Annotated in this window: 101 protein-coding genes, 4 pseudogenes, 2 riboswitches and 1 other annotated feature (2 of these 108 cut by a window edge); of the genes and pseudogenes, 81 read left to right on the top strand and 24 right to left on the bottom strand. The window is 36.0% G+C overall.

Going from position 1 to position 115,343, the window contains the following annotated elements:
• The 22 genes from purD to ltaS all read left to right on the top strand — a co-directional run.
• Positions 1-555: the 3' portion of a phosphoribosylamine--glycine ligase gene (gene purD / locus P2Q73_RS18955; RefSeq protein WP_053591901.1), read on the top strand. It extends 705 nt beyond the left edge of the window; only the last 555 of its 1,260 coding nucleotides appear in the window; its start codon lies off the left edge, out of view; its stop codon occupies positions 553-555.
• Positions 556-1,435: 880 nt separating this feature from the next.
• Positions 1,436-3,166, top strand: coding sequence for an adenine deaminase C-terminal domain-containing protein (locus tag P2Q73_RS18950; protein WP_275790101.1), 1,731 nt, complete (start codon positions 1,436-1,438; stop codon positions 3,164-3,166).
• Between the two features lie 10 nt (positions 3,167-3,176).
• A complete protein-coding gene (locus P2Q73_RS18945) occupies positions 3,177-4,226 on the top strand; it encodes a DUF3048 domain-containing protein (protein WP_275790059.1) in 1,050 nt (349 codons plus the stop codon).
• A gap of 31 nt (positions 4,227-4,257) precedes the next feature.
• The gene (locus tag P2Q73_RS18940) at positions 4,258-4,590 is read left to right on the top strand and encodes a YerC/YecD family TrpR-related protein (protein ID WP_053591903.1); all 333 of its coding nucleotides are present in this window, start codon (positions 4,258-4,260) and stop codon (positions 4,588-4,590) included.
• A 238-nt stretch (positions 4,591-4,828) separates the two neighbouring features.
• On the top strand, positions 4,829-5,509 hold the full coding sequence (gene pcrB / locus P2Q73_RS18935; protein WP_275790056.1) for a heptaprenylglyceryl phosphate synthase: 681 nt from the start codon (positions 4,829-4,831) through the stop codon (positions 5,507-5,509).
• A gap of 68 nt (positions 5,510-5,577) precedes the next feature.
• Positions 5,578-7,809 (top strand): DNA helicase PcrA, encoded by a 2,232-nt coding sequence (gene pcrA, locus P2Q73_RS18930; protein ID WP_275790054.1) that lies wholly within the window; start codon positions 5,578-5,580, stop codon positions 7,807-7,809.
• 22 nt (positions 7,810-7,831) lie between these two features.
• On the top strand, positions 7,832-9,835 hold the full coding sequence (ligA, locus tag P2Q73_RS18925; RefSeq protein WP_275790051.1) for an NAD-dependent DNA ligase LigA: 2,004 nt from the start codon (positions 7,832-7,834) through the stop codon (positions 9,833-9,835).
• A gap of 12 nt (positions 9,836-9,847) precedes the next feature.
• A complete protein-coding gene (locus tag P2Q73_RS18920; protein ID WP_275790048.1) occupies positions 9,848-10,984 on the top strand; it encodes a CamS family sex pheromone protein in 1,137 nt (378 codons plus the stop codon).
• A gap of 76 nt (positions 10,985-11,060) precedes the next feature.
• Positions 11,061-11,351, top strand: coding sequence for an Asp-tRNA(Asn)/Glu-tRNA(Gln) amidotransferase subunit GatC (gatC, locus tag P2Q73_RS18915; RefSeq protein WP_053591908.1), 291 nt, complete (start codon positions 11,061-11,063; stop codon positions 11,349-11,351).
• Positions 11,352-11,372: 21 nt separating this feature from the next.
• Complete coding sequence (gatA, locus tag P2Q73_RS18910) at positions 11,373-12,836, top strand: Asp-tRNA(Asn)/Glu-tRNA(Gln) amidotransferase subunit GatA (RefSeq protein ID WP_275790044.1); 1,464 nt, start codon at positions 11,373-11,375, stop codon at positions 12,834-12,836.
• A 1-nt stretch (position 12,837) separates the two neighbouring features.
• Positions 12,838-14,265, top strand: coding sequence for an Asp-tRNA(Asn)/Glu-tRNA(Gln) amidotransferase subunit GatB (gene gatB / locus P2Q73_RS18905; protein WP_275790041.1), 1,428 nt, complete (start codon positions 12,838-12,840; stop codon positions 14,263-14,265).
• Between the two features lie 297 nt (positions 14,266-14,562).
• On the top strand, positions 14,563-15,126 hold the full coding sequence (locus tag P2Q73_RS18900) for a thioredoxin family protein (protein ID WP_275790038.1): 564 nt from the start codon (positions 14,563-14,565) through the stop codon (positions 15,124-15,126).
• Positions 15,127-15,250: 124 nt separating this feature from the next.
• Positions 15,251-16,162, top strand: coding sequence for a diacylglycerol kinase (locus P2Q73_RS18895; RefSeq protein WP_053591912.1), 912 nt, complete (start codon positions 15,251-15,253; stop codon positions 16,160-16,162).
• Between the two features lie 235 nt (positions 16,163-16,397).
• Positions 16,398-17,744, top strand: coding sequence for a cytochrome ubiquinol oxidase subunit I (locus tag P2Q73_RS18890; protein ID WP_275790034.1), 1,347 nt, complete (start codon positions 16,398-16,400; stop codon positions 17,742-17,744).
• Positions 17,741-18,766 carry a cytochrome d ubiquinol oxidase subunit II gene (locus P2Q73_RS18885; RefSeq protein ID WP_275790031.1) on the top strand — a complete coding sequence of 342 codons (1,026 nt, stop codon included), beginning with the start codon at positions 17,741-17,743 and terminating at the stop codon, positions 18,764-18,766. The genes P2Q73_RS18890 and P2Q73_RS18885 overlap by 4 nt, the downstream gene beginning before the upstream one ends.
• 12 nt (positions 18,767-18,778) lie before the next feature.
• Positions 18,779-18,886 (top strand): cytochrome bd oxidase small subunit CydS family protein, encoded by a 108-nt coding sequence (gene cydS / locus P2Q73_RS20480; RefSeq protein WP_371256596.1) that lies wholly within the window; start codon positions 18,779-18,781, stop codon positions 18,884-18,886.
• A 152-nt stretch (positions 18,887-19,038) separates the two neighbouring features.
• Positions 19,039-19,743 (top strand): YjjG family noncanonical pyrimidine nucleotidase, encoded by a 705-nt coding sequence (locus tag P2Q73_RS18880; RefSeq protein WP_275790028.1) that lies wholly within the window; start codon positions 19,039-19,041, stop codon positions 19,741-19,743.
• A gap of 214 nt (positions 19,744-19,957) precedes the next feature.
• Entirely contained in the window at positions 19,958-21,319 is a 1,362-nt protein-coding gene (rlmD, locus tag P2Q73_RS18875; protein WP_275790025.1) for a 23S rRNA (uracil(1939)-C(5))-methyltransferase RlmD, read from the top strand.
• A 321-nt stretch (positions 21,320-21,640) separates the two neighbouring features.
• Positions 21,641-22,603 (top strand): tRNA dihydrouridine synthase, encoded by a 963-nt coding sequence (locus P2Q73_RS18870; protein WP_275790022.1) that lies wholly within the window; start codon positions 21,641-21,643, stop codon positions 22,601-22,603.
• A gap of 934 nt (positions 22,604-23,537) precedes the next feature.
• Positions 23,538-24,206 (top strand): Type 1 glutamine amidotransferase-like domain-containing protein, encoded by a 669-nt coding sequence (locus tag P2Q73_RS18865; protein WP_275790020.1) that lies wholly within the window; start codon positions 23,538-23,540, stop codon positions 24,204-24,206.
• A gap of 346 nt (positions 24,207-24,552) precedes the next feature.
• Positions 24,553-25,404, top strand: a complete 852-nt coding sequence (locus P2Q73_RS18860) for a DegV family protein (protein ID WP_275790017.1) — start codon at positions 24,553-24,555, stop codon at positions 25,402-25,404.
• A gap of 376 nt (positions 25,405-25,780) precedes the next feature.
• Positions 25,781-27,751 carry a lipoteichoic acid synthase gene (ltaS, locus tag P2Q73_RS18855; RefSeq protein WP_275790015.1) on the top strand — a complete coding sequence of 657 codons (1,971 nt, stop codon included), beginning with the start codon at positions 25,781-25,783 and terminating at the stop codon, positions 27,749-27,751.
• Between the two features lie 447 nt (positions 27,752-28,198).
• Here ltaS and P2Q73_RS18850 read toward each other — a convergent pair whose 3' ends face one another.
• Both P2Q73_RS18850 and P2Q73_RS18845 read right to left on the bottom strand, forming a co-directional pair.
• On the bottom strand, positions 28,199-29,251 hold the full coding sequence (locus tag P2Q73_RS18850; protein WP_275790013.1) for a HupE/UreJ family protein: 1,053 nt from the start codon (positions 29,249-29,251) through the stop codon (positions 28,199-28,201).
• A gap of 96 nt (positions 29,252-29,347) precedes the next feature.
• Positions 29,348-30,883, bottom strand: a complete 1,536-nt coding sequence (locus P2Q73_RS18845) for a phosphoesterase (RefSeq protein WP_053591922.1) — start codon at positions 30,881-30,883, stop codon at positions 29,348-29,350.
• 825 nt (positions 30,884-31,708) lie between these two features.
• Here P2Q73_RS18845 and P2Q73_RS18840 point away from each other — a divergent pair.
• The 7 genes from P2Q73_RS18840 to P2Q73_RS18810 all read left to right on the top strand — a co-directional run bounded on the left by P2Q73_RS18840 (position 31,709) and on the right by P2Q73_RS18810 (position 37,946).
• Positions 31,709-32,551: a phosphate ABC transporter substrate-binding protein gene (locus tag P2Q73_RS18840; RefSeq protein ID WP_056833101.1), complete on the top strand. Its 843-nt coding sequence runs from the start codon at positions 31,709-31,711 to the stop codon at positions 32,549-32,551.
• 247 nt (positions 32,552-32,798) lie between these two features.
• Complete coding sequence (pstC, locus tag P2Q73_RS18835; RefSeq protein ID WP_275790010.1) at positions 32,799-33,713, top strand: phosphate ABC transporter permease subunit PstC; 915 nt, start codon at positions 32,799-32,801, stop codon at positions 33,711-33,713.
• 1 nt (position 33,714) lies between these two features.
• Positions 33,715-34,542, top strand: coding sequence for a phosphate ABC transporter permease PstA (gene pstA / locus P2Q73_RS18830; RefSeq protein WP_056833103.1), 828 nt, complete (start codon positions 33,715-33,717; stop codon positions 34,540-34,542).
• Between the two features lie 81 nt (positions 34,543-34,623).
• Complete coding sequence (gene pstB / locus P2Q73_RS18825; protein WP_053591925.1) at positions 34,624-35,394, top strand: phosphate ABC transporter ATP-binding protein PstB; 771 nt, start codon at positions 34,624-34,626, stop codon at positions 35,392-35,394.
• 14 nt (positions 35,395-35,408) lie between these two features.
• The gene (phoU, locus tag P2Q73_RS18820; protein ID WP_275790007.1) at positions 35,409-36,068 is read left to right on the top strand and encodes a phosphate signaling complex protein PhoU; all 660 of its coding nucleotides are present in this window, start codon (positions 35,409-35,411) and stop codon (positions 36,066-36,068) included.
• Positions 36,069-36,700: 632 nt separating this feature from the next.
• A complete protein-coding gene (locus P2Q73_RS18815) occupies positions 36,701-37,096 on the top strand; it encodes a VOC family protein (RefSeq protein ID WP_056833107.1) in 396 nt (131 codons plus the stop codon).
• A gap of 343 nt (positions 37,097-37,439) precedes the next feature.
• Positions 37,440-37,946, top strand: coding sequence for a YehS family protein (locus tag P2Q73_RS18810; protein ID WP_275790005.1), 507 nt, complete (start codon positions 37,440-37,442; stop codon positions 37,944-37,946).
• Positions 37,947-38,044: 98 nt separating this feature from the next.
• Here the strand turns inward: P2Q73_RS18810 and P2Q73_RS18805 are convergent, their stop codons facing one another.
• Positions 38,045-38,374 (bottom strand): DUF3889 domain-containing protein, encoded by a 330-nt coding sequence (locus P2Q73_RS18805; RefSeq protein ID WP_275790003.1) that lies wholly within the window; start codon positions 38,372-38,374, stop codon positions 38,045-38,047.
• A gap of 153 nt (positions 38,375-38,527) precedes the next feature.
• On the opposite strand from P2Q73_RS18805, the gene P2Q73_RS18800 reads away from it, so the two are divergent.
• Together P2Q73_RS18800 and P2Q73_RS18795 are read left to right on the top strand one after the other, a co-directional pair.
• The gene (locus P2Q73_RS18800) at positions 38,528-39,706 is read left to right on the top strand and encodes a DHH family phosphoesterase (protein ID WP_275790001.1); all 1,179 of its coding nucleotides are present in this window, start codon (positions 38,528-38,530) and stop codon (positions 39,704-39,706) included.
• Positions 39,707-39,855: 149 nt separating this feature from the next.
• Positions 39,856-40,908, top strand: a complete 1,053-nt coding sequence (locus tag P2Q73_RS18795) for an LLM class flavin-dependent oxidoreductase (protein WP_275789998.1) — start codon at positions 39,856-39,858, stop codon at positions 40,906-40,908.
• An 80-nt stretch (positions 40,909-40,988) separates the two neighbouring features.
• On the opposite strand, the gene P2Q73_RS18790 is transcribed toward P2Q73_RS18795, so the two are convergent.
• Both P2Q73_RS18790 and P2Q73_RS18785 read right to left on the bottom strand, forming a co-directional pair.
• Positions 40,989-42,500: a glycine betaine uptake BCCT transporter gene (locus P2Q73_RS18790; protein ID WP_056833117.1), complete on the bottom strand. Its 1,512-nt coding sequence runs from the start codon at positions 42,498-42,500 to the stop codon at positions 40,989-40,991.
• Between the two features lie 53 nt (positions 42,501-42,553).
• Positions 42,554-43,210, bottom strand: a complete 657-nt coding sequence (locus P2Q73_RS18785; protein ID WP_275789993.1) for a hypothetical protein — start codon at positions 43,208-43,210, stop codon at positions 42,554-42,556.
• Between the two features lie 332 nt (positions 43,211-43,542).
• On the opposite strand from P2Q73_RS18785, the gene P2Q73_RS18780 reads away from it, so the two are divergent.
• Positions 43,543-45,909 (top strand): polyprenyl synthetase family protein, encoded by a 2,367-nt coding sequence (locus tag P2Q73_RS18780; protein WP_275789990.1) that lies wholly within the window; start codon positions 43,543-43,545, stop codon positions 45,907-45,909.
• 855 nt (positions 45,910-46,764) lie between these two features.
• The gene (locus P2Q73_RS18775) at positions 46,765-48,051 is read left to right on the top strand and encodes a glycosyltransferase family 2 protein (protein WP_197275577.1); all 1,287 of its coding nucleotides are present in this window, start codon (positions 46,765-46,767) and stop codon (positions 48,049-48,051) included.
• A 70-nt stretch (positions 48,052-48,121) separates the two neighbouring features.
• Here the strand turns inward: P2Q73_RS18775 and P2Q73_RS18770 are convergent, their stop codons facing one another.
• A complete protein-coding gene (locus tag P2Q73_RS18770; RefSeq protein ID WP_053592317.1) occupies positions 48,122-48,616 on the bottom strand; it encodes a L,D-transpeptidase family protein in 495 nt (164 codons plus the stop codon).
• Positions 48,617-48,947: 331 nt separating this feature from the next.
• Between P2Q73_RS18770 and P2Q73_RS18765 the strand changes: the two genes are divergently transcribed.
• The 3 genes from P2Q73_RS18765 to P2Q73_RS18755 all read left to right on the top strand — a co-directional run bounded on the left by P2Q73_RS18765 (position 48,948) and on the right by P2Q73_RS18755 (position 51,825).
• Positions 48,948-50,063, top strand: coding sequence for a M20 metallopeptidase family protein (locus tag P2Q73_RS18765; RefSeq protein WP_275789987.1), 1,116 nt, complete (start codon positions 48,948-48,950; stop codon positions 50,061-50,063).
• A 158-nt stretch (positions 50,064-50,221) separates the two neighbouring features.
• The gene (locus P2Q73_RS18760; protein WP_275789984.1) at positions 50,222-51,337 is read left to right on the top strand and encodes a M20 metallopeptidase family protein; all 1,116 of its coding nucleotides are present in this window, start codon (positions 50,222-50,224) and stop codon (positions 51,335-51,337) included.
• A gap of 98 nt (positions 51,338-51,435) precedes the next feature.
• Entirely contained in the window at positions 51,436-51,825 is a 390-nt protein-coding gene (locus tag P2Q73_RS18755; RefSeq protein ID WP_275789981.1) for an iron chaperone, read from the top strand.
• Between the two features lie 69 nt (positions 51,826-51,894).
• Here the strand turns inward: P2Q73_RS18755 and P2Q73_RS18750 are convergent, their stop codons facing one another.
• Positions 51,895-52,758, bottom strand: a complete 864-nt coding sequence (locus P2Q73_RS18750; protein WP_275789979.1) for an RNA polymerase sigma-70 factor — start codon at positions 52,756-52,758, stop codon at positions 51,895-51,897.
• Positions 52,759-52,762: 4 nt separating this feature from the next.
• Positions 52,763-54,046, bottom strand: coding sequence for a phytoene desaturase family protein (locus tag P2Q73_RS18745; RefSeq protein WP_275789976.1), 1,284 nt, complete (start codon positions 54,044-54,046; stop codon positions 52,763-52,765).
• Positions 54,047-54,242: 196 nt separating this feature from the next.
• Between P2Q73_RS18745 and P2Q73_RS18740 the strand changes: the two genes are divergently transcribed.
• The 3 genes from P2Q73_RS18740 (at position 54,243) to P2Q73_RS18730 (ending at position 56,474) form a co-directional block, all read left to right on the top strand.
• Positions 54,243-55,247: a glutathione S-transferase family protein gene (locus tag P2Q73_RS18740; protein WP_275789973.1), complete on the top strand. Its 1,005-nt coding sequence runs from the start codon at positions 54,243-54,245 to the stop codon at positions 55,245-55,247.
• A gap of 15 nt (positions 55,248-55,262) precedes the next feature.
• Positions 55,263-55,766 carry a GNAT family N-acetyltransferase gene (locus tag P2Q73_RS18735; RefSeq protein WP_275789970.1) on the top strand — a complete coding sequence of 168 codons (504 nt, stop codon included), beginning with the start codon at positions 55,263-55,265 and terminating at the stop codon, positions 55,764-55,766.
• 276 nt (positions 55,767-56,042) lie between these two features.
• Positions 56,043-56,474: an SRPBCC domain-containing protein gene (locus P2Q73_RS18730; protein WP_275789967.1), complete on the top strand. Its 432-nt coding sequence runs from the start codon at positions 56,043-56,045 to the stop codon at positions 56,472-56,474.
• Positions 56,475-56,561: 87 nt separating this feature from the next.
• On the opposite strand, the gene P2Q73_RS18725 is transcribed toward P2Q73_RS18730, so the two are convergent.
• Positions 56,562-56,810: a phospholipase gene (locus tag P2Q73_RS18725; RefSeq protein WP_345798863.1), complete on the bottom strand. Its 249-nt coding sequence runs from the start codon at positions 56,808-56,810 to the stop codon at positions 56,562-56,564.
• A 163-nt stretch (positions 56,811-56,973) separates the two neighbouring features.
• Between P2Q73_RS18725 and P2Q73_RS18720 the strand changes: the two genes are divergently transcribed.
• The 3 genes from P2Q73_RS18720 to P2Q73_RS18710 all read left to right on the top strand — a co-directional run bounded on the left by P2Q73_RS18720 (position 56,974) and on the right by P2Q73_RS18710 (position 58,962).
• A complete protein-coding gene (locus P2Q73_RS18720) occupies positions 56,974-57,885 on the top strand; it encodes a GNAT family N-acetyltransferase (RefSeq protein ID WP_056833141.1) in 912 nt (303 codons plus the stop codon).
• Positions 57,886-58,003: 118 nt separating this feature from the next.
• Positions 58,004-58,474, top strand: a complete 471-nt coding sequence (locus tag P2Q73_RS18715; protein WP_056833143.1) for a YbaK/EbsC family protein — start codon at positions 58,004-58,006, stop codon at positions 58,472-58,474.
• 8 nt (positions 58,475-58,482) lie between these two features.
• The gene (locus tag P2Q73_RS18710) at positions 58,483-58,962 is read left to right on the top strand and encodes an NUDIX hydrolase (protein ID WP_275789962.1); all 480 of its coding nucleotides are present in this window, start codon (positions 58,483-58,485) and stop codon (positions 58,960-58,962) included.
• A gap of 124 nt (positions 58,963-59,086) precedes the next feature.
• Here P2Q73_RS18710 and yeiL read toward each other — a convergent pair whose 3' ends face one another.
• The gene (gene yeiL, locus P2Q73_RS18705; protein WP_275789960.1) at positions 59,087-59,758 is read right to left on the bottom strand and encodes a transcriptional regulator YeiL; all 672 of its coding nucleotides are present in this window, start codon (positions 59,756-59,758) and stop codon (positions 59,087-59,089) included.
• A gap of 89 nt (positions 59,759-59,847) precedes the next feature.
• On the opposite strand from yeiL, the gene P2Q73_RS18700 reads away from it, so the two are divergent.
• Positions 59,848-60,996: an MFS transporter gene (locus P2Q73_RS18700; protein WP_275789957.1), complete on the top strand. Its 1,149-nt coding sequence runs from the start codon at positions 59,848-59,850 to the stop codon at positions 60,994-60,996.
• A 28-nt stretch (positions 60,997-61,024) separates the two neighbouring features.
• On the opposite strand, the gene P2Q73_RS18695 is transcribed toward P2Q73_RS18700, so the two are convergent.
• Entirely contained in the window at positions 61,025-62,479 is a 1,455-nt protein-coding gene (locus P2Q73_RS18695) for a phospholipase D family protein (protein WP_275789954.1), read from the bottom strand.
• A gap of 187 nt (positions 62,480-62,666) precedes the next feature.
• On the opposite strand from P2Q73_RS18695, the gene P2Q73_RS18690 reads away from it, so the two are divergent.
• The 4 genes and pseudogenes from P2Q73_RS18690 to P2Q73_RS18675 form a co-directional block, all read left to right on the top strand.
• A complete protein-coding gene (locus tag P2Q73_RS18690; RefSeq protein ID WP_056833152.1) occupies positions 62,667-63,875 on the top strand; it encodes a CaiB/BaiF CoA transferase family protein in 1,209 nt (402 codons plus the stop codon).
• A gap of 33 nt (positions 63,876-63,908) precedes the next feature.
• Positions 63,909-65,498, top strand: a complete 1,590-nt coding sequence (locus P2Q73_RS18685) for a long-chain-fatty-acid--CoA ligase (RefSeq protein WP_056833155.1) — start codon at positions 63,909-63,911, stop codon at positions 65,496-65,498.
• A gap of 55 nt (positions 65,499-65,553) precedes the next feature.
• Positions 65,554-66,003 carry a GNAT family N-acetyltransferase gene (locus P2Q73_RS18680; RefSeq protein WP_253278948.1) on the top strand — a complete coding sequence of 150 codons (450 nt, stop codon included), beginning with the start codon at positions 65,554-65,556 and terminating at the stop codon, positions 66,001-66,003.
• 396 nt (positions 66,004-66,399) lie between these two features.
• Positions 66,400-66,907, top strand: a pseudogene (locus P2Q73_RS18675) (transposase); the annotation flags it as partial.
• Positions 66,908-67,048: 141 nt separating this feature from the next.
• Here P2Q73_RS18675 and P2Q73_RS18670 read toward each other — a convergent pair.
• Positions 67,049-67,558, bottom strand: coding sequence for a helix-turn-helix domain-containing protein (locus P2Q73_RS18670; RefSeq protein WP_056833158.1), 510 nt, complete (start codon positions 67,556-67,558; stop codon positions 67,049-67,051).
• A gap of 171 nt (positions 67,559-67,729) precedes the next feature.
• On the opposite strand from P2Q73_RS18670, the gene P2Q73_RS18665 reads away from it, so the two are divergent.
• From P2Q73_RS18665 to P2Q73_RS18625, 9 genes are all read left to right on the top strand, one after another.
• On the top strand, positions 67,730-69,073 hold the full coding sequence (locus P2Q73_RS18665) for an MFS transporter (protein ID WP_056833161.1): 1,344 nt from the start codon (positions 67,730-67,732) through the stop codon (positions 69,071-69,073).
• 71 nt (positions 69,074-69,144) lie between these two features.
• The gene (locus tag P2Q73_RS18660) at positions 69,145-70,128 is read left to right on the top strand and encodes an ornithine cyclodeaminase family protein (RefSeq protein WP_275789948.1); all 984 of its coding nucleotides are present in this window, start codon (positions 69,145-69,147) and stop codon (positions 70,126-70,128) included.
• 175 nt (positions 70,129-70,303) lie between these two features.
• Positions 70,304-71,113, top strand: a complete 810-nt coding sequence (locus P2Q73_RS18655) for an alpha/beta hydrolase family protein (RefSeq protein WP_275789945.1) — start codon at positions 70,304-70,306, stop codon at positions 71,111-71,113.
• A gap of 482 nt (positions 71,114-71,595) precedes the next feature.
• On the top strand, positions 71,596-72,576 hold the full coding sequence (locus tag P2Q73_RS18650; RefSeq protein ID WP_275789942.1) for a ring-cleaving dioxygenase: 981 nt from the start codon (positions 71,596-71,598) through the stop codon (positions 72,574-72,576).
• 215 nt (positions 72,577-72,791) lie between these two features.
• Positions 72,792-74,528, top strand: coding sequence for a methyl-accepting chemotaxis protein (locus P2Q73_RS18645; RefSeq protein WP_275789939.1), 1,737 nt, complete (start codon positions 72,792-72,794; stop codon positions 74,526-74,528).
• Between the two features lie 119 nt (positions 74,529-74,647).
• A complete protein-coding gene (locus tag P2Q73_RS18640; RefSeq protein ID WP_056833171.1) occupies positions 74,648-75,667 on the top strand; it encodes an LLM class flavin-dependent oxidoreductase in 1,020 nt (339 codons plus the stop codon).
• A gap of 116 nt (positions 75,668-75,783) precedes the next feature.
• Positions 75,784-76,746 (top strand): ABC transporter ATP-binding protein, encoded by a 963-nt coding sequence (locus tag P2Q73_RS18635; protein WP_056833173.1) that lies wholly within the window; start codon positions 75,784-75,786, stop codon positions 76,744-76,746.
• Positions 76,747-77,391 (top strand): ABC transporter permease, encoded by a 645-nt coding sequence (locus tag P2Q73_RS18630; protein WP_056833175.1) that lies wholly within the window; start codon positions 76,747-76,749, stop codon positions 77,389-77,391.
• Between the two features lie 6 nt (positions 77,392-77,397).
• On the top strand, positions 77,398-78,297 hold the full coding sequence (locus P2Q73_RS18625; RefSeq protein WP_275789934.1) for a glycine betaine ABC transporter substrate-binding protein: 900 nt from the start codon (positions 77,398-77,400) through the stop codon (positions 78,295-78,297).
• Positions 78,298-78,495: 198 nt separating this feature from the next.
• Here the strand turns inward: P2Q73_RS18625 and P2Q73_RS18620 are convergent, their stop codons facing one another.
• Positions 78,496-78,978: a QueT transporter family protein gene (locus P2Q73_RS18620; protein WP_275789931.1), complete on the bottom strand. Its 483-nt coding sequence runs from the start codon at positions 78,976-78,978 to the stop codon at positions 78,496-78,498.
• Positions 78,979-78,985: 7 nt separating this feature from the next.
• Positions 78,986-79,030, bottom strand: a riboswitch (PreQ1 riboswitch).
• A gap of 101 nt (positions 79,031-79,131) precedes the next feature.
• On the opposite strand from P2Q73_RS18620, the gene P2Q73_RS18615 reads away from it, so the two are divergent.
• Positions 79,132-80,346 (top strand): MBL fold metallo-hydrolase, encoded by a 1,215-nt coding sequence (locus P2Q73_RS18615; protein ID WP_275789928.1) that lies wholly within the window; start codon positions 79,132-79,134, stop codon positions 80,344-80,346.
• Complete coding sequence (locus P2Q73_RS18610; RefSeq protein ID WP_275789926.1) at positions 80,333-80,584, top strand: DUF3006 domain-containing protein; 252 nt, start codon at positions 80,333-80,335, stop codon at positions 80,582-80,584. The genes P2Q73_RS18615 and P2Q73_RS18610 overlap by 14 nt, the downstream gene beginning before the upstream one ends.
• Positions 80,585-80,722: 138 nt before the next feature.
• On the opposite strand, the gene P2Q73_RS18605 is transcribed toward P2Q73_RS18610, so the two are convergent.
• Entirely contained in the window at positions 80,723-81,859 is a 1,137-nt protein-coding gene (locus P2Q73_RS18605; protein WP_275789923.1) for a polysaccharide deacetylase family protein, read from the bottom strand.
• A gap of 255 nt (positions 81,860-82,114) precedes the next feature.
• Between P2Q73_RS18605 and P2Q73_RS18600 the strand changes: the two genes are divergently transcribed.
• The 3 genes from P2Q73_RS18600 (at position 82,115) to P2Q73_RS18590 (ending at position 83,889) form a co-directional block, all read left to right on the top strand.
• Positions 82,115-82,378: a CD3324 family protein gene (locus P2Q73_RS18600; RefSeq protein WP_056833186.1), complete on the top strand. Its 264-nt coding sequence runs from the start codon at positions 82,115-82,117 to the stop codon at positions 82,376-82,378.
• A 150-nt stretch (positions 82,379-82,528) separates the two neighbouring features.
• Complete coding sequence (locus P2Q73_RS18595) at positions 82,529-83,170, top strand: FusB/FusC family EF-G-binding protein (RefSeq protein ID WP_275789920.1); 642 nt, start codon at positions 82,529-82,531, stop codon at positions 83,168-83,170.
• 98 nt (positions 83,171-83,268) lie between these two features.
• The gene (locus tag P2Q73_RS18590; protein ID WP_275789917.1) at positions 83,269-83,889 is read left to right on the top strand and encodes an NUDIX hydrolase; all 621 of its coding nucleotides are present in this window, start codon (positions 83,269-83,271) and stop codon (positions 83,887-83,889) included.
• 43 nt (positions 83,890-83,932) lie between these two features.
• Here P2Q73_RS18590 and P2Q73_RS18585 read toward each other — a convergent pair whose 3' ends face one another.
• Positions 83,933-84,487, bottom strand: coding sequence for a 3D domain-containing protein (locus P2Q73_RS18585; RefSeq protein ID WP_056833192.1), 555 nt, complete (start codon positions 84,485-84,487; stop codon positions 83,933-83,935).
• A gap of 161 nt (positions 84,488-84,648) precedes the next feature.
• On the opposite strand from P2Q73_RS18585, the gene P2Q73_RS18580 reads away from it, so the two are divergent.
• On the top strand, positions 84,649-87,843 hold the full coding sequence (locus tag P2Q73_RS18580; RefSeq protein ID WP_275789912.1) for a hypothetical protein: 3,195 nt from the start codon (positions 84,649-84,651) through the stop codon (positions 87,841-87,843).
• 504 nt (positions 87,844-88,347) lie between these two features.
• On the opposite strand, the gene P2Q73_RS18575 is transcribed toward P2Q73_RS18580, so the two are convergent.
• The 5 genes from P2Q73_RS18575 to ypfJ all read right to left on the bottom strand — a co-directional run bounded on the left by P2Q73_RS18575 (position 88,348) and on the right by ypfJ (position 94,008).
• Positions 88,348-89,769, bottom strand: coding sequence for a glycosyltransferase family 2 protein (locus P2Q73_RS18575; RefSeq protein ID WP_275789910.1), 1,422 nt, complete (start codon positions 89,767-89,769; stop codon positions 88,348-88,350).
• Positions 89,766-90,812 (bottom strand): HEAT repeat domain-containing protein, encoded by a 1,047-nt coding sequence (locus P2Q73_RS18570; RefSeq protein WP_275789908.1) that lies wholly within the window; start codon positions 90,810-90,812, stop codon positions 89,766-89,768. The genes P2Q73_RS18575 and P2Q73_RS18570 overlap by 4 nt, the downstream gene beginning before the upstream one ends.
• A complete protein-coding gene (locus P2Q73_RS18565) occupies positions 90,809-92,146 on the bottom strand; it encodes a response regulator (protein ID WP_275789906.1) in 1,338 nt (445 codons plus the stop codon). The genes P2Q73_RS18570 and P2Q73_RS18565 overlap by 4 nt, the downstream gene beginning before the upstream one ends.
• 28 nt (positions 92,147-92,174) lie before the next feature.
• Complete coding sequence (dapF, locus tag P2Q73_RS18560; protein ID WP_481747170.1) at positions 92,175-93,035, bottom strand: diaminopimelate epimerase; 861 nt, start codon at positions 93,033-93,035, stop codon at positions 92,175-92,177.
• A gap of 124 nt (positions 93,036-93,159) precedes the next feature.
• Positions 93,160-94,008 (bottom strand): KPN_02809 family neutral zinc metallopeptidase, encoded by an 849-nt coding sequence (gene ypfJ, locus P2Q73_RS18555; RefSeq protein WP_275789903.1) that lies wholly within the window; start codon positions 94,006-94,008, stop codon positions 93,160-93,162.
• 198 nt (positions 94,009-94,206) lie between these two features.
• On the opposite strand from ypfJ, the gene P2Q73_RS18550 reads away from it, so the two are divergent.
• The 14 genes and pseudogenes from P2Q73_RS18550 to P2Q73_RS18495 all read left to right on the top strand — a co-directional run bounded on the left by P2Q73_RS18550 (position 94,207) and on the right by P2Q73_RS18495 (position 106,776).
• Positions 94,207-95,238 (top strand): S66 family peptidase, encoded by a 1,032-nt coding sequence (locus P2Q73_RS18550; protein ID WP_275789900.1) that lies wholly within the window; start codon positions 94,207-94,209, stop codon positions 95,236-95,238.
• 2 nt (positions 95,239-95,240) lie between these two features.
• Positions 95,241-96,329, top strand: a complete 1,089-nt coding sequence (locus P2Q73_RS18545; protein WP_275789896.1) for an NAD(P)/FAD-dependent oxidoreductase — start codon at positions 95,241-95,243, stop codon at positions 96,327-96,329.
• A gap of 25 nt (positions 96,330-96,354) precedes the next feature.
• A pseudogene (locus P2Q73_RS20475) lies at positions 96,355-96,729 on the top strand (PAS domain S-box protein); the annotation flags it as partial.
• A gap of 15 nt (positions 96,730-96,744) precedes the next feature.
• Complete coding sequence (locus P2Q73_RS20470; protein ID WP_481747172.1) at positions 96,745-97,263, top strand: methyl-accepting chemotaxis protein; 519 nt, start codon at positions 96,745-96,747, stop codon at positions 97,261-97,263.
• 101 nt (positions 97,264-97,364) lie between these two features.
• Positions 97,365-97,658, top strand: coding sequence for a hypothetical protein (locus P2Q73_RS18535; protein WP_053591978.1), 294 nt, complete (start codon positions 97,365-97,367; stop codon positions 97,656-97,658).
• 91 nt (positions 97,659-97,749) lie between these two features.
• Positions 97,750-97,851, top strand: a riboswitch (purine riboswitch).
• A gap of 148 nt (positions 97,852-97,999) precedes the next feature.
• Positions 98,000-98,587: a xanthine phosphoribosyltransferase gene (locus P2Q73_RS18530; RefSeq protein WP_275790094.1), complete on the top strand. Its 588-nt coding sequence runs from the start codon at positions 98,000-98,002 to the stop codon at positions 98,585-98,587.
• Positions 98,584-99,864 (top strand): nucleobase:cation symporter-2 family protein, encoded by a 1,281-nt coding sequence (locus P2Q73_RS18525; protein ID WP_156316839.1) that lies wholly within the window; start codon positions 98,584-98,586, stop codon positions 99,862-99,864. The genes P2Q73_RS18530 and P2Q73_RS18525 overlap by 4 nt, the downstream gene beginning before the upstream one ends.
• 300 nt (positions 99,865-100,164) lie before the next feature.
• A complete protein-coding gene (locus P2Q73_RS18520; RefSeq protein WP_275789889.1) occupies positions 100,165-101,922 on the top strand; it encodes an extracellular catalytic domain type 1 short-chain-length polyhydroxyalkanoate depolymerase in 1,758 nt (585 codons plus the stop codon).
• Positions 101,923-102,083: 161 nt separating this feature from the next.
• Positions 102,084-102,590 (top strand): annotated as a pseudogene (locus P2Q73_RS20465) (protoglobin domain-containing protein); the annotation flags it as partial.
• A 198-nt stretch (positions 102,591-102,788) separates the two neighbouring features.
• Positions 102,789-103,367, top strand: coding sequence for a methyl-accepting chemotaxis protein (locus P2Q73_RS20460; RefSeq protein WP_481747171.1), 579 nt, complete (start codon positions 102,789-102,791; stop codon positions 103,365-103,367).
• Positions 103,368-103,444: 77 nt separating this feature from the next.
• Complete coding sequence (locus tag P2Q73_RS18510; protein ID WP_056833207.1) at positions 103,445-103,762, top strand: YbjQ family protein; 318 nt, start codon at positions 103,445-103,447, stop codon at positions 103,760-103,762.
• 159 nt (positions 103,763-103,921) lie between these two features.
• Positions 103,922-105,199 carry an MDR family MFS transporter gene (locus tag P2Q73_RS18505; RefSeq protein WP_056833209.1) on the top strand — a complete coding sequence of 426 codons (1,278 nt, stop codon included), beginning with the start codon at positions 103,922-103,924 and terminating at the stop codon, positions 105,197-105,199.
• Positions 105,200-105,798: 599 nt separating this feature from the next.
• Positions 105,799-106,281, top strand: a pseudogene (locus tag P2Q73_RS18500) (NUDIX hydrolase); the annotation flags it as partial.
• 45 nt (positions 106,282-106,326) lie between these two features.
• A complete protein-coding gene (locus P2Q73_RS18495; protein WP_275790091.1) occupies positions 106,327-106,776 on the top strand; it encodes a GNAT family N-acetyltransferase in 450 nt (149 codons plus the stop codon).
• Positions 106,777-106,816: 40 nt separating this feature from the next.
• Here the strand turns inward: P2Q73_RS18495 and P2Q73_RS18490 are convergent, their stop codons facing one another.
• Entirely contained in the window at positions 106,817-108,181 is a 1,365-nt protein-coding gene (locus tag P2Q73_RS18490; protein ID WP_275789882.1) for an aspartate kinase, read from the bottom strand.
• Positions 108,182-108,562: 381 nt separating this feature from the next.
• Positions 108,563-108,790 (top strand) — a binding site (T-box leader).
• A gap of 109 nt (positions 108,791-108,899) precedes the next feature.
• On the opposite strand from P2Q73_RS18490, the gene serA reads away from it, so the two are divergent.
• Complete coding sequence (gene serA / locus P2Q73_RS18485) at positions 108,900-110,486, top strand: phosphoglycerate dehydrogenase (protein ID WP_053591984.1); 1,587 nt, start codon at positions 108,900-108,902, stop codon at positions 110,484-110,486.
• Between the two features lie 556 nt (positions 110,487-111,042).
• Here serA and P2Q73_RS18480 read toward each other — a convergent pair.
• The 3 genes from P2Q73_RS18480 to P2Q73_RS18470 all read right to left on the bottom strand — a co-directional run bounded on the left by P2Q73_RS18480 (position 111,043) and on the right by P2Q73_RS18470 (position 113,362).
• Positions 111,043-111,819: an HAD family hydrolase gene (locus P2Q73_RS18480; protein WP_275789879.1), complete on the bottom strand. Its 777-nt coding sequence runs from the start codon at positions 111,817-111,819 to the stop codon at positions 111,043-111,045.
• A 96-nt stretch (positions 111,820-111,915) separates the two neighbouring features.
• Complete coding sequence (locus tag P2Q73_RS18475; RefSeq protein ID WP_256363938.1) at positions 111,916-112,713, bottom strand: DUF2935 domain-containing protein; 798 nt, start codon at positions 112,711-112,713, stop codon at positions 111,916-111,918.
• Between the two features lie 46 nt (positions 112,714-112,759).
• Positions 112,760-113,362 (bottom strand): DUF3298 and DUF4163 domain-containing protein, encoded by a 603-nt coding sequence (locus tag P2Q73_RS18470; protein ID WP_275789876.1) that lies wholly within the window; start codon positions 113,360-113,362, stop codon positions 112,760-112,762.
• A gap of 49 nt (positions 113,363-113,411) precedes the next feature.
• Here P2Q73_RS18470 and P2Q73_RS18465 point away from each other — a divergent pair, with 49 nt between their 5' ends.
• The 4 genes from P2Q73_RS18465 to P2Q73_RS18450 all read left to right on the top strand — a co-directional run.
• Positions 113,412-114,134: an AAA family ATPase gene (locus P2Q73_RS18465; protein WP_275789873.1), complete on the top strand. Its 723-nt coding sequence runs from the start codon at positions 113,412-113,414 to the stop codon at positions 114,132-114,134.
• A gap of 55 nt (positions 114,135-114,189) precedes the next feature.
• Complete coding sequence (locus P2Q73_RS18460; RefSeq protein ID WP_056833223.1) at positions 114,190-114,762, top strand: VanZ family protein; 573 nt, start codon at positions 114,190-114,192, stop codon at positions 114,760-114,762.
• A 64-nt stretch (positions 114,763-114,826) separates the two neighbouring features.
• Complete coding sequence (locus P2Q73_RS18455) at positions 114,827-114,982, top strand: Fur-regulated basic protein FbpA (RefSeq protein ID WP_231687507.1); 156 nt, start codon at positions 114,827-114,829, stop codon at positions 114,980-114,982.
• Positions 114,983-115,130: 148 nt separating this feature from the next.
• A protein-coding gene (locus P2Q73_RS18450; protein ID WP_056833225.1) for a DEAD/DEAH box helicase crosses the window boundary here: on the top strand, positions 115,131-115,343 show its start. 939 nt of this gene lie beyond the right edge of the window; the window shows 213 of its 1,152 coding nt (coding positions 1-213); it begins with the start codon at positions 115,131-115,133; its stop codon lies off the right edge, out of view.

Here is a 115,343-nt window from a genome sequence, read left to right as displayed (position 1 = left end):
CAGATTTCTTCAACAATTGTCGATGCAGCATACGAAGCAATCGTTGTTCCGACCGTACAGGCAATGACTAAAGAGGGAATATCTTTTACTGGTATTTTATATGCAGGACTTATTTTAACGAGCGACGGTCCAAAGGTTATCGAGTTTAATGCACGTTTTGGAGACCCAGAAACACAGGTAGTCCTTCCTCGAATGGTAAGTGACTTTGGTGAATTCATGACTGCATTGATGGATGAGAAACCGTATGAACTAAAGTGGTCGAAGGAATCCATGTTGGGCGTAGTCATTGCTTCAGAAGGTTACCCAGGAGACGTGAAAAAAGGCGCTGAGCTTCCTAATCTTCAATCCCTACAAGAATTAGGGCTACATGTTTTCCATGCAGGTACTAAAGCTAGTGATGATGGATTTATTGCCAATGGTGGTCGAGTTATTTTAGTTGCTGCAAGTGAAACTACTTTAAAAGAAGCACAAGAAAAAGTATACGAGGGTCTATCTACTTTACAATGGGATGGTCTATTTTTCAGAAAAGATATAGGTTGGCGAACTTTTCTTTAATTTGATGGGATAACTCCGTATTTGGAGTTATCCTGTTTTTATTTTGACCTTGTTAAGCTTCATTGTTAGAATGTGTGCTTTTCACGACGCAAGACGCTAGTCATAGACTTAATCAAATAATCACCAGCTATATGCATTCGCGCTGGCCTCACGTCCGCATGAGCCGGGGACTTCATGGAGGGCACTGAAAAAGTCTATAGAATTCGACTTTACTAAATAATGTCGTCCGATAAATAAAAAAATCGTTGAAACGGCTCCCTTTCCGCGGGCGTTGCCTTAGCCTCCTCGCTGCGCTGCGGGGTCTTCGGCCAACGCTATTCCCGCAGGAGAATCGCCTTAATCAACGATTTTATATAAATACTATTTGAATAAGTTTAAGTGATAAAAACTTGCTCTTTTAATGGCATGATGGTTTTCTAATTGAAAAGCGGATAATAGTTGATTGGAGTGGAAGGCGGCGACTCCAGCCGGAATAGCAAATGTTTTCTGCACCGAAAGCGAAGCGTCAGGTGCATGAGGTGAAGACCCTGGACTAAGCGTAGCGAGGGAAGCGGCTGAAGCCATGCCGGCGGAACGCGTCCGCCTGGAACGGAAATTAAGGGGCCAAAATAAAAATCGAATATGTGAACAACTTGTCGTTCATATATTGTTGATGAAATCTCATTGAGGACTTTTTCAGCGCCTTCCACGTCATGCGGCAAGCGCACTTCCGTGGATCTGAAATCGTTTAATAGAAAAATTAACTGTTTTATTAAACTACTCTAAGAATAAATATTTTTTCTCAGAATTTACTAAAAATACAATTCGGTACTTTGCTTTACTAAAGTGATGTGCTATATTTATTTTTATGAGCGAAACTACAGGAGGGAGAATGGATGCGATGCAATATCCAATTTGGAAAATTGAAGAGATTAGGCATCAGATAGAAGTGGTTAATGGAACAAAGCCACCTGACATTCTTATAAAAAATGCAACGTATTTACATAGCCACTTAAAAAAATGGATTACCGGAAACATTTGGATCGTGAAGGATCGAATCGTCTACACTGGTAATGAAATGCCATTAGTTACGGAAACCACGGAAGTATATGATGCGAATGGTCAAAAAATTGTACCGGGATATATAGAACCTCACGTACATCCATTTCAACTTTATCAGCCTCATTCTTTTGCAGATTATGCTGCACAGCTTGGAACAACAACTTTTATTGCGGATAACTTGGTCTTCTTTTTGTCACTTGAAAACAAGAAAGCGTTTTCAATCATGGATGAGTTAAACAAATTACCTTTTGCATTTTATTGGTGGGCACGATTTGATTCACAAACTGAATTAGAGAGTGAAGAAAAGTTGTTTACTTCTAAATCAATCGGTGAATGGATTGACCGTCCAGATGTGATTATGGGTGGTGAGTTGACTGGATGGCCTAGACTGCAATCTGGTGATGATCAAATGTTGTATTGGATGCAGCAAGCAAAGACAAATGGCATGAAAATTGAAGGGCATTTCCCAGGTGCATCGGAACGTACACTTGCTAGAATGCGATTACTTGGAGCCGATGGGGATCATGAGGCTATGACCATAGAAGAAGTAGAGAGACGGATTCTCCACGGGTATGCTGTGACTTTAAGACATTCTTCTATTCGTCCAGACTTACCAATTCTTCTTAAAGGAATTTTAGAGAAGGATCTTCAGATTTTTGATCATTTAATGATGACGACTGACGGAGCTACGCCTTCGTTTCATCTAGATGGTGTAATGGACAAATGTATTCAAGTAGCTTTAGACGCGGGAGTAAAACCGGTAGATGCTTATTTAATGGCATCATTTAATGTTGCAAAATATTACAATCTATCAAACTTACATGGCGTAATTGCTACTGGCAGATTTGCCACATTAAACTTTTTAAAAGATGAAAATAATCCAGTGCCAATCAGTGTTTTATCCAAAGGTGTGTGGTTAAAAAGAGATGGAGAAAAAGTGCATGGATTATCGCCAGTAGACTGGTCTCATATGCCAGATTTAAATTTAAATTTTGAATTGAAAGATGCAGATTTTCAGTTCTCCATGCCATTTGGAATTGAAATGGTAAACGACGTTATTACAAAACCGTATTCTATATCAGTTGATACAACAGACAACGAACTCTCTAGTAAACATGATCAGAGTTTTTTAATGTTAATCGACAGGAACGGTAAATGGAAAGTTACGACGCTAATCAAAGGATTTGCAACATCATTAAAAGGATTTGCATCCTCTTATTCAAATACCGGGGATATAATATTAATTGGTAAAAATAAAAAAAGTATGCTAAAGGCCTTTCAAGAAATGAAGAAAATGAATGGTGGTATTGTTCTTGTAGAAGACGATCAAGTTATTTGTTCTCTTAAACTTCCAATTGGAGGAGTGTTGTCTGACAAACCAATGGAAGAATTGATAGAAGAAGAGATTCTTTTAAAGAAAGAGTTGGCAGCAAGAGGATTTAAGCATGGTGATGCCATTTATACATTGCTATTTTTGCAATCCACACATTTGCCTTATGTTCGAATTACACAACGAGGAATTTTCGATGTAATGAAAAAACAAGTACTATTTCCAGCTGTTATGAGGTAGGGGGATTACTGTGTTCAAAAAAAGGGGTTTTATATTTGCAATAAGTATTCTTTTATTAGTTGCTTGTTCAGATAAAGAAGAGATGACAGAAGATATAATAGAAATAGTGGAAGAACCAGTAGCAGCAGAAGAGGAAATAGAAGAGAAAGAGCTTCCTTATATTGCTCCTTTTACTGGAGTCGGATCCGAAGTTGAATCAAAACAAAGAGCAGTGCTTGTAACTATGAATAATCATCCTCTTGCACGTCCTCAATCTGGTATTGCTCAAGCAGACATTGTTTATGAAATGCTTGCTGAAGGGAATGTCACGAGATTTCTTGCACTTTATCAAAGTGAGATACCTGACATGATTGGTCCTGTAAGAAGTGCACGAGATTATTTTGTAACGATTGCTCAAGGGCTGGATGCCTTTTACATAGCCCACGGATATAGTCCGGACGCTCAAAAAATGTTAAATGCACGAGTCGTTGATAATATTAATGGAATGCAATATGATGGTATACTGTTTAAAAGGTCGAAGGAGCGTAAAGCGCCACACAACTCCTACATAACAAAAGACAATATAGTAGCGGGTGCAGATAAAATAGGTGCTTCTATGGAGCTTCACAAAATTCCTAAACTATCTTTCTATGATTCGGAGGAAGGCGCAAAGCTTGGTAATCCAGTATCTAGTATAAGTATTCGTTACGGTAATGGAGCAAGCTTTGAAAATCAATATACGTATTTACAAGAAGAAGGTATTTATGAAAGAACATCAGCAGGAGATTTGACAACAGATAAAGAAACAAAAGAACCTGTGAAAATATCGAATGTAATATTCATGGAAATCCCACATAAAACGATTGATAATGCTGGAAGACAAGCTTTGGCTTTAAATGATGGAGGAAGAGCTTATCTTTTCCAAGCAGGAATAATGAAAGAAATTGAATGGGAAAATGTTGATGGAATTTTAGTTCCAATGGAAAATGGGGTTCCTGCAAAACTTGTAAAAGGAATGTCATGGATAAGTTTTGTTCCAACAAATCCCGGATTAGAAAATATGGTGAATTTTTTACCCTAAGAGTAGACTGAAGTGAAGGGAATGAAAGTATATGCAGATTGATAAAATAAAAGGACATCAAACAGACCAGTTATTTAAAGCGGTTTTAGAGTTAAAAGATATGGAAGAATGCTATCGATTTTTTGATGATCTATGTACAATAAGTGAAATCCAATCTTTGGCACAACGATTTGAAGTTGCCCATTTATTGAGATTGAAAAAAACATACGAAACAATTAAAAAAGAAACAGGTGCAAGTACCGCAACTATTTCACGTGTGAGACGTTGCTTTGATTATGGAAACGAAGCATATGATGAAATGCTTGGACGTTTGTATCCAGATGAGCAGCCCTTTCAAAATCCAAGAGACAAAGTAGACAATTGATACCTATTTTCTAGAAAGTCTGATATTTGCTGAACAGAAGCCTCTGTTCAGTTTTTTTGTTATAATGATTTGAGAAAGAGTGGATTTTACTATTCAGTATTGTCTAGCTTCAGACACCAGCTACTCGAGGTCAAATGCAGTTTCCTTCGGTTTTAGTGGAACTGCCTACTCAGTAACCGACATTGCGTAGCTAAACGGCGTCTGACGCATTTCATATAAATTTTATGTAGGTGACGAAATGGATTATAAAGAGTGGCGACATATATTTAAATTGGATCCGGCAAAAGAAATTGGTGCGGATGCGTTAGAAAAGATCTGTGAATCTGGAACCGATGCGATTATGATTGGTGGCTCGGATGGAGTAACACTAGATAACGTTATAGATTTATTGATGCGTATTCGGCGCTATGCGGTACCTGTAGCGCTAGAAGTATCAACAATCGAGTCGATTATTCCTGGTTTTGACTATTATTTTATTCCAAGTATTTTAAATAGCACAGATACAAAATGGGTAAAAGATTTACATCATGCTGCCACAAAGGAATTTGGAGAAGTGATGAATTGGGAAGAAATTATTCCAGAGGGTTATTGTATTCTAAATCCTGACTGTAAAGCAGCTAAGCTGACGCATGCTGAGCATCCTTCTACTGATGATGATGTTATAGCATACGCACAAATGGTAGAGCATCTTTTTAAATTCCCTATTTTTTATATGGAATATAGCGGGATGTATGGAGACGTGGAAATTGTTAAGAAGGTTAAATCTCGTCTTGATCATACAAAGCTTTTTTATGGTGGAGGAATCCAAAACGAACAGCAAGCACGTGAAATGGCCGCGCATGCAGATGCAATCATTGTAGGAAATCATGTTTATGAAAACTTAACAGAAGCTTTGAAAACTGTAAAAGCTATTAAGTGATATTTGAGTAATTTCTTATTCAACGGTATAATAATAAGAACAAACGTTCTTTTAAGGAAGTGTGTATTATGGAACTGATAGCAAAAAACTTGTTGAATGGTATGAATAAAGAACAAGAAAAAGCGGTTAAAACAACAGAAGGTCCACTCCTCATTATGGCAGGAGCGGGATCCGGTAAAACACGGGTTTTAACACATCGTATTGCTTATTTAATCGTGGAGAAAGAAGTTTATCCATCGAAAATACTTGCGATAACCTTTACGAATAAAGCAGCGCGTGAAATGCGCGAGCGTATAAATGGTATTTTAGGTGCAGGTACAGGTGAAAGTATGTGGGTCTCTACGTTTCACTCTATGTGTGTACGTATTTTACGAAGAAATATTGATAGAATTGGCTATTCTAAAAGCTTTTCAATATTGGATACAACCGATCAGTTAACGGTTATTAAAAATATTTTAAAGGAACAAAATATTGATTCTAAAAAGTATGATCCACGTTCGATGCTAAATGCGATAAGTAGCGCAAAAAATATTTGTATAGATGCAGATACGTATAAAGCACAAATGAACGAATTTAACCCATTCGAAAAAACGGTAGCAGAAGTGTATAAAGGGTATGAAAAGCGTTTAAGAAAAAACCAGTCTCTGGATTTTGATGATTTAATCATGACGACATTAACGCTCTTTAAGCGTGTTCCAGAAGTACTGGAGTATTATCAAAGTAAATTTCAATATATTCATGTGGACGAGTACCAAGATACAAACAAGGCCCAATACGAATTAGTTCAAATGCTTGCACAAAAATTTAAAAATATTTGTGTAGTAGGTGACTCCGATCAATCTATTTATCGTTGGCGTGGAGCAGACATCCAAAATATTTTATCTTTTGAAAAAGATTATCCGAATGCGACTGTAATTATGCTAGAGCAAAATTATCGTTCGACAGGTAGAATCCTCCAAGCGGCAAATGACGTCATTGGTAATAACACAAGTAGATATCCAAAAGTGCTACGAACTGACAATCTCGAAGGTGAAAAGATTGAAATGTTTCGAGCAAATAACGAGCAGCAGGAAGCGCAATTTGTCGTCCAAAAGATACAAGATTTAATGGAGCAAGAAAATCGGACATTAAATGATTTTGCTATTCTGTATCGTACTAATGCACAATCACGTGTAATGGAGGAAGTACTCGTTAAATCTAATATGGCCTATACGATTGTAGGTGGAACTAAGTTCTATGATCGAAAAGAAATTAAGGACCTACTTGCGTATCTTCGTCTAATTGCCAATAATGACGATGATTTATCACTTGCACGTATTATTAATGAACCAAAGAGGAATATTGGTGCAACTTCTTTTGAACGTATAGCGATGTATGCACTAGAACAAGATCGTTCAATTTTAGATGCACTGAATGAAGTTGATTTCATGGGATTACCTGCTCGTGCTGTAAATTCCGTCGTTCAATTCCACGGACTGATTCAAAACTTTACACAAATGCAGGAATTCTTATCTGTAACCGAAATAGTGGAGCAGGTGCTTGAGAAAACTGGATATCGTCAAATGCTAAAAAATGAAAAAACCATTGAAGCAGAGAGTCGATTAGAAAATATTGAAGAGTTTTTATCTGTTACGAAAGCCTTTGAAGAAAAAAGTGACGATAAATCGCTTGTTGCTTTTCTAACTGATTTAGCACTTATTTCAGATATTGATAAGTTGGACGAAGAGGAAGACACTTCCAAAGGGAATATTATTCTAATGACGATGCATGCTGCCAAAGGGCTCGAATTCCCGGTAGTTTTCATCATTGGTATGGAAGAGAATATTTTCCCACACTCTCGTTCTATTGGTGACGATGATGAAATGGAAGAGGAACGTCGTTTAGCGTATGTTGGAATTACAAGAGCAGAGGAAAGATTATTTATTACTTGCGCTCAATCACGTACTATTTTTGGTCGTGGTAGCTACAACAGTCCTTCACGTTTTATAGCAGAAATCTCAGATGACATAGTTGAAGTGGTTGGATGGACGAAAGATATAAGAATGAATAAACATAGAGATTCTGGAGCAATATCTCCAACAACACAGCGGGCTGCTGTTTCAAGACCTGCTTATCAATCGACAGGTGGAGAAAAGTTGGGCTGGCAAGTTGGGGATAAAGCAGTGCATAAAAAATGGGGCATAGGTATGGTTGTTAGTGTTCGTGGCGAAGGTGAAAATACAGAGCTTGATATTGCCTTTCCAAGCCCAACTGGTATTAAGCGATTGTTAGCTAAATTTGCACCTATAGAAAAAGGATAATTCACTCAGTGGAGGAAAGCCCATGGATAAATTAGAACAACGAGTAAAAGAGCTGCATAAGCTTTTATATGACTATGGTTACGCCTATTATGTGTTGGATGACCCCATTGTCCCAGATGCAGTATATGATCAGTATTTAAATGAATTGATAGCATTAGAGGAGCAAAACCCTGATCTCATTTTACCGGAATCGCCTACACAACGTGTGGGAGGAACGATCATCGAGGGGTTCAAAAAAGTAACGCATGCAAATCCGATGCTTAGCTTATCAAATGCATTTAATGAGGAGGATATCCGAGATTTTGATAGCAGAATCCGTGGTATTATTGATGAAACACCTACGTATGTATGCGAGTTGAAAATTGATGGACTAGCTATATCACTTTTATATGAAGACGGTCTTCTAACGCGGGGGGCAACTCGTGGAGATGGGACTACTGGAGAAGACATTACAAGCAATATAAAAACAATCGGAGCTATTCCATTACGCTTAAAAGACCGAGTTACGATGGAAGCAAGAGGAGAAGCTTACATGCCAAAAGCTTCATTTAGAAAACTAAATGAAGAAAGGGCAGCTAAAGGAGAAGAATTATTAGCAAATCCAAGAAATGCTGCAGCCGGTTCTCTTCGTCAATTGGACCCTAAAATGGCAGCGAGTAGAAAACTCTCTTTCTTCGCATATGGACTTGGTGGTGACGGAGAAGATCAGAATATAGATCGACATTCCGATGCATTAGAATTTATGAGAGAGCAAGGCCTACCTACAAATAAAGAAACAAGAAAATGTTCTTCTATTGAAGAAGTACTCCAATTTATTGAAGAATGGACAGCTAAAAGAAACGATATTCCGTATGAGATTGATGGTATCGTAATAAAAGTTAATGACTATGCACAGCAAGAGGAACTAGGATTTACAGCGAAAAGTCCTCGTTTTGCTATTGCTTTTAAGTTTCCAGCAGAAGAAGTCTTAACGACTATTATAAATATCGATTTAACGGTTGGCCGTACTGGAGTTGTGACACCAACGGCTATTTTAGAACCAGCTCAAGTAGCAGGTTCAACTGTCCAACGTGCCACATTACACAACGAAGATTTAATTCGTGCAAAAGACATACGAATTGGTGATCGTGTGATTATTCGTAAGGCGGGAGATATTATTCCCGAAGTAGTATCCGTAATTACAGAGGAACGAGATGGAACAGAAATTCCGTATGAAATGCCGAAAAATTGTCCAGTATGCGATAGTGAATTAATTAGAATTGAAGAGGAAGTTGCACTACGTTGCGTGAACCCTCAATGTCCTGCTCAAATCCAAGAAGGGATCTATCATTTTGCATCTAGAAATGCCATGAATATTGAAGGTCTTGGGGAAAAAGTGGTGGAGCAGTTATTTAGAGAGCAGCTTATTGTGGACGTTTCTGATTTATACAAGCTTACTGTAGAGGATTTAGTTGGTTTGGAGCGCATGGGATTGAAATCTGCAACTAACTTAGTGCAAGCAATTGAAACTTCCAAATCAAATTCAATGGAACGTGTGTTATTTGGACTTGGTATTCGTCATATAGGAGAAAAAGCAGCAAAAATTTTATCGGAAACATTTCATAGCTTCGATTCATTGATGAGAGCAACGAAAGAAGAGTTAACGGCAGTTTTTGAAATTGGAGATAAAATGGCAGATTCACTTGTGACTTATTTTGAACAAGAGGAAGTAAGACTGTTAATCGAGAGATTAAAAGAAGCAGGCCTCACTCTACATTATACGGGTAAAATTGTGGATGCAGCTGCAATAGAAAATAGCCCATTTGCTAATAAAACGGTTGTTCTAACAGGAAAACTTACACAATTAACAAGGCAAGAAGCAAAAGAAAAAATTGAAGATTTAGGTGGAAATGTCGCAGGTAGTGTTAGTAAGAAAACGGACTTAGTCATTGCAGGAGAAGATGCAGGGTCAAAGCTTGAAAAAGCAACAAGCTTAGGAATTGAAATCTGGGATGAACAAAAACTGCTAGACAATTTACCGAAGTAAAGGAGTTTGAACATGGCAAAAAAATTAATAGGAATATCCAGTCTAATTTTATTGCTTATAGTTTCTGGGTGTACTCCTAGGTTGGATGAAGAAACGGAAGTAATTCAAGACACAGAGAAAGAAACGACAAAAACTGTAATTATTCCAAGTTTACAATTAGATGAAACTTACTACCGAACTTTAATGCCTTATGAGGAAAGTGCGAGTAGAGGGCTAGTTGTATCAAATCTTGCGACTAAATACGATATGAAAGAAGTAGAAAATGGGCTTCTTCGAATTTCTCAAAATGAGTTTTCTCCGGATACGTATTTATTTCAGGAAGGCCAATACTTAGACACAAAGACGTTAGAAAAATGGTTAGCTAGAACTAATCAAGCAGAAGGCGGATTAAATCCAAGTAGTGCAGGTTTGACTGGTGAAGAGAAAGCAAAAAAAGCTCCTGTTTATATTACGCATATTGTCGAACAAAACTATTTAAAAAAAGAAGATAATACGGTAAAACTTGCAGGCGTATCAGTCGGACTTGCTTTAAATTCTATATACTATTATCAAAAAGAGGACTATGGAGCATGGTTTGAGGAGCCTTTATCTCAGGCACTTATTGAAGAAAACGGAAAACGAATTGCAGAAGAGGTAGTTTCCCGTATGCGAAAAGATGAAGCTCTAGCAAATATTCCAATTGTTGTTGGTCTATTCAAACAAAGTAGTAAGAATGCTGTTGTTCCAGGGACCTACTTCACCTATAGCGTAGCTCCTGGTGGAAAAAACGTTTCCGATTGGCAGAAAGTCAATGAGGAGTATATTTTATTTCCTTCAGCAGATTCAAAAGAAAAATATCGTGATTTAGATACGATTTTCAGAAACTTTAAACAAGATGTGGAGTTGTATTTTCCCAATTACACAAGCATTATTGGGACTGGATATTTTAAAGAAAATCAGCTGCAGAAATTAACGATAAACATTCCTATTCAGTTTTATGGCACTGCCGAAGTAATTGGTTTTACACAGCATCTTGCAGGATTGGTGAAAACTCACTTTAATACTTCGATGAATGTAGAAGTTCAAGTCAATTCCTTAGACAGAACAGAAGCGTTATTGGTTAAGAAACCGGGCGAGGAAGATCCGTTTGTGCATATATATACACAATAAAAAGTAGCACTCTGTTCAACTAGAGTGAAAAATGATATGATATTGCTTATGGTTATTGAATTCGGAGGTGTAAATAATGGCGAATATTTCAAAGGAAGAAGTAAAGCATGTAGCACATTTGGCACGACTTGCAATAACGGAAGAAGAAGCAGAAAAATTTGCTCTTCAACTTGGTGCAATTACGGATTTTGCTGAACAATTAAAAGAGTTGGATACAACGAATGTAAAACCAACTTCTCATGTTTTACCCCTAGTTAATGTTATGCGTGAAGACAAAGCTAATAAGGGATTAGATAGAGAAACAATGATGTTAAACGTAAAAGAACAAGAAGCAGGTCAAGTAAAAGTACCATCCATAATGGATTAAGAAGTGTGAGGAGGGAAACTAATGACGTTATTTGAACGTTCATCGAAAGAACTACAAGCTCTATTACATAACAAAGAAATCACGATCAATGATCTAACTAAAGAAGCTTATGAAAGAGTTGCAAAGTTAGATGGAAGTGTAGAAGCTTTCCTAGCATTAGATGAAGAAAAAGCATTAGCAAAAGCTACAGAATTAGACCAAATTCCTTTCGAAGAACGTGGACCATTATTTGGTTTACCTATCGGAGTAAAAGACAACATCGTAACGGAAGGATTAGAAACAACTTGCGCAAGTAAAATCCTACAAGGATTTAATCCTATTTACGATGCAACTGTTGTGAAAAAGCTACGAGCAGCAGGAATGGTTACAATCGGAAAGTTAAATATGGATGAATTTGCAATGGGTTCTTCGAATGAAAACTCTGCATATAAAACAACGAAAAACCCATGGGCATTGGACCGTGTTCCTGGTGGTTCTTCAGGTGCATCTGCAGCAGCAGTCGCAGCAGGAGAAGTTCCTTTCTCATTAGGTTCTGACACAGGCGGTTCTATTCGTCAACCAGCCGCTTATTGTGGTGTTGTCGGGATGAAACCAACATATGGTCGTGTTTCTCGATTTGGATTAGTTGCATTCGCATCTTCTCTAGACCAAATTGGACCAATCACTCGTAATGTGGAAGATAACGCACTTCTTCTAGAGGCGATTTCAGGGATTGATTCTAATGATTCTACTTCTGCGGACGTTGAAGTACCAAATTTTGCTGCAGCATTAACAGGTGATATTAAAGGTCTTCGTATTGCTGTTCCGAAAGAATATTTAGGAGAAGGCGTTGGAGAAGCAGCTCGTCAATCCGTTCTAGACGCGTTGAAAGTACTCGAATCTCTTGGCGCAACTTGGGAAGAGGTATCATTGCCACATTCTAAATACGCTTTAGCAACATACTATATTCTTTCTTCATCAGAAGCATCATCTAACCTTTCTCGTTTCGATGGTATACGTTATGGTTTCCGTGCAGAGAATGTACAAAACTTAATGGAACTTTACAAAGAAACTAGAGCTCAAGGATTTGGGGATGAAGTAAAACGTCGTATAATGCTTGGAACTTATTCGTTAAGCGCAGGAACTTATGATGCGTATTACAAAAAAGCGCAACAAGTTCGTACATTAATCAAAGAAGATTACGATAAAGTATTAGCAGATTATGATGTTATTATCGGACCTACTGCTCCAACAGCCGCTTTTAAAATTGGTGAGAAGGTTGAAGATCCATTAACGATGTATGCAAATGATATCTTAACTATTCCGATTAACCTTGCAGGTGTACCTGCTATTTCTATTCCATGTGGATTTGAAAATGGACTACCACTGGGCTTACAAATTATCGGTAATTACTTTGATGAGTCGACAATTTATCGCGTAGCTCATGCTTACGAGCAAGCGACTGATTTCCATAAACAAACTCCTCAAATTTGGGAGGGAAAATAACATGAACTTTGAAACAGTTATTGGATTAGAAGTACACGTAGAGTTGAAAACTAACTCAAAAATCTTCTCAGCGGCACCTAATCACTTTGGTGCAGAACCAAATACAAATACAACAGTGGTCGATCTTGGGTATCCAGGAGTACTACCAGTATTAAATAAAAACGTAGTCGATTATGCAATGCGAGCAGCTCTTGCATTAAACATGGAAATCGAACAAAACACAAAGTTTGACCGTAAAAACTATTTCTATCCAGACAATCCGAAAGCGTACCAAATTTCACAATTTGATAAGCCTATTGGTAAAAACGGGTGGGTTGAAATTGAAGTAAACGGAGAGACAAAACGTATTGGAATTACTCGTCTTCATATGGAAGAAGATGCTGGGAAATTGTCACATGCGGATGGCTACTCTTTAGTTGACTTCAATCGTCAAGGGACTCCTCTTGTAGAAATCGTATCTGAGCCAGACATTCGTACACCTGAAGAAGCATATGCTTACTTGGAAAAAGTAAAGTCTATTATCCAATATACAGGTGTATCTGATTGTAAAATGGAAGAAGGATCTTTACGTTGTGACGCTAACATTTCTATACGTCCATATGGACAAGAAAAATTTGGTACTAAAACAGAATTGAAAAACTTAAACTCTTTCAACTTCGTACGTAAAGGGCTAGAGCATGAAGAACTACGTCAAGCACAAGTACTTACTTCAGGTGGAGTAATTGAGCAAGAAACTCGTCGTTATGATGAAAAAACGGGTAAAACCATTCTTATGCGTGTTAAAGAAGGTACTGACGATTATCGTTATTTCCCTGAGCCAGATTTAGTAGACATCGTAATTGATGACGCTTGGTTAGAACGTGTACGTTCAGAAATCCCAGAACTTCCGGACGCTCGTAAAAAACGTTATATCGAAGAGCTAGGATTGCCTGCTTACGATGCAATGGTTCTAACATTAACAAAAGAAATGTCCGACTTCTTTGAAGAAACTATTGCCCTTGGAGCAGACTCAAAGCTTGCTTCCAACTGGTTAATGGGTGAAGTTTCTGCTTACTTAAATGCAGACCAAATAGAATTGAAAGATACTAAATTAACTCCAGCAAATCTTGCAGGAATGATTAAGTTAATTTCCGATGGTACCATTTCTTCTAAAATTGCGAAAAAAGTATTTAAAGAGCTTGCGGATAACGGCGGAGAAGCAGAAGAAGTTGTAAAAGCTAAAGGCTTAGTACAAATTTCAGACGAAGGCGCACTTCGTGAAATTGTTATTTCAACACTTGATGCCAACCCACAATCGATTGAAGACTTTAAAAACGGTAAAGACCGTGCAATCGGCTTCCTTGTTGGACAAATCATGAAAGCAACAAAAGGACAAGCAAACCCACCACTTGTAAATAAAATCTTACAAGAAGAAATTGTGAAACGTTAAATGATAATGACCGACTCAAAATGAACATTTTGAGTCGGTCTTTTTTTGAGGAAAGCCATCTTATAAAAAGAATAGTCCAACAGATAGATAAATGGAGTAGACCATCCGATTATTCGTGGGTTAATAGAATAAGCCATCCGATTATTGAATTGAACCAACCGATAATAAGGAGAAGCCATCCGAATATTCGTGGGCCATCCGAATATTGAATAGAACCACCCGATTATCACAAGGAACCAACTAATTTGAATTAGCCGACTGAACGAAGTATACTAAAAATAAAAGGGGGTTTCTCAAATGCATACAGAACAACAATATTTCGAGCAAGCTAAACCACTTACACAATATATGGATGATATGACGACGAAAAAAGAGGAATCATTTAGTATTTATGAAAAATTTGAAGTCCCTGCGGATGATGAATTTATTAGCGTTTTAAATGAAAAAAATCCACATATACTTGTTATTACAGAAGACTGGTGTGGGGATGCTATGATGAATAATGCGATTTTACGTAGAATTGCGGAAGCTGCTGATATTGAGGTACGAGCTGTCTATCGCGATGAAAACCTAGATTTAATTGATCAATATTTAACGAACGGTGGTCGTTCTATTCCCGTTTATTTATTGCTAAATGAAAATGGAGAGGTAATATCTAAATGGGGACCTCGTGCTGAAAAAGTTCAGCAATTTGTAACAGAAAACCGAGAAAAGTTCCCACCAAAAGAAGATCCAACTTTTGAAGAGATTCAAAAAGCTTTCTTTGAGCAAATGACAAAGGAATTTGTGGAGAACAAAGACTTCCATTTAGCTGTTTACGAAGATATTCGTAGCAACTGGTTACAAGCACTACAAAAATAAACACAATTAAAAGTAGTTGGAGTCGGCATTAGTCGGCTCTTTTAATGTTAATTAAAGGGAACCTTTTGTTAAGAATTAGTGTCTATATGACATGAAGAAATTGTAAAGTGGAAAGGAAATCTGTATGAAACGTGCACGAATCATATACAATCCAACTTCTGGTCGTGAGCTCTTTAAAAAACACTTACCTGAAGTACTGGAAGCTCTAGAAATTGCAGGGTACGAAACGTCTTGTCATGCTACGACAGGTGAAGGAGATGCTATAGAAGCAGCAAAGAATGCAGTTCAAAGAGATTTTGATATAGTTATTGCTGCTGGTGGAGATGGAACGTTGAATGAAGTAGTTGCCGGAGTGAGTGAATTTGAAAATCGACCTAAAATCGGACTAATTCCGATGGGAACTACAAACGATTTTGCGAGGGCAGTACATATTCCACGTGATATCCATAAAGCAGTGGATATTATTGTGAAAGGCGATACGATTCCTGTTGATGTTGGAATAGTAAATGGTCGCTACTTTATCAATATTGCAGGTGGTGGAAGGATTACAGAGCTTACCTATGAAGTTCCAAGTAAGCTAAAAACGATGCTAGGCCAGCTTGCATACTATTTAAAAGGGATAGAAATGCTACCTTCCATTAATGCTACAAAAGTAAAGATTGAATATGATGGGGAAGTTTTTGAAGATGAGGCAATGATGTTCTTGGTTGGCTTAACAAATTCTGTCGGTGGCTTTGAAAAACTCGCACCAAATTCAAGTATAAATGATGGAAAATTTACTTTGCTAATTTTAAAGAAATGTAATATGGCCGAGTTTATTCGCCTTGCTACTTTAGCAATTCGTGGGGAGCATTTAAATGATCCACTCGTTATTTCAGAGAAAGCTACCCATATAACGGTTACATCTGAAGATAAAGTACTTCTTAATTTGGATGGGGAATATGGTGGCACTATTCCAGCGACCTTTAAAAACTTATATAGACATGTAGAGGTTTTTGTGCCAATTGATGAAATACGTGAACAAGATAGACCTTAAAAATAAACCCAGCACTCTTTTAAGAGCATGCTGGGTTTTATTCATTCACTTTAGTTATATTTCACCGGGAATAGGTTATAAATTAACTATGAGAGGGAATGGTATTGTATCGAAGGAGTGGAAGGCATGTATAAAAAACAAGAAAAATATTTAATGTGGCTAGCTTTTGTTGTTGCTGGGATTATGATGCTGTCCATTATGGGTAGAATATTTGGAAGTTGAGGAGGTTTAATAGATGGGAAATGAAGAAGCAGTATTTTTTAGTCGCGTATTAACCGAATTGACCTTATCTTTTCATATTATTTATGCAACCATCGGTGTAGGTGTACCTTTAATGATTATGATTGCCCAGTGGGTGGGTATTAAGAAAAATGATGAACATTACATATTACTGGCAAGACGTTGGGCTAGAGGATTTGTCATAACTGTTGCAGTTGGAGTAGTAACTGGAACAGCCATTGGCATGCAGCTTTCTTTACTTTGGCCCAACTTTATGGAGCTTGCAGGTCATATTATTGCACTTCCATTATTTATGGAGACTTTTGCTTTCTTTTTTGAAGCGATTTTCCTCGGAATTTATTTATACACATGGGACCGATTTGAGAATCAAAAGAAGCATTTATTGTTACTAATTCCTGTTGCAATCGGTGCATCTGCTTCCGCTGTATTTATTACAATTGTAAATGCATTTATGAATGCACCACAGGGATTTGATGTAGTGGACGGCGAGTTAGTGAATATTAGCCCACTTTTAGCGATGTTCAACCCTGCGATGCCTACAAAAGTTGCGCATGTAGTCGTAACTGCTTATATGACTGCTGCCTTTGTTTTGGCAGCAATAGCAGCTTTCCGTTTACTAAAAGGTTCAAATCATATTTATCATAAAAAAGCATTGTATTTAACGATGAAAGTAGGACTTATTTTTGCAATAGCTACTGCTATTATCGGTGACTTTTCTGGAAAGTATTTAGCTGAATACCAACCTGAAAAATTAGCAGCGGCTGAATGGCATTTTGAAACAGAAGAAAATGCTCCTTTAATCTTGTACGGAGTTATGGATGACGGCGAAGTGAAATACGCCATTAAGATCCCTTTTGCTTTAAGTATTCTTGCACATGGCAATCCGACGTCAGAAGTAATCGGTTTGGACCAATTCCCAGAAGATGAAATACCACCTTTACATATTCATTATTTGTTTGACTTAATGGTGACGATAGGAATGGGAATGGTTGCTCTATCAGGATTGTACTGGCTAGGTAAGCGTCTGAAATGGACTTTCGTCGATTCGAGGTTCTATCGTTGGCTAATTGTTTTAGGAGGACCAGCATCGATAATTGCAATAGAAGCAGGTTGGTGGTTAGCGGAAGTAGGAAGACAGCCTTGGATATTAAGAGGAATCATGCGGGTAGAAGATGCAGCTACAACAAGTGCACATGTAGATACGATGTTAGTTTTATTTGCGGGGTTATATATTGTTCTTGGAATCGGAAGTGTTGTAGTTCTTACTCGGATGTTTAGAAAAAATCCAGTGGAACAAGAGCTAGAGGATCGACATGCTGAAAGAGGCGGTGATATTTCATGACATTAGAAATCATCGGGATTACGGTATTATGGACGTTTTTATTTGGGTACTTGATTGTAGCCTCTATTGACTTTGGCGCTGGATTTTTTAATGCATATAGCTTATTAACAGGAAGACAGCATATTTTAACGAATGTTATTCAGCGTTATTTATCACCTGTTTGGGAAGTAACAAATGTGTTTCTCGTATTCTTCTTTGTAGGGGTCATTGGATTTTTTCCAAAAACAGCATTTTACTATGGAACGACTTTACTAGTACCAGCAAGTATTGCGCTCATTTTATTAGCAATTAGGGGATCGTATTATGCTTTTGAGACATATGGCTCTAGAGGACATAAGGGATACTCATTTATGTACGGGTTGGCAGGGTTATTTATTCCGGCAGCGTTGTCCATTGTGCTGACGATATCTGAAGGCGGATTTATCTCGATGGTAAACGATGCTCCAGTGCTAGATTATTATGCTTTATTTACGAGTCCGTTAACTTGGTCAATTGTGGTGCTTAGTTTGTCTGCAGTTCTATATATATCAGCTGTTTTCTTAACTTGGTATGCAAACAAAGCAGGAGATCGGGAAGCAACAAAATTAATGCGTAAATATGCACTAGTTTGGGCATTTCCAACCATAATAACTGCACTTGGAATTATGGTAGAACTACGAACACATAACCCAGAACACTATTCTAATTTGCTTGAAATTTGGTGGGCATTCGGTTTATCATTTCTTTTATTTATAGGAACCGTTTGGTTATTAGTCAAAAAACAGAATTACGGGATGGCATTTTGGTTATTAGGAGGCCAATTTCTTATTGCCTTCTTTGCATATGGATTTGCACATCGTCCATATTTGTTATATCCATACTTAACGATTTATGATAGTTTTACGAATGAAGCCATGGCAATATCGTTAATTATTGCCTTCATATTAGGGCTTGCACTACTAATTCCGTCTCTGTATTTATTATTACGTCTATTCTTGTTCAATAAAGAGTACGTTCGTGGTAAAAAAGACAATCACGCATAAGGAGGAGTTCACATGTCTGACTTTCTTATTTTTTATGCACCATTTATAGTACTGATTGGAGCAATTGTTGTAGCATTTTGGGCTGCTTCTAAAGATGGAGCAGTCTCTGACGAGAAGTAGAAGAACCCAAAAGTAGGCGAGTCGCTTCCATTTGCTCCAATAATCCATTGATAAAACCAAAGAACCCATATTGATGGGTTCTTTTTCTTGAAAGCAGACATTTTTCAATATGTTAAAATAAGATTAGTAATAAAATGAAGGGCGGAAATAAAATGAAATACGATGTATTACTATTTGACTTGGATGATACGCTATTAGACTTTGGGATGACTGAAGAGAATGCATTTAAATTTTTGTTTGAGGAATATGGATTCCCAAATGGGTTAAATGATTATCTTTCAAGTTACAAAGCCATTAGTAAAGTATTATGGGAAGACTTGGAGCATGGTCGTACGACTCTTGAAGAACTTAAAGTGGAGAGATTTAAACGTTTATTTATAGAGCATATGCTTGATATAGATCCAGCAGATTTTGGTCAGAAGTATATAGAAAATTTAGGGAAAGAAGTTCACATGATTGACGGAGTCGAGGAAATGTTTGCGAGCATAACCGACTGTAGATTTGCGTTACTAACAAATGGTTTTAAAGATGCACAGCATGCTAGGGTTAGTGGTTCATCGCTAAAAGATTTATTTGAAGCCGTTATTACTTCAGAAGAAACGGGTTTTCAAAAGCCTCAAAAAGAAATTTTTGAATATACATTAGACAAACTCCAAATTTCTGATCCTTCACGTGTTTTGATGATTGGGGATTCGCTGACTTCCGATATTCAAGGTGGGAATAATTTTGGAATTGATACTTGCTGGTTTAATCCAAAGAGAAAGCAGAATGCAACAGACATTAAGCCAACCTTTGAAATCAATTCCTGGTCAGAGCTCGCATATATAGTAAACAAGCAAGTAATGGAAGTAAAATAATGCAAAAGAGCCTCCACATAGAGGTTCTTTTTTTGCGGGATAGGGCTTAGTTGGAAAAATAGAGGTTTTAGTTGGAAATTCAAAGCATTTAGTTGGAAAAATTCGTTGATTAGTTGGAAAAACGGGAGCTTTAGTTGGAAAAGTACCTTATGTACTGAAAACCATTGTTCCTGATGGTATAATAAATCAATCAAAACTAGAACGGAGAAATAAAGTGAATACACCAGTAACAAAAAATGATCGTCTCACAGTTCATATAGAAGATTTAACACATGATGGAGCAGGAGTTGCTAAAGTTGATGGATATCCACTGTTTATACAAGGTGGCTTACCAAACGAAACGGCAGAAATTCATGTGCTAAAAACATTAAAAAACTACGGCTTCGCTAAATTAATCAATATCGTAGAGACATCTCCTTATCGTGTAGATGCACCATGTCCAGTATTTGGTGAGTGTGGGGGCTGTCAATTACAGCATTTATCCTATGAAGGTCAGCTTGCATGGAAAGAAAACATGGTCCGAAATGTCATGAAACGTATTGGGAAAATAGATGCTCCTGTTCTTCCGGTAAAAGGTATGGAGAAGCCGTGGGAATATCGCAATAAATCCCAAATACCTTTTGCGTTAGAAGATGGACAAGTACTCTCCGGTTTTTATCAATCGAAATCTCACCGTATTGCAGATACGAATACTTGTTTAATTCAATCAGATGAAGCAGATCGATTAATGCGTGAGGTAAAAGAAAACGCATTACAATTGGATTTAATCCCATATAATGAAGATACGAAGAAAGGTCAGTTACGCCATCTTGTTGTTAGAAAAGGTAGAGCAACAGGGGAAGTAATGGTTGTGTTAGTTACGAGGCATCCAAAACTCTCTAAAAAAGATGCAATCATTGAGTTAATTCGTAAGGTGGAGCCGAATGTTACGTCAATTGTTCATAACGTAAACAAACGTAATACAAACGTTATTTTCGGTGATGAAACAAATACTCTTTGGGGTAAACAGGTTATTGAAGATTTAATCGGTAATGTACGTTTTGAAATATCTGCACGATCCTTTTATCAGGTAAATCCTGAACAAACCGAAGTTCTTTATAAACAAGCGCTCGACTATGCACAGCTATCGGGTGATGAAACAGTAATTGATGCTTATTGTGGAATCGGAACAATCTCTTTATTTCTAGCACAAAAAGCTAAACAAGTTTTAGGGGTAGAAATCGTCCCACAAGCAATTGAAGATGCTAAAAGAAATGCTGAGTTGAACGGCTTCACTAACACATATTTCGAGGCAGGGCCTGCAGAAGTAATCATTCCAAAATGGTACAAAGAAGGTAAAACTGCAGACGTATTAGTAGTCGATCCACCTAGAAAAGGCTGTGACGAAGCACTGCTCAACACGATAATTGAACAGAGACCGAAGAGAGTCGTTTATGTATCTTGTAACCCAGCGACGCTTGCCCGTGATCTGCGTATTTTAGAAGATGGTGGATATAAAACAAAAGAAATTCAGCCAGTAGACATGTTCCCACAGACAACACATTGTGAAGCGGTCGCGTGTTTGGAGTTAGTATAATTTAAAATGAATATAAAAAGCAGATGGTTTAGAAGTACGATAATGTATTTCTAAATAATCTGCTTTTACATTTACCATATAAATCAAGCTAATATTGTAGGAGAAAATTTGTTAAAAGTATAAAATGACATTGTGTGAAGATAAATTAATAAAGCTAGGTTATACTTTAAAAATGATTTAATACCTTTAACTCGAATGTCCACAGATATACCTAACTCTATTAGGTACTGGTGGACCTAATCTATTAATTATTACACATGGCATAAGTGTTAAAGAAATTGAAACACTATGTAACCATAATGAGAGGATTTGAATTTAAATATGACAGAAAATTTTTGGGAGGATTTACCGAAACCATTTTTTGTACTTGCACCAATGGAAGATGTGACAGATGTTGTTTTTCGTCACGTAGTAAGTGAAGCCGGTAGACCGGATGTATTTTTCACCGAGTTTACAAACTCGGATAGCTATTGTCATCCAGAAGGAATGAAAAGTGTGCGTGGCCGTTTGATTTTTACAGAAGATGAACAGCCAATGGTGGCACATATTTGGGGAGATAATCCCGAATATTTCCGTCAAATGAGTATTGGCATGGCAGAGCTAGGATTTAAAGGCATCGATATTAATATGGGCTGCCCTGTACCGAATGTGGCATCGAGAGGGAAGGGTAGTGGACTTATTCTGCGTCCAGACGTTTCTGCAGAACTTATTCAAGCAGCAAAAGCGGGCGGACTGCCTGTCAGCGTGAAAACACGACTTGGCTATAACGATGTAAATGAGTGGGAGGAGTGGCTAACGCATATTTTAAAACAGGAAATTGCGAACCTTTCTATACATTTACGTACAAGAAAGGAAATGAGCCAAGTAGATGCGCATTGGGAGCTAATTCCGGAAATCAAAAAATTACGTGACCGTATCGCACCAAATACACTACTAACAATCAATGGAGACATTCCTGACCGTCAAACTGGGCTGCAGCTTGCTGAACAATATGGTATTGATGGCGTTATGATCGGGCGAGGTATTTTTAAAAATCCTTTTGCTTTTGAAAAAGAGCCAAAAGAGCATAGCAGTAAAGAGTACCTTGATCTTTTAAGACTGCAGCTTGATCTTCAAGATCAATATGCGGAAGCTCTACCACGTTCAATCACAGGGCTTCATCGCTTTTTCAAAATTTATGTCAAAGGATTCCGTGGAGCTGGTGAATTGAGAAATCAATTGATGAGCACGAAATCAACAGATGAAGTGCGTGCATTGCTTGATAACTTTGAAAAAGAAGGTTGATGGGATGGGGACAGTGAAATGATGTACCTCTCAAAAAGTTAGAGAAAAAATGAATCCCATCAATTCATGTGTACTTATTTTATTCAGTTTTAAGTTCCTTTGCTGCTGGCAACCTTTGTTATTGTTTGATTCGTGGCTTTGCGTTATCTTCAAAAAGGTTACGTTTTACTTACTTTTGTTTTAGTTTGATCAAGTCTGTTTTCTGAAAGAAAAAGGTCTTAAAAAATGTACTAAACCCACCAGCACCCTTGTGTTGCCACATACACTCAACACATGTGGAGTGCGTTTTACAGTTAATTTTCAAAAATGATTAAGGGGGATTTACCCCCTCAACCTTTGCAAAAATCCCCAGTTTTGAGCGTACTGCACAAAAAGGGAAAACGGTAATTATTTTACGTTATTCTATTTGAATTTAGCGACATAACACTACATTGATAAGTAATCAGTTTACTATTTGCTTCCTTATAGTTCTATACAACTTCTTCAATTGGTACCATTCCTAACTGGAATGGTACTTTTTTTGAAGGATTTTCCGTAATAATATCGAATAATTACCATAAGGTGAGTGATTGTGAAAACAATTACGATTGGACAATATTTAACCGAGTTCATAAGCTTCACTCACACTAGTTCACGTTTCTATGTCAATGCTCCTAAACATCATGGCTCAGTATTTAATGACTTTAAGAATTAGAAAATGGAAATTACCAATTATTTCATTCATAGGAGTTATCAAATGAAAATGCATGCTGTGTTTGATCAAACTAATTGTTATCGGTACTTATTAACCCGCGAGTGGGACCCATTTGCCTTATGAAAACTACAAATCTACTTAGAATTTTCTTGACTCATGCTAGACCCTGAAGTAAACATTAAGTTACAGCATGCAGCTGCATACGTTAGACGCACAAAAAGACTAGGAGGTGAGTGAGTTATGAAATTTCTACTTACATCTGCAGGCATCAATAACAAAAGCATACATGACGCGTTGGTTGACATGCTGGACAAACCGATTGCCGAGTCTAGCGCCTTGTGCATTCCCACCGCGATGTACGGACACCCCTGGGTCGGCCCCGGCGTCAATGCCTGGCAGTTCATCAGCGGGAATTCCGAGAATCCCATGGTCGACCTGGGATGGAAGTCCGTCGGCGTGCTTGAGCTCACAGCGCTGCCAAGCATCGACGAAGACCGCTGGGTGCCGCTGGTTCGGGAGACGGACGTCCTGCTGGTGGCGGGCGGCGACGCCCTCTACCTGTGCCACTGGATGCGGCAATCCGGGCTGGCAGACCTCTTGCCGTCGCTGCACGCAGTCTATGTGGGAATGAGTGCTGGGAGCATGGTGATGGCACCTAACATCGGGGAATACTTCGTTGGCTGGACTCCACCCAATGGAGGTGATGAAACGCTGAGTCTGGTCGACTTTGCTATGTTTCCGCACCTGGATCACGAGATGCTGCCGGGAAACACGATGGCTGCTGCAGAGAGATGGGCCAATGGGATGCAAGGGCCGGCGTATGCAATTGATGATCAAACCGCTATCAAAGTAATCGATGGAGCGGTCGAAGTTGTATCCGAAGGGCATTGGAAACTGTTTACGCCATGACCTTACTATGCTGCTAGCTTCTTGGGTACAATCTCGAATGCACCGAGTACTTCAGATCAATGTTGAGGTATTCATTGGGATTCAGTTCAAGTACCAGTAAATATACTTTTTAATTTGATTCTAATTTCGTAAAAACTATTACGAAATTAGAATTTTTTTATTGGTGTGATATTTTCCCACTAGAGTTCACGCGTACCCTAAGAGTGTGTTCTCTTCATACTAATGGAGCATTGTATGAAATCGAAGTCTTTCAAAGTTTAAAAATTTCTGAAGATTTAACGAATGATTTTCCCATTTAGTGTATAGTTAGAGTAAATCGTAGTGTGTTAATTAGGGGGATGTACAATTGAGTAGGATTATTTTATCGACAGAGAGTGGAGCGGATTTACCAAAAGATTTAGCAGACAAACATGATGTTCAGGTGGTGCCGATGCATGTCATCATGGATGGACATGACTATTTAGATGGTGATCTATCCGTAAAAGAAATTTATGACTTTCATGATCGCACAAAAAAGATACCATCTACAACGGCCACTAATGTTCATGAATATCAAGAATTTTTTACGAGAATTAGAGAAAAATTTCCTGAAAGCATCATTATTCACATTGGTTATACATCAAAAGCATCTTCTTCCTTTCAAAATGCGTTAATTGCGGCAGAAGATTTTGAAGATCTTTTCTTAATTGATGCTTTGAATGTTACTGGTGGATTAACTGCAATTGTGATGGATGCGGTTACTATGCTAGAGAAAGAACCTGCAATTGAACCTTTACAATTCATAGAAAAAATAAAATCAAAGGTTCCTAAATCAAGACTGGCTTTCGTACCCGGCAGCTTAGAATTTTTAAGAGCTGGTGGACGCGTTAGTAATATTGCTTATCTCGGCGGGGCGTTGTTAAAAATAAAACCTTGTATTGAATTAATAGAAGGGAATCTTGTTTCAATTAGAAAATACCGTGGGGAAATGAGTGGAGTTGCAGAAAAACTCATGCGAGATTATTTAAATCAATATAATATTGATAGAGAACAACTTTATTTTATATATTCAATCGGACTCAGTGAAAGTATCAAGCAGCGGATGAATGAAATCGCAAATCAATCAGGTTTTGAAAATGTAATATGGATTCAAGCAGGCGCTATGATTTCTACTCACTCTGGACCTGGGGGCTTCGGCATTGCAGGTCTTGAACATTAGAAACAGTCCTGAAAAAAACATCCTTTACATATAAAGTTACTAATAATTAGCGGTCGCGTGGTTGGTGTTAGTGTAGTTATAATCAAAAACGGATTCCTATATAGGAATCCGTTTTTTTGTTTTGATAATTTAATGTTGGAGGATATTATTCGTCTATTTTGGTAAATAATGAACATGGAACATCATTGACAGTTTAAGTCAGAATATCCATTCAATAAGTTAAATAAAAGTACGATATAGAGAAATAAGTACTTGACAGAATTCCTAACATAATGTAGGATGTACTAGCTCTGTAAAAATTATAGTAAAATTATATTTTACCAAATTAATCTTTTAATGTAAAACTTAATTATTAAACTAATAGGAGGGTGAATAAATGGAAAGTTTATATAATAAAAAAGCTGTCTCTTTAAACAAGTTTTTTGGTTTTTATTTATTTGCCGTTTTCATGCTATGGATTAAAACATATATCATACAAGTAACACAGTTTAATTTAGGGGTAGAAGGAATCCTTCAACAATTCCTTTTAATTTTGAATCCATTGGGTTCAGCTATGTTATTTCTTGGATTTTCATTCATTTTCAAAGGACGAGGGAAATATGCATTACTTGTTGTAATTTATTCTCTTATGTCCATTCTTTTATATGCAAATGCAGTTTATTATAGATTTTTTAGTGACTTTATTACAATACCAACCATTACTCAAACGCAAAACTTTGGAGACTTAGGCGGTAGTGTTATTTCTTTATTAAAACCATACGATATATTGTTCTTTATTGATGTATTTTTATTGATTTACCTATGGTTATCTAAAAAAATACAAAAAGATAATAGTAAAATTAGATACAAACAAGCAATTGCAGTGATAGCTTTTGCAATAGGGATATCTGCTTTAAATTTAGGACTAGCTAACTTTGATCGTCCACAGTTATTAACTCGTGGTTTTGATAGAAGCTATATTGTTAAGTATTTAGGAATGTATAACTATACTATCTATGACGCTACTGAAACTATAAAGGCCTCTTCACAAAGGGTTTTAGCTGATAGCGATGATATGACAGAAGTTATTAACTATACAAAATCAAACTATGCGGAGCCTAACCCAGAATATTTTGGCGCAGCAAAAGAGATGAACGTCATCTATATCCATTTGGAGTCATTCCAAAACTTTTTGATTGACTATAAATTAAACGGTGAAGAAGTAACGCCATTCTTAAATTCATTAACTAAAGATCCGAATACACTATACTTTGATAACTTCTTCCATCAAACAGCTCAAGGTAAAACTTCGGATGCTGAATTTATGCTTGAAAACTCTTTATTTGGTTTGCCGCAAGGCTCTGCATTTATTACAAAAGGTCAGAATACGTATCAAGCAGCTCCTGCAATATTAAAAGAGGATGGCTATACATCTGCTGTATTCCATGGTAATAGCGGAAGTTTCTGGAATCGTAATGAGATTTATAAATCATTTGGCTATGACCATTTCTTTGATGCCAATTATTATGACACTAGTTCTGAAGAAGATATGGCTGAATATGGTTTATTGGATAAGCCATTCTTTGAACAATCATTAGATCTAATAAAAACTTTACCTCAACCTTTCTATTCGAAATTTATTACGGTTGGGAACCATTATCCATATAAAATGAATCAAGACTTAACAACAATTGGTAAAGCTGATACTGGTGATGCAAGTGTAGATGATTATTTCCAAACTGCTCGTTATGCGGATGAAGCGATTGAACAGTTCATTGGTGAATTACAAAAGTCAGGCTTATATGATAACAGTATGCTTGTTTTTTATGGTGACCATTACGGTATTTCAGAAAATCACAATAAAGCCATGGAACAAATCATCGGAAAAGAAGTTACACCTTATGAAAGTGCTAATTTACAACGTGTACCATTAATTATTCACGTCCCAGGAATGCAAGGTGAAGGTGGAGTCAATCATACTTACGGAGGGCAAATTGACCTTCTTCCGACCTTATTACACTTACTTGGAATTGAATCACAAAATTATGTTCAATTTGGTACCGACTTATTATCAAAAGAACATAATGAGGTAGTAACGTTTAGAAATGATGATTATGTCAGTCCTACTATCTATTCAATTGATGGGAAATTCTATGATGCTAAAACTGGTTTACCACTAGATGATAATCAATTAGAAAAAGCGAATGAGTATAAAAAAGTAGTAGATTATAAATTACAATTATCTGATAAAGTTGTGAATGGTGACTTATTGAGATTCTATACACCGGAAGGTTTTACTAAAGTTGATCCTTCTCAGTACAATTATAATAAGGATATAACAGAGGAAACTGATAACGAAGAAAAATAGATTCTTTCAATATTAGGAGTAAGATATCTCAAGAATGTTTTTTGATATCTTACTCCTTATTGATTTGTCCCTTTTTTTGTTACTACATAAATTTTGTAAAGTCATCAACACTCTTTTGTTGCCACATACACTCTGCACATTGTGAAGCGGTTGCTTGGTTTAAGTTAATATAGTAATAAATAAAGAACGAATTCTCGACGGAGGAATTCGTTCTTTTTTGCTTGTTAAGGAGAGTGTGATCGTATCTTATTTTAAAAGAGGGTAACTTACCATATACTAGATGCCTCTTTAAGTAGAGTATTATGCTTCAAGCAACGGATTAACAAGGTATAGTGTATATGGATTTTACCTTCGTGAGTACATGTAATTTTATCAACTAATGAATAAAGACTTTGTTGGCCTATTGGGTCGGTCCTATTAAGAAAAAAATCTCTTACAGTTGTTTCATTAAAAAGCTCTTTCCATAAACCAAACGAGTCCAAAGGCTAAGATTGCTACTGAAGCTCCAGGAATCACCCATTTAGCTGGTTTAACAGTTATTTTCTTTAACCACAGAAGAATAGGGAATACGATAGCTACAATAATCAGTTGTCCAATTTCAATCCCGATATTGAAAGATAATAGAGACGTGGCAAGGTGACTTCCATCTAATTGCATTTCTGAAAGAATTCCCGCAAAACCAAATCCGTGGATGAGACCAAAGGCAAAGGCAAGCCATGGTTGACGCTTTGAGTCAGGGTTAAAAATATTAATAAGTGCTACGTAAATAATACTCAACGCAATTGTAGCTTCTACAAATCTACCTGGTAACTGTACGATATCTAATGTTGCAAGAATTAGAGTTATACTATGGGCAATCGTAAACGCAGTTACTAAAGTGAATGTATTTTTGATGGTCTTTGCTCCAAATAATAAGCTAATAACAAACAGAATATGATCGTAGCCTGTAAAGATATGCTCTAAGCCAAGTAAAAGAAACTGTGTTGCAGTTTGAACAAAACTCACTTCACCGATTTCAAGCTCTCTTGACTCGAAAGTAAGAACTCCTTCTTGTTGTTTACCATCTAATTTAACCGTTGCATAATTGGCATGACTTGGATCTGAATCATCTAGAAACATATTATAATCTAAGACTAGCTTTTCAGGGTTGTCTTCTAATTGGTATTTTAGGTTCATGACAGCAAACTGTTTGTCATTAATTATTTCAACATCAGTTGCTTCAAGCGTTCCTTTTACTTTTACACTATCCGCATAAAGTTCAATACGAGAATTGACATAGTCCTGAACTATTTTCGTGTCAAATTGCTTCTGTGCCATTTCTTGATTCATGGCATGACCAAGTTCTGTGAGGTCAACCTTCAGTTCATAATTGATATGATTATCATTAACCTCAATAAGAGAGTAACCTTCACTATTATTGGTATGAGCATAGGCAGAAGGGGATTGAAGGGTAGTGGTAATTGAAAGTATTAATATAATAATTAAATATATCTTTCTCATAAAATCTACTCCATTTTCAATTGATTCTTTTTAGCATTTAATAATGAGAAAAGACAAGGAGGGCTGTGTCTCCTCGTCTTTTACTAGTTTCCTAGATTATTTAGCAGTTTTGATAAACACAGGATTTGAGTAGAACCAAAGATCTGTCCATGGATCTTCACCGCGAGGGTCTGTTTCGGGTTCTAGTTGATCCGTGTTCGTACCACGTAAACGAATATAGCTGTCTTTATCAACATTTTCTAAAGTATAAGAGATTTCAATGTATTCTCCATTTTTTGTCCAATCTTCTTCTGTGAAGCGTTTAACAACTTTCGTAGTTGGGTTTGTCGCAGTTGAACGATCTTCTACTTTACCAGTAACTTCACCCATAATTAAGTCAACACGTTTTACTTCTGGTGTATCTCCATTAGCATTTGCGGCATTTGGATCTTTGATGCGAATTGTTACCGTTACATCTTTAGATTTTCCTGGAATTGTAAGAGTTTCTCCTAAAGTCGCTGAACTTCCTTTAGATTGAGCAAAGATAGGAGATTTTCCACCTGCTTGCACTTTCACATCAAGTTCAGAAATTAGGTCACCTGTTGTTACATATACATTCCCACCACGAAGGCTTTCCATAATATCGTCGTAGTCTTTATCTGCTTTTACATAAGTTTTTGAATATTCACCAGGCCAGAAGTCACTACCACCATCACGCCAGTTAACATGTGAATCTGAAGTAGCTGTAATCCACCAGTGTCTTCCTTCACCAAGCATAGAATCCCATAATCCGCCGACTTTAGCAGCCATTTGATCATAACCGCCCATTGTTGGGTAGTTACCATATGAACCACGAGCACCATCATCAAGTTCACCATCTGGAGTTAATGCGGCCGCTTGATGGCCAGGAGCACCTTCCATCCCAATGGAGATATTAGGAGCTATATCGTTCCAATTACGGAATTCCTCTGGTGTATCTTGCCCCCATTCGCCATCACCTTTTGCTGAACGTGATGGATGGTGAGCGATATGAATTGGCTGCTCGTCCTCATCCAACTCAGTTAACATATAGTTTAAAGCTTCAATCATTGTAGATTCAGTATCTCTGCTACCATCGTTTGGGTATGGTTCGCGTTTATTAAATTGACTTTCGATATCATAAAGAATTTGTGATTCGTTATCTACTTTAGGAATCATCAATGTACTATGGTCTGCAGCAGGTGTATCAAACTCCATTCCATAGAATTGAATTAGTTCTGGATATGCTTCACGTGATTTTAATAGTTCAGGATAAGCTTGCTCTAAATTTACCTTTGAATGGTTAGGACCACCATGATCCGTTGTCATAACCCATTCGAGTCCGTATTCTGTTGCTTTTTCTGCATTTTTCACAATTGGGTAAATAGCATCTCCACCTTGAATAGGTGTAGGAGGATTTGTAGAGTTGTCCCAACCAACACTCCATTCGCTATGGACGTGATGATCACCAGCAAGCCAAGTACCGTTACTTTGTTTTACTTCTTCTTGTGTTAATTGGTTTGCAGCTACTGTTTGGCTATTTCCATTAGTAGTAAAAGCTTGAGTTGCAAAAGCTGTAGTTGCAAGAACGGTTGTTGCGATTAAAGGAATTGCCTTTTTTGCTCTTTTTTTCATTTGAAAGTTCCTCCTAAAATTATTTGTCCAACGGTTTGAATTATAGGAAGTAAATATATATACGAGGTTAATAGAAGGTAAATATAGTGTAAATATTGTGATTTTTATTAAAAATGATAAAATTATACTATTTAGTTATAGGGCATAAGGAATAATGTTTATTTTGTATATGAAGATAAAGTATTGCTAATTATAATGCAGAAAATGGAATTTCAAAAGGAGATATAAATTATTGGAGTAAAGGATATGGTTTTTCTGAATAAGAGAAATGTTTATTTGGGGTTTCAAGGAATTAGGGATAAATAAGATATAAAAAGTAAAACTCAAAAACGTGTGCAGTGTTATAATTTAAAAAATATATCATGGACTTTTTTAAAAAGAACATATGACATTTTAATAAAAGGCTATTTAAAGTTAAATTTGTCATCGAAGTATGTATAGCTTTCTTTTGGAAGTATTAATAAAGCTTAAAAGCTATAATGAAACAGTGGCATGGTTAGAATTAAATAAAATATAAATATTAAAAGCTCGAAGATTCAACGTTGAATTTTCGAGCTTTTTATTGTTTCTGTGCTAAATAAATCGATTTTATTTATTAATAAAAAACTGAAATAAATAAGAAGTATTATTATTTCAATTTAAACTCATCATAAGTTATCTCCTTATTTAAAATATTTAGCAAAAATTAACACAAAGCATATTGTTATTAATAAAATTTACAATACCTTTACAAATATTGTGTTGAAAATTTACACTATGCAATTATTCTAGAATAGACAAAATACGTCATGGAAAAATTACTAACATATTTCTTGGAGGTAAGAAATGATCAGTTTGAAAAAAGTAAAAATGGGATTATTAATGCTGTCTATTCTTGCTGTACTATCTGCATGTACAAGTAATAACGATAATGATACACAGGTGTCAGATGGTAGTGGTGCTACAGTATCTATTTCAGGATCTACATCTGTAGGGCCGCTTGCTGAAAAATTAGCAGCAAAATATACAGAGGAAGATAATACGAATATTGAAATAAATCAAATTGGTTCTTCTGCGGGAATTACCAACGCAATCAGTGGAGTGTCGGAGATAGGGATGTCTTCACGGGATTTAAAAGAAGAGGAAAAAGCAAGTGGTTTGAATGAAGTAGTTATTGCTTATGATGGAATTGTAGTAGTGACTCATCCAAGTAATAAAGTAAAAGACCTTACGATGGAGCAAATAAAGCAGATTTTTACTGGAGAAGTGACGAACTGGAATGAACTAGGTGGAAATGACATGGAGATCGTAGTTGTTTCTCGTGAGGATGGATCAGGTTCTCGTGATGCGTTCCAAGAAATCGTTGACTACAGCTCTGGTGAATTAGTCAGAAGCGCAATTATCGCAAGTGGTAATGGAAATATTAAAACAACTGTTGCGAACAATAAACATGCTGTTGGTTTTATCTCATTTGAATACATCGATGAATCGATTTCAACAATCGATGTTAATGGTGTTGAAGCGAATGCAGAAAATGTTCTACAAGGTAAATACAGTTTGTCTAGACCGTTCTTGTTTGTATATAAAGAAGGACAATTAACAGATGCAGGACAGCGATTTATAGATTTTATTTTAAGTGAAGATGGACAACTCATTGCAGCTGAAGCAGGAGCAATCCCTGTAAAATAAATAACTATATAACTTGATTCAGCAGAAGTATCTCACTTCTATAAGTGGTGAAATGAATGCATAGCATCAATTCAGTAGGGGTCCACAAACCCTTGCTGAATAAAGTTAAAGCCTCCGGCGGATGCCACAGATTTTTAGAGGAATTTATCGAGCAAGCTCGATAAAAATCTGGGCGCAAATACGCCGAGGCGTATTTGATAAAGAAGAAGATAACATAATTTTTAACGGAATCTTGGAGGAGTAAAGAGTGTCTATCCCAACAACTAACAAGCAGGCCGTAGAAATCGGTAAAGCAAATAAAAGGAAGTATATGTTAGAAAAAGTGTCCTCAAGAATTTTCTTGATTTGTGCACTTCTTTCAGTTTTAACATTATTGTTAATCATTGGATTTGTATTTTATAAAGGAGCTCATCCCTTTGTAGCAGAGGGCTATAGCTTTATAGACTTTATTTTGGGTAGTGATTGGGTACCGAGTGAAGATAAATTTGGTATATTCCCAATGATTGTTGCATCCATATTTGCAACAATTGGAGCATTAATTATTGGAGTCCCAATTGGCTTATTTACAGCTATTTTCTTAGCAGAAATTGCCTCTAAAAGAATAGCAAGAATTATTTCACCAGCAATTCAGTTGCTAGCAGGTATCCCATCAGTATTATATGGTGTATTTGGACTAGCAATCATTGTTCCGTTTTTACAAAACAGTTTAGGTTTAGTAAAAGGACAAAGCTTATTAGCTGTTATTCTTGTGCTAGCAATCATGATGTTACCAACTATAGTGACGGTAGCAGAGACAGCGATTCGTGGAGTACCACAAACATATCGTGAAGGATCATACGCCTTAGGAGTATCACAAATTGGGACAATTTTTAAAGTCATTGTACCAGCAGCTAAATCAGGTATTATGACGGCAATCGTATTAGGTTTAGGTCGAGCAATTGGAGAGACGATGGCAGTTATCTTAGTAGCTGGTAATAGTTTAATCGTGCCAACTAGTTTAACAGATAGTGTTCGTCCACTAACGACAAATATCGCATTAGAAATGGGTTATGCATTCGGTACACATCAAGAAATGTTATTTGCAACCGGAATTGTTTTATTCTCATTTATATTAATTTTGAATTTTGTATTAGCAAAAATAAGTGCGAAGGGAGGTAACTAAGATGAGACATTTTAAAGATAACTTGTTACGTGGACTTCTATGGTTATCAGCTTTCTTATCGGTTGCCGTCCTCGTTATGATCGTTGGATTTATCTTTTATAAAGGTTTTAATTTGATTAGCTTCGACTTCATCTTTGGTGATTATTCTCCAACTGGAGGTGGTGGTATTTGGCCAATGATCGTAACAACGATATACACAGTTCTTATTTCATTAGTCATTGCAACACCTATCGGAATATTAGCAGCTGTTTATTTACAAGAATATGCTAAACAAGGGCGTTTAGTAAGACTAATACGCTTTGCAACAGAAAGCTTAACAGGGATTCCCTCCATTATCTATGGTTTGTTTGGAGCGGTATTCTTTGTAACTACGTTAAAGTTAGGTATGTCGATTCTAGCTGCTTCATTAACCTTGACGATTATCGTGTTACCTGTAATCATTCGAACAACTGAAGAAGCATTAAAAACAGTGCCGCGTTCATATCGTGAAGGTTCATTAGCACTTGGAACGACAAAATTACAAACATTATATAAGGTCATATTACCAAGTTCAATGCCGGGAATTTTGTCTGGTATCATCCTTTCTGTAGGAAGAATTGTTGGAGAATCAGCTGCAATATTCTTAACTGCTGGGACAGTAGCAGCTATGCCAGAGAGCATTCTATCATCAGCTAGAACTTTAACTGTTCATTCTTATTTAGTAACACAAGAGTCTGGAGACATTGAACTTGCTGCTGCAGTTGGTATTGTCTTAATAGTAATTATTTTAGCAATCAATCTTATAGCAACATTTATCTCGAAGAAATTTAACAAAGCAACAAATAAATAAGAAGTATGTTAATGAGGTCATCAGAAATAGAACATGGTGAGCTAACGACCAAAAAAACAAGTAGGGAAGGTATTTTCGCAAATGGAGCAACGTAAAGAAGGTACATCTAAAATTAATGTAAGGGATTTAAATTTATTCTATGGTGAGAAACAAGCGCTATTTGGAGTCGATCTTGCTATTCATGAAAAAGAGGTTACTGCTTTAATCGGACCCTCAGGTTGTGGTAAATCAACCTTTTTACGAACATTAAATCGTATGAATGATTTAATTGATGGCGTGAAAATTACAGGAGATATTGTCATTAATCATGAAAACGTTTATAAAACAAATGATGTAATCAAATTACGAACAAAAGTAGGAATGGTATTTCAAAAACCAAATTTATTCCCAATGAGCATTTATGACAATGTTGCCTATGGACCAAGAATGCAAGGTATTAAAAGTAAAAAAGAATTAAATAATATTGTAGAAGAGAGTTTGCGAAGTGCAGCCATTTGGGACGAGGTAAAAGACCGTCTAAAAACATCAGCACTTGGTTTGTCAGGTGGTCAGCAACAACGCGTATGTATTGCTCGTGCTATTGCGATGAAACCAGACATTATTTTAATGGACGAGCCTACTTCAGCATTAGATCCGATTTCTACGTTAAAAATAGAAGAACTAATCACAAATATGAAAAAAGACTATACAATTGTCATTGTTACACATAACATGCAACAAGCTGCACGTATCTCTGATAAAACAGCGTTTTTCTTAAATGGAGAAGTGGTTGAATACGATGATACAGATAAAATTTTCTCTACACCACAGGATCAAAGAACAGAAGATTATGTTACAGGTCGATTTGGATAATAGGGGGTAAATAAATGAGTATTCGTGTGAACTTTGAGAATAATTTAGGGGAATTAAAAAGAAAAATCACCGAAATGGGTGAACTATCAATTGTTGCTCTTGAAAGATCTTTAATGGCCTTGAAAACACAAGATGTCGAGATAGCTATAAAAGTTATTGAGGGAGATACAACTATTGATAGCCTTGAGTTGGAGATTAATCAGTTCGCAATCTGGCTAATGGCAAAAGAAGCACCGGTTTCAAGAGATTTACGCGAGATCATTGGTGTACTTAAAATTTCCTCTGAAATTGAGCGGATCGCGGATTTTGCAGTAAATATCGCAAAAGCAACTATCAAGATTCGTAATACAAAATCTTTAATGGAGATTACTCATCTAGAGAAGATGAAAGAAGTATCGATTGAAATGCTCCGAAAAGCACTACAATCTTTTTTAGAGGAAAATATCCTACTAGCCAAAGAAGTTGGCGACTTAGATGATATAGTGGATGAATATAATGGTGAAACATATAAAAACCTTACTACTTATTTAAGTGAGCATCCAGAAGAAACAAATCAGGTTGTACAATTATTATTTGTAAATCGTTTTCTAGAGAGAACAGCAGATCATATAACAAATATCGCTGAAAGTACAGCATATTTGATTAAAGGTCAAATGTATGATTTCAATTCATAAAAGTAAAAAAGATTTGTGAACACTATAACTAAGAAAATGAGATATAAAAACGGAGGGGCTGTTCTGAAAGTCAAAAAATGACTTTTAAGGGCAGCCCCTCTCTTCCTAACTTCTATTAAAAAGTGTGAAGGATTTCCGTTCCAGGCGGACGCTTTCCGCGGGCGAGCGCCGAGCCTCCTCAGGCCAACATGATGTTGGTCATGAAGGCGTTGCCTCAGGAAGAGGCGGCCTTAGCCTTCCTTCCTCTCTAAAGCTACGTGCGGGGTCTCGGCATGTCTCGCTTTCCCGCAGGAGTCGCCGCCTTTCACTCCAATCAATTATTTCACTCACTCAATCAACATTATTAGATTTAAACACAAAAGCAGATGGAGGACTTATTGGAAAGCCCCTCCGTTTTATTGTAAGAAATATTATTAATGAGCAATTATATCAAAGCTAAATTGATTCTAATTAAATAGTGAAATATATTTTTAATAATCCCATCAGCCCCTTGTGTTGTCACACACACTCCTCACATTGTGAAGCGGTCGCTTGATTGGAGCATGTATTGTTTAGCAGGATAATTTTAATACTTATAGAACATTAAAGAGGATGTAATTAGGATATTAAAATAAAAAAATTTGGAGGTAATCATGGGAAGATTAATACATTTTGAAATCCATGTAGATGACATGGAACGTGCAAAGAATTTTTATGGACAGGTTTTTGGATGGTCATTTGAGGATTATAGTAGTTATGCGGGAATGCCTTATTTTGGAGCTTTGACTGGGGATGAAAATGAACCTGGAATAAATGGAGCTTTGATGCAACGACAAAGTGCACCTCCTGAAGCAAATCAAGCCTTAAATGGGTTTGCTTGTACAATGGGAGTGGAAGATTACGAAGCAACGGAATCTAAAATTCTTGATAATGGAGGCAAGATTGCATTGCCTAAATATGCCTTACCAGGAATGGCGTGGCAAGGATACTATCATGATCCTGAAGGAAATATTTTCGGAATTCATCAACCAGATAAGAACGCAAAATAAAATTTTTCACTGCAAAATAGTTGGCGAGAATTAAATAACAAAAAATAAATACATTAAATTAATAACCACTTTTGAATACTTTTCAAAGGTGGTTATTTTAGTTTTGTAATATTTATCTGAGTTAAAATAAAATTCAACTCTTTAGTTAAATTTATTTTCTATGAAAAGCAAACTGCTACTAAGTTTGAGAAAAAGAGGATAGGAAAGACTTACTTATAACAAGATGTAACAGTAGAAAAAGGGTTCGAGAATAGTTGAAGAAATCTCAAAATTTACTGTTGGTTGTGATTAATGGCTAGTAAATGGTAAGGTAGCATTGGTAACATTATTAGGAGGTTTATACATGGATAATAACGATATATTAATTAGACTTAGATATGCTCTAGATATTAAAAATAAAGATATGATAGAGATATTTAAACTTGGTGGTATGGAATTTACAAAAGAGGAAGTAATAAAGATACTAACCAAATCAAAAGATGAATTCGATAATCTTGATGAAGCAGAGGAAACAGAATATCAAATAAAATGCAATAATAAGATGTTAGCGGCATTTTTGAACGGGTTTATTACGTTTAAAAGAGGTAAACAGGATTCAAAACCAGACCAGCCTAATAACCCTGAACCGCCTGAAAAGAGTGCTAACAATATGCTTCTGAAGAAGTTGAAAGTGGCACTTCAATTAACAGCAGAAGATATGCTAGATATACTTGATGATGGTGGTATAGCTGTGTCAAAAGGAGAATTAGGCGCTATTTTACGAAAAGAAGGACACCGAAATTATAAGGTATGTGGTGATAATTTTGCGCGTAAATTCCTAAAAGGTTTGGCTGTTAGACATAGAACATGAAATTCTAAGCTGTATTCAATAAAATATATTAACCCCAATTGTGAGATTTGACATCTAATAATTGGGGTTTAGTTATATTTAAATGTAAGAAATGCTGTCTAGTTACTTGTTTCGGTTAACTTAATATCAATTATCTGTTCTGTTTCATTATCAAAGGAAATATCAACAAATACACCAAATTCTTTGTTGTTTTCTCTTAACCATAGTTTGAACTTTTCTGTTGAGGAATCTGTACCTGTTTCCTTTCCAATATGAAGATAATCGATAATACTTGCTTGAGGATATTTTTTCTTCGTCTCTTGTATAGCAATTTGTCCCCATTTAGCATAGGGTGGGGAAACTTCATGTTCTTCATTGTTCACATGAAAAGCCGTAAAATTACCGAAAATTAAGGTTAGAACTAATTGAATCGCTAAAACTGTCTTCATGATTTATGAACCTCTCTTTTAACTTTTATTATTTCCTTGTTTATTTAAGTTATTCGGATAACCAGTTACACAAATTACTCTACGGAAGAATAAAAACTAGTCCTAATAATAATTTAAGCTTTTAAAAACCATACTATGTTTGAGGTGAAAGCAATGTATAAATTACTGACTCATAACGATTTAGATGGGGTTGGATGTGGGATTTTAGCAAAGCTAGCTTTTGGTAAACAAGTGAAGGTGCGATATAATTCTGTAGCATCTTTAAATAGAGAGATTGAATTCTTTCTTGAACATGATTCTTCAGATACGTTTTTATTTATTACGGATTTGTCTCCGAATAAAGAAAATGAACAAAGGCTCGATAATTTTTATCATTCAAAAGGAAAAATCCAACTACTTGATCATCATAAAACGGCTTTACATTTAAATGATTATGAGTGGGGCTATGTCCTAGTTGAAGATAATCAAGGCAAATTAACGTCTGCTACTTCATTGTTTTATAAATATCTAGTCAAACATAGACTGTTGGAGCCAAAGGATTCAATTGCGGAATTTGTAGAGTTGGTTAGGCAATACGATACATGGGAGTGGGAGAAAAATGAGAATCATCAAGCTCATTCCTTAAATTCGCTATTCTTTTTAGTATCAATTGATGATTTTGAAGAAAAAATGATTGATCGACTACAGACAAGTGAACATTTTGTGTTTGATGAATTAGAAAAGACATTGTTGAACATGGAAGAAGATAAAATAGAAAGATATATTCGCCGTAAAAAAAGAGAGATTGTACAGTCAACAGTAGGGGCATATATTACTGGAATCGTTTATGCAGAATCATACCATTCGGAACTAGGGAACGAACTTGGTAAAGAATATCCTCATCTAGATTATATTGCAATTATAATTATGGGAGGGAAAAGAATTTCATTGCGCACCATTCATGATCATATCGATGTTTCTGAAATTGCAGGATATTTTGGTGGTGGTGGACATCAGAAAGCGTCTGGTTGTACTTTAACAGAGGAAGCGTACAATCAATTTGTGGTCGAAACATTTCACTTGGAACCAATACAGGAAGATGCCAAAAGAAATCGATATAATTTGAAACAATCTTCATTCGGTTCGTTATACAAAAATAGAAATGATGATGTTTTTCTTATTTACCAAGAGGATGAACAAAACTGGATGATTGAAAAAAATAAAAGGGAAATGGAACATACCTTTATAAGCTTTGATGAATGCGAACGATTTTTAAAAAGAAACTTTGAAGCATGGCTGGTGAGGGATGATTTGTTTGTGGAATATTTAATGCATGAGGTTCAAAAGAGATAGTCACAATTACAGCTGTTTGTTTTATATAGAACCATGTGAGAAACACACATGGTTCTTTTTTATTTTATTTGAAGGCATAATCTGCTAAGTATATTAGTGAGATGATGTAATATGTATGTTAAATAACTAGCAGTGGGGAGAGAAGTATAATGGAAATTGGCGTAACTACGTTTGTAGAAACAACACCGGATGTGGAAACTGGTAAGGTAATTAGTCATGCTGAGCGAATTCGAGAGGTTATAGAAGAAATTGTATTAGCGGATCAAGTAGGATTAGATGTATTTGGTGTTGGAGAGCATCATCGGAAGGATTATGCATGTTCTGCACCAGCAGTTTTGTTGGCTGCTGCAGCATCTCAGACAAAGCAAATTAGGCTGACAAGTGCGGTTACCGTATTATCTTCGGACGATCCTGTTCGAGTATACCAAGAATTTTCTACGCTAGATGCAATTTCAAATGGTCGTGCAGAGATTATGGCTGGACGAGGTTCATTTATCGAGTCTTTTCCTCTATTTGGTTATGACTTAAAGGATTATGATGAATTATTCGATGAAAAGTTAGAATTATTATTGAAAATAAGGGAATCAGAAATGGTTACTTGGAGCGGAAAACATCGACCGGATATTCAAAACCGGGGTGTTTACCCACGCCCTGTTCAACATCCACTTCCAGTTTGGATAGCTAGCGGAGGAACTCCACAATCTGTTGCTCGTGCGGGTTTTCTTGGGTTGCCACTTGTTATAGCAATCATCGGAGGTAGTCCACTTCAGTTTGCACCACTCGTGCAACTTTATAAGAAAGCAGCTACACAGGCAGGGCATGACGTAACGAAGTTGACAGTTGCATCACACTCTCATGGGTTTGTTGCTGAAAGTACCGAAAGTGCTGTGGACAAATTTTTTCCATCAACTCAACAAGCTATGAACGTCTTAGGAAAAGAACGCGGATGGGGTCCATATACTCGTGCCACCTTTGACCATGCACGCAGTTTAGAAGGAGCCTTATACGTAGGTGATGTACAAACAGTTGCTGAAAAAATTATTTTTCTTCGTAAAAACGTAGGCATCACACGCTTTATGCTTCACGTACCAGTCGGTTCGATGCCTCATGATGAAGTGTTAAAAGCAATTGAACTACTAGGAAAAGAAGTGGCACCATTGGTTCGTGCAGAAATAGAACGTTGGGAAGCTGAAGGGGAATGACTTCAGTGACTCTTTAAGCTTATAAGAGAATAGGCTTGATTCTGTTGAAGCAGAACCAAGCCTAAGTATTCAATATTCTTTCACTTTTTTTTCCTTGATTGTACTGCCAATTCACTATCTAGCACTTTAAGTAGGGAGTAACACATGAAGATCATAATTATGGCAAATGGAAAGGCAGCTGCAATAGAGGCTGTTTGCAATACGGTTAATCCACCGGATAAAAGTAAAACTGCTGCAACAGCAGATTGAATAATACCCCATGTCATTTTGATTTTATTGGAGGGATTTAATGTTCCCCCTTCACTCAACATTCCTAATACAAAAGTAGAGGTATCTGCAACAGTAATATAATAAATAGCTACTAGAGCAAATCCCATAAGACTTAATATAGAACTTAGTGGAAGATAATCAAAGAATGAAAAGATAGCTAAAGACACGTTGTCTGCAATATATTTAGCCAATTCATGATTTTCTGAGTTGATCACAAGATCAAGCGCGGAGCCTCCAAAGATAGACATCCATAAACAAGTTCCAAGAGTAGGGACAATCAACACACCTACAACAAACTCTTTTACGGTTCTTCCCCTCGATATTCGGGCTATAAACATACCGACAAAAGGTGCCCAAGCAATCCACCATGCCCAATAAAATAACGTCCATGATGCAATCCATTCTCCTTCACCAAATGGTGTCATCCTTAAACTCATATGGATAAAATCATTGATATAGAGTCCAGACGTATTAAAAAAGATTTTAATGATTGTCAAAGTTGGTCCGACAATTAATATTAGCAACAAAATAGCAAAAGATATGATCATTGCAGCGTTAGATAAATATTGAATTCCCTTTTCCAAGCCAGTGTTAATCGAAATAATGAAAATAACTGTAGCGACAACAATAACAATCAGTTGAACAACTAAAGTATTTGGAACACCGAAAATGGAATGCATCCCGGCTGTAACTTGTAATGCTCCAAGTCCAAGAGACGTTGCTATTCCAAAGACAGTTGCAAATACAGACAGAATATCAATTGTTTTACCAATAGGTCCATAAATTTTATCCTTCAGCAACGGATAGAAAACAGAACTTATGGCTGCAGGTAGTTTTTTATTATATTGGCAGAGAGCAAGAGCTAATCCAATAACAGTATAAATCGCCCAAGGGTGGAGACCCCAATGAAAAAAGGTATATTGCATGGCAACATTGGCTGCTTCAATGGTATAGCCCTCTCCATATGGGGGTTTCGTATAGTGAGTAACCGGTTCAGCTACACCCCAATAAACAATCCCAATACCCATTCCTGCCCCAAATAACATTGCTAGCCAGGACGCAGTATTGAAATCAGGCCTGTCTGTAGTCTTACCTAAACGTATATGACCATACTTAGAAAATAGTAAGTAAAAGGAAAATACTACAAAGAAAAGGGTGGTGCCAATATAGACCCATCCAAGGTAATCAATAGAAATGTTGAAAATAGTATTGGTGACCTTTGTAAGAAGATCTGTGAAAAAGACCCCCCATGCAATAAAAATAAGGGTTAGTATAAGTGAGATGATAAATACACTGTTTTCTTTTAGCTTGTTAACATTCATGGAAACCTCCAACAGGAAATGTGTTAATAATTGTGAAGACTAATATACAAAAATCATTTATCAAGGAGGTTATAGAGAAATTCCCATTTTTCAGTGTTCATCAACTCTACATAGGGTAATTCTATTTCGCATCCAAGAAATATCGAATTGCCTTTTATGCCAACAACCATCGCTTCAATTACAGTATCCGAATCGTTTTTTCTATATACATCGCCTATTGTTGGTAACATGTCATTAATAACATTTAATTGTTCATTCAAGGTACTCTCATCTATATTTTGAATATCTCGATATTCAATTGGATTACTCTGGTCATGACGTCCAGGAACCATTAATAGATACTCATTATGCCTAATCCCGTTTGACCTATTCGTAATAACGCCTTTGTTTTCAACCGCTGCCACTACTTCGATTTCATTTAATGAATAATGATCGAGGTAATCGGGATTTGGGTTCGTAATTAATATGAAATCCCCTTCCTCTGCTTTTCTATCTTTACTGAGGGTATACATATTTTTATTGAAAATAAAGCTATCGAGTTCTTTTGGTTGGTATTTTTCTACTTCGGCCGCACTACTTAAATGTTGGGACAAATCCCTCAGCCTCATAAGATGAACAGATTGTTTATACATAGGTTTTACCGAATAAACTCTGTGCAATTCATTATTGTAATATACAAATTGCCCTTTTCTTACTTGAAACAGTTTCACAAAAGCACACCCTCCAAATAATTGCGCATATAATCATTTCTAGTTATGGAAAACCGTATAGTTTTTTAGGATTCTAAAGATCTATTTCTTCGTTTAGTATGTCACCAAATAAATGAAACTAAACAATCGCTTAGCTGTCTGGTGAAATATAGGAATTTAGGCATTTAAAGAAGAATAGATTTAAATTAGTTAATAAATACAATGTGGAGGCTAGAAGTCGAAAACAAGCTAGAGAAAGTGTCGGGTGATATAATGAAGAAAATACTATATGATGAGATTTTAATAGTTACAAGATGGAAAATAGAGAACATAAAGTGAAGGTGTGTTATGGAATGATCGAGGAGTTATTAATAAATGCTGATGAATGCTATCAGCATGCTGAGCAGAAGGCTGCTCTTTATTTTAAATCACTTTATGGGCAAGTAATGGAAAAGGCTTATATACCAATCCTAACGGAAGATATACGATTGTGGAAACACAATCATATTCATCATCATTCATTATTCTCCTTTTTATCGCGTGGAAAGGGAAAACCTGATTCTCGCGGATATCACCATTATATTCAATGGCTAAATTATACAGGTAAACTTGATAATTACCTCGATAGAAGCATGTCCTATATTTTTATGCGTGATCTGGGAAGAGCACTGGATTCACCTGATACTCTAAGCAGAATTGACCGTGTAGTAAATAGTTTAAAAAATCACCTAACAAAAGGAGACAAAGACGAGACATTTAGCATGGCCTGGTTATACAGAATTGCACAGAAAGAAGGAGTGGAATCGAGTCTAATCTGGGTTATAAACAAGCTGAAGACTGTATCCTCCAAAATTCCGAACGGGATGGATGCTGAGCAAGCCCAACGAAAACTAATTAAAATCATTGCCGGAGTAATCATGCAAGAGGTTGAAGAGATGAACGACAAAACATCTCCTGAAGAACGTTCTCGGAGGCTTGATGCAGCTATTAGGCTTGGCTATTCCTATGGTTTAACCTATCCGTTTATTGATGATCTTCTGGATGCAAAAATTTTATCTGAAGAAGAGGAAAAACAATATTCGGATTTGATTCGTACCACAATTATTACTGGAGTAGTGCCGGAATTGGGAGAGTGGAAGGGGAAGAACGTAGCTCTAATCAAGTATATTCATGCGGAGCTTCGAGAAGCCTTTACGTATATTAAGAGCAAGCAGAGGCAAGAGACAACAAAGAATTTTTTCGCGCAATCCTATGTTTTTTTTAATTCCCAAGAAGTTGATCGTATAAAAGATTTATCGAATGCAAATTACACCAATGAAGAACTTTATATACCTGTTATATTAAAATCCTCTTCTTCTCGATTGATTGTACGTTCAGTAATCGGTGCTCCTGAGGATAAAGAATTGGACGACCGAACATTCTTTTATGGCATTTATAATCAGCTTGCTGATGATTTTGCAGATATGTTTGATGACATGAAGGACGGTGCGGTAACACCATATACTTATTATATGAAGTATCATGATAAACGCTTGGATCTCATAAACCCATTTGAATTGTACTGGACAGTTATCTCTAATTTAATTCATAACGTGTATGACTCGGACAGGAAGACATGTGAGGTAATTTTGGATCGAGCTATAAACGGGCTGAAAAGATTTAAAGAGCGAATGGGTATTAAAAAGTACAATGAAGTTATGGATCTCTTTGCTTCTAGTAATCCTAAATTCAATAGACTGATTCAAGAGATGGTTCGAAAAGCCGATGATGTAGATTTCTTTGATAAATTGCTTCGTGACCATATGATTACCATATTGAAAAAGGATCGAGAAGAACAGGAAGAATTTTCAAATGTGAGCAAGACTTTACGTAATCAGATTAATAGTATCTTAAATCTCCCTACAATCGAGAATAAGAGGTTAATAACAGACCCTATACAAGATGCTGCAAATTACAGCCTAATGGGTGAAGGAAAACGTTTAAGGCCAATAATTACTTGGTTCATGGGCGTAAAAGCATATGGATTAAATAAAACGGCTATCGAGCCACTTTTGAAATCATTAGAATATATGCATACAGCTTCACTTATTTTTGATGATCTACCTTCACAGGATAATTCATCCACTCGTAGGGGACGTCCAACTCTTCATGAGGTGTACAACATTGCTATATCAGAAATAACGGGTCTTTTTTTAACACAAAAGGCAATTGAGGAACAAACCTCTCTGGATCAGTTCGATTCGAAGACTGTACTTAATCTGATTAAATATTCAGCACAAACAACTGCAAATATGTGTAGAGGGCAAGCGATGGACTTAGATTCAAAGGGGAAACAACTGACACTAGATCAATTAAATATGATGTGCTTTTATAAAACTGGCATAGGCTTCGAAGCTTCCCTAATAATGCCAGCCATCCTAGCCCAAGCAAATGATTTAGAAATAGAGGTTTTGAAAAAGTTTGCTCGTCACGCTGGCATTGCTTTTCAGATTAAGGATGACTTACTGGATGTTGAAGGTAATTCTGCCATACTCGGAAAGCCTATTGGCAAGGATGAGGAAAACAACAACTCCACTTTCGTATCTATATTGGGTCTGGAAGGTGCCAAAAAAGAGATGTGGGAAAATTACTGTATTGCAATGGAAGTATTACAGGAAGTGCCACGCAATACTTCTTTCTTGAAGCATTTTTTAAACTTTATAATAAATCGCGATCATTAAGTGTTGGGTACAATCTTTTAGGCTTTACTACAATTTAATCAATTTTTATATATGGATCATGGATATGCAAATATCTATGATCTTTTATTTTGGTATCGTCTTTACTCCTGGTTTAAGCTCTAAATTTTACTGTCTCATAAGGCAGGTCGTGCAGCAAGCGCACATCCGAGTCCTAAAAATGAATACTACTTATCTATATGCATTCGCGGATGCCGCACGTCCGCATGAGCCGCTGTAATGTGCTAGACGCTTACATCTGTCTCATACGGCACGTCATGATGCTGGGAAGGCGCGAATGCAGGTGTCAGCCATTACAAATAAAAGGTTTCTTTCTAAAATGTGCTAAATAGTATTGAAAGTCCAAAATATTGCTATCAAAAATTTTTCATCAAAAGTGGTTAACAGGATGCACGCCTCACACGCCGCAGGAGCGTTTCATCCGATGGAGGTTCACGCGAAGCGTGCAGCAAGCGCACTCCGTGTTTCAATTTTCTATGCGTCTGAAATACATTCAAAATGAAAGATTTCAGTTCGCCCGCCATATTTCCGCTTTCATTGAAATAGAACTGAATAAAAGGATACATCCATGTATCTAAAAATGAAGTTTGTATTATTTAGTGTTTAAAAATTTACGTGGACTTAACATGACTTTAATCTTTCTTTTATTTATGTGATATATGCTTAACTTTAGGGAATATTAACAGATAAATCGATTCTTTTTAAACAGGGCATACTATTTGTTTAATCATTTAAGCAGGAGAATCCGTTATACCAAGCTATATTTCATTATTCTGCATTGTATACCCAACTTGAAGAATGAAGAAAATAAAATGAAGAAATTGTGGAGGTATCCGTTTGGACTCAACTTTACTAACTTTTATGAATGATTTTAATTCACTTATGTTCCTATTATTTGCATTAATGTATTCCTACCAATTTGTTTATATGTTTATCACATTTAAAGCCAAGCAGAAAAAGTACACTGAAATACAGAATGTTCATCACCATAAATTTGCAGTTATTATCCCAGCTCGAAATGAAGAACTCGTTATTGGACAACTGATCAAAAGTATAAAAAATCAAAATTATCCCAAAGAAATGATTGATATTTTCGTTGTGGCAGATAACTGTTCCGATAATACTGCTAAGGTTGCGGAGAAGGCGGGAGCTATAGTTAGAGAGCGTTTCAATAAGATTCAGATTGGCAAGGGATACGCGCTCGACTATATGCTTAGAATCATTGGAAGTGACTACTCATCCAATAAATATGATGGATATTTCGTGTTTGATGCCGACAATCTCTTGGACGAGAATTATATAACGGAGATGAACAAGACATTCAATAAAGGATACAGGGTGATCACTAGTTATAGAAATTCTAAGAACTATGATCAGAATTGGATTTCAGCAGGATATGCACTTTGGTTCCTGCATGAAGCTGAATATCTCAACCTTCCAAGAATGGCCCTTAACTCTAGTTGTGCGGTATCTGGAACAGGATTTTTAGTACATGCAGATGTATTCAGAGACAATGGAGGTTGGATACATCATCTCCTAACGGAAGACATCGAGTTTTCAGTTTCTCAAATTATTAAAGGTGAAAAGATTGGTTATTGTAGAAACGCGGTGTTTTATGACGAGCAACCAGTCACTTTTGCTCAATCCTGGAATCAACGATTACGTTGGGCAAAAGGTTTTTATCAGGTATTTTCTAAATATGGAAAGGACTTAATTGAAAATATATTCCGAGGTAAGGGTAACAGATTTTCATGCTTTGATATGACGATGATGATCATGCCGGCCATGCTTGTTTCTAGTATCAGCATTATGGTGAATGGTTTACTATACTTGGGCATCTTTATGGGAATATTTGAGGGGAAAGGGATTATGCAAGGAGCAACTACGGCCATAATAGAATCTTTTGTTTGGTATTATGGAATCCTTTTTGTTCTGGGCTTAATGACAACACTATCAGAGTGGAGAAAAATCCATTGTTCTGCCTGGAAAAAAATCGCTTTTACAATTACTTTTCCAATTTTCATGTTTACCTATATACCAATTTCTGTCGTAGCATTGTTTAAGCATGTTGAATGGAAACCAATTGCTCACACAGTTGTGAAATCACTTGATGATGTACGATAAGGACAAAAGAAGAGAAGTGACTACCTATAAAAGTCAGTTTCAAAGACTTTTTTGGTAGTCACTCTTGATGTTATGGGTGTATAAAAACCGGAGTTCCTATTGGGACTAGGCGTGCTAATTCCTCCACATCCTTATTGTTCATGCGGATACAACCACGTGATACTGCTTGACCAATGGAACTTGGATTATTAGTTCCATGAATCCCATAGTGTTCTTTCGATAAACTCATCCACATAGTACCGAATGGTCCTCCTGGATTAGGTGCTTTGTTAATAATGATAAAATTTCCTACTGGAGTAGCGAATAACATTCTCCCAACTGCGATAGGATACTGTTTTTGTAAAACACCATCCAATAGTAAACGAAGCCAACGATTGTTAATGGAAACTTCCAATTTATAGGGGAGTGTATTGGGGTCTGGAAAACCTGGTATAACAATGGATTGACCAATATATAGTACATTTGGATCTATTGAAGGATTAGCTCTTATGATTGTGGATAACGGTGTACGATAGTCTCTAGATATTTGAGTTAGTGTTTCTCCTGGCTTTACTGTATGAATCAGTAAAATCACCTCCATATTTTTTAGTTATATTACATAATATGATGAAATTTAAAAGTGTTGTTTTCATCCTTTCATTTCTCATATATGATATGGCAAATGTAATAAGAAGAGTCAAAATTGCAAATGATTAGAACATGGTTAAATAGTTAAAACACCTACACATCGTGTGGGTGTTTTTTTAGTTTTTGGATGACGTATATACAAAGAAAGTAAAATTTTTTTTACTAGTAAAAATTATCGAATCTACTGTTTTTCAATATATACTACTATACTTAAAAATAGTGAATCTATTATATTGTATAATTTCGATTTTAAAAGGGAGAGATATACATTGGAAAAGAAAAATCTTGAATTGGCAATTCAACTACGACATGAGTTGCATCAGCATCCTGAACTCTCGAATCAAGAGGTCTGGACGAAACAACATTTAATCGATTTCTTGAAAACGCATACAAAATTAGAAATAGTCGACAACGACCAATGGTTCTATGCTATTTATCGTGCCGGTGAAGACAAAAAGAATATAGCTTTCCGTGCTGACTTTGATGCACTACCTATGCCTGAAGTAATTGATATTCCACATGCTTCCCAATTCTTTGGAGTTTCTCACAAGTGCGGTCATGACGGTCACTCAGCAAGTCTCGCTGCATTTGCTCTGGAAATCGACCAAAAGGGTGCAGACAAAAACATCTTTTTCCTTTTCCAACACGCGGAGGAAACAGGAGATGGCGCTATTCAGTGTGCTACTTTTATTAAAGAAAATAATATAGATGAAATCTTCGCCTATCATAATATGAGTGGTGTGGCTTACAATTCGGTAAACGTAATTGACGGAACGGCTCAGTGCGCATCAAAGGGAATGACAATTCACATGGTTGGTTCTCCTGCACATGCAAGTCAACCGGAGGATGGAGTAAATCCTTCCTTTGCCATTGCTAAAATAATTGATGCAATCCCTGATTTTATCTCCCCAGAGAATAACGAGGGAATCGTACTTTGTACAGTTGTTCAAGTAAATATCGGTGAAAGAGCATTCGGTATGTCTGCGAGTAAGGGAGAGTTACTTTTAACGATCCGAGCATTATACGAAGAGGAATTAGATAAACTTCAGAAAAATTTAGAAGATCTTGCTAAGGATCAAGCAGAAAAATTCGGTATTCAGGTAAGCTTCTCTTATAATGATGAATTTCCTGAAACTGTAAATGATAAAGGGAGTTCAGATAAAATTCGTAAAGTATGTGAAGATAAAGGGTTTCAATTAGTTGAAATGAAAGAAGCATTTCGTGCCTCAGAAGACTTTGGTCATTATTTAAAGTTAACTAAGGGTGCAATATGCTACATCGGAAATGGAGAAGACTACCCTCATGTCCATACATCTAAGTACGACTTCCGAGATGACATCATTGAAACAGCAGTAGAGCTTTTCAAAGGTATTACGGAACAATAGTCATATAGCATAAATAATAAAAAGTTGTCTAATTAGCCAAATGCGCTTTTTAGAAATAAGCATCATTCTGACAATGAAGCCTACTATAAATATAGGAATATTTTAATAAGATACACTTAGGAATTATCAAAAAAAATGAGTTAAGGGAGAGAAAAGCTTTGGAAAAGAAAAATCTAGAATTAGCAATCCAATTACGACATGAGCTACATAAGCATCCTGAACTTTCAAATCATGAGGTTTGGACAAAACAACATTTAATAGATTTTTTAAAAACGCATACCCAATTAGAAATAGTAGACAAAGAAAAGTGGTTCTATGCGGTATATCGTGCAGGGGAAGGCAAAAAGAATATTGCATACCGTGCAGATTTTGATGCTCTTCCTATGCCGGAAGTAATTGACATTCCATATGCTTCTCAGTCTCCAGGCATTTCTCATAAATGCGGGCATGATGGCCACTCTGCTAGTCTTGCCGGATTTGCATTAGAAATTGACCAAAAGGGTGCAGACAAAAATATTTTCTTCCTTTTCCAACATGCGGAGGAAACCGGGGACGGTGCTGCTCAATGCGCTTCATTTATCGAGGAACATAATATCGAAGAAATTTTTGCTTATCATAATATGAGTGGCATGGCTTTTAACTCGGTAAATGTTATTGATGGGACTGCACACTGTGCTTCCAAAGGGATGACGATCCATATGGAAGGTGCACCAGCACATGCTAGCCAACCGGAGAATGGAGCAAACCCAGCTTTTGCTATTGCTAAAGTTATTGATGCGATTCCTGAGTTCATCTCACCTGAGAATAATGAAGGGATTGTACTTTGCACAGTTGTACAAGTGGATATAGGCGAAAGAGCTTTCGGTATGTCTGCAAGTAAGGGTGATTTGCTGTTAACTATTCGTGCTCTTCATGAAGAAGAACTAGATAAGCTTCAGAAAAACCTAGAGGATCTTTCTAATGCTCAAGCAGCAGAATACGGCTTGAAAGTTAGTTTTTCCTTTGCGGATTCTTTCCCTGAAACTGTAAACGACAAAGAAAGCTCTGATAAAATTCGTAAAGTTGCAAAGAATAAGGGTTTTGAGGTAGTGGAAATGACAAAAGCATTCCGTGGCTCTGAGGATTACGGCCATTACTTAAAGCTAACAAAAGGTGCTATGTGCTATATAGGGAACGGTGAAGATTATCCACATCTACATACGTATGAATATGATTTCCGTGATGATATAATTGAAACGGCTGTAGAGCTTTTCAAAGGATTAGCAGAATTATAAACCTTCGTTAAATTAAGCATTCACACTATTGTGTGGATGCTTTTTAAGTTTAATCTAGCAATGCTATACTAAAATAAATGGTTTTGGAAGGAGAAATTATGGAAGGAAACAAAGTCACTTTTAACTCAATAGATGAATATATTTCAACCTTTCCTCCTGAAGTTCAAGAAAAACTAATAACAATATGGCAAGTAATAAAAGAGGCTGCTCCTGAAGCGACAGAGAAAATAAGCTATCAAATGCCTACTTTTGTTTTCCATGGGAACCTAGTCCACTTTGCTGCTTATAAAAACCATATAGGATTTTATCCAGCTCCAAGCGGAATAGAAGCTTTTAAAGAGGAAATTGCACAATATAAAGGAGCGAAAGGATCCGTCCAGTTTCCTTTAGAACAACCATTGCCTTATGAACTAATCAGCAAAATAGTTAAATTTAGAGCCGCTGAGAATGAAAATAAAGCCGAGAAAAAGCAGAAAAAAGAAAAATAATATTTATTTAAAATAAGAGACTGCCCCTTTTTTCATCTGTACAGGGGACAGTCATACTTTTAATAGTATCTAAAGTTTAGGTAACTTATCAGGGTTCATCATAATGTAAACTTCCTTTATTTTTTCATCACTAATATAAAAACTAATAATACTTTGAAGAGAGCCATTCATGTAATTCACCATTGCTGGCTGACCGTTGACATTTCTTATTTCAAAATAAAAATCCTTAGGAGCTTTTTTCACTATACCGTATAATAATGCCAAAACGTTTGGAAGGGATGTTATTGGACGAATAGCAGCCTTAACTTTTCCTCCACCATCAGAATATAGTGTTACATTCTCGGATACTAATTCTAACAAGACATTTGTATTTTTCATTTCAAAAGCTTGGATAAACCGATTGATAATCGACTTATTGTTTTCATAGTTCAAACTTTCACTATCTATGCGTGCAATTTTATGCTTAGATCTGCTATATATTTTCCTACAGTTATCTTCATTTTTTTCAATAATGCTAGCAATCTCCATGTATGAGAAATCCAATACCTCTCTTAATAGAAGTACTGCCCGTTCGTCTGGTGTTAAATGTTCCATCATCCTTAAATAAGCAATGCTTAATCCTTCTGCTTGAAGAACAACATCAGCTGGATCTAGATCATTAGATTTCTCTAACAATAGTGGCTCGGGATTCCAAGGTCCTACGTAATTCTCTCGTTTATAACGTGCTGACTTTAAGTAATCAAGGCAACGATTTGTCATCATTTTACAGAGATACGCTTTCATATTATTAATCTCTTGTTCATCCATTTGATATGCTTTTAAAAAAGTTTCTTGCACAATATCCTCTGCATCCCCAATGGAACCTAGCATACGATAGCCTATTGTAAATAACAGTGGTCTAAATAGTTGATAATCTTCATTACTAATTTGCACTTTATCACCTCTGCTCGAGTAGTTGTATTATTTCTTTCGCTGCTTGCTTTCCACTGCTTACTGCTCCTTCTGACAAAACAGAATAAGGAGAAACCCAGTCACCTGCTAAAAATAATCCAGGGATTTCTATATTAGCACATGCCAATTTTTGCTCATCTCCTAATTGAGGTAGACGCTGGTTAACTGTAATATTAGGCATAAAACGACTAGTAATCTCGTATTTTTTCCATTCTGGCTGCATCTTTTCTAAAAATTGTTCCAACTCCTTTTTTACTTCTTTACCATCTATTTGATCATTCGGGTGATGGTATTTATAAACATGTAAAACTGTATTTTCTCCATCTTCAGAGAGTCTGGCATAATTTGAATGTACTGAGTAATATAAGGGGTCAGTTATACCCATGGCAAACAATTTTTTTGGATTAGGAAGCTTTGTTAATGCAACATCAAGTGTAGCTCCTTTTACAGGTGTAATTTTGGCAAAAAAGTCACGCTGCGAAATACTCGATTGTTCACCTAACATTTTATTAAGCTCCTGAGGGCTTGTGGTATTCAGTACATACTTACTGGAAATTTCCTCATCATTAGATAGAACCAATTTAAAATGTTCCTGTTGAAGTTTGATAATTTGCTTTACAACAGTGTTTGATTGAACTTGAATACCAGAGATGACCGCTTTATTATGCAGTTGGTCTATTACCATTTGCCAACCGTAATCCAAATAAAGTACTCCACCCATTCCAATCTTCATATGAGATACAATTATCTTGGCGCTAACCATTTCAGGGGCATGGCAATACGTGGTAAGTCTGCCGAGTGTATATAATAAAGACTGGACTTTTTTAGATATCGTAACTTGCATGACCCATTGTTGAAATGTTTGCTCTGCTAACTTTTCTGTATCCAAGCTATTTATATTCTTTAATATAGCTACCCATTCCACTTTTTCTCTCCAGTTCAATAATCGTGTCGTTAAAAGTCCCAAAGGATTAAAAGGAGCAGTGTACTCCATTTTATTTTCAATTAAAGTACCTCCTAATATAGGTGATTTCCCATTCAGTTTGATATCTAATTCTTCGAGAATAGGAGCCGCTTTTCCTTTTTTATATAGGGCATGTGGGCCGAGATTAAAATAATGTTGATTAATCTTATCTGTCCTAGCCCTTCCGCCGACCTTTTTACCTTTTTCAACTATTAAAATAGACAAATCCTTTTTAGCCAAATAGTTTGCTGCCACATACCCTGCCAATCCACCACCAACAATTACAACGTCCCATTTTTGAGCCATACGATGATAACCTCCTATTATGTTTTCATAAATTAAGACGAGGAAGCTAATTAAGTTGTGACATTCAATCAAGAATGTAATTAAACTATTTTTATCTTGACTTCAAGATAAATAATTAATAAAATTAACTAAACAAAGTTGATAACTATGTTTTATATATTTGACACAAACTTTGACTGGAAAAGGATGATGAAAAGTGGAAAAAACAAAGAAGGAAGTACCAGTAGAAGTTGATAAAACAGGAAAATTTGTTCGTCAAAGAAATCAATTTGACACGCTATTTGGAAATCAACCAGGTGAACTACCTGTTGAAGAAGAACGTTATCGTCTTTTATGGGCTGCTGTCTGTCCATGGGCGCATCGTTCAGTGATCGTACGAAGCGTGCTAGGTTTAGAAGATGTCATCAGTTTGGGTACTGCTAGTCCAATGCGTCCGAATATCGGCCGTGTAGACTGGGAATTTTCTTTAGATGAAAATGGTGTAGATCCTGTTTTAGGTATTCAATATATAAGCGAAATGTATAAAAAAACAGATCCAGAATACGCAGGAAGACCAACTGTACCAGTTATCATTGATGTAAAAGAACAAAAAGTAGTGAATAACGATTACTTTAGATTAACAAATCATTTAGAAACTGCATGGGCACCATTTCATAAAGAAAATGCGCCTGATCTATATCCACAAAATTTACGCGAGGAAATTGATGCATTAAATGATGTCATTTTTCATGATGTTAATAATGGTGTCTATAAATGTGGATTTGCTCGTTCACAAGAAGCATATGAAGAAGCATATGATGTATTATTTAATCGTTTAGATGAATTAGAGCAACGTTTATCGACGCAACGCTTCTTGTTTGGGGACTATATTACGGATTCAGACGTTCGACTATATGCAACATTAGCACGGTTTGACGTAGCGTATTATTCAGCTTTTAAGGCAAATAGAAATCGTATTGTTGATTTTCCAAATCTATGGGGTTATTTACGAGATTTGTTCCAAACGCCTGGTTTTGGAGATACAACTAATTTTGAAGCAATTAAAATCCATTACCATTTATCAAACCATATTGCGAGTGATGATCAAAAAAGTCTAAACATATTACCAAAAGGACCGGATGTTTCAAACTTCAATTCTGCACATAATCGAGAATCTTTAAGTGGAAAAGAAGAAAAATTCCTTGTTCATACAAGTAATTAAGGAGATGGGGAAATAGTGATTATACGTAATGCAATAGAGGATGAATTATCTTTTATCCGAGAACAACGATTAGACGCATATACCGAGCATGCTCCTAAAATTCCGGAAGAACATTGGAAAGTTTTAAAACAATCCATCCTATCAGATGGAGACATTCAGCCCGGCGTAGAACGAATAGTAGCAGAGATTGATGGAGTAATAGTAGGAAGCGTTGCTTTATTTTCTCCTGAAATAAAAGCTTATGAAGGTTTACTGGAAGACGAACTTGATTATCCAGAACTAAGAATGCTAGCCATCTCACCACAAGCTCGAGGAAAAGGTGTGGCAACAGCATTGATTAACGAATGTATTCAACGGTCTAAAGCTAAAGCGTTCTCTGCTATGGGACTACATACCGCTGATTTTATGGAGAATGCTATAAAATTATATGGTCATCTTGGGTTTGAGCGTTTGCCACAATTTGATTTTGAACCAACTAATGATGGAATTGTCGTAAAAGCGTTCCGTATTACTTTTTAATAAATTTAGGTGTCGTGGAGAATTCCATGGCACCTTTTTAAGTTGATTTGTACTTGAAAAGGAATTTATCTATTATTTAGAAGGAATGTTAGGAACACATGAAGTAATGATAGAAGATATGATTGTGAAATTAGAAAAAAAATATATCCCTTAAAATAGCTGTTATGAGCAATTGAATAAATCATAGTTCTTATTATTTCTTATAAAATGGACTCTTTTTTATAAGATAAAAGTCTATACTTGAAGTAATAACACAATAAAAAAGGAGTTGTAGTTATGAACATACTTACAAAATTTAGAATATTAAAACCTGCAAGTGAGGTATTTGAAGCTTTTGTGGATCCTTTGAGAATCGGGAACTTTTGGTGGTCATCGAGCTCAGAAAGATGGGAGCAAGGAAAGACGATCACATTAAGATACGATGAATATAACGCAGAAGTAAATATTAAAGTAACCGAAATCGACATCAATAAGAAGATTGTATTCAAATGGGGAGAGCTTGAGGAAAACACTGTAACTATTTCCATGAAAGAAGTAGATGAATTGAGTACGATTATAGAGGTTAATGAAGAAGGATTTAATGAAAATGAAGATGAGATTATTAATACATTGGTGGATAATAAAGAAGGTTGGGTTTATATGCTGACCTGTTTAAAAGCTTATTTGGAATTTGGTATTACAGAATTGAGAGCAGGCATTGTAAAATAATTGGAAAATTGTATGATCAATTTTTCACTTTTGATTCCAGGTCCTATTTGTGCTAATAAGAACCTGGAATCTAGAGTTTTTGTCTTGTTAAATTTTAAAACAAGTGAATACTGTTTGTAATTTCATATAATTATAGAGTATTCGAGCATGTCTTCCTTCTTGCGTATAAGGGTTAATAAGAGGATGGAGATTACGGAGAAATTCATGATCGCATTCACAAGGATTAATGCCTCTACTATAACATTTATCATGTGCCATGCATGCTGCATCCACAGCATTTATAGGTGCACCAGGCCCACTACAACCAGGTCCACACCAGTTGTATCCTGGAAACAAACAAAATCGACGATTCCTATTCCTTCTCTGATACAAATTAGCAACCTCCCTTCTATTACTTTCAATTTAATATAAGCTATTCAATAGTTACCGATTTTGTATATACTGTTTCCTAAGAGACATACAAATTTAATAGCACCAAAAACGTGTTAGGGGGATATTGATGAGAATTGAAGAATTAAAAAATAATCGAGTCAATGACTTTATAAAGTATTGCAAGAAACACCGAGCGCAGTTGGATGATTCATTTTTATATGACGAAGATTTACAAAGCTTCGAGTCGACAGTAGAAAACCCAACTTATATTGTTCTGAATGAACAAGATGGTATTGTAGGTGCTGTTTCGTTAATAATGGATGAATATCATAGAAGTGGGAATAAGGCACGGTTTCGAATATTTCACACTGAAATCGAAAGCTTCGAGGTTTATACTTTGCTTATGAAAGCAATCATGTTGCATACGAAAGAGATAGAGAAGGTTTTCTTGTTTGTACCATTTGAAAATAGGAAGCTATCGGAAGTTATGGAAGGATTAAAGTTCAATATCGAAAGATACACTTTTGTTCTTGTGAGAGAGGATAGGGAAGTACCGAAATTCCATTTACCAAATGGATATGAGATAAAAAAGCTTCAACCTGGAAATGAAGAGACTTGGTGTGCAGTTAGAAACCCGAGCTTTGCGAAACTTAAAGGAAGTGAGACTCCTATCACACCTGGGATGGTAAAGAAAATGATGTCAGATGATGACCATATTGAGGGAGGAGCCATGATTTTATATCATGGGGACAAGGCTGTGGGGGTTATTCGAGGAACAGTAGATGAATACGAAAATGCACCAATTATGAATATAGGACCAATTGCTATTATACCCGAATATCAAGGGCAAGGATTAGGTAGAGTTCTGCTAAGGGCTTCCTTACACTTTGCGAAAGAAAAAAATTATAAAAGAACCATCCTTTGTGTAAACGCAGATAATAACCATGCAAAAGCCTTATACGTGCAAGAAGGATTTGAGCAAGTAGAGGCAGTAACTTGTTATAAATACGATATTCATTCTACGAATGTTGAAATTTAATATGGTATAAATGGAGATTATCGTGGATAGGATCAAAATGTTTTGTTAGAAATAACACGCGCTTATATGTATGAATACCTGTTATGATTAATCAAAAAATCAATTAGAGGTGTATGTCATGGCAATTGAATTAGTAAGAGATTATTTTTCTAAACTAGGAATAGCTGATAAGATACAGGAGTATGAAGCGTCGAGTGCAACTGTAGAACTTGCTGCCCAAGCTCTAGATGTAGAGCCTGCGCGTATTGCGAAAACACTTTCCTTCAAGAAGGAGGATAATAGTATCCTTGTAGTAGCAGCAGGAGATACAAAAATCGATAATGCAAAGTTTAAAAGTACATTTGGTGTTAAGGCTAAAATGTTGTCCCCGGATGAAGTATTGGAGAATGTGGGACATGCTGTTGGTGGAGTTTGTCCTTTTGGTATTCCAGATCATGTGCTTGTATATGTAGATGAATCATTGAAACGATTTGAAACTGTTTACCCTGCTTGTGGTAGTAGCAATAGTGCAATAGAACTTACTTGTGAAGAATTATATACATATGCAAAAGCGCAAGAATGGGTCGATGTTTGCAAAGGATGGGAGTAAATAATAATATGGATAGTTCATTTAAAACAGCTGTAGGTAGATTTAATTATCGCGTGGCAGGATTAATCGTTCATGATGAAAAATTACTAATCATGAACGATGAAAATCAACCTTATTATTATGTACCTGGCGGAAGGGTAAAACTGCATGAAAAAAGCGAAGATGCAATAAGAAGAGAAATAAAAGAAGAGCTTTCACTAGAAGTGAATATTAAGCGTATGTTATGGGTAAATGAAAACTTTTTCGAGGAAGCAACATTGAAAGAGAAGTTTCATGAAATTTGTTTTTTCTATTTGCTAGAATTACAAGACGAAGAATTCTATGTTAGAGGGAACGAATTTTCAGTGAATGAAGAGGGAAAAATACACACGTATTACTGGAAGCCTTTTGAAGAATTAATAGATTTAAATCTTTATCCATTATTTTTAAAAGAGAGAATAACAGATTTACCTCTAGAAATTGAGCATTTAGTAGAAATCAAATTGTAAATAAAGTAGACCGAGGTAACCATTCAAGTGGTTACCTTTTTTATATAAACTCTAAATAAATTAAATATTGGGGTTTACTGTTGTAACTGTTGGATTATCAGTGGCTTTGAAATTTTTTTGTGTGTTAATTTATTTTGACTTCCTTTGCTAGTTCTTGTAATCGATCTCTATCTCGAATAATATAGCCACGTGATTTTTTTTCAATAATATTTGATTTACAAAATTGAGCTAGAACATGTAGTAAATGACGGTAAGAAACCCCCAAGTATTCGCATACCTCTGTGTGTTTCTCTTTATAAAAATCATTATCTGCAGATAAAAGGATAAATTCTGCAAGACGATTTTCTAGTGGGAATGCTTGACTTTGTGTATATTTTGTTGAAATTGTAGTCATCTTTTGACTGATAAAGATGCACAAATATCGAAGGAAAGTGGCATCTTTTAAAAGGTTGTCTTTACATAAATGAATAGGGATAGCAAAACAGGTTGTTTGAGTAGCGGTTTGTATTCCTTTTGAATACCTCTCAGAATTTAATAATTCAACTTCTCCTATAAAAATAGGAGCCTCTAAAAAATTGATTAGGGAAACTTTTCCGTTAGAATGTGTCACATAGAGCTTTGCCTTTCCTTCTACGAGATAGTATATGTACTCAGGATTGGAATCTTCCTTTAAAATAAATTCACCACGTTCAAATTGACAAACTTGAATATAAGAAATAATTGGAAAAGAAAATAAGGACTGTATTGGATATTTTTCAATGTAATAGCTACGCATAGGCTCATCTAAAAATTTCATTTTTTCCTCCTAGAGTGAAAAAGTATGAGATATCTCACATTATTGTATGTGTTTAAGTGGTATGATGCAATTATTACGGAGGGAATAAAATGAATAAACAACGATGGCTTTCACAGAACTTTTTTGTGTTTTTTATCACTTGGGGTGTGTTTCTACCTTATTGGACAGGTTGGCTAGTTGAAGATAAAGGATTAAGTGTAACAAATGCGAGTTTAATTATGGGCTTTGGATTAGTTGCGCGTGGAGTTTCTACAATGTTTGTTTTTCCAATAGCTTCAAAATATATGAGCAGCCAAGCTGTTGTGTTTATGCTAACGATAATCTCATTAATAGTAACTGTACTTTATATTCCTGTTACCTCGTTTGGAATGCTTTTTGTGGTAACAATTTTATTTAATGCGGTTTACCCGACCTTACTTCCTGCTATTGAAAGCACCGCAAGCTCATTAGTCCAACAAAGTGGAGTAAACTATGGCAAGAGTCGTTCCTATGGATCACTTGGCTTTATAATTTCAGTTCTTATCATTAGTATGCTCACAGGCTATTTCGGTGAGGGGGCTATTTTATGGAGTATGATGGTGGGGCTGTGTTTACTGCTATTGATACGTTTTCTCCCATCCCCACCAGAACTTTTAGTAAAGCCAACAAAAACAGATCGGAAGGAGAATCTTTCACTAAGCGGTCTGTGGAAAGTTAAAAGTTTTCCTATTGTGCTTCTGATTGTAATTCTATTACAGGGTGCACATGCATCCTATTATAATTATGGCTATATATATTTACAGGAGTTAGGTGTAAATAGCTTCTACATTGGAATGATTATTAATATAGCAGTTATTTTTGAGATAATTTATTTTTCTAAGGCGGAATTATTTAAAAATTGGAAGCCTTCATCCTTGTTGTTATTAGCTGCAATTGGATCTACTTTACGTTGGGTGCTTGTATTTTTGTTTCCAAATGTTTGGGTTTTTATTTTTTCTCAGAGCTTACACGCATTGTCTTTTGGCGTAGCCCACTTTGCATTTATCAGTTATCTAACAAAAAACTTACCAAAGCGACAGCTTCCAAATGCGCAAGGTGTGTACTCAGCTTTTGCATTAAGCTGGGGCACTGCCGTATTAACTTTAATAGGAGGATATTTATATGAAATATCTTCTGGATTGGCTTTCCTTGGAATGATTATTTGTACGATTCCAGCAATCGCAATCATTATCCTAACAAAAAAACGATATGCATACTAAAATAACCCCCAAGTTTTGGGGGTTATTTTCAATAGGTTGTTACTTTAAAGAAAAATTGAATAGAGTAAATCCAACGTTGCCACCATGTGAAGTTGTTTTCATATTTATCTTGATCGACAGTGTACATGGCGTCTTTATTATTCCAGAGTCTTTCATAGTAATCTTCCATTTCGATTACTAAATCACTATCATTTGGTGCGATAACACGTAGATTATTTTCAAGATTATAGTTATCTAATGTCCGTTCTGTATAGTTTGCGGAACCATTCGAAATGATAGTATGCTCGTCTGATTGAATCCAAATAGCTTTTGTATGGTATTGTCCAATAACTGTATTATACCAACGAATGTCAATTTTTCCTTCTGTATCCTCGATCATTTCTTGTGCAACCGGACGATTTGGAAGTCCGGATTTTTCTTGCCCAAAGGAATTTTTATTTGGGTCTAGAATGAGCTTTACTTCTACGCCTCGATTTGCAGCTTCTATTAAGGCGTTTACAATGTCTCGCTTAGCAATAAAAAACATTCCAAGCCAAATTTTATCTCCTTCCTTTGTTGCGGACAAATCTTTCAGTAGTGCATCCAATATCTTTTTCTCTGTTAAATATTGTACTTCATATTGTCCATCTGAATTTTCCACATCTACTCTTGGAAGCTTAGGGCCTCCTGAAAATAAAGAAACAGCTTCCTCTGCCTCTAATATGTCATTTAAAATAGGACCGGTTACTTTTAAAGCAATATTCCCATGGAATCCACTTGCATCATGTGGATTGGAGGACGTGATCATGGCTTCTTTATCTGTTACAACTGTTTTGCGATGGTTAGCTTTTACATTAAGTAATTTCATATAAGAAGCAATTGTCATTTTGGGTGCTTCACTGGCCATTCCATTTGGAATCCAACCTTCTCCACCAATATCAAACCATTGAAAAAATAATCGATATATACCGGAGTATACTGGAGTAGAATCTCTTAAAGAATCTAAATCAGTGTATATGATTTCGACTCCTGCATCTCTCATTTTTTTAAACCATTTGTTTTCATAGGATCCATAGCCTTGGTTTAGAGGATCTGTGATAAAAACTATAGGCATGTCAGGGTTCTCTTTCTTTTTCTTAGCTAGAGAAATAGAAAGTGTATCTGCAATGCGAGGGAAGTTTATATCGTCGTCATAGTATCCATCAAATAGAAAAAAGTCTATCACTACAAATTTTTCCGCTTCCTCGATCATCGTATAAACTTCCTCGAATATATGATTCTCATGTACCATCTCGGTTCCTTTTTGGTCCTGAGCATACGTCAAATCGGTGATAAATTCTACAGTATCCGTTTTATGCATCTTTCCGGCGAATGAAACTCCTTCCGGAAGAGGTTTATATGTATGCCATAAAATCAAGGCTATATAAATAAGTGCAATAACACCAATTGAGCCCATAATAATTCTCTTTCTCTTACTCCATGGCTTGCTCGGCTTTCTAGCCATCTGTAGTTCCCCCTAGTTTATATTATCTGCAATAGAGATATTCCCGCTAAAGTGTAAACGCAAACCGAATTAACTGTTAGAAATAGTTTAATTATATTGAAAGCAATCGTGGAATTCTTTACAATTAAATTATATAGAATTATTTGAATAGTTAGATAAAGTAGTGTATAGATAAGGAGAGATGGGGATGTCGATATTAAAAGGTTTAAAGATTTTAGATTTCTCTACATTACTACCGGGTCCTTTTGCAACAATGATGCTGGCAGACATGGGTGCAGATATTATAAAAATAGAATCACCAGATCGAGAGGACTTTCTAAAACATATTAATCCTAAGGATGGAGATGTATCAGCCACTTTCGCTCATCTGAATCGTTCCAAGCGCTCATTGGCTCTGAATCTAAAATTAGAGGAATCAAAGGAAATAATATATAAACTAATTCAAGATTACGATATTGTTATTGAACAGTTTAGGCCAGGAGTTATGGATAAACTTGGAATTGGTTATGACAGATTAAAAGAGATTAATTCGAAAATTATTTTTTGCTCCATTACAGGTTATGGACAAACAGGCCCTTTACAGCATAAAGCTGGCCATGATATTAACTATTTATCAATAGCTGGCATCCCAAGTTATTCTTTTAGGAAAAAACAGGTTCCTGTTCCGTCTGGCATACAAGTTGCTGATATAGCTGGAGGATCAATGCCTGCTGTTATTGGTATATTAGCAGCGGTATACAATCGAGATAAAACTGGAGTGGGACAGCATATCGATATTAGTCTGACAGATGTTTCTTTTTCTTTAAATGCTATGTATGGACCAGGATATTTGGTGGGGAATGAAGAGCCAACAGAAGAGTCTTTACTATTAAATGGCGGTACTTTTTATGATTATTATGAGACTAGTGATCATCGATACATTTCAGTTGGGAGCTTAGAACCGAAATTTCAGGAATTGCTTTGTGAACTAATCGGTGATAAAAGTTTATTAACATTAAGTGGTAGTAAGAGGCAAAAGGACCAGCAGACTTTCAAAGAGTTATTAGTACAAACATTTAAACAAAAGACCTTTGATGAATGGCTAAATATTCTTGGAGATAAATTCGATGGCTGTGTTGAACCTGTATTGAGTTTTTCAGAAGCAGTGAACCATCCGCAGATTAAAGCAAGAGAAATGGTTATCTCCGTTCCAAAGCAAAAAGGAGGCTCGCAAAATCAAATTGCTTTCCCTATAAAATTCTCTAATAACTTACCTGAATACCGTTTTTCTGGAGTACAAACGGGAGAACATTCTATGGAGATTATGGAGGAAATTGGTTTCCAATCAGAGACTATTCAATTGTTCACTCAAAAAGGAGTTTTTGGGACAAATAAGAATAAGGTTATTCCAATATAAATAAAATAGATAAATAGAAAAGGAGCTGATCATATGTTTTCACCATTAACACCGTTAGACTGGAAACGCAGAGCAGTAAAGTACTATCCGGAAAAGATAGCAGTAATAGATGGGGAGAAAAAGTTTACATATAAAGAGTTTGGGCAACGTGTAGACAAGCTTTCCAACGCTTTGCGTCAAGCAGGAATAAGCGAAGGAGACCATGTAGCAGTTATGCTTCCAAATACACACTACATGTTGGAATGCTTTTATGGTGTTTGTCAGCTTGGAGCCGTAATGGTACCCCTAAATTATCGATTAAATGCAGAGGATTTGGAATATATCATACAACACAGTGATTCCAAGATGCTTATCGTAGATGAAGAGTTTACTGGGCCAATTGAGAAAATTGAAAGTAACTTGTCTTTAGATCAAGTTGTCATTGTATCTGTAGAAGGGCAATCCCATTCGTTAAATGGAATTGATTTTGAGGACTTTATTCAACAGGATCTAGAAGAGATTTCATTACCACCAATTGATGAAAATCAATTGCTAACCGTAAATTATACAAGTGGTACAACCTCAAAACCGAAAGGTGTTATGCTAACTCATCGAGGTAATTATTTGAATGCAGCTAATTTTATGTACCACTTAAGCGTTCATCATGATGATGTATATTTGCACACATTGCCAATGTTCCATGCGAATGGATGGGGAGGAGTTTGGGCAATAACAGCTACAGGAGCTACTCATATCTGTTTAAGAAAAGTAGATCCTCCTCTCATATTAGATTTATTTGAAGAGCATAAAATCACTTTATTGTGTGGGGCACCTACAGTAGTGAACATGCTAGTTAACGAACCAAAGGCAAAAGAGGTCAAGATTACAACTAACCCTCGTATGGCTACGGCTGGTGCTCCACCTGCAGCAGCTCTTATTGCAAAAGCACAAGCCATTTTAGGTCTGAACATGATGCATGTATACGGGTTAACCGAGACATCTCCTTTCATCTTATATTGTGAGTGGAAAAAAGAATTTGATGATAAGTCTGCAGAAGAGCAATCGACGATTAAAGCAAGACAAGGTATTGAGCTTGCGTTTAATGGGGAAACAAAAGTAGTAAGTCAAGAAGATGGAAAAGAAGTGGCATGGGATGGAAAGGAATTAGGGGAAATCATCACTCGCGGTAATGTTGTAATGGAAGGGTATTATAAAGATCCTGAAAAAACGGCCGAAGCTATAAAAGATGGATGGTTCTATACAGGTGATTTAGCCGTAACCTATCCAGATGGATATATTGAGATTCAAGACCGTATTAAAGATATGATTATTTCAGGTGGGGAAAATATTTCTTCAACAGAAATTGAAGGGGTTCTTTATAAACATCCAGATATTTTAGAAGTAGCCGTGATTGCCGTGCCTGATGAAAAATGGGGAGAAGTACCAAAGGCCATAATTGTTCTCCATCCTGATCGCCATGTGACAGAACAAGAGATTATTGATTACTGTCGCTCAACTATGGCACATTTTAAAGCACCGAAGGCGGTTGACTTTGTAGAGGCTTTACCAAAAACGGCCACAGGTAAACTTCAAAAATTCCGACTAAGAGAAATGTATTGGAATGGACTGAAAAAAGTTAATTAAAAGTAAGTAATAAGAAATATAGACAAAGCAAGTATTATCGGGGGAAATCATAAGTATGAATTTAGTAGATATAACAAAGGAAAATTGGTTGAAAACAGTTTTTTTAACTACAAATGAAAATGGCCATGCAACCATTACAGAGAAGTTTGTTGCTTCTAATGCTCTTTCAATTGTTCAATCCGTATTTGAGACAGGATGGACTATTAAAGGAATTCAAGTGGATGACAAATTAATAGGGTTTACAATGTATGGATTTTCAGAAGATCTTTCAAAATATGAAATATGCAGATTAATGATTGATAGGAGATATCAAGAAAAAGGATATGGCAAGCGAGCAATTGGATTGATAATAGATGAAATGAAAAGGATAGAAGACTGTGATGCAATTTATTTATCAACTGAGCCTGATAATGAATTAGCACGAAAGCTATATGAGCGTTTTGGATTTAAGGAAACGGGCGAAATAATTGAAGGTGAAGTAGAATACTGTTTGCAATTAGTTTAGGATATAAAACGCTTGGATTTGTTCCAAGATTTTCAGACTATAGACAAACTCAAAGAAATTTGAAATTGTCTATAGTCTTTTTTTAATTACAATACATAGTATGAAATCGTCGATTTCCATTTCAGGCGCTACGCTTTCCACGGGCACGGCCTCAGCCTTCTTCCTTGCTCCTGCGCAAAGCTCGTCGCAAAAAACAATGCTCCTGCGCAAAGCTCGTCGCAAAAAACAATGCTCCTGCGCAAGCTCGTCGCAAAAATTAATTTCGCTACGCTCAGTCCGGGTGCTTCGGCTCGTGCTGTTCCCGTAGTAGTCTTCGCGCCTTCCACTCCAATCGACTAGTGTTGGTTTATATAAAAAGTGTTGATTTTCTAAATTTCTAAGATGTTAAGGTGTTGAATGATGACTGAAAACCAAATCAATGAACGTGAACAACTTGAAATGCTAACAGCAGCTTGTACCGAAGGCACATTTGGTCCGTAAATTAGATGCCGCGATTGATTTCCATTTCATTTATCCATTAGTAGAACATCTTTACTCTGCTACTGGGCGACCAAGGATTGATCCTGTTGTGTTATTTAAAATGACGTTTATTCAATATACATTTGGCATCCTTTCGATGCGCCAAACAATAAAAGAGATTGAAACGAATATGGCGTATCGCTATTTTTTAGGATTTGGTTTTCATACAGAAATACCACACTTCTCAACCTTCGGTAAGAACTACGCATGTCGTTTTCAAGAGACCGACATCTTTGAACAAATCTTTTACCGGATCTTAATAGAGATTATGGACCGTGGTCTATTATCAGAAGACCGTGTATTCATTGATTCAACTCATGTGAAGGCGAGAGCCAATAAACGCAAGTATGGCAAGAAAATCGTTAGGAAAGAAACACGTGCCTACTCAGTGTACAGAAAGTAAAAATCATAGGGAAATTTGAAATCAAAAACCTTCAAAATTGACAAAGTACCCCGAGAGACGAACTCTCGGGGTACTTTGTCTACAGTATAAAACGCTTGGATTTGTTCCAAGCGTTTTTTTTGTTCATTTCGAGGAGACTACTAAAAATTTTATCGGTTCATCTGTTAGGTTATACCAATAATGCATTTTATTCGCATCGAACATAATTGACTGGTGCTCTTGTATCTCTTCTTTATGGTCATCTACTACCACAGTTAATGTTCCTTTAATAACAAAAATAAACTCATGTCCACCATGTGAAAATGCATTTCCTTCATTTTCTCCAGGCTGTAGTATAACTAAAATGGGAGAGTAGGCAGCTTCTCGTATACCACAGGATAAATCCTTATAATAGAATTGTTCCCGTATTTCCTTTAAATCTTTTTCTTTATCGTTCTCAGGAAAAAATACAGTTGGGTTTACCTTTAAAGCATCTGCTATTTTTTTTAAAGATTCTAAAGTGACACTCGATTTACCACGTTCTACTTGTGAAAGGAAACTTATGGATACCCCCGTTTGTTCTGCTAACTCTTTTAAAGTCAGTTTACGTTCTTTTCTAAGATTTTTTAAAACCATACCTATATTAGAAGACATACATAATTCTCCTTTTAAATTATCACGTTATTTCTATTATCATACATTACTTTTGAAAGAACTCTCAATGTTAATAGATTAAAAACCTATTGACAGAAAATTTTCAACAATCTACAATAAAAAAAGGGGGAATTAAAGTGGCACTTCAATTTTTATAAAGGGGGAAGTAATATGGATTCAAAACAAATGCGGAAGGTATGGATTGCAAGTTTAGTAGGTAGCTCAATAGAATGGTTTGATTATTTCTTATATGGGACAGTAGCAGCTTTAGTGTTCAATCAATTATTTTTTGTTACAGAAGACCCAACAGTTGGTTTACTATTAGCGTATGCATCATTTGCTTTGGCTTTTTTTATCCGACCATTTGGTGGGGTAATCTTTGCGCATATTGGTGATAGAATTGGACGTAAAAAGACATTAGTTATCACGTTAAGTTTAATGGGAGTAGCTACCTTTGGAATGGGATTACTACCAACATATCAAGCAATTGGAGTATGGGCTCCGATTCTTCTAATCACTCTTCGTTTAGTTCAAGGGTTAGGTATTGGGGGAGAATGGGGTGGAGCTCTTCTATTAGCAGTCGAGTATGCCCCGAAAGAAAAACGAGGATTATATGGTGCTATCCCTCAAATGGGTGTGACAATCGGGATGGTTCTAGGAACAATCGCTTTATCTCTTATGACATTATTACCTGAAGGATCGTTTATGACATGGGGTTGGCGTATTCCATTTATATTCAGTGCATTATTGGTTATCTTTGGTTTATGGATTCGTAAAGGTATTGAGGAAACTCCTTCTTTTAAAAAGGTGCAGGAATCAGGAGATATTCCAAAGCTTCCAATCGTTGATACCTTTAAGTATCATTGGCGTGAAGTATTAATTGCAATTGGAGCGAAAGTAGTAGAAACAGCTCCATTCTATATTTTTGGTACTTTTGTTGTTTCATATGCAACAACAAATTTAGGTTTCTCAAGAACTACTACTTTAAATGCTGTGATGATTGGTACGATCGTAACAACTATTCTTATTCCGATTATGGGTAGCTTATCAGATAGAATTGGACGTAAAAAAGTGTATATTACTGGAACGGTTGGTATGGCGTTATTTGCCTTCCCTTACTTCTGGATGTTACAGCAACAATCAGTGGTATTATTAGTAATTGCTACAGTTATTGCATTAGGAATTATTTGGGCACCTATTACTGCGGTTCTAGGGACTATGTTCTCAGAAATTTTTGATGCGAAAGTTCGTTACACTGGTATCACTCTTGGTTATCAAATAGGTGCAGCAGTAGCTGGAGGAACTGCTCCACTAGTTGCTACAAGCTTAATGCTTGAATTTAACAACTCCTATATTCCAGTAGCATGCTATATAATCTTTACAGCACTTGTATCTTTAGTTGCAATTTGGGCTGTTAAGGATCGAAGTCAACAACATTTAGATGATGTAAATAATGATGCTGGTTTAAAAAAGCCTACAAATAGAAGAAAAGCAAAAGAATTGAGTCAAGTATAAAGTTATTAGAATAACTCGTCTTTGCCATTACTAGGGAAGACGAGTTTTTTATATAAATGGGGGTTGCAAAAATGTTAGTAGTAAATGAAGAACAGATTATGCGTACATATGGAATGACAGAGGCAATAAAAGATGTGAAAGACGTTTTAATAGCGAAAGAAGCAGAGAAAATTGCAAATCCGCATCGAACAGTAATAGAATTTCCTCAACACGAAGCTTCTGCGTTATATATGCCAAGTGCTGATCTAGTAGGAGAAGTGTCTGCAGTTAAAGTCGTGACAATTTTTCCAAACAATCCTCAAAAAAGTAAACCGACTACTCAAGGGGTAGTATTACTATCAGACGCACAAAATGGAGAGCATATAGCAATGCTGAATGCATCCTATTTAACAAGACTTCGTACTGGTGCTTTAAGTGGAATAGCAACAGATTATTTAGCGAGAAAAGATGCGAAAGTGGTTACTGTTATTGGAACAGGAGCAATGGCCTTTGAGCAAGTATTAGCTGTTCTTGCTGTTCGTAAAATTGATCGTATTATACTAGTAAATCGCACTACTTCAAAAGCTGAAATGTTTGGTGAAAAATTAAATTCATTTGGTGTAGAGGTACCTTATGAAATATTTGAAGATGTGTCAGTTGCCGTTCGACAAGCAGATATAATATGCTGTGCAACTCGCTCTAATGAACCTGTTTTTAAAGGAGAAGATTTAAAAAAAGGAACTCATATAAATGGGGTGGGCTCTTATTTGCCACATATGTTGGAAGTAGACATCACCACAATTACTAGAGCGTCAAAAATTGTAGTAGATGACCTAGCCGGTGTTAAAGATGAAGCAGGAGAATTAATGCATGCAGAAAAAATTGGGAAATGGTCATTCGACGATGTGCATGGCGAACTAGGAAAGCTTGTAAACGGTCAAACAATTGGTCGTGAAAACGAGGAGGAAATTACATTTTTTAAATCGGTAGGAGCAGCTTACTTTGATTTAGCAGTAGCAAAAGGTGTATATAATAAAGCGAAAAAACAACAAATAGGAACAGAAATAGATGTGTAAAAATGAATACGTAATAACATCTGAGGCATCCAATAATGGAAGCCTCTTTTTGTTGTATCTTATTAATTCCTACTAAACTACTATATTTAGTTGACTAAAGAAGTCATTTCCATTATTATATCTATTAACATACTAGTGAAACAGAAAAAAATTAACTTATGAAAGGAAGTTAAATATGAAACAACAAACAGTATCAATCCTTTCAAATGAATTATGTCTCTCCGGAGTACTCCATCTTCCTCTAAACTCTGTTGAACAGAAAGTTCCTCTCATTGTTATTTTACATGGATTTTTAGGTAGTAAAGTAGGAGAGCATCGAATGTTTGTGAAGGCAGCTCGTTTTTTTACTAAAAGAGGGTTTAGTGTATTCCGTTTCGATTTTAGTGGATGTGGTGAGAGCGACGGTGATTATTCTAATGTAGCGGTTACAAAACAATTAAAGGAAGTACAGACTGTACTAAATTATTTATCATCGATTAAAGAAGTGGATGCCGAGAATATTACTCTGATTGGACATAGTCTAGGCGGTGCTGTAGCTTCCATTACGGCTGCTCAGGATAGACGCATTCGAAAACTTATTTTGTGGTCACCAGTAGGTAAACCTTACGAAGATATTACAAACATTATGGGAAATGAGGCAGTAGAAACTGCGAAACTAAACGGAAGAGTGGATTATAACGGATTTTATGTAAGTAATTCATTTTTAGAGGACTTAAAAAATCATCACCCATTAGAAGCTATTTGCTCCTATAAAGATGAAGCTTTCATCATTCATGCAAAAGAGGATGAAGACGTTCCTACAGAACATACATATAGCTATTTTGATGCGCTACGTCAACGAGGATGTAAAAAAGAAGTGGATAAGCATTTTGTGGAGCAAGCTGATCATACCTTTTCCAGTTATGCATTGGAAGAAGAGTTATTTAATAAATCCTTTGAGTGGCTAGATAAGTTTTCGAATAATAGTGAGAAAATAGCGTTATAAAAAACCCACTTATTTTTTAAGTGTGTTCAGATGGAAGAAAAAAAGCAGTTGGCTAATTAGTCCGTGTTATGTTGATTTTTAGTCATTATTCACTATTACCTCAAGATTATTTTTCCTGCGCATATAGAAAATAATAAGGTAGAATTTTATTGGTTTGGAGAAGCGTTCGATCGACTCCTGCGGGAAAGCGAGACAGACGAGACCCCGCACGAAGCGAGAGCTGAGGAGGAGGCTCGACGCTCGCCCGCGGAAAGCGGGCGATAAGCTTCGGAAAACCTGTTCAAATCTATATAAAAAAATTCGAGATAGTTTACGACCTGAACACACTTATTTGCTAAGTGTGTTTTTATTTGTTTGATACTTGTAATTAGTATTATAAAAATTTAAATGGCAATACTTTAATTGACAAGCATTTTATAACATGTTAAAATTACTTTGAATTAGAGATATTTAAATTAAAGATAAATTCGGAGGGGAAATATATGAATCATTTAAAAGGCATGCATCACGTAACAGCAATTACAAGTAGTGCGGAAAAAAATTATGAATTTTTCACTTATGTATTAGGGATGCGTTTAGTAAAGAAAACGGTAAATCAAGATGATATCCAAACATATCACTTATTTTTTGCGGATGATGTTGGGGGAGCAGGTACAGATATGACCTTCTTTGACTTCCCAAATATTCCAAAAGGTACTCATGGCACAAATGAAATTTATAAAACAGCTTTCAGAGTGCCAAGTGATGCTGCATTAGACTATTGGGTTAAGCGTTTTGATCGTTTGGAAGTAAAGCATACGGGAATTGAAGATCAATTTGGAACAAAAGTGCTTTCTTTCGTAGATTTTGATGACCAACAATATCAATTAATCTCAGATGAAAATAATGAAGGAGTTGCAACAGGAACTCCATGGCAGAAAGGGCCAATTCCTTTAGAGTATGCTATTACTGGTCTAGGGCCAATTCATATTAGAATTGCTGAGTTCGATTATTTAAAAGAAGTAATGGAAAAGGTTTTGTTATTTAAAGAGATTGCACAAGAGGGCTCATTCCACTTATTCGAGGTCGGAGAAGGTGGTAATGGTGCACAAGTAATCGTTGAGAAAAACATTATTCTTCCGCCAGGTCGTCAAGGTTTTGGGACAGTTCACCATGCAGCATTCCGTGTGGAAGACCGTGCAGTATTGGAAGAGTGGATTCAACGTATGGCAAACTTCGGTTTTCAAACGTCTGGTTTTGTAGACCGCTTTTTCTTCCAATCTTTATACGCAAGAGTAGCGCCAGGCCTATTGTTCGAGTTCGCTACAGATGGTCCAGGATTCATGGGAGACGAGCCTTACGAAACACTTGGAGAAAAGTTATCATTGCCTCCATTTTTAGAACCAAAACGGGAAGAGATTGAAAGTATGGTACGCCATTTCGATACTGTAAGAAGTAAAAAGGAATTTGAAAAAGAATATTAATATTATCGCGCCTACTTCTATTTACGAAGTAGGCTTTTTTATCATTTAATAAGTAATTAATACTAAATTCATAACATACTAAATATTTAGAAAAAATGACGATATAATAAATAAGTGGTTAAAAATACATAGAGAAAATCCTTATTTTCAATTAGAGGGGTTTATAAGGAGACTACGATTTTTTGTAAGCTGTCTATTACTTAGGGGGGAAAAGAATGAATATTCGTTCTAAGCTTTTTATTATTGCTATTAGTTTATTACTTATTCCGAGTTTAATAATTGGACTAAGTAGTTATTATTCAGCTAAAAACAACTTAGATGAACTGGGAGAAAAAACGCTTAAAAATAGTGTGGAGATGGCTCTTTTAGTTATCGAGTCATTGAATACTTCGGTGGAAAATGGAGATTTGACATTAGAAGAGGCGCAGGAACAAGCAAAACAATATTTACTCGGAGATTTACAAAGTGATGGTACTCGAAAAATAACATCTAAAGTAGATTTAGGTATGAATGGATATTTTGTCGTATATGGAACAGATGGATTAGAAATCGCCCATCCTTCATTAGAGGGAGAAAATGTTTGGGATAAACAAGATGTAGACGGAAATTATTTTGTTCAGGAAATGATCGATGTTGCACAATCTGGTGGTGGTTTCACTCAATATAAATGGGATTTACCAAATCAACCAGGAACGATAGCTCCTAAAATTACGTATAATGCGCTTGATCCTAATTGGGGATGGGTAATCAGTGCAGGGACTTATATGAAAGCGTTTAATGAAGGTACGAATAATATTATTTTCACTATCCTAATAACACTGGCAATTAGTGCATTGATTGGTATTGTTGTAATCTATTTATTTTCTAGACATCTTGGTATACCAATACAAAGAATCGCTCAAAGTGTTACACAAATTGCCGAGCAAGACTTATCTACTGAAAGTATAAAGATAAAAAATAGAGATGAACTTGGTCATTTAGCTATTGGAATAAATACCATGGCAACCAATTTGAAAGAAGTAATTGCGTCTGTTTCCAATTCGGCACAGCAAGTAGCTGCAACATCCGAACAGCTTACTGCTAGCAGTGAACAGACAAGTAGAGCTTCGGAGGAAATCACAGAATCTATTCAACAAATTTCTTCTGGCCAGGAAAGTCAATTAGTTGGAATAGAGGGAGCTAAAAACTCTGCTTCGTATATCTCTACAAGTATTACAGAAATAGCGAAAAATATTAAGGAATTAAACGAACTATCCATCGCAACGTCTAAAGATTCATTAGCAGGTAATGAGGTTATAAGGCAAACAGTAGAACAAATGATGCAAATTAATAATCAAAGTTCGGTAACGACCGAATCTATGGTGCTTTTAGAAAATAAATCACAAGAAATCGGCGAGATTATTAATGTAATAACTGGTATCGCAGAGCAAACAAATTTACTAGCTTTAAATGCAGCTATAGAAGCGGCTAGAGCAGGAGAACATGGTAAGGGGTTTGCAGTTGTAGCGGATGAAGTAAGAAAACTAGCGGAAGAATCCGGGAACGCAGCTAAAAATATATCTTCTTTAATCGGTGAAATTCAGTTAAATACGAAGCATACTGTCCAAACTGCTAACGAAGGAAAAGTAGTGATAGAAAGTGGGATGAGCTATGTTTCGAACGCTGGAAAAACGTTTGAAAAAATAGCAGAGGATGTAAATCTCATTAATAATAAGCTTTCTATTATTTCCGAGGAAATTCAAGAAATAAATAGTAATACGGAAGTTCTTGTAAACGAAGTGAATAAAACGAAAGAAGTAACAGAACAGTCTACTAGTTATACACAAAATGTAGCTGCTGCAGCGGAAGAACAATACGCTTCTATGGTTGAAATGACTGCCGCTTCTAGGTCTCTGGCAGAAATGTCTGAGCAGCTTCAAGATATTGTTTCTGAATTCAAACTGGCAAAATAAAATATGAAAGGTAGTAGCTTGCGAGCTGCTACCTTTTTCAGTTCAATTATTTTGTATTTTTGAAAATGTACGCTATCTTTTAATTAGCATTTTTTAATGCTAGAAAGAAGTGAGATAAATTGAGCGAAAAAAAATCATTAGATCAGATTAAATTCTCTGTATTGGATTTAGCGCCAATTACACAAGGTGGCAATCCAGGCGAAGCATTTCAACATACAAAAAACTTAGCACAACATGCAGAAAAATGGGGGTATAATCGATTTTGGTTAGCGGAGCATCATAGTATGCCTGGCATCGCAAGTTCAGCTACTTCGGTTGTCATTGGATATGTAGCGGGGGCGACAGAAAGAATCCGAGTAGGTTCTGGTGGAATCATGCTTCCTAACCATGCCCCCCTTGTTATAGCAGAACAGTTTGGCACACTCGAGGCAATGTATCCAGGGAGAATTGATTTAGGATTAGGTCGAGCTCCTGGTACAGATCAAGTGACAATGATGGCATTACGCAGAGATCCTAGAAATAATGGGCAAGATTTTCCTCAGCAACTAGAAGAACTGCAAGGGTATTTGGATGTTGATTCGAGATTCAATAAAGTGAGAGCGATACCAGGGGAAGGGCAAGACATTCCGATTTGGTTGCTTGGTTCTAGCGGTTTTAGTGCTACTTTAGCTGCCCAATTAGGTTTGCCATTTTCATTTGCAAGTCATTTTTCACCTCAAAATACGTTGCCTGCTTTAGAGAGGTATCGCAACTATTTTGAGCCATCCTCTGTATTAGATAAACCATATGCGATGGTAGGGCTAAATGTTATAGCAGCTAATACTACAGAAGAGGCAAAAATTCTTTCTACATCTCATCAATTACAGTTTTTAAGTCTTATTCGAAATACGCCAAGTCAATTACAACCTCCAGTAGAAACGATGGAAGGGATTTGGACAACTTTTGAGAAAGAAAGTATTTTGAGTCAGTTGAAATCTACAATTATCGGAAATCCAGACGAAGTAAAAGAAAAACTTCAAGCATTTCTAGATGAAACGGATGCCGACGAAATGATTATCAATACAACGATATATGATCCAAAAGCTCGCCTGCGTTCATATGAGATAGTTGCCGAGGTAACGGGTATGAAATCTTTATAATGTATACCAGATTCTAATGTAGAATCTGGTTTTTTATTTTTAAGAGAGGCTTTAATCCAACTTTTTAGGGTATATATAGTAACAGTTAAATATAGTGTATGAAGGAGGAAAGATGGTTGATTCGATTTGAGAAGGTGTCCAAAGTATTTGAAGACGGTACGGAGGCTTTACATAATGTTTCCTTAACAATAGAAGAAGGGAAATTAACTGTAATTATAGGACCGAGTGGCTGTGGGAAAACAACTTTAATGAAAATGATTAATCGTTTAGTAGTGCCGTCTTCAGGAGAAATGTTTATAGATGGTAAAGCAGTTTCTTCGCTTGATGAGGTAAAGCTCAGAAGAACTATTGGTTATGTAATTCAACGTATAGGTTTGTTTCCACATATGACAATTGAAAAAAATGCATCACTTGTTCCAAATTTAATAGGGTGGACAAAAGAGAAAACTACCGAACGAATTCATGCACTTATGAAAATGGTAGGGCTTGATCCGGAACAGTTTTTAGGTAAGTATCCTTTAGAGCTAAGTGGAGGACAACAGCAGCGTATTGGAGTCGTAAGGGCTTTAGCTGGAAACCCGGAAATTGTTTTAATGGATGAACCTTTTAGTGCTCTAGATCCAATTAGTCGAGAGCAATTACAAATAGAAACAAAGTATCTGCAAGAGAAGATTCAGAAGACAATTGTTTTTGTCACGCATGATATGGATGAGGCTTTAAAGATTGCAGATACGATCATTGTAATGAGGAAAGGACAGATAGAGCAAATAGCCTCCCCAACCGAGTTAATAGAAAAACCGATTAATAATTTTGTAAAAGATTTCATAGGTATTGAGCGAATAAATAGAAGAAAGTCCCTTTCATTGCGAGAAATACAAGAGTTTACGACGTTCTTTGAAGAAGATAAGGAAACACCTTATTTAGAGGTAGATGCCACTTTATTGTTAGAGGAAGCAATTGCTTTACTAGATAATGATGCAGTGAAGAGCTTGTTAGTTAAAAAGGGAAATGAACCGCTAGGATATGTAAATCAATCCGTCCTTCTTCGTGCAATTATTGCAAAGGAAGAGGTGGTTTAGATGCGAAGCTTTATAGAAACTATTCAAAGTAGATCAGACTTAATCCAAGAAGCTTTTATTCAGCATATTTACTTATCTTTTATTGCACTTGCTATTGGCATTGCGATTGCCCTGCCATTAGGCATTTTCGTTGCAAGGTATCGCAAGTTTGCCGAACCGATAATTGGAATTACTGCTGTGTTTCAAACGATTCCTAGTTTAGCTTTATTTGGATTTCTAGTTCCTCTTATTGGGATTGGGGCTAAAACAGCATTAATTGCTTTAATAATTTACGCACTTTTACCGATTTTACGTAATACATATACAGGCGTTACAAGTATTGATGGCTCGATATTAGAAGCAGGTAAAGGGATGGGAATGACTAAAAACCAGCTTCTATGGCAAATTGAATTTCCTTTGGCCTTACCGTTTATTATGGCGGGTATTCGAACAGCAACTGTTTTAACTGTCGGAATAGCGACTTTAGCAACATTTGTAGGAGCAGGTGGCTTGGGAGATGTCATATATCGGGGATTGCAGTCATATAATAATTCTCTTGTGCTAGCTGGTGCCTTACCTGTTGCTTTATTGGCTATTTTGTTTGACTTTGCTTTGAAATGGATTGAGAGAAAAGCTACACCAAAAGGTATGAAAACAGGAGGATGAACGGGAATGAAAAGATCATTATTAACGATTGGGATTGCAGCATCTTTATTATTAGGGGCTTGCTCCAGCTCCAACTCAGAGGAAACACTCGTAATAAGTGGAAAGCCTTGGACGGAACAATTTATTCTGCCTCAAATATTAGGACAGTATATTGAATCGAAGACGGACTATAATGTTGAGTATAAAGAAGGTCTTGGTGAGGTAGCAATTATGACTCCTGCCTTAGAAAAGGGCGATATTGATTTGTATGTGGAGTATACAGGTACAGGATTGAAGGATGTGTTAAAGGAAGAGTCGGAAGTCGGTGAAAGCTCTGAAAGTGTTTTAGAGCGAGTGAAAAAAGGATATGAAGAAAAGTTTCAAGCAACTTGGTTAAGTCCACTTGGTTTTGAGAATACGTACACACTCGCGTATGCCAAGGATAAAGATTATGATGCAAAAACGTATTCGGATCTTGTGGAAGTTTCAAGAACTGGAAATATGGTATTTGGTGCACCTCATGCATTTTATGAGCGTGAGGGAGACGGCTATGATGACTTTATTAATTCGTACCCATTTACTTTCACAAGAACCGAAAGTTTAGACCCAAACGTCATGTATGAGGCAGTGAAAAATGGAGACGTGGATATTATTCCTGCATTTACAACAGATGGTCGAATTGAACGCTTTGAGTTACAAACAACTAAAGATGATCTAGGCTTTTTCCCTAAGTACGATGCAGCGCCGGTTGTTCGTTTGGAAGCATTGGAGAAGTTTCCAGAGCTTGAAAAAGTGCTAAATGATTTGGCAGGGAAAATATCTGAAGAAGATATGCTAAAAATGAATGCACGGGTGGATATCGATGGAGATAAGGCGGAAGATGTCGCACATGATTTCTTAGTGGAGAAGGGGTTAATTGATAAGTAGTAATTATCTCAATTTATTTACTAAAAATTGGTTAAGAGCAACAAAATAGAGTATGAGAGCAACTATTCATTATATAAAAGCAACCAATTGTGATATTAGAGCAACCAATCATATCAGTGAACAAACCCTAAAAGGAAAGAGGGTGACTTCAAAAAGTCGTTTTTAACGACCTATTTTGAGTCACCCTCTAAATATTTCCTACAAAAGTGATTTAAAGTTCAAGCGTTTATTTAAAGCAGTTATTACTGGAATACCAACTGCTAATACGACAAATTCACCAGCTGCAACAGTAAGCCATGTATAAAAGAAAGGTAATCCCAATGCTAGGTTTAATTCAATTGCAATGATAAACATTGTGACGGTAAAGAGTAATGTATTGAATATCATACGAGGAATATGCCCCTTAATATACTTGGATGCAAAAATAGTGATGGACAAAGTGATAATCGAATGTGCTACCCCAAAAGTTAAATCATATAAACCGAGTGGGGAAAACAGATTTGTTACAAATACACCGAGAACAATACCAAAAATATATTTTTTATTGAACACGACAAGGTGGTTAAACATCTCAGCTATTCGAAATTGTATTGCACCAAATGCAAATGGTGCCACCAGTAAAGATACAGCTACATATAAAGCAGCAATAATACCGCTTGTAGCAAGTGTTTTAGTTTTCATTATTCATTTCTCCTTAGTTTTTTTAAGTGGGAGGTTCACGAACCACGTTTGATAAATCACAATTGCTAATTCTATGACAGGGTTTGACATATGTCAAGGATTATAGAAATTCTATGTTAAAATAGGAAACAGTATTAAAAAAGGAAGGTTTATATGAAACATTTTTTTACATTACTAAGTGCATGCATGATTTTTCTCATTTTCGGCTGCACGACAGAGATGCAATCAGAAAAAACTGATACAAAAGTGGAAACGTCTGCCACCCAAATAAATCCTGGGAATGAATTGAGAGTTCATTTTATTGACGTGGGACAAGGGGACTCCATTTTTATACAATCACCGGATGGAAAAACTATGTTAATAGATGGTGGCAAGAGAGACTCAGGTAAAGAAGTGGTGGATTACTTACGCTCTCAGGGAGTGAAGAAGTTAGATTATGTCGTCGCAACTCATCCGGATGCCGATCATATAGGTGGTCTTCTTGCTGTGTTAAATTCCATCTCAATTAATCATTTTATAGATTCAGGGAAAATACATACATCACAGACATATGAAAATATGCTTCAGCTTATAGTTGATAAGAAAATCCCGTTTGTCGTGCCAGATAAAGGGGATAAGATTTCATTAGATTCTAATATGGATATTACTGTTTTTAATGTAGGAGAGGGATCGGATGATAATAATGAAGCTTCTATCGTGTTAAAAGTGCAATATGGAGAAGTATCATTTCTCTTAACTGGTGATGCGGATATTAAGGTAGAAAAAAGCATGATGAAACAATACAACCTGCAGTCTACTTTTTTGAAAGCAGGACATCATGGCTCCGACACTAGTACCTCAGAAGATTTTATTCGAGCAGTTAAACCAGAGGTCACAATCTTAAGTTATGGAAAAGATAATTCCTACGGTCATCCAAAGCAAGAAGTAGTGAACCATATTAAAAAAGTGAAATCCCAAGCATATGCAACAGCGGAAGTTGGAAATATTGTAGTAACGACAAACGGAGTTGATTATTCTGTTTCGACCCAAGACAGTCCAGACAAAGTGGAAGCGAAAAAAACGGTATCCACCCCATCCATCGTGATTTTGAATAAGGACTTACAAGGGGAGATAGTGGGTATAAAAAATACTGGGGATGAAGCCGTAAATTTAGAGGGCTGGCAACTTATCTCCACGGAAGGTAATCAAGTATTTACGTTTCCAAACATGGATTTAGAAGCTGGTAAAACTATCTATATTACAAGTGGTCCTAGTGCCAAGGAAGGTCATGGATACCTTCATTGGACAAAGAGACAGGTTTGGAGAAACGACGGAGATGCAGCTAGCTTGATAAATGAGAAGGGAGAGGTTATAAGTGAGGTCAAATAAGTATACATTAGATCGTTTTGATGGTGAGTATGCAGTATTTTTAAAGCATCCAAATGAAACAGAAAGCGTTCTCGTAGCTCGTGATCAGATAAAGGTGCCTTTAGAGGAAGGTGATATTGTCTCCATAACAGTTTTGGGTGATACGTATAAAATTGAATCTCATGAAAAGGAAACAATGGACCAAAGAGACAAAATTCAAAGCTTATTAGAACAATTAAAAAACGGTAATAAAGAATAATGAATTTTTCATAATTATTAAAACAAACACGATTAACATGAATTTTCGAACATTCATGTTAATCGCGTTTTTCGTGTTATTCGTGTTATTCGTGTTTGTTTTGGTGCCTGGCACCAGTAATACTGTTGTAATAATTGGTTAGAGGGATGTGTCATATAGGAAGTTTTGGACGATATGCTGTTTGGGTTCGTAAGTTTTTAGTGTATAGCCTTCTTTTTGAAGCCACTCGATAATTTGGGGTAGGGCTTTTGTTGTTTGGCTTCGGTCGTGTAGTAGGATGATGATGTCTTTATCACCTGATTTAAAGGCTTTTTCTACTCCGACTTTTACGTTTTTAACGATTTGGTTTGATTGTTTGTCCGTGTATTTCCAGTCCTGTGAATCTACGTCCCAATCCCATAGTTTGTAGTCATTTTTAATTAATTCATTTTTCATGGCTGTCGTTATATGGGGCTTGCTGCCGTATGGGGTTCGAACGAGTTTTGAATCCAACCCGGTCATTTCTTTTATTAGCTTGGTTCCTTCGTTCATTTCGTTAATAAAAGAATTTGCGGACTTGTAGACCTTGTTTTTATCATGTGTCATACTATGTGTTCCGATATAGTGGCCTTCTTTTACGACAGATTTGATAATAGAGGAGTTCTTTTTCATATTGTTTCCTAAAAAGAAGAAAGTACCTGGCACTTTATATTTTTTTAAAGTGGCATTGTTTACTGCTGTGAATTTATTTGGTCCATCATCAAATGTTAAGTAAATAGTTGCTTTTCCTGGTTTTGTTTGTGTTTGTTTAGATTTCAACTGTTGGTTTAAATATATTTCATATTCTGGATGAGACATACGAATCCAGTCATCTCTATAGATTCGCTGTGTTTTCTGTTTTGGAAAGTTTTCAATTTTATATCCTATTTCTGTAGCAATAAATTTAACACTAATGAACAGCTTTCCATCTATTCGCACAAATGGAACCGAACTAAGTGGCGTTCCATTTTTAGTAGTTATGTTCGATGTTTCGTTATAAATAATCTCTAAGTCTTGTTTTCGTATAAAAGTATTTCCTTTTTCTGTTTCATACGGAATATCTAAATAAGCTGCTATTTCTTCCAGCGGAACTTTCGTGTCTTCATTGATAACTTGTACATCACTAAAATCTAATAATTGATCATTAAAGCCAACATAATGTGTTTCTACTGCTGCTTGTCCAGTGGTTGTACTAAAAATAATAGAGATGAAAAGAGCTGCACATAGAATAGTAATTTTTTTTATGATTATAACCACCTGTTCATATATTTTTTGCCATCTAAAAAATATATGTATTTTGTAATCGTGGTATGCTTATATTAAGATGTTTACTAGGGGGGTGAGTGTAATGGCAAATCGATGTAAATTGCCAGAGAGCGCAACGTCTCATGCAAAGCCTATTTTTGGAAAGGCGATACTTTGCGTGGGGAGTCATTAAATAAATATTAATCGCCATTTCAACTTGTGGCTTTGCACCTTATTGAAAGTGATAAAAATAAGGGAGCGAGCGCAATGACTTATATAAAAGCGAATTCTGTTTTACCTGAGGAGCTTGTGAAGGAAATTCAAAAGTATATTCAAGGGGAAACAATTTATATTCCGAAACCAGAAAAGAGTTATAAACAGTGGGGGGCGCTTTCAGGAGAAAGAAAGCGTATTGACGAACGAAATGCCTATCTTAAGCAAGCTTATAAAAATGGGGTTCCGATGAATCAGCTTGCTACAGAACATTTTCTTTCTGTGGAAACTGTTAAAAAGATCATTTATTCTAAATAAATCAGGAGCTGGTGACCCTTTTATACAGGGTTATCAGCTTTTTATATGGCGAGAACATTTCATAGCCATCTTTACCATTTATAAAAAAAGTCATTTCCGCTACAATAAATTAGAAATGATTTGTTAAAAAGTGAAATAGGAGGGATGGAAATGAATCCTTTCATAAAAAGTGATCAATACAACTTTATTAAATATCAGACACAAAACTTAATTAATGGGCATGCAACTGTAAATGATCAAGCTGTATTAAATGCATTAAAGTCGCTAACGATTGAAAAAGTTTTAGGGCTGTTCGAAGAGTTACATGAAGATCAAAAACTATTGCTAAATCCAATAGTTGAAGTAAAGGAAAAATCAGATGCGGAATTGTTTTTGGAGCAAATAAAACCCTATGTAGTTCCTTTTAGAGAAATAAAAGAACAAACAATAAAGAAATTATTTCCAAAAGCAAAGAAACTAAAAATGCCTTCATTAGAACAAGTAGACTTTAGTGAAATATCTTATTTGGGATGGTTGGACAAAGGGACGAATAAAAAATACTTAATAGTAGAACACCATGGTAAGCTTATAGGGATTTCCGGTGGCTATAAAAATTCCAACAAAAAAGGAATATGTACTATATGTAATCGCTTTGAAGAGATTGGTATGTTTACTTCTGCCACAAAAGGTGCGACACAAGACGCCTATATTAAAAGAGGGAACTATATTTGCCAGGACAGCCATAAATGTAATCAAAATTTAGTTTCCCATGACAAACTAGATGAATTTGTAGAATTAATCATCGGCTCTTAAATTGTATGTATAACCAAAACAAACGTGAATGTTTAAACATTCACGTTTTTTGGTGCCAGGCACCTAAAATATAATTGTCATATAAGGAGGATTTATAAATGGAAAATGAAATGCTGAAAATATTTGATGAAAATAGATTAGAAATAGGAACAGCGACACGAGAAAAAGTTCATCAGCTTGGATTGTGGCATGAAACGTTTCATTGTTGGTTTATTTGTAGTGAGGAAGGGAAAGGGTATATATATTTACAAATTCGAAGTGAGACTAAAAAAGATTATCCTAGTTTACTAGACATTACTGCGGCTGGACATTTAATGGCTACTGAAAATGTGGTTGACGGTATACGAGAGGTACGAGAAGAACTTGGAATAGAGGTAACTTTTGACGAGCTCGTTCCGCTCGGTGTAATAAACTATTCCGTCACAACAGGAGAACTTATAGACAACGAGTTAGCAAATGTCTTTATATATAATAATAATGTAAATTTTGAAGACTTTAACCTCCAAGTAGAAGAAGTTTCAGGAATAGTAAGGGCAGATTTTAAACAGTTTACAGCACTTTGGAGGAATGAAGTTCTTGCCATTGAAGTCGAGGGATATCAGTTGAATGAATTAGGAGAAAGGATTCCACTAAAAAAAATAGTTGAAAGGGACTCCTTTGTTCCACATGAGGACTCTTATTACAAAGCAGTTATTTTAGGAATTCAAGCACTTCTATGACATAATAAAACCAACTTCCTTAAATAGAAAGTTGGCTTTTATTTTATTCTAATATTTTTATAGTTACAGATTTACGGCCCCATTTATATGCCTCTTTTTTAGAAGAGAAAAATACATCAATTTTGTTTCCCTTAATTGCACTACCTGTATCACCAGCAATAGCATAGCCATAGCCTTCTACATACACTTTTGTGCCAAGCTTGATAACTTCAGGGTCGACTGCGATTACTTTTATATCTGGATTACGCTTTAAGTTAATTCCTGTACTTGTAACACCTGAGCAGCCATTGCAATTTGCAGTAAAAGCGCTCGCAGATACAACAATTTCTTTTGCAACCTTGTCCTCTGAATCGGATCTAGAAGGATTTTTTGTTTTTTCCTTGCCTGTTATTTTAAGTTTTTGTTTCGCTTTGATACTATCTGATTTTAAGTTATTCCAAGACTTTAAGTTGGCGATTGATACATTATACTTTTTGGAAATAGAATATAAAGTTTCGCCTTTATTTACTGTGTGAACGGTAGTAGCTGCGAAGCCTTGTGTTACTCCGCTGACTAATAGTACGATTGTGATTATGAGTGATCCAAGAATTTTCTTCAAATACTCTACCCCTTGCTATTTAGTCTAATCATATATTAGCAATATATTGTTACAGGAATATTACGGTAATTTACCAATAGCATTACAAATAGTAGATATATTGTTGCTATATTATGAATCGTGTATATTGGAAAAGTACTATCGAAAGAGGGCTGATTTCAATGAAATTTGTAAAATGGATAATTTTAATAGGGACTTTATTATTATTGCCGTGGTTATTTTGGTTTATGTCTGATGATAAACAACGTAACATTACTGTAATAAATAAAACAACTCCGCATGGGAATATTAGTGAACACCAAGGATTCTTTTGGCTACTAGACTATTTGAAAATAAATAATGAAAAGAATAAAAAATATAATCCTTCTGAAGATTATTATGGCTACACTTTTGAGGACAACGAATACATTGAAAAACCACTTCCTACGAATTTAGCAGGTTCGGATTTTATATATGTAATAGATACATATGGTGTAGACGAAAAAGATTTAAAAGGTGGATTAACAAATGAAGAGTGGACATCCATTCAATCAGCAAATGAGGATAAACACTCAACTCTAGTAGTAGAATATAATTCAATTTCTAATAATGTAAGAGATAAAGCATCCAAATATTTGGGTATTAAACAAACGGGTTGGATTGCTAAGTATGGCAAGTCATTAGCACTGAATGACGGAGAGGTACCGAAATGGGTTGTAAATGCCTATGAAAAAAATAATAAAAAATGGAGTTTTGATGGAGAAGGTGTTATTTTTTATAATGAATCCTCAGAAGAAGTTGAAGTGCTTTCGGTGAATGAAGGGACTCTTCAAAAACACGGTTTATTATTCAAAACTACCCAACAAGGTGAAGAAACGTTCTCTATAAGTAAAGCGAGTATGTATAATGGTTGGTTTGACATTATAGATTCAGAGGCAGATGCTAAAATACTTGCAGAATTTGAAATAGATACAACGGAAAAAGGAAAAAAGATACTCCAAAAAATCGGGATTTCCTCCAACTCACCAGCTATTGTAATGAAAAAACAGAATGCAGCGAATAGCTATTACTTTGCAGGTAATTTCAGTACAGTAGAGAAAATTCCAGGAATCTACCAATATAAAGGGTTCACTAAAATTAGAGAAATGTTGACTGTAGATTTTTTATTTCCGGGAGAAAGTTTCTATTGGCAAGTTTATGTACCTATTATGACATCTATCCTAAAAGATATAGAATCTTTTGAGCAAGAAAAGATGGTGGATAAGACACAGACATTGAGCACTGTGAAAACAAAAGAAGGGTTAACATATAATAGTCGAATTTCAAAGGATAAGTTTGAAGTGTACAGAAATAATAAATGGGAAACGATGACGATAAAAGGTGTGAATCTTGGAATGGGAAAACCAGGAGCATTTCCTGGAGAAGCTGCTATTACAAGAGAAGAATATGCACGTTGGCTTGAAGATATCGGTGAGATGAATGCAAACACCATAAGAGTATATACTCTGCATCCTCCGGCATTTTATCAAGCACTGAAACAGTATAATGAGACGCATGAGAAACCTATCTATGTATTTCATGGGGTTTGGATTGATGAGGAACCATTGGAGGAAACACTAGATGCATACACACCAGAAATTACAGAAGCTTTTCAAAAAGAATATAAACAAATGGTTGATGTGATTCATGGTAATGCAGTAGTTCCGGAAAAGGTAGGCCATTCGCATGGAACATACGATTCAGATATTTCTCCTTACGTAATCGGATGGATGCTTGGAATAGAGTGGTATCCTCCTATGGTAGATCATATGAGAACTACTTATACGAATCTTTCACAGTTTGAAGGTACTTTTATAAACACACAACAAGCGGAAGGCTTTGAAATTTGGTTGGCCGAGCAAATGGATACATTAATGACATACGAAGCAGATCAATATAATTGGACGCGACCAATGAGTTTTACAAATTGGGTACCAACAGATAATTTAGAACAGCCAGCGGAACCATTAGAAATAGAAGATTTGGCTTCCGTTGATCCAAATCATATTACGATAAAAGATGGGTTGGAATTGCCTGGCCTGTTTGCATCCTATCATGTTTATCCATACTACCCGGACTTTCTGAATTTAGAAGAAAAATATACCGAATATATTGATCATCGTGGAAATAAAAACAGTTATGCAGGTTATTTACATGATTTGAAAGCGAGTCATTCTATGCCTATTCTGATAGCAGAATTTGGCGTTCCTGCTTCTCGGGGAATTACTCATTTGAACAAATTTGGATGGAATCAAGGAGGACATTCGGAGAAAGAGCAAGGGGAAATTTTAGTCTCTTTATATGACGATATTTTAGAAGAAGGAATGATGGGAGGACTCATCTTTACTTGGCAGGATGAATGGTTTAAACGTACGTGGAACACAATGGATTTGGATGATCCAAACCGACGTCCGTTTTGGTCTAATCTACAAACTAATGAACAAAACTTTGGGTTACTAAGTTTTAATACATTAAAAATAAAATTGGATGGTAACTCCAAGGATTGGGAAGGGATTGAACCAATTTATGAATCTACTGTTGGACCAATTCAATCTGCTTTTATCACGCATGATGAGGCGTATTTGTATATTAGATTGGATAAGAAGCCTACTAAAGAGAGTGACTGGTTTAATCAAAACGAAGTGAATATTCTATTCGATGTAACGCCAAAAAGTGGAAAGGCTGTAATAGAAGGTCAACCAGATATTCAAATAGACCGACCAGCTATCGATTTTTGGGCAAATATACAAAATAAAGAAAGTGCGAATTTATACGTAGATGCCTATTACGATTCGTTTCTTTACCAATATGGACATGTATTACAATTGATTCATGAAAGGGAGCCTATACCAACAAAAAGTACTGGAGTATTTAACCCAATACGTTATGCTTTGAGTAAAGGATTAGTAAGACCAGACACGGGAGAAGAGCTGCCATTTGAAAGCTATGAAACTGGAAAAATGCAGTATGGAAATAGTAATTCGTCAGCAAAGGATTATTATTCATTAGCTGATTATTATGCTGATCCTAAAACAGGTGTATTAGAGATGAGGATTCCCTGGTTATTATTAAACGTGAAGGATCCAAGTTCAAAAATAGTCCTATCAGATTTATATAAAGACGGACTAGAAACTAACTTAGAAATAGAGGATTTAGGCGTTGCTTTTACCTTTAGAAAAAATGGTAAATTGCACACCTTTCCAAAAATGAAGGATGGGGTAATCCCTTTTAAGTCTGTAGCTCGATACAGTTGGGATAAGTGGGAAGCACCACAATCAAAGGAACGCTTAAAACAATCTTATTATATTCTCCAAGACAAATTTAAAGAAGTAAACTAAAAAAAATAGGGCAGTCCCATAAGTTATTGAAAAACGACTTTTGAGGGCAGCCCTTTATTTTATATATTATTCTATGGGTTTTCCAAAGCATAAGCTCGGCGGACGAATTCGAGCGCCTTCTTAGATAAAATTAGGACACTTTAGTTGCGAAAGTGCATCCAAATTGTCCTATCTAGATGAAACAAGCGAGATGGAGTTGTCTAAAAAACTAAAAAGTAGAGTGGGAACTTTTAAAAAACCCTTATTCTACTTTTTAATTTCTAGAAAATCGTTGAAAAAGGTGACACTCCGGCGGCGGGAATAGCGTTAGCCGAAGACCCCACAGTTGAGGGGAAGGCAATCTAAGAGTTCGCTGCATCCTGCTCCTGCGCAAAGCTCGTCGCAAAAGAACTTTTGCGGCAACGATTGCATGACCAACATCGTGTTGGCCTAGGAGGCTGAGGAAACGCCCCCGGAAAGGGAGCCATTTTAATGATTTTCTTTCTTTTGGGATAGCCATATTTTTTATTTGGAATCTGAAGATATTCCTTTTCTATCCATTTTTCCCCATTCCGCCTCTTTTCTACGAAATGATTTAATCAAGCCCTCAAATCGCCAAATAACTAGAAGGGGACGGAACCAAAAGGACTCTGTTAATGCCCAAAAGAATAACAATAATAAATGCTTCACCTTTGGATATTTAAACATAGTAAGCTCCTCTAGAAGAATAGATAAAGCTGAGATGAATGATCCGTAAAGCATTGTAACCAATAATAGTATTGTTACAATGTAAGGATCTAAAAAGCCAAAAAATACTCCACCAACTATTAAAATATATCCAATCAATTCCATAACTGCACCTAATAATTCGACTGTAAAAAAATAAGGAAAGCCGATGAATCCGAGTAGTCCATATTTGGGGTTTAAAAACATCTTTTTATGTGCATTTAATGTTTCTGCTAAGCCTCTTTGCCATCTAATTCTTTGAGATTTCAATACTCTAAAGGAGTCAGGTGCTTCCGTCCAACAAACTGGATCGGGAATATATTTTAATTGAAGATCGAGTTTTTGCTCTTTAATAATTCGATGTAGGCGAACGATAAGTTCCATATCTTCACCTACAGTATCCACTTTATATCCACCCGATTTTATCACCGTATTTTTATGGAATAGACCAAATGCCCCTGAAATAATAAGAAGCTGATTAATTTTAGTAAATCCAAGTCTCCCAATTAAAAAACCTCTAAAATATTCCACGATTTGCAAGATGACTAAGGGGTTCTTAGGTAGATCAATTGACTCCACCTTACTTCGCGAAATGGTAGTCCCATTTGCAATTCGTACGGAACCACCAACTGCAACCGTTTTACCTTCCGAATCGATTATTGGTTTCATTACCTTCAATAAAGCATCATTCTCTAATATAGAATCTCCATCGATTGCACAAAAATATGGATACTTGGATACATTTATACCGCAATTTAAAGCATCTGCTTTTCCACCGTTAGTTTTTGAGACGACCATAACGGTTGAATAAATTGTCGAACGATAAGAGGATTGTATCTGTTGGGTTTTCATATGTTCTCGAACAGCCAGTTCTATTTTTTCTAATTTAAACTCTTCGATTAATTTTAATAACGTTCCATCTTTTGAACCATCATCTACCACAATGATCTCATATTCAGGATAATTGAGTGCTAACAATGAACGAACAGTGCTAACTACTCCAACTTCTTCATTATAGGCAGGAACAATGATGGAAACTGGATATGTTCTTTCGCTCACTGCTATATCTTCAAGTGATTCCGTCTTAATAAGTCTTCCTTCACGCATAACATTTTTCATGGAAAATAAAAACAAGACGATGTAACTAATTGAAGTAAATCCCATATAAAATATGATGAAGTAGGAGGTTACTTGAAATAAGAAAATAACAATATCCTTCATTCCTTACTTCCCCCTTTTTTGGAAGTGATCCATTGTACTGCCATATCTCTTGCATATAAATCGGAATGATTCTTTGAAAGAAAATAAAGTTTATCCTCTCCGAATATTTGAAGAATGGATTCTGCAGCCGCATTACGAACCCACCATTCTCTATCTCCCAATAATTTAACTAAAAATGGCTCAAAGACTTCCAACATTAGTACTCCGGAAATACGACAACTGAACATTCTTTCTTGCCATGAAGAGGATTCGAAAAATGGGATGAGTAGTTCGATATTGCTTATATAATTCAACCTATAAAGGCCTTTAAGCGCTTGTATACGCATTTCCAAATTTTCATTTTGTAATTCATCTTCTAATAATGGTTGGTAACGTAGATTTTTTGTAAGCCCAATAAAGGAAAGAATGGCAATCCTGCACATCGGATTATAGCTTTCTTTACTCAGTTTTATAGCATTTCCAAAAGTATCCTCATTCAATCTACTAAATACATCTAAATAATGTTGTAATGTTGCAGTTCTATCTCTATTTAAATAATCAACAATGGAAAGGTCATTTAATGCTGCAAGTGCTCGGACAGTTTGATTCTTTTCCTCATCCCACACTTTTAATTTCGATAAGTGGTCTTGGAGAAAAGGCTTTAACGATATAAGTTTAAAATCCTCGATGAAGTATAGTGTATTTACTCGTGTAGACCAAGTTCCTTTTTTCATTCGTTTTAAATAGGTTTCAGCGAATATAGATTCTGCTGCTTGCTCGAGTTTCTCTCGTATATGCGCATCTTTAACATCTGTAAATGTTTCACTAAAAATACGTTCTGCCACTTCAAAATTCGCTCTAATTACAAGGGCCTTAGGTATCATCCAGTTTTCTGACATTAGATAGTCCACAAAAAGCTCTAGATTGTCTTCATACACTTTGTCTTGTCTATCATTCTCTCTGTTTCTGAGCCACTTTCTAATGCATAGCAGAGCTAATAATAGTAATTGAAATCCTAAAAGAATACCAATAACCCAATAGAAGTAAATCATTTCTATAATCATACAAACAACCTACTGGCAAGGCGTTGAATTCGAGCGAGTACTTCCTGTGGATGGAAAGGCTTAACTAAATAATCGTCTGCACCTCTTTTTAAAGCATGTAAAATATCTTGATTGCTGTTTCGGGAAGTAAGCATTGATATGATGATACGGTCGTTTGGATACTCTTCTCTTATGTGATTTAAAACTTCTAAACCATCCATTTTAGGCATTACAACATCTAAAAGGAGGATATGATAATCTGTTGGATGATACCAATCAGAGTGTATAAACTCATACCCGTTATCATATACAGAGACTTCTATATGAAATCGAGGGGATTTCCATGATAGAAATTGTTTTTCTAGCATCGTTCTACTCAGTTTGTTATCATCTACAATAATGACGCGGACGATTGGCATAATAGACTCCAAGTTCATATTATTATATGAAATACATGTTGGCTCAGTGGATTGCTTGGCAACACTCAAAGCCTGCTTGCCATTCACTACTAGCTGCTGAATATGGTTATAAGAAGAGTTCCATTCTGCAACACCTGATACAATTTGAATATGAAAGCTTTGACCATCTTTATAATAAGTGTTAGAAACAAAGGTTTTATTTAATTTGTCCAATTTTTCAAGTGCTTCTTTCTCTTTAGTTGTTGGATGAAGGAGAGCAAAGGTTCCCCCGTGTAATCGATAAAAGCTTTCTTTGGATTGAATGTTAGTGTGCATCAATTCACTAAAAGTGCTTAGTATCTCATTTGTATAAGAAAATCCAAAGTCTTTATTCATCTGTTGTATATGATGTACTTCTATTATTGAGATGGAAAAAGTGGTGCCTTCATTATTAAAATTGTCTATTAAATCGAGCGCTTTCTTTTCAAAGCTTGCATAGTTAAGTGCACCTGTAAGTGGATCAATCGATTGAAGGTGCTTAATAAAATTTCGATGTGATAAAAAGTTTGAAACGATTGCAAGAAGGAGATGGTTTCCTTGTCTAGGATGTATCATATCCGCAGCTCCATGACGGATGAACTCCGTTTTTATCGAAGAAAATTCATTATTAAAATTCAATACAATTATTGGAATAAAACGGACTTGAGCAGTCTGCTTCATTTTATCTAAAAAAGAAAGAGTCGAAGAATCAGACATATTTGCTGAAATACAACAAACATCAATTTCGTTTGTATTAAATAAGTCAATTCCTTTTTCAACATTAGGTGCTACTAAGATTGTGTAGCCTTCCTTTTCTAAGTCGTCTTTAATAGAAGATACTTCCACTAAATCTTCTGCAATTAACAAAAGAAGTCCCAGTTTGTTGTGAGAATTAATAGTTGAGTTATTAGTGAACAACTGAAAACCTCCTTACATATTATCAATATTAGTTAATGAAAGAACCATTCCACTCTATTTCACCTTTAAACACTGTAGTAGCAGGTCCGGTCATAAATACTCCATGATCAGAATATCTAATTATAAGCTTCCCACCTAAAAGATTTACTTCAATATCTGTGTCAAAATCACAATGACCATTTAAGACTGCTGCAACAACAGCAGCGCAAGCTCCTGTTCCACAAGCTAATGTTTCTCCACTGCCACGTTCCCAAACACGCATATTAATAGAAGTGCGACTTACTATTTCAATAAATTCAGTGTTCACACTCTCAGGGAAGACAGGATTAAATTCGAAGGTTGGACCTACTAATGGAAGATTAATAGATTCTATATTTTCAGTTATAATTACGCAATGAGGATTTCCCATAGATACAGTAGTAATATGGTAGTTTTCATTTTCAATCGTAAATGGCATATTCACTATATTTTCAGTTTGATCGATTAAGATAGGTAATGCGGAAGGATCTAAATTCGGTTTTCCCATGTCAACAGTTGCAGAAGTCATTTTGTTATTATCGGCAAAAACTTGAATAATTTTTACACCACTTAAAGTATCAATATTCATCTTATTTTTCGGGACAATCTGATGATCATATAAATACTTTGCAACACAACGAATGGCATTACCACACATTTTACCTTCACTACCATCCGCATTAAACATTCTCATTTTTGCATCCGCAATATCAGATGGACATATTAATACAACACCATCTCCACCAATTCCAAAATGTCTATCTGAAACTAAACGACTAAGTCCTTCAGGATTTTCGATCATGTTTTCTAAACAATTTATATAGATATAATCATTTCCACAGCCATGCATTTTTGTAAATGTAATATTCATTATTTGAAATCTCCTTATTAATACAATTTCATTCATTATAGTTACTACAAACCAACATGGTCAATGGATGACTATAGAAAAAACAGTCGCAAAAGAAGATATTATTGCGACTGCCATTATTTTTTTATGGTGTTTTTGTATTAAAGGTTTCTCCACCTTGAATTGTTCCGTTTTCAAAACCTTTATAGAACCAGCTTTTTCGTTGTTCTGAAGTACCATGCGTAAAACTTTCGGGAACGACATAACCTCTTGCTTGCTTTTGCAATGTATCGTCTCCGACAGCACTTGCTGCAGTCAATGCTTCTTCTAAATCACCTTCTTCTAAGTAACCTAATCCTTGTGCATGCTTAGCCCATACACCCGATAAATAGTCAGCTTGAAGTTCGAATCGGACAAGGTATTTATTGAATTCCTCTTCGCTCAATTTTTGGCGCAATGGCATTACTTCTTCCGTTGTTCCCAAAAGTGTTTGGACGTGATGTCCCACTTCATGAGCTATCACATATGCCATCGCAAAATCACCAGGAGCATTGAATTTTTCTTGTAATTCCTGATAGAAGCTTAAGTCAATATAAAGCTTTTGGTCACCTGGACAATAAAAAGGACCTACAGAGGCTCCCGCTGCTCCACATGCTGAATTTACACTGCCCGAATATAGTACAAGCGTCGGTTCCACATATTCCAGACCGTTTTCCTCAAATATTTCTGTCCAAACCTTTTCGGTATCTGCTAATACTACCGATACAAATTCTGCTAATTCTTTTTCTTGTGCACTTTCTTCATAGGGGATTGTACTTGATTGTTCCGAAGTTCCAAGATTTCCAAGAAGATCACCCGGATTCCCGCCAAGAAAGGAAAGTATAATTACAATAATTAATCCAAGACCCCCTCCAACACCGGCTATCGCTTTTCCTCCGCTCATACCACGCCGGTCTTCTACATTAGAGCTTTTAGCTCGTCCCTTCCATTTCATTTATCTCACTCCTTTTCATCAGACTGTTGACAAACGCTTTATCCTACCATGAGATCTTACAGTCTGGGGAGGCCTTTGAAAACTGTCTTTATCAACAAACGGAAATACATGTATATTGTCTTTATACCCAAAATTTATAAAATTAGACATCCAACTTGGATGGTTTGGATTATAATGTAATAAAGGGGAGTGTTTATCATGCTTATTAAACCGAAAATGCTTCGAGCTGGGGATAAAGTAGCGACAATTAGTTTGTCATGGGGTGGAGCTGGAGAACCTGAATTGAACTGGCGATATGAGCAGGGTGTCGAACGATTAGAAAAGGTTTTTGGGTTAGAAGTAGTATCTATGCCAAATAGCTTAAAGGGTGCGGAGTATTTATATGATAATCCAAAAGCACGAGTAGAGGATCTGATGAATGCATTTAAGGATCCTACCATAAAAGGGATTGTTTCTAATATCGGTGGGAGTGAAAGTATCAGACTATTACCTTATATTGATTTTGATGTCATCCGTAATAACCCGAAGATTTTTATAGGTTATTCAGATGCAACAGTAACTCATTTATTTTGTCATAAAGCTGGAATTTCATCATTTTATGGCCCTGCAATACTGACAGACTTTGCTGAAAATGTAGAGATGCATGCGTATACGGTGGAGGCTGTGAAAAAGACTTTGTTCACAAATGAAGTAATCGGAGAAGTTAAAGCAGCGCCTGAATGGACGAGTGAACGATTAGAATGGCTTATAGAAAACAAAGATAAACAACGTAAAATGAATCCAAATCAAGGCTATGAATTGCTGCAAGGCTCTGGAGTCGTGCAAGGAAGATTAATCGGAGGATGTATTGAGGTTTTAGAGTTTGCTAAAGGAACCTCTCTATGGCCGGAAGAGTCGTATTGGAAAGACAGTATACTATTCTTTGAAACTTCAGAGGACCTACCTGAGCCATCTTATATTGAATATTGGCTAAGGAATTATGGCTCGCAAGGAATTTTGCAAAATATAAAAGGAATAGTTTTTGCAAAGCCTCAACATGAGAGATATTATGAGGAATACAAAGAATCTATATTAAGAATAATGAAGGAACTAGATTTGAATGAGTTACCAATACTTTATAATTTAAATTTTGGTCATACGGAACCGAAATTTATTCTTCCATATGGAGCGATGGCTGAAATAGATTGTGAGAGAGTAACTTTTTCTATTTTAGATAGTGGAGTTGAGTAATTGTGTCTTCTTATATTGTAGTAGGTGGTGGGATATTAGGTGCTTCCACTGCCTATCATCTTGCAAAACATCATGCGAAAGTAATTCTCGTTGATCGAAATGATTTAGGACAGGCATCTGAAGCGGCAGCAGGAATTATATGCCCGTGGATTTCCCAACGAAGAAATAAGAAATGGTACGAGCTTGTGAAAAATGGTGCTAAATATTATAAGCAGCTCGTTGGAGAGTTGGAAGCATTAGGGGAAACATCTACTGGCTATAAAAAGGTAGGAGCAATAGCACTTCAGAATGATGAAAAAAAACTGCAAAAAATGCTTGAGCGAGCATTGGAAAAAAGAGTGGATGCACCTGAAATCGGCGAGTTAAAAATACTGTCTCGTGATGAGACGCGAGCATTGTTTCCACTTATTTCAGAGGACTTTACGTCGTTGTTTGTGGAAGGAGCAGCCCGTGTCGATGGGCGAGCTATGCGAGATGCATTAATTCAAGGGGCACAAAAGCTAGGGGCACAAGTGATTAGTGGAAATGCAGAGTTTTCTAATGGAGTTCTATTAGTAGATGGAAATCAAATAGATGCGGATGCAGTCATTTTAACAGCTGGTGCTTGGGGAAATGAAGTTCCTTCAACACTGGGAGTTAATATGAAGGTGAGCTCTCAAAAAGCCCAAATCATGCATTTTAAGATAGAAAATGAATCAACGGGAGATTGGCCGGTTGTTCTTCCTCCGACGAACCAATATTTACTAACCTTTGACAGTGGAAAAGTGGTGGCTGGTTCCACATATGAAGAAAACACCGGTTTCGATGTCCGTGTGACTGAGGCAGGTAAAGTAGAGTTATTAGAAAAGGCAACATATATAGCGGAATCTTTGGGGACTGCAGTAATTGAGGAAGTGCGCGTAGGGTTTAGGCCTTATACACCAGAGTTTCTACCCGTTATTGGGAAGTTACCTGGATATGAGACTATTTATTTTGCAAATGGATTAGGTGCTTCTGGATTGACTGCAGGGCCATTTGTTGGAGCTGAATTAGCTCAGTTAGCATTAGGGAAAAAAACAGTATTGGATTTAACCGCATACGCACCAGTTTAAATTATAAAGAGATGGGGCAAAAAGGATGAATTATTCTCACGTAGAAGAAGTAAATGATATGTCGGTTGTAGATGCTTTAGAAAAAAACCTAGCGATTATTCGTTTTGATTTAAATAGGGATGTCGCTTATGTAAATGATAACTTTGCTAACGAACTGGGCTATACTAAAGAAAAAGTGATGAAAATGAACCACCGCGATTTTTGTTTTGCAACATATTCAAAGAGCCCAGAATATGAAATGTTTTGGAAAGAATTATTTGGTGGGAAGACGATTCAAAACAAAGTAGAACGTAAAGACGCAACAGGTAATAGCGTTATGTTTGAAGCAACCTATATGCCGATATTTGGAGAAAGAGGGCAAGTGTTAGGTGTTACAAAAGTAGCGACGAATGTAACTGATCGCCATCAAACCATTATGGCTGTAACAGAAGAGCTAAATGATATGTCCGAAGAGCTAAGTACTCGTGCGGAAGTAGGTATTAAAAGAAGCCAGGAGTTATTAGAAACTATTGATGAAATTGCTGCAGTTTCTAGTGAAAATACGGTTACCTTGAACAACCTACAAGTGCAAGCAGACTCTATTAAGGGCATCGTTCAAACAATTAGAGAAATCGCTGCTCAAACCAATTTACTAGCTTTGAATGCTGCAATCGAAGCCGCTCGCGCTGGTGAACACGGAAGAGGATTTAATGTAGTCGCTCAAGAAGTACGCAAGCTCGCAGCAAGAGTGGAAGCATCCATCGTTGAGGTACGTGAGAATATCGATGGAATAACAAAAGAAGTTGATAAAGTAACAATTAGTAATGGGAAGTCTCAAGCTAGCATAGAAAAAAGCCAAGAAGAAATTCGAATTGCATTAGAAGAATTCAATGACATATCCAAAGCATCAGAAAAGCTAGAAACCCAAACTGCACAATTCATCAAACTCATCTAGCAAATAGATTACGGAAAGATTACTGGTGCCAGGCACCAGTAATCTTTTTGTAATAATTTCTTTCGGACATGGTACACTAAATAGTGGGATTGGAGGGATGGATGTTGAGTGAGCATTCAATTGTTTATATAGAAATTGAGCGGCAAATAGATTTTTATTTTCAACAGAAACAAATAGAGCTCCAATATGAGCTTCGTTTGAATATGGAAGGAATTAAGTCGGCTCGACATCAATTCGAGCTTCAGCATGTTCATGATGTTTCCCATAAGCGTTTTTCGTTTGGTGGGGGGATTTTATACTTACATACCAATCAAGGTGTATTTTCCTATAAAATTCAAGATGATCCAGATCCATTTATTCAAACTTTCAAGTCTTTAAAAATAAGAAATTTATAACTTTAATTCGACAAATTTCTACATAATTTTATGAATTATTAAATATATTACAAGTTCGTTGTAATTGAAAACATTCGTGCTATAATGGGAAATATTCTAATAGCATTTTACTCGTATAATCGCAGGAATAAGGCCTGCAAGTTTCTACCGGCTTACCGTAAATAAGCTGACTATGAGTGGAAAATGAAATAAGAGAAGTAGGACTTTTTGTCGATATTTCTTTTATTTCCATTCGAAATTTTCAAGCTCGGATGACATTATTCCACTCCAAATATGGATGGGTAATGTCTTCGAGCTTTTTTGTATTTAGTAAAAATATACTTGAAGGGAATTCAAATAACATGAAATTATTAAAGGACAAGATTGCTCAAGAGGGTAAAGTTCTATCGGAAAATGTCTTAAAAGTAGATTCATTCTTAAATCATCAAATTGATCCTGCATTAATGCAAGCAATTGGAGAAGAGTTTGCTACTCGTTATAAAGATGCAGGAGTTACTAAAATAGTAACGATAGAATCATCTGGAATTGCACCTTCCATGTTCGCTGGATTGACTCTTGGTGTGCCTGTTGTATTTGCTAGAAAACGTAAATCCTTAACTCTTTCAGACAATTTATACACGTCAAAGGTACATTCTTTCACGAAAAATGAAACAAATGATATATCTATTTCACGAAACTTCTTATCAAGTGAAGATGTTGTATTGATAATTGACGACTTCCTTGCAAATGGACAAGCAGTGCTTGGCTTACTTGATATTGTAGAACAAGCCAATGCTACTACTGCTGGGGTTGGAATTGTCATTGAAAAAGGTTTCCAAACGGGTGGAAGCATTATTCGAGAACGTGGGATTCGAGTAGATTCTCTTGCTAATATCAAATCGTTAGCTAATGGAAAAGTGGAATTTTTTGAGGAGGCACCAACGCGATGAATAATGCAATTAAAAATACCGCTTTAGGCATTCAACATCTACTTGCTATGTATGCAGGAGCAATACTTGTTCCTCTTATTGTCGGGGGAGCAATCGGGCTTAACTCTGAACAATTAACCTATTTAGTAGCAGTAGATATCTTGATGTGCGGAGTTGCAACGATTTTACAAGTAATGAGTAATCGGTTTTTCGGTATAGGATTACCTGTTGTCTTAGGATGTACTTTTACTGCTGTGGGTCCAATGATCGCTATTGGTGCTGAATACGGGGTATCTTCTATTTACGGTGCTATTATTGTTTCCGGGCTTGTTGTAATTGTAATAAGCGGTTTTTTCGGAAAGCTCGTTAAGTTCTTCCCGCCAGTAGTGACAGGTTCTGTTGTGACTATTATCGGGATAACTCTAATCCCTGTTGCAATTAATAATATGGGTGGAGGACAAGGTGCAAGTGACTTCGGTTCCATTCCAAATATTTCGTTAGCATTTGGAACATTAATTTTTATCGTCTTGTTATATCGATTTGCTACTGGATTTATTAAAGCTATTTCTATTTTACTAGGAATTATCGCAGGAACAGTCGCTGGAGCATTTATGGGGAAAGTAGATTTCACCCCGGTAAGAGAGTCTGATATTTTCCATATGATTCAACCATTTTACTTTGGGACACCGACTTTTGAATGGTCCCCAATTATTACGATGACTTTGGTTGCCATCGTTTCTTTAGTTGAGTCTACAGGTGTATATTTTGCACTTGGTGATATTCTAGATAAAAAAATCAAAAAAGAAGATTTAACGAAGGGTTATCGCGCAGAGGGAATTGCTGTTTTACTTGGAGGTATTTTCAATTCATTCCCATATACAACCTTTTCACAAAACGTTGGACTAATGCAAATCTCTGGTGTGAAAACGAAAAACGTTATTTATATCACTGGAGGAATGTTGATCGCTCTTGGTTTTATTCCAAAAATTGCTGCACTTACAACGATTATTCCTACATCTGTATTAGGTGGAGCGATGATTGCGATGTTTGGAATGATTGTAGCGCAAGGTATTAAAATGCTAAGCACGATTATTACCGAATCTCAAGAAAACTCTATGATTATTGCATGTGCTATTGGAATCGGCTTAGGAGTAACAGTAGTGCCTGATTTGTTTGGAGCACTTCCAACAAGCATTCAAATTTTAACGAGTAATGGGATTGTAGCTGGAAGTATGACAGCGATTATATTAAATATATTATTCAATATGCTTCCTTCGAAAAAAGTAGTAAAACTATAAAATTGGTCTTTAAAATGAAATGTCGCCTACTTGTAGGTGGCATTTTTTATATGTGAAGATACAAGAGTAATAAAACATGCTATTTTGCTCCTGGATACGGTGTTATCAAAATAGTAGGTTCTAAAGGCCAACCTGTTACTGAATTGATTTTTAGAATATGGAGGAGCTATGAACAAGTGTAGCGCCTTCGCCTTTTCTTCAGCGATAAAAACACAACATCTTGAACTTGAAGTATTTTGTAACTAATTTGTAACTCCAATCCCTTACCATTGGTCAAACTAAAGGAAAGGAGCTGTTTTATTGTTAAGATTCAAAAGAATTTGGTTAGTGATTTTCTGTCTAGTGTTAATTAGTTCTATGGTCGGTTTACCTTCTATGACAAAAGCTTCAGGAGGGGTAATCTCCGGAACATATGGAGGAAAGACCTATAAATTGTATGTGCCGAGTCAATATGATTCTAGTAAGAGTTATCCATTGTATGTCATGTTGCATGGATGTACACAAGATGCAACTCAGTTTTCAACAGGGACAAAAATGAATGCGCTTTCAGAGGAAAAAGGATTTCTAGTACTTTATCCAGAGCAAAACTCTAGCGCTAACTCTAATAAGTGCTGGAATTGGTTTGAAACAAGTCATCAAAATCGCGGAAGTGGTGAGCCTAGCGTGATAGCTGGCATGGTGCAATCTATTAAATCGAATTATTCTATTCAGAATGATCAAGTATTTGTTGCTGGACTTTCAGCTGGGGCTGCAATGAGTGTCATTATGGGCGCAACCTATCCAGATGTTTTTTCGGGTATAGGAGTTGGGGCAGGATTAGAATATAAGGCGGCGACTAGCATGACGGAAGCATTTACAGCGATGTCTAGTGGTGGATCAAGTCCGGTTCAAAGAGGAAGAGATGCTTATAACGCAATGGGAAGTAGAGCTAAGCCATTGAAGGTAATTGTATTTCATGGTACTTCTGACTACACAGTAAATAAAATAAACGGAGATCAAGTCATTTCTCAATGGGCAGTAACGAATAGCCTAGCAGCAACTGGAGCAGAAGGATGGCTAGATGATCAAGCTGATAACACTCAGAATTTACAAGTACCATCAGGAAAAAGCTATACCGTATATGATTACAAGGCACAGGATGAAAAAATTTGGATGAAAAAAGTAAACATACAAAATATGGGGCATGCGTGGTCAGGAGGAAGTTCTCAAGGAAGCTATACGGATCCACAAGGTCCCGATGCTAGTAGAATAATGTGGGAATTTTTTCAATCTGACGTAAAACCCCCTGTAACTAATCCTGTAACAACTGCAACCCCACCTGGTGGAAAATACAATAATTCCGTAAGTGTCGAGCTTATTTCTAATAAACCAGGAAAGACCTACTATACAACAGATGGAACTGAACCAACTACTAACTCGCCTATATATTTGCAACCGCTTACAATAACAGAAAACACCACTTTAAAATTCTTTAGTCGTGACAATGAAAATAACTCCGAATCGGTCAAAACAGAGACGTATACAATTGAAACAGGAGATGATCCTGGAAATGAAACATCTGTATCATCCATTGGGAATGAAGATGGATTTGTCGGAAAGTACACTGCAGATGGAAAGAGCAATGCAACGATTAAAGTTGGGGATAAAGGAATGTATAATACGGATACGTATAGAGGTATTTTATCCTTCGATACAAGTACACTAACAGAACCAATAGAATCTGCAAAAATAAGACTATATCCTAAGTCGAAACAAGGAACGATTTCATTACTTCGATTAGACATTAAAACTGGGGTATTTGGAAGTGATTCAACGATTGAACAACTTGATTACTCCAATTCAGCCACCCAATCTAATATAAGTAGTTTCTCACCTGTGGAAGGTGAATATTTTGACATTAATATTCCAGCCAATAGTTTATCTCTGATTAACTTAAACGGTATTACTCAATTCCGATTAAAGGCTGACACTTTAGCGGGGTTCAATTCTAATTTCATAGAGTTTTACGGAGGAGAAACTGCCGATTATGCACCTAAATTAATTATTAATAGCAATTAGGATATTTATATTACACGAAGGTATACTGCCTTCGTGTTTTTTTGTTTCTAAAGAAGTATTTAATCTGTGATAAAAGTCACTGTAATTATATAGTGGATTTGTTAGCATAAATATAAAGGGAGTCTTTTTTACTATTTTCAATAGAAAAGAGGAAAGTGATTATGTTTCTAACTAAACGAAAAAAAGTAGAACATCCGGTGGAAAATCTCGTAGGGATACTGACCGTGACTGAGAAAGAAAGTTTGCGACAACTTCAATTAATAAAATTAACAAAAGAAGTACTTCAATCATTAAATGAAATGAAGTTAACTTTAGAAGACTATATTCCCCAAGCAGTAAGCCACTTTTACGATTCCATAATGGAAAATCCTCAGTTGGTGGAAATAATAAGTACCTATAGCTCACGTGTACGTTTAGAAAAAACTTTACGAAGCCACATAGCCGAATGGTTTAATGGGATAATAGATGATGATTATATTATTAGAAGAAAGCAAATAGCAAAAATGCATGTTCATATTGGACTAGAAACAAAATGGTATTTAGCTGCTTGCCACAATTTGCACAACAGTTTTATACAGGAAATTTTATTAAAGGACCTTCCAAAGCAAAAAGAGCGAATTTTTATTGATGCAATTAGTAAGATTATAAGCTATGAACAACAATTAGTTGTGGAAGAGTTTGATCGATATGCTGCAGAAAAATCAAGGGAAGAACAGGAAGAAATCAGGGAGAAAATTAAAGAAACATTAGGGAGCATTGTAAGCGTTTTAGAATATCAATCTTCTGATACAAGTATTTCCGTAGAAGAGCTTATAGGAACTACAAACACATTGAAGGTCGATGTCAAGAATGGAATTGAAACGTCTATGGAAACAATTCGTACTGCTGAAAAGGGTAAACAAACAATTGATACATTAACTAATAACACCAAAGAAATATTTGATAAAACCTCCTCTATGTCTAAAATGATCGATAAATTAAATCAGTCTTCTACAGAAATACTTAATGTCGTTAAAATTGTAAAAGACATCGCAAACAAAACAAACTTACTCGCTTTGAACTCTGCTATTGAAGCTGCAAGAGCTGGTGAATATGGAAAGGGTTTTGCGGTTGTAGCAGAGGAAGTACGAAAGCTAGCAGAACAAACAAAAAGTTCAGTGGAACAAATAGATATACTTGTAGGAGAATCGAATGAGGCACAAAGAACCGTTGTGGATGCAATTCAGGTTATTCAACAATTAGCTAATTTAGGCTTAACAGAAAGTAATCTAACTGCACAAGCTTTTTCTAATATTTCATTAATGATACAAGAAGTTGCTGCAGAGTCAAAAGTGGTTGGAACAGAAATAAATAGTTTAACGACAGCTGTTGAATCGATTGGAAATGCATCTCTCGAAATTTTAGATTCAGCAAAGCTGTTAGATAATACAATTAAGCAAATTTAGCATGTAAATCAGTTTGAAAAAGCTATTTTAAAAATAATATTGTATGATGAAAATAATCAGTAAAGGGAGGGATTTACATGTTAGTAACTACAACGAATACAATAGAAGGTAAAACGATCGAAAAGTATCATGGCATCGTGAGTGGAGAAGCAATTATGGGTGCAAACGTAGTTCGTGATCTATTTGCATCTGTGACGGATATTGTGGGGGGCAGAAGTTCTGCTTACGAGAATAAATTATCAGAAGGTCGTAAAATTGCATTGGAAGATATGAAGGTTCTTGCAAATCAACTAGGTGCTAACGCTGTTATTGGGGTTGATCTTGATTTTGAAACTATTCGAGAAGGCATGATGATGTGTGTTGCCACGGGAACTGCTGTTACATACCGTGACTAATTAAAGAGGTTTTTATAAGGAGTCGTAAGCTTTTATGAGCTTACGACTTTTCTAATTTTTATACTAAATGATTCCCATACTGCAATTGATAAAACAATATTTCTACTATTTCAATATTATGGTAGAATTGTATCAGACACAAGATGTGAGGAACAGAAGATGAGAATAAGAGATTGGGATCGAGCTTTAAAAGTACGTTTATTTGGGGAGTTTTTTAGTAATTTAAGTTTTTGGATGGTGTTTCCGTTCTTAGCAATTTACTTTGCTGATGAATTTGGAACGAGTATGGCGGGGATATTGCTAGTGGTTTCACAGGTCTTTTCGGTAGGTGCCAACTTAATAGGTGGATATTGTGCAGATAGATTTGGGAGAAGGACAATGATTTTCTTGTCTGCTACCGTAGAAGGGATAGCGTTTATACTATTTGCTTTTGCTAATTCTCCATGGATGGATTCGCCAATTGTTAGTTTCATTGCATTTACGATTGCTGGGATGGCTGGATCTTTCTATCATCCGGCAAGTCAGGCGATTGTAGCAGATGTAGTACCTGAACAAGCAAGAAGTAGTGTATTTTCAGTCTTTTATACGTCCATCAATATTTCTGTTGTTATAGGACCTATTGTTGGGGCAGTTTTATTCTTTCAATATCGATTTGCTTTATTACTAGTAGCTGGTATTATATTTATCTTAGTTGGAATAGCAATAAGATTTTTAACAGAGGAAACGCTCCCTGCAGAAGTGCGAGAACAGCTTAAGGATAGCGGGAATAATAGTTGGATACAAGTAGTTGTCAATCAAATAAAAGCATATGGCTTAATAGTTAAGGATAAAGTCTTTTTTCTTTTCGTCGTTGCAGGCATTTTACTTGCTCAAACGTATATGCAATTAGATATGTTGATACCTGTTTATATGAAAGATGCTATTGATGTTCAAGTGCTCGGTAATTTATTTGGTAGAGAATGGACAGTCACTGGAGAAGGTTCATTTGGTATACTTTTATCGGAGAATGGATTATTAGTTGTGCTGTTCACTGTTTTCGTCACTAAATGGATGACGAAATATCCGGAGAAAAGCGTATTCTTTTTATCGTCTATTATGTATGCAGTTGCTATGCTGATTTTTCCACTCACAGCAAATTTTTGGGTTTTCCTTTTTGCAATGGCCGTATTCACTTTAGGAGAATTAATGACAGTAGGATTACAAGAAAGCTTTGTATCTAAACTGGCACCAGAAGACATGCGTGGTCAATACTTTGCGGCGGCTAGTTTGCGTTATACTATTGGACGGACAATTGCACCATTGGTATTCCCATTAGTAGCGTGGATCGGTTTTACATGGACTTTTGTTATTTTAGCCATTTTAGCAGTTTTAAGTGGAGTTATTTATCTAATAACATTTAAGGAATATAACAAAAGACAAAATGAAATAAGTGTATAAAATTGGACAAGGGGTGTTCTCATTGAGAACACCCCTTCAGACTGTTGAAAAACGTTCGCATTCTTCGTTGCTTGCACATCGTCTTAAGCTCATGAACTTAAGTTCTATTCGCTTAAGCCTTGTACGGCGCGCCTTGACTGACAAACGTTTTCAAGTCAGTCTGATAGTACACCTTCGAAGAATGATAATGTCTAACAATCTAAAGAGTGTTTCTTCAATGAAAACACCCCTTGATTTGTGTATATGGTAACACATAAAATTTTGAATTTAATTTTCATCCCAATACATTGGGGAAGAATCTCCATGAAAGCCTCAGCTTTCAATGCCGCGGTAAATTGTTCCACTGGTTGCCTTCTAACCTAAGCAACGTAAACCCTACCTTCTTTTACGTCCTTGCGACCCTTTAGTCGCTCCAGTGTGAATAAGTATAATCAAAAACACATAAAGCAGAATGCCAAATTTCTTGATTTATGCACTACCAAAAATGTTAACAAACTTCATCATAGCATAAATTACATATAAAGTCAATAATCTAATATACTTCTTTATTGAATGCATGCTATACTATCTCAATCTAACTTAAGGGGGAAGGTGAGAGAATGGAAGTTTGGGATATTTATGATGAAAGAAGAGAGAGAACTGGAAAATCACATATAAGAGGCGAGGAGTTGCAAGAAGGAGATTTTCATACAGTAGTTCATGTTTGGATAATGAATGAAGAAGGCGAGTTGTTAATTCAGCAGCGCCAACCGTGGAAAAAGGGATGGGCCAATATGTGGGATTGTGCTGCAGCCGGTTCTGCCCTTGCTGGGGAAACTTGTAAAATGGCAGCTATACGTGAAACAAAAGAAGAATTAGGAATTGATTTGCAAGTGGAAAAATGTGAAGTGTTATTTACAATTAAGTTTTCGCGAGGTTTTGATGATCATCTGCTAGTTAAGCAAAACGTGGATATCGACAATTTAAGTCTACAATATGAGGAAGTGGCTAATGCGAAATGGGCTACTATGGAAGAAATCTTTAAACTTGTCGAAAGCGGAGAATTTATACCTTATTCTATACTTAAAGCCTTATTTGAAATTATTCAATCTAAAATTTCCTTAAAGAAGGCAACACCACAAGATGCATTGGAGTTATTTGAGTTACAGAAAAAAGTTTTCACACCTATTTATGAAAAATATGAGGATCATAAAACAAGTCCTGTGCTACAAACATTTGAAAGATTTAAAGATCGTTTAGAGACTGGAGACTTCTATAAAATCCATATGGATGATTTGTTAGTTGGAAGTGTCCATGTATATAAGAAATCCCCACAAGTGATGCGACTACATATGATAAATATTCTAGAAGACTGTCAGGGGAAGGGGATTGCCCAACAAGTGATGGATCGACTAGAAACTATGTACCCAGAAGCTGACAGCTGGGAACTTGACACTATTCTAGAGGAGGAAAGAAACTGCTATCTGTATGAAAAGATGGGATATGATCAAACCGAAGATAGATGGAAAGTCAATGATAAGATGACACTAGTTCACTACGTTAAAACTTCTAATATAAAACGAATGAAGGCTCTTTGATAAGAAAAGCATCCTAACTGTGTTAGGATGCTTTTTTTGTTTAACCTATCGTAACTGGTGCAAAAAATTCCTTATATAGTTCTTGTAAAATTTTATTTTCGTTACTTCGATGAACCCCAAAAGCCAAGCTCACTTCAGAGGATCCTTGATTAATCATTTCAATGTTTGCTCCTGTTCTTGAAATAGCAGTTGCTGCACGTGCTGCAAGGCCTGTATTGTTATTCATTCCTTCTCCTACAAGAACAATCATAGAAAATTCATGGCGAAAATGGACATCCTCTGCATGAAGTTCTTCTTTTACACGTTTGATAATCCGTGTTTCTTTTTCAGAAGTTAGCTGATGACTGCGGAAAATTACAGAAATATCGTCTAATCCAGACGGTGTATGCTCATATGAAATGTTTTCTTCTTCTAAAATTTGAAGTAATTTTCTTCCGAATCCTATTTCTCGGTTCATCAAATACTTACTTACGTATAATATTGAAAATCCGCTATCTGCAGATATTCCTGTAATTGGTCGATGTTTTCCTTTTCTGACAGAGACGATTTTTGTCCCTGGAGCAGATGGATTATTCGTATTTTTGATGCAAACAGGTATACCAGCTTTATAAACAGGCATCAAAGCTTCATCATGGAATACGGAAAAGCCTGCGTAAGAAAGTTCACGCATTTCTCTATAGGTGATTTCTTCGATCTCCATTGGGTCGTTTACAACCCTAGGGTTTGCACAAAATACAGAGTCCACATCCGTAAAGTTTTCATATAGGTCAGCATGAACAGCCGCAGCTAAAATAGATCCAGTAATATCTGATCCCCCACGATCAAAAGTCCGTAATTGGCCATCCATTGTATATCCAAAGAATCCTGGGAATACTACTATTTCATTGACATCACTTAATTTGCTTAAGTTTTCATAAGCTTGTGGAAGAGCTAATGCACGTTCTGGATAATCATTTACTACAAGTCCAGCGGTTTTAGGACTGACATACTGAGCTGATAGTCCAATACTTGTAAAGTATGTAGAAATAAGCTTTGCATTGTTATCTTCTCCACTAGCTTTCATATTATCTATAAAAAATTCTTCGTCCGAGGTGTCTAATAATACACGTTGGCGTAAATCTTCTTCAATTACATCGCATATTGGTTGTTCTAAACCAAGACCTGCTGCAATTTCTTTATATCTATCTAATACAAGTTGAAGTTTTGCTTCTACTTCTTTTTCGTTTAAAGCTGCTGTTGCTAGATCTATAAGTAAATCCGTAACTTTTTTATCTGAATCAAAACGCTTTCCTGGTGCTGACACAACTATAAACTTTCTAGTTGGATCTGACTGGACGATTGTTGCTACTTTTTTAATCTGTTCTGCACTTGCGACAGAAGTTCCCCCGAATTTACTAACTTTCATATCATCATATCCTTACTTATTAAGTTATATTGTATTTCTAGAAAAAACAAATGATTTTATACAGTGTACAAATTATACGGTAAAACGTCAATATATTTGGTTCAAAAAGTATAATTTATTTTATGTTAAGATGTATGATTTTATTATATTAATAAATAAAGTTCGTATATTTGTATAATTTAGTTGTAATACTACATAAAATTAGTTCTATAAACAATCAAAACACGAATAATAAATTTTTTTATAATTTTTTTTGCTGAATTAATTAGCGCCAAATCAGGCTTTTTTTAAGATGTTTTTAAATGATAGCGTTTTCAAGTTTTTTAACTATATTGACAATTGAAAAGAGTGAACGTATGATGGGTTTAATCTAATACAACATAAACAATTTTGACGGAGATAAACTTTACTTTTTGGAATCTAAAGAGAGCTGATGGATGGTGCAAATCAGTGATTTCTATTGTAGAGTAGCACTCTTGAATTGGTGAACTGAACAATTATAGTAGGTTCATTCGTGTCATGCGCGTTAAGCATTTTAACTAAGATGCTGCATTATGCAGTAAATTTGGGTGGTACCGCGTGAGTTTATACAAGCTCTTCGCCCCTTACATTTATGTAGGGGGGGAAGGGCTTTTTTGCTTTTAATAAAGGGGGATAGTAACCAAGATAAAATTTGTAACACAACAAATACACATACAACAGAAGGAGAATATAAAAAATGGCTTATAATATTTTAATCAGTGATCCACTTAGCGAAGATGGTATTTATCCTTTAAGACAAGCAGAAGGATTTAATATTGTAATTGATACAGAGTTGACTCCAGAGCAACTTGGAGAAAAAATCGGTGAATTCGATGCACTTCTTGTGCGTAGCCAAACTCAAGTAACCCGTGAAATTATTGAAAAAGGTACAAACTTAAAGATTATTGGTCGCGCCGGTGTTGGGGTAGATAATATTGATTTAACTGCAGCTACTGAACGTGGGATTATTGTTGTCAATGCTCCAGACGGAAACACAAACTCTGCTGCGGAGCATACAATTGCCATGTTGATGTCACTTGCACGTAATATCCCACAAGCGTTCCATGCATTGAAAAATCAGAAATGGGATCGCAAATCATTTATTGGGGTAGAAGTGAAAAATAAAACACTAGGTGTTGTAGGCCTAGGTAGAATTGGGGCAGAGGTTGCTGCTCGCGCAAAAGGGCAACGTATGAATGTAATCGCTTATGACCCTTTCTTAACTCCAGAAAAAGCGGAAAAACTAGGAGTACAATTTGGGACTATTGAAGATGTTATTAAAGCTGCAGATTTCATTACAGTGCATACACCATTGTTAAAAGAAACACGTCATATAATTAATAAAGAAGCATTTGAAAAAATGAAAGATGGCGTACAGATCGTTAACTGTGCACGAGGCGGAATTATCGACGAGGATGCATTATACGATGCGATTGTCTCTGGTAAAGTTGCAGGGGCAGCACTAGACGTATTCGAGGAAGAACCTTTTGTTGATCATCGATTATTGACTTTACCGCAAGTTATTGCGACACCTCACTTAGGAGCAAGCACCGTGGAAGCGCAAGAAATCGTAGCGATCGACGTTTCACATGATGTTGTAAGCTTTTTAAAAGATGGGGTAGTAAAAAATCCAGTTAACCTTTCATCTGTACCAAAAGATGTGTTAGCTAAAATAGAGCCATACTTTAACCTTGTTGAGAAACTAGGCTCATTCTTAAGCGATTTGACAGACGGTGTTCCTGAAGAAGTGAACATTACGTATTCTGGTGAACTTTCTAATATCGACGTTCGACCATTATCTCGAAATGCTGTAAAGGGTCTTTTGAAAAGCAAGCTAGGAGAGTCGATCAATGATGTAAATGCAAAATTTCATGCTGATCGCATTGGGATTGTAGTAAATGAATTAAAAACAACTAAAGCAAAAGGATTTACAAGCTTAATCACGGTTGAAGTAAAAACAGCTTCAGCAACAAGAAAAGTGGCAGGAACGTTATTAAACGGATTAGGACCACGTATATTACGAGTAGATGACTTTATCGTTGATGTAGTGCCAGAAGGCCATTTATTATTTATTCGTCATAAAGACCAACCAGGAGCAATCGGTCGTGTAGGAACTCTATTAGCTGGTGAAGGTGTCAATATCGCGGCGATGCAGGTTGGCCGTTCTGAAGTGGGTGGAGACGCAATCATGATGCTTTCTATTGACAAACATGTCGAAGAAACAGGAATTGAGCAGTTGAAACAACTAGAAGATATATCAGATGCAACAACAATTGATCTTTAATGCACGTACCAATCAATTTAATAATAAAAGCTATTGATAGAGGGTACTGAAAAACTTTTCAAAGTATCTTTTAGCGAGAATGTGAACGACATTTCGTTCACATTCTCGCTTTTTGTCTGTGCCCCATTGATTTCCGTTCAAGGCGGACGCTTTCCGCCGGCATGGCTTCAGCCTCTTCCCTCGCTACGCTCGGTCCAGGGTCTTCAGCTCATGCACCTGCCGCTTCGCTTTCGGTGCAGAAAACATTTGCTATTCCGGCTGGAGTCGCCGCCTAAAACGAAAATCAACCATTGTATGCTTACAAATAAATTAAAGGAAATAAAGGTAAGTGCTCATAAGACAGAATTCCGCAGATTGCTTCTAAAAGAAGTCATTCTATTGGATATACTTATTGGGAAAACGGATGAAATCGCACAGGAGAAAAAATCAAAACAAGGCACTTTCTATTCAAAATTGAACAGAAAGTGCCCAAGTGCCTTATTTTTTGTTCAAAATCATGTCATTTAATACGTAAGTTTTTCAGTGCCCTCATTGGCATGAGTATGCTTTTATTCTATCATCCTAAGATTGTGAATAACTCATGTAAGTTTTTAATCGTATAAGTAGGCTTTACTTCTTCATTTTGTGGTTTGTCTTCTCTGTTAATCCAAACTGATTTCATACCTATTTTAGAGGAGCCAAGGATGTCGGTCATTAAATTATCGCCTACCATTAACGCTTCATCCTTATTAACTCCAGCAACTTCTAGTGCATGTTCAAAAATGGAAGGGTCTGGTTTTCCTTTACCAAATGCTCCAGATATAATAATGTGGTCGAAGTAAGGGGTTAGCTCAGGTGTAATTTCCAGCTTCGTATTTTGTAAGCTAGGTGAACCATTTGTAATTAATAGAAGAATGTATTTATCTTTTAATAGATCTAAAACTTCAAATGTCTCTTCATAAACAAAAGGACTTTCTTTTCGCATTTTTGGGAAGTACTCTGCTAATTCTTTTCCAAGCGTCTCATCTTCAATGCCTAATTTGTATAGTCCTTGTGTCCAAGCTTCCTGCTGATAGACTGGAACGATTACTTTCATCTTTTGGAACTCTTCCGTAGGGTCATCGAATGTGCCCCATAATCCTTCGAAAGGGTTTATTCCAATCATTTGTGTAAATGGACGTGTTTCATATGTATCGTATAAATTGGCTGCTTCTTCTCGAACTGCCTGCTCTAAAGCTATTGGATCAATGTCAACTTTCTTAGCTGCAAATTCACACGTTTTATGAAAAGCGGTTTCCACACTTTTTTTATCCCATAATAAAGTATCATCTAAATCAAAAAAAATAGCCTTCATTTATTAAATACTCCCTTCACTTTCTTATCTATTTACTTTACCTCAGTAAAGGGAGACTGTCATTAGAGTTACCGTAAGAATTTCAAATCAAAATAATTAATTGTTCGAAATAAGAGTTTCTTCAAACATATCTATAATATGAAGGAATCTTTCTGCCTCTCTGAATACATGGTCTGCCAAAAGGGGATGAATATTGCTTTTTATACGACAAGCTTCTATTAGGTCTCTTGCTGATTTTTTAAAATCTCTGAGGGATACAACAGATACACGATTTTGATCCAAAAATTGATCCAATATAGGTGGAGTTTCTGATTCTGGACGCATGGAATCTAAATCGAGTGCCTGAAAAACAAGCTGGTCAAAATCATGACTGAACTCTCGTGCTTGGTCTACTAGCTTTCTTTCGGAAGGATCCAAAAGGTGGCCAATGAATTTAGAATGATCTGCCATGATTTTAAGGAAGAAAACATTTTCCTTAATAATGTCATCAGGTGTAGGTTCGAGCTTTCCGGCATTAAGCTCTTTTAATCGGTTAACAAAATAAGCTGCTTCTCTGCTTGTATGATCCACTAATAAAGCATAGTTATTTGATCTAATTTCACAACGTAATATTAGTCCAAGTACCTTTCTTTTATAAGCCCATATCGCAGTAGCTGCCTGATACACTTGAATATTAAATCTTCTTATTTCTTCTGGATCGGATTGTGAAGAATAGGTATTTAGTTTTTCTTCGATTTTTTCAAACAAAGCAACAAATTCTAGTGCTTCTTGAATTAACTTTTTGTCGTCGAAACTGAATCCCAAACTTAAAAATAAGGCATGCTCTTTCATTATCCTTGACCAAAAACGAATCTCATCCAATGATCTTGTCACAAATAAACTGACTGAAATCACTCCTTTTTCTTATAATATTCATACCGCGCTAAAAGATGTTAAATGACTAGAATTGCAACAATTTATCAAGAGGTCCACCAGCAAGAATAATTTCCTCTATATCCTTTATGGCGATTGGAAAGTATGGAAAGCCATGTACAGAAGGTGTTATTTCGTAAACTTGAAAATAAATAACAATACTGTGGTCCGCTAGGTAAAAATCTTGATCCATACGAATCTCTTTAAACTCCTCTAAAACAGGGACTTCCCATTCGACGATTTTCTTTTCGGTTATTTCTGACAAAATCTTTACGTATTGGCTATTTGGTTCAAATAAATCCTTTAATTCAACTAATTTACCTGTTGCCACTTCAAAAGTTAATGATTGAATAATAGTTAATCCATGAGCGCCACCAGTATATGAATAAATTAATAAGGATAAACTTAAAATTCCGCGTTCATTCGTTTTTACCTCGTAATGACCGATCATTTCTACTAAGTTCTCAGTATAAAAACCTTCCTCAATCAACATTTTGTTCAAAGTAGAAATAATTTCATTATTTATCTTCTTTTCTATCTGAGGATGAGGTAATTTCGTTACAATAGGGTAAGATACGTTTACTTTTGGTGATTGAACATATTTTGTTTTTATGAGGATAGGTAAATCCATTTTTCACCACCTTTCCAATTGTTATTTTATATGAGTGGGGGAACTACATATGTTTTTGAAGAAAATTACAATTTTACGAGATCAAGAACTAAGCTATCCATTTACGATTCCGACTATAAATCATTTAAGAGAATTAGAATTAAAAAATAACGTCACTTTTTTAGTTGGTGAAAATGGGACTGGTAAATCTACTTTATTAGAAGGAATTGCTGATAATTGTCAGTTCAATACAGCTGGGGGAAGTAGAAACAATGTATATGAAGTAGATGCGTCGGAAAGTGCATTGGGGAAATACATGCGTTTATCATGGATGCCGAAAATCACAAATGGCTTTTTTCTACGTGCGGAATCTTTTTATCAATTTGCATCGCATATAGATGAGATGGAAAGACTACATCCAGGTAGCAATCAAAGTTACGGTGGTAAGTCACTTCACAAACAATCTCATGGAGAATCATTTTTGTCCTTATTTTTAAATAGATTTAATGGTAGAGCTATTTATTTATTAGATGAGCCGGAAGCTGCACTATCCCCTCAAAGACAGCTTGCATTCTTAAAAATAATGCATGATCTTGTAACGGAGGAAGACTGCCAGTTCATAATTGCAACTCATTCACCTATTATATTAGGCTATCCAAATGCGACAATCTTTAGTTTTGATAATGGAGAGATTGAAGAAATAGAATATGAAATGACAAATCATTATCAAATAACAAAATATTTTTTGGACCACCGAGAGAAATTTTTGAAAGAACTATTAGAAGGTGATTGAAAATGAAACTTTAAATGACTTAAATTCGTTCTATCTTGTATTGGGAGTGAAATAAATGAACGTAATAATTCATTATTTAGATGATATGCTTTTTTTCGTCTGTGTAGCACTTCCATTTGTTTTTGTTTGGCGTTTTAGTCGATGGAGAAAAAGAGGCCTTAAGCTAAAAGAAAGTTTCCACGAGTTAGGTATATTTCTACTTGTATTAGTGCTCATTGGTTTGTTTTCACAAACCATTATTCCAAGGTATGGATTGATGCAGCCCTCGCTAACAAATGTAAATTTAGATTTGTTTCGGGTTATAAAAGAAACCTATAATGCTATAAAATATTTAGGATTCTGGCAGCCGTTTTATATTAATTTTCTTGGGAATATTATTCTTTTCATGCCCATTGGTTTTCTCCTTCCCCTTCTTTCTAGAAGAATGGAGGATTTCCCTTACACTGTAGTCATAGGTTTATTGGTCTCTCTTTTTATTGAAATAATGCAACTTCCCCAAAACAGAAGTAGTGATGTAGATGATTTATGGTTAAATACACTTGGTGCCTTACTTGGTTATTTATTTTATTTAATCATCAACAGGAAATTACCAACAGTCACTTTGGCATTTAAAAAAATAAAGGAATAAAGTTTGAAATCATTAGTTTCTGGGTAAAAATATAACGGAAACAATATGCAAGGAGCGTAACAAAATGATGATACCAAAAGAATCTAAAATTGAAGAAAAACGTGAGCATATGATTGAAGATCTAGTGAATAAAGGCGTATTTAAAATTGATGGAAGACAACTATATGAGCTGAATCTGTATGAACTAACAAAAGAGTATATAACAGAAGAAGATAACTAAAAGTGCCGATAATATCGGCACTTTTTTTCGTCTGTTCTTATTACGGACGCTGGTCTCGGAAAAACGTCCAATTCTGCTATTTATAGCTAATTGTCTAGAAGAAAAATGTGGTACACTTGTCTCAAACACAGATGAGGTGGAAAACAAATTGACTTTTTTACAAAATTTAAATGAAACATTACAAGAAAAATGGGCAAAGGCTAATTTTGTATCTGAAATGCCTATCCAAACTAAATTAATACCACATATGCTTGATGGTTCAGATATCGTTGCAGAATCTCCAACTGGAACAGGAAAAACATTAGCGTATGTGCTACCTATATTGCAAAAGGTGGATCCATCAAAGAAGCACATACAAGCA

Origin of the sequence: Bacillus sp. Cr_A10, from assembly GCF_029222665.1 — a bacterium.
Lineage (GTDB): Bacteria > Bacillota > Bacilli > Bacillales_A > Planococcaceae > Psychrobacillus.
This window is presented reverse-complemented; position numbering and strand designations above follow the sequence as displayed.

What these genes read in the sequence shown, in the direction of transcription:
- P2Q73_RS18950 (WP_275790101.1), top strand. Translation starts at nt 1,436, where the DNA reads ATGCAATATCCAATTTGGAAAATTGAAGAGATTAGGCATCAGATAGAA.
- P2Q73_RS18940 (WP_053591903.1), top strand. Translation starts at nt 4,258, where the DNA reads ATGCAGATTGATAAAATAAAAGGACATCAAACAGACCAGTTATTTAAA.
- pcrB (WP_275790056.1), top strand. Translation starts at nt 4,829, where the DNA reads ATGGATTATAAAGAGTGGCGACATATATTTAAATTGGATCCGGCAAAA.
- pcrA (WP_275790054.1), top strand. Translation starts at nt 5,578, where the DNA reads ATGGAACTGATAGCAAAAAACTTGTTGAATGGTATGAATAAAGAACAA.
- ligA (WP_275790051.1), top strand. Translation starts at nt 7,832, where the DNA reads ATGGATAAATTAGAACAACGAGTAAAAGAGCTGCATAAGCTTTTATAT.
- P2Q73_RS18920 (WP_275790048.1), top strand. Translation starts at nt 9,848, where the DNA reads ATGGCAAAAAAATTAATAGGAATATCCAGTCTAATTTTATTGCTTATA.
- gatC (WP_053591908.1), top strand. Translation starts at nt 11,061, where the DNA reads ATGGCGAATATTTCAAAGGAAGAAGTAAAGCATGTAGCACATTTGGCA.
- gatA (WP_275790044.1), top strand. Translation starts at nt 11,373, where the DNA reads ATGACGTTATTTGAACGTTCATCGAAAGAACTACAAGCTCTATTACAT.
- gatB (WP_275790041.1), top strand. Translation starts at nt 12,838, where the DNA reads ATGAACTTTGAAACAGTTATTGGATTAGAAGTACACGTAGAGTTGAAA.
- P2Q73_RS18900 (WP_275790038.1), top strand. Translation starts at nt 14,563, where the DNA reads ATGCATACAGAACAACAATATTTCGAGCAAGCTAAACCACTTACACAA.
- P2Q73_RS18895 (WP_053591912.1), top strand. Translation starts at nt 15,251, where the DNA reads ATGAAACGTGCACGAATCATATACAATCCAACTTCTGGTCGTGAGCTC.
- P2Q73_RS18890 (WP_275790034.1), top strand. Translation starts at nt 16,398, where the DNA reads ATGGGAAATGAAGAAGCAGTATTTTTTAGTCGCGTATTAACCGAATTG.
- P2Q73_RS18885 (WP_275790031.1), top strand. Translation starts at nt 17,741, where the DNA reads ATGACATTAGAAATCATCGGGATTACGGTATTATGGACGTTTTTATTT.
- cydS (WP_371256596.1), top strand. Translation starts at nt 18,779, where the DNA reads ATGTCTGACTTTCTTATTTTTTATGCACCATTTATAGTACTGATTGGA.
- P2Q73_RS18880 (WP_275790028.1), top strand. Translation starts at nt 19,039, where the DNA reads ATGAAATACGATGTATTACTATTTGACTTGGATGATACGCTATTAGAC.
- P2Q73_RS18870 (WP_275790022.1), top strand. Translation starts at nt 21,641, where the DNA reads ATGACAGAAAATTTTTGGGAGGATTTACCGAAACCATTTTTTGTACTT.
- P2Q73_RS18865 (WP_275790020.1), top strand. Translation starts at nt 23,538, where the DNA reads ATGAAATTTCTACTTACATCTGCAGGCATCAATAACAAAAGCATACAT.
- ltaS (WP_275790015.1), top strand. Translation starts at nt 25,781, where the DNA reads ATGGAAAGTTTATATAATAAAAAAGCTGTCTCTTTAAACAAGTTTTTT.
- P2Q73_RS18850 (WP_275790013.1), bottom strand. Translation starts at nt 29,251, where the DNA reads ATGAGAAAGATATATTTAATTATTATATTAATACTTTCAATTACCACT.
- P2Q73_RS18845 (WP_053591922.1), bottom strand. Translation starts at nt 30,883, where the DNA reads ATGAAAAAAAGAGCAAAAAAGGCAATTCCTTTAATCGCAACAACCGTT.
- P2Q73_RS18840 (WP_056833101.1), top strand. Translation starts at nt 31,709, where the DNA reads ATGATCAGTTTGAAAAAAGTAAAAATGGGATTATTAATGCTGTCTATT.
- pstA (WP_056833103.1), top strand. Translation starts at nt 33,715, where the DNA reads ATGAGACATTTTAAAGATAACTTGTTACGTGGACTTCTATGGTTATCA.
- pstB (WP_053591925.1), top strand. Translation starts at nt 34,624, where the DNA reads ATGGAGCAACGTAAAGAAGGTACATCTAAAATTAATGTAAGGGATTTA.
- phoU (WP_275790007.1), top strand. Translation starts at nt 35,409, where the DNA reads ATGAGTATTCGTGTGAACTTTGAGAATAATTTAGGGGAATTAAAAAGA.
- P2Q73_RS18815 (WP_056833107.1), top strand. Translation starts at nt 36,701, where the DNA reads ATGGGAAGATTAATACATTTTGAAATCCATGTAGATGACATGGAACGT.
- P2Q73_RS18810 (WP_275790005.1), top strand. Translation starts at nt 37,440, where the DNA reads ATGGATAATAACGATATATTAATTAGACTTAGATATGCTCTAGATATT.
- P2Q73_RS18805 (WP_275790003.1), bottom strand. Translation starts at nt 38,374, where the DNA reads ATGAAGACAGTTTTAGCGATTCAATTAGTTCTAACCTTAATTTTCGGT.
- P2Q73_RS18800 (WP_275790001.1), top strand. Translation starts at nt 38,528, where the DNA reads ATGTATAAATTACTGACTCATAACGATTTAGATGGGGTTGGATGTGGG.
- P2Q73_RS18795 (WP_275789998.1), top strand. Translation starts at nt 39,856, where the DNA reads ATGGAAATTGGCGTAACTACGTTTGTAGAAACAACACCGGATGTGGAA.
- P2Q73_RS18790 (WP_056833117.1), bottom strand. Translation starts at nt 42,500, where the DNA reads ATGAATGTTAACAAGCTAAAAGAAAACAGTGTATTTATCATCTCACTT.
- P2Q73_RS18780 (WP_275789990.1), top strand. Translation starts at nt 43,543, where the DNA reads ATGATCGAGGAGTTATTAATAAATGCTGATGAATGCTATCAGCATGCT.
- P2Q73_RS18755 (WP_275789981.1), top strand. Translation starts at nt 51,436, where the DNA reads ATGGAAGGAAACAAAGTCACTTTTAACTCAATAGATGAATATATTTCA.
- P2Q73_RS18745 (WP_275789976.1), bottom strand. Translation starts at nt 54,046, where the DNA reads ATGGCTCAAAAATGGGACGTTGTAATTGTTGGTGGTGGATTGGCAGGG.
- P2Q73_RS18730 (WP_275789967.1), top strand. Translation starts at nt 56,043, where the DNA reads ATGAACATACTTACAAAATTTAGAATATTAAAACCTGCAAGTGAGGTA.
- P2Q73_RS18720 (WP_056833141.1), top strand. Translation starts at nt 56,974, where the DNA reads ATGAGAATTGAAGAATTAAAAAATAATCGAGTCAATGACTTTATAAAG.
- P2Q73_RS18715 (WP_056833143.1), top strand. Translation starts at nt 58,004, where the DNA reads ATGGCAATTGAATTAGTAAGAGATTATTTTTCTAAACTAGGAATAGCT.
- P2Q73_RS18710 (WP_275789962.1), top strand. Translation starts at nt 58,483, where the DNA reads ATGGATAGTTCATTTAAAACAGCTGTAGGTAGATTTAATTATCGCGTG.
- yeiL (WP_275789960.1), bottom strand. Translation starts at nt 59,758, where the DNA reads ATGAAATTTTTAGATGAGCCTATGCGTAGCTATTACATTGAAAAATAT.
- P2Q73_RS18700 (WP_275789957.1), top strand. Translation starts at nt 59,848, where the DNA reads ATGAATAAACAACGATGGCTTTCACAGAACTTTTTTGTGTTTTTTATC.
- P2Q73_RS18695 (WP_275789954.1), bottom strand. Translation starts at nt 62,479, where the DNA reads ATGGCTAGAAAGCCGAGCAAGCCATGGAGTAAGAGAAAGAGAATTATT.
- P2Q73_RS18690 (WP_056833152.1), top strand. Translation starts at nt 62,667, where the DNA reads ATGTCGATATTAAAAGGTTTAAAGATTTTAGATTTCTCTACATTACTA.
- P2Q73_RS18685 (WP_056833155.1), top strand. Translation starts at nt 63,909, where the DNA reads ATGTTTTCACCATTAACACCGTTAGACTGGAAACGCAGAGCAGTAAAG.
- P2Q73_RS18680 (WP_253278948.1), top strand. Translation starts at nt 65,554, where the DNA reads ATGAATTTAGTAGATATAACAAAGGAAAATTGGTTGAAAACAGTTTTT.
- P2Q73_RS18670 (WP_056833158.1), bottom strand. Translation starts at nt 67,558, where the DNA reads ATGTCTTCTAATATAGGTATGGTTTTAAAAAATCTTAGAAAAGAACGT.
- P2Q73_RS18665 (WP_056833161.1), top strand. Translation starts at nt 67,730, where the DNA reads ATGGATTCAAAACAAATGCGGAAGGTATGGATTGCAAGTTTAGTAGGT.
- P2Q73_RS18660 (WP_275789948.1), top strand. Translation starts at nt 69,145, where the DNA reads ATGTTAGTAGTAAATGAAGAACAGATTATGCGTACATATGGAATGACA.
- P2Q73_RS18655 (WP_275789945.1), top strand. Translation starts at nt 70,304, where the DNA reads ATGAAACAACAAACAGTATCAATCCTTTCAAATGAATTATGTCTCTCC.
- P2Q73_RS18650 (WP_275789942.1), top strand. Translation starts at nt 71,596, where the DNA reads ATGAATCATTTAAAAGGCATGCATCACGTAACAGCAATTACAAGTAGT.
- P2Q73_RS18645 (WP_275789939.1), top strand. Translation starts at nt 72,792, where the DNA reads ATGAATATTCGTTCTAAGCTTTTTATTATTGCTATTAGTTTATTACTT.
- P2Q73_RS18630 (WP_056833175.1), top strand. Translation starts at nt 76,747, where the DNA reads ATGCGAAGCTTTATAGAAACTATTCAAAGTAGATCAGACTTAATCCAA.
- P2Q73_RS18625 (WP_275789934.1), top strand. Translation starts at nt 77,398, where the DNA reads ATGAAAAGATCATTATTAACGATTGGGATTGCAGCATCTTTATTATTA.
- P2Q73_RS18620 (WP_275789931.1), bottom strand. Translation starts at nt 78,978, where the DNA reads ATGAAAACTAAAACACTTGCTACAAGCGGTATTATTGCTGCTTTATAT.
- P2Q73_RS18615 (WP_275789928.1), top strand. Translation starts at nt 79,132, where the DNA reads ATGAAACATTTTTTTACATTACTAAGTGCATGCATGATTTTTCTCATT.
- P2Q73_RS18600 (WP_056833186.1), top strand. Translation starts at nt 82,115, where the DNA reads ATGACTTATATAAAAGCGAATTCTGTTTTACCTGAGGAGCTTGTGAAG.
- P2Q73_RS18595 (WP_275789920.1), top strand. Translation starts at nt 82,529, where the DNA reads ATGAATCCTTTCATAAAAAGTGATCAATACAACTTTATTAAATATCAG.
- P2Q73_RS18590 (WP_275789917.1), top strand. Translation starts at nt 83,269, where the DNA reads ATGGAAAATGAAATGCTGAAAATATTTGATGAAAATAGATTAGAAATA.
- P2Q73_RS18580 (WP_275789912.1), top strand. Translation starts at nt 84,649, where the DNA reads ATGAAATTTGTAAAATGGATAATTTTAATAGGGACTTTATTATTATTG.
- P2Q73_RS18575 (WP_275789910.1), bottom strand. Translation starts at nt 89,769, where the DNA reads ATGAAGGATATTGTTATTTTCTTATTTCAAGTAACCTCCTACTTCATC.
- P2Q73_RS18570 (WP_275789908.1), bottom strand. Translation starts at nt 90,812, where the DNA reads ATGATTATAGAAATGATTTACTTCTATTGGGTTATTGGTATTCTTTTA.
- dapF (WP_481747170.1), bottom strand. Translation starts at nt 93,035, where the DNA reads ATGAATATTACATTTACAAAAATGCATGGCTGTGGAAATGATTATATC.
- ypfJ (WP_275789903.1), bottom strand. Translation starts at nt 94,008, where the DNA reads ATGAAATGGAAGGGACGAGCTAAAAGCTCTAATGTAGAAGACCGGCGT.
- P2Q73_RS18550 (WP_275789900.1), top strand. Translation starts at nt 94,207, where the DNA reads ATGCTTATTAAACCGAAAATGCTTCGAGCTGGGGATAAAGTAGCGACA.
- P2Q73_RS20470 (WP_481747172.1), top strand. Translation starts at nt 96,745, where the DNA reads ATGGCTGTAACAGAAGAGCTAAATGATATGTCCGAAGAGCTAAGTACT.
- P2Q73_RS18535 (WP_053591978.1), top strand. Translation starts at nt 97,365, where the DNA reads ATGTTGAGTGAGCATTCAATTGTTTATATAGAAATTGAGCGGCAAATA.
- P2Q73_RS18530 (WP_275790094.1), top strand. Translation starts at nt 98,000, where the DNA reads ATGAAATTATTAAAGGACAAGATTGCTCAAGAGGGTAAAGTTCTATCG.
- P2Q73_RS18525 (WP_156316839.1), top strand. Translation starts at nt 98,584, where the DNA reads ATGAATAATGCAATTAAAAATACCGCTTTAGGCATTCAACATCTACTT.
- P2Q73_RS20460 (WP_481747171.1), top strand. Translation starts at nt 102,789, where the DNA reads ATGGAAACAATTCGTACTGCTGAAAAGGGTAAACAAACAATTGATACA.
- P2Q73_RS18510 (WP_056833207.1), top strand. Translation starts at nt 103,445, where the DNA reads ATGTTAGTAACTACAACGAATACAATAGAAGGTAAAACGATCGAAAAG.
- P2Q73_RS18505 (WP_056833209.1), top strand. Translation starts at nt 103,922, where the DNA reads ATGAGAATAAGAGATTGGGATCGAGCTTTAAAAGTACGTTTATTTGGG.
- P2Q73_RS18490 (WP_275789882.1), bottom strand. Translation starts at nt 108,181, where the DNA reads ATGAAAGTTAGTAAATTCGGGGGAACTTCTGTCGCAAGTGCAGAACAG.
- serA (WP_053591984.1), top strand. Translation starts at nt 108,900, where the DNA reads ATGGCTTATAATATTTTAATCAGTGATCCACTTAGCGAAGATGGTATT.
- P2Q73_RS18480 (WP_275789879.1), bottom strand. Translation starts at nt 111,819, where the DNA reads ATGAAGGCTATTTTTTTTGATTTAGATGATACTTTATTATGGGATAAA.
- P2Q73_RS18470 (WP_275789876.1), bottom strand. Translation starts at nt 113,362, where the DNA reads ATGGATTTACCTATCCTCATAAAAACAAAATATGTTCAATCACCAAAA.
- P2Q73_RS18465 (WP_275789873.1), top strand. Translation starts at nt 113,412, where the DNA reads ATGTTTTTGAAGAAAATTACAATTTTACGAGATCAAGAACTAAGCTAT.
- P2Q73_RS18460 (WP_056833223.1), top strand. Translation starts at nt 114,190, where the DNA reads ATGAACGTAATAATTCATTATTTAGATGATATGCTTTTTTTCGTCTGT.
- P2Q73_RS18455 (WP_231687507.1), top strand. Translation starts at nt 114,827, where the DNA reads ATGATGATACCAAAAGAATCTAAAATTGAAGAAAAACGTGAGCATATG.